This is a genomic window from Halorubrum salinum (genome assembly GCF_024494575.1).
Lineage (GTDB): Archaea > Halobacteriota > Halobacteria > Halobacteriales > Haloferacaceae > Halorubrum > Halorubrum salinum.
In genome coordinates, this window is sequence record NZ_JANHDO010000006.1 from 57672 (window position 1) to 155297 (window position 97626).

Genomic DNA, 97626 nt, shown 5'->3' on the forward strand with positions numbered 1-97626 from the left:
GGATTCGTTCTGGGACCCCGACCTTCCCACAGATTGGACACTCCCGCAGGGGTGTCGGCGGCAGGTCGGTCCAGGCGTCCAGCGCGGCGTCGAGCTGTACTTCCACGATCGACGAGTCGGTCGTGCGGCGGGCTTCGCGGAGGTGAATGCGAAGCCGTTCACGCGCCGTGAGTGTCGTGTCGTCGGTCATAGTGAGACGGGATAACTGGTGGCCCCGCCACCCATCGCCGGGGGCGAGCAACACCACCGGACGCGGTTAGCGAATATCGGGCTGAAGCGGGGCTAGCTGTTCCCAGAAGCGATGATGTACAGCACAGAGTGTGATCAGATTATCTAGCGCGTTCGCCGCCTCAGTGTCATATTGACCGTCCGCATCAACGAATTCACGCCGAGGTCTGATGTGGTGGATATGGAGGTCCTTTCCATAACGCGCGTGGTGTTCGGATTGATTGATCTCACACCCGGGCGTCTGGCAGCAGTAGTTGTCACGCTCAAGGACTCGCTGACGCTGTCGGCGCCACCGCGTCTGGCTCCACTTCTGTCGCTTCCACGCCACTCGCTCGTCTTGTGAGTCACCGTACCCCGCACGGCGTTTCGCCTGGCGCCACGATTCGAAACGGTCGTAGTAGGTTGCAACGTGATACTGCCCCTCCGAATTCATCTCCTCCACCGTCGGGGCATGGCCGAGTTCTGAAGCAAGCCGATTGATCTCAGCAAGGAGCTCCGGCTTGGGAATATTCTGCTTGCCAGCGGGTTCAAGGCCCGCTTCAAGTACCGCGTTGCCCCACGACCCAAACCGATCCGCACAGGTTCGTTGTGAGTACGCACCCCGTTCATCCATCTCTGGTGCAGTCGGCACACGCCCGAGCTCATTAGCTAAGTTGCGGATCGCCTCTATCAAAGCCTCGTCTGGTATGCGGCTTTCCTGGGCTGGTTTCTGCCCGATCGAGCGGATAGCGTTACTCCACGAACCGAACTCGGTACAGTACGCTGTTGCTGAATACGACCCGTCTGTCTCCATCTCGTCTCGCGTGGGTGACCGGCCCAGTTGCTTAGTGAGTCGTCGAAGCTCAGTCTTCAGTTCGTCACGCCCGATCGAGGTTTGGCCACCGAGGTGGCCACGATAGGCTGTAAGCGAGGCGAAGCTCTTACCACACGTCTCGCATTCGTACTCCCCGTACCGGTGTACGGAGGCAACATGACCACCGAGAGCGCTAGCTCTATCGAACGTAGCACTACAGTAGTCGCATTCGTACATTTCTGTGTCACTCGCCGGCCTACTTGCGCCGGCATCCATAGCGGCGCCAGAAAAACTGTCCGAGAGGTTGTGGCTGCGCGCGCAGCGACCGGAGGGAGCGAGCACGGAGCGGAGGGTGGGGCGGTGGGGCTTGGGCCGGTCCGGCACACAACAAAAAAGCAGGCTGGTCCGACTAGCTATGCTTCCCACCAGCGGCCGCGCTCCGGGAAGTGGATGGTCGTCCAGCCGGTGACGGCTACGGAGACGCGCCCCTCGTACCAGTTCCGGGCGGCCCCGTGAATGCGCACGCGTTCACCCTCGACGATCCACGGCGCGTCCGAGGCCTTCCAGATGGTGACCCTGGTTTGGCCACTGTCGTCGGCAACGAGTCCAACTTGCGCGATGCTTGGATGGGATGGATCCCAGAGGGTCTTGACACGACCCTTAATGCTCACCTCTTTGCGATCGACGTCCTCGAGCTTCCCGATGGGAACCACCTGTCCCGGCGCCGTCTGTAGCTCCTCGAACACCTGGACGACCGCACTCGTCAGGTCCCGGCCGTCGACGACCGCTTCGGCCAGGCGTCGACTGACCGCCGCACGAGACCAGCCATCCACCCGCGTCGCGAGTCTGTCTGCCTCGGTGTTCACCGTCGCCAGTTCATCCTGGGAAAGTTCCGTGCGAGGATCATCCCGTTCGGGGTCGGCCATCGGGTCTACGCTCGCGGCCCGCTTCTGGAACTCCAGCCGGCGCTTCGTGCTCCCTTGCGCGGCGACCTCTCGCGTGCGCTGCTCGCGACCGTCCTGGGTTCCCAGCTCGGCCTGGGCACTGATGCGCTCCAGTTCGGCGTCCCGCGCCCGAATGCGCTCTTCCTGTTCGAGGGTGACACCATGGATCCGGTCCTCGCTCGTGTCCGCGATCCCATCCGGGTGGTTCGCATCCACCTTCGCCTGCGTCTCCTGCTCGACTGCCGCCTCGAACGCCGGCGTCTCGTCGACGACCGGGAAGCCGTCTTCATCGACCGCTTGCTCGTCCGCTTTCTCGAATGCCTGTTCATCCACCGTAACGACCTTGCTACTAGAGCTGTTACTTGACATTGGAACTTCACCAAGTTCCGAAGGCGCTCACGCGCCGCCACCGCGATGTCCCAGCATCGCGGTTTTCCGACGATGTCGACGTCCGATAGCACCGACTGCGCGCTCTCGCTCGCGCCTTCGCGAGCGCCCTCCCGGGCGCGAGCGAGAGCGCGCCCGAGTGCGGCGACCCCAACCAGCACCGCGCGCCGACCCGCCCGGAGCGAGCGGCCAGCGGAGAAAGCGCGGGGGGTGAGCAGCCACGCCGCGCAACCCCCCGCGCTTTCCCGCTGGCGTCGAGGGCACATTCACTTTAGCCCGGAACGGGCGCGGGTGGTGCGGAGAGCGCCCGCACGCCCGGAATGGTCGGTCGCGAGCGACGCGGAGGGCGGCAGCGGCGAGCGGGGCGGGCCGTTCGATGACGTTCTCAGACAGTCCACAGATTCGACGACTACCGATAGGCAGAATTGAAACACCCAGCCACTCACCGTGGCCAAAGGGAGTGCCAACCGCCGTTCATGACGATGGATGAGCGGAATCATCGACCCCACAAGCTTCCGGAGGGACCTCTTTCAGGGGACCTCCGTGACTGACGACGGCTAGCGAATCGGGGACCTCTAATCAAGAGAATGACATTAAGAGCGCCACAGAAACTAGGGGTAGAGCAGCGGCAGGGCGACGACGAGCCCGAAGTACGAGACGACTGCAAGGAACGTCATAGCGAGATAGATGTTGATCAGGAACGAGGACATACTAAATTGATCCAAGAGCCGACGTGAGGGGGTCCGAATCGTGTGATACGTAGTGAGCCGCCCTCGGAGTGTAGGAACCAACCGTTCAAGATCCCGCTGGCGCTTCCAAAGCGGATCTCTGGCATCCTTGTATTTGATTATCGCCATCGAGAACACGTACATCGCCAGGGACAGCACCATCATCAACACAGGCAGTTCGTTTGACTCTGCTTGTGCGAAAATCGCACCGAAGCCAGCCAGAACTGCTAGAGCAAAATAGGTGCTACGGTTGATGAGCCGATCACGATAGCGCGCCTCTTTCGAGATCGTTTCGTATTCTGTGAGCATGACCTGAAGCTCGGCCTCGGTCAGATCCTCGCCGGTATTGAACGAGAGGGAGTGCCCTGCGAGAGGGAACGTTACAGGCCATTCTTCGCGGAGTTCCTCAACCTCGTACACTTGGGCGAGTTGGTCTTGCTCGCCGGAAAGCCCCGCTTCCACGAAATAGTAACTGATACCGAAGACAATACAGATCGCGGAGAATATCGAGAACAGACCGGGTCGAATCTCAGTCTGCACCCTAGCCAGCACGAGCACTGCTGGCAGACTGTATAGCACGATGCCAACAGCTGGTTTCAGTAGTTCGGCAAGACCGTTCTTGTACAGGTCGTTGTCGTACGCCGTTTGAATCGCAGTCAACGTCGATGAGGATCCCTCCTCTTCGTCGTCATTATCGTGTGGAGATGCGACTGAATTATCTTCGTCACACATGTAACAGGCACTTCCTCGCGACTACTTTATCTGTCTGGCGACGAATCTTCTCGGTCGCGAGCGACGCGCGGCGCGACCGCAGGAAGCGCCGTGGTGCGAACGGCGACTGGGTGGTCGAACGGTGTGAGACCACTAATGGGTCGCGCGGCGAAGGCAGTGAGCCGCAAGACCGCAGGGAGCCGTGAGCAAGCGGAGGGCGGCAGCGGCGAGCGGGGCGGGCCGTCACGCACACACCGAAAAGAGGCTGACTGGCGACCAAGCAGTCCATCCGGAATGCTATCTCCACTAAACCAGTGCCCTACACAGGAGATGCTGGTAAGTTTTCGGAGCTGCACTTTGGGAACCATCGTAATGGAGGGCTGGTCGCAAGAAGCTGGGCAAATTAGTGCTTACCAGTGGAGCCGATCACACGGACGATATTCGATGCCAAGTTGATTCTGAGACTCTGAATTGAGTTGAAATCCAGTCTTGTGGGGTGCACGGAACTATTATGCTTATTTGACTAGAGTCATATCTGACGAATAGCATAGTGAAGCATAACGAATTCGTTGACAGGCCCCGGTTGGTGGGAGCTAGTATTCTCGCAGTACTCTCCCTCGTTGGCCCCGTTGTTGGGATTCGTACGCTGCTCAGTAGTGCCTCTTCGTCGGTGGTATTCGTCGGAGTCGGAACGCTCTTTCCGCCGTTCGTCACGGCCGTCCTTCTGGTCTATACCTCTCGATATTACAACCATCGGTACGGAGACACATTACTCATCACGAGTTCGACTGGGAGCGTCCTGTTGGCAATGTTGTTTGCACTTACAGCGGCGAGCATCATTTGGGGACAGCAAACGCTTGGTGTGACGATGATCGATCCACTGATCCTCATCACTGAGATGATGTTAGGTGGTGCGCTGTTCGGGCTTATCTACGGGCATTACTACGGACTGTCTCTTACCCAACGACGTCAGTTACAGCAAAAAACACAGCAGTTACAACAGCAAAACGAGCGTCTTGACGAATTTACCTCGATGGTCTCTCATGACCTACGGAATCCGCTGAATGTTGCGCAGGGACGGCTCGAATTATTCCAGCGAGACGGAGATCGTGCCCATCTTGCACAGATGAAAGACGCACACAATCGAATGGAGGCCCTGATCAGGAATATTCACGAGTTGACACAGACGCAGCAAATCACTGTCGATCGGCAACCCATCGAAATTGAGTCAGTCGTCAATCAAAGCTGGGACCATGTCGAAACGGATGAGGGGACGCTTGTTACGAATCTCGACGGAGTAATCGCTGCCGATACCGGGCAGCTCCAACGGCTGTTTGAAAATTTGTTTCGGAATGCAGTTGAGCATGGTGGGGAAACTGTAACGATAACCGTAGGTGAGCTTGAAAATGGATTCTACGTGGAGGACGACGGCCCGGGTATCCCCGAGGAAGATCGTGATGATGTCTTCAAGAGTGGGTTCTCAACAGCGGCTGACAACACCGGCTTTGGGCTTGCCATCGTCGCCAATATCGCTCACGCCCACGATTGGACAGTTTCCGTTGCTGAAAGTGTTAATGGAGGAGCACGGATTCTGGTGACCGATGTTGAGTGGATAACCCGATCATAGCCACAGAAGCAATAAGTGCCGGCCATCGTGACAGGATCCGCGTATATCAGCTCCTTTCTGTTCGCTGATCCAGGCACTCTCCTGGCGGACTCAGAAAGGGCGAGGGCGTCTCGGCCGTCCCCCGACCCCGCAAGCACCGCAGCCACGAGGCGCGCAGCGGCGTCCTCGCGAGCGCAGCGAACGAGGGCCACCGAGACGGAATCTCGCGCGGTCGCGGGACGTCGAGCGGCCGAGGGCTTCCAAAGTCGGTAACTCACGTATCATACGTTTCGTCCTACTAGGCTAGGCCAGAGAGATCAATACCGTGGTACGTAGTAGTACAATCATTTTCACTCAGTGATTTGAATGGTTTCGTATGAGCGAGGATAGGCTAGAGAACGGACAGCATTCGACTATCCTCGATACTGTCCCTGATATGGTGTATGTGTTGGATTCTGAACTTCACTTTACGTTCGTCAACGGGGCAATGGCAGACGTCACTGGATACGACCGCGAGGAATTGCTCGGAGCACACGCCTCACGCCTCTTCGATGAAGCCGCCATCGAGGGAGGAACGTGGAACCGCGACCAGCTTGAGGCGGGAGAGATCGAATTTGGCTACACAGAAACGGAACTACAAACCGCCGATAATGAGCACATCCCCTGTGAAATTCGGTGCCAGCTCCTCCCAGAGCATGATGACACTGACCTAGGAGCAGGGACCGCAGGTGTGATCCGGGATATTTCCGAGCACAAAGAACGGGAACGAGATCTACAGGTCCGATCAACAGCGATGGAGGCCTCCATCGACGGGATGGCAATACTCGACACTAATGAGGAATACGCGTTTGTGAACCAGGCGCACGCTGATATCTACGGCTACGAGACACCGGATGCGTTCCTCGGTGAGACGTGGCGGATGTGCTACACTGACGACGAGACCACCCGATTCGAAGAAACTGTGATGCCGGCCTTGTTCGACGAGCATAGCTGGCGAGGCGAAGCGGTCGGCATTCGCAAGGATGGGAGTACGTTCCCCCAAGAACTCTCCTTGAGTTTTACCGACGATGGGCGGATCATCTGTGTCGTACGCGATATCACTGAGCGCAAGCACGATGAACGCGAACTCCAGCGAAAAAATGAGCAGTTGGATGAGTTTGCTCGCGTCGTCAGTCACGATCTCCGGAACCCATTAAATGTCGTCCAAGGACGCTTGGAGCTGGCTCAAGACGAGTGCGAGAGTGACCATCTCGATGATGCAGCGACCGCACTCGACCGCTGTCAAACGTTGCTTGAGGATCTACTGACGCTCGCCCGCGAGGGGGGCCGTGTTGGCGAGGTTAGCCCCGTCAATCTCGCGGCCGTGACCGAGGAGTGCTGGAACTCTGTCGAGAACGCAGATGCGACGCTCGTCGTTGAGACAGAACAGACGATCCACGCGGATCGGAGCCGGCTCAAACAACTCCTCGAGAATCTCATTCGAAATGCCTTGGAGCACGGTTACGGGGACGTGACGGTGAGAGTAGCTGAGCGGGATGATGGCTTCTATGTTGCTGATGACGGACCCGGGATTCCGGCCGAGAAACGCACTCAGGTGTTCAAGCCAGGGTACTCGACTACGACCGATGGAACGGGCTTTGGCCTCAATATTGTCCAGGAAATTGCCGACGCCCACGGATGGGAGGTCGCCATCACACCGAGTGCGGACGGTGGCGCCCGGTTCGAATTTGCTGGCGTTACGACCGGCTCTGACGGTGAGTAGGGTATCCTGACACAGGCTCACCGATGGGTGAAATCTCGCTGTTGTTCGGTGGCCCATAAGCTAGTGAGTTGTCGGGATGACTGTCTCGACCTTCACTAAACGCTGAACAAGACGGCACGAAATACTTCAGTATGTAACAATATAATAGTTGTGAGCGACTCTCATGGTTACGAAAGGCGATTCTGCCCCCACGTTCACTCTCCCTGGGGTCGTTGATGACACGGTCGAGACGTTCAGCCTCGCGGACGCAACTGACCAGGATCGGGCTGTGCTCCTCCTGTTCTATCCATTCGATTTCAGCCCGGTCTGTACCAACGAACTGTGCGCGATCCGCGACGCTGAATGGTTTGAATTCACGCCCCAGCTCGACGTGTGGGCAGCATCAGGGGATAGTACGTATTCACACCAAGCATTTGGTGCGGAGTACGGATTGAATTTCCCCTTACTCAGCGACAGCGATGGGAGTGTTGCTGCCGCATACGATGTCTGTTATGATGAGTGGGAGAATCACGAGTCTGTCCCACAACGGGCCGTGTTCCTAATTGACTCTACACAAACGGTTCGATACGCATGGTCGACGGATGATGCCCTCGAAAAGCCCGATTTCTTCCCGGTCAAGGAGGCGCTTGACCGGCTGGCTACCGAACAGGATGCCGTCGACGATACGGATATCGAGCTTGCCATCGAATACGAGGAATCTCTTGGCCAGACTTCGTAGATAGCCGGGTGGATTTTTTCGAAACAGATCATGTACACCTCAAGATCAGATACCCAGCAGGTCCCAATCCACTTTGCTACAGGGGGCACATAGCTATAGCCGGTCTCCCAGCCGAGTCACTTTCTCCCGTATTGTATCAGTACAGTATGCGTGTTGGCGACGAAGTGACTATCCGGTCTCAATTAGAATCCAGGTGAGCTCTCATGCCGCCATGCTGTCGCATCGTGCTGTCGACGACCACCGCCTGCTGTACTCGTGAGTGGCTGTCAGTTCGTGGGAGATACAATTCACTATTAGATGATCAAAACTATAATTAAATGAATGTTTGATTGGTGTAATAATCGTGGCAACTGTATAAGGAATTGCTATGGTAATGCTTTGTCCACAGCCAAATTGCCAGATTCAATATCCCCGCCACCGGATATATTAATAATCGGGAGGGTAACATACAATACAATAATGGTAAACGTCGGGGATACGGTGTCTGATTTCTCAGCAGAAGCTGCCCAAGGAGATGAAATCCGTGAACTTACACTCTCTGAGTACGCTGACGGACGGCCGACAGCGTTTGTCTTCTACGTTCACGACTTCAGTCCGGTCTGTAAGAGCCAAATGTGTGAAGTGAATGGTACTGAGTTTCTTACATTTAATGATAGCGTTCGGGTTCTGGGGATCTCCACAGATGGCCCGTACAGTCACCTGAAATTCATCGAAGAGAACGGGCTGTCGTATCCGCTCATTCACGATGCTGACAAAGACATCTATGAGATGTTCGGGATGCTCGCAGAAACTGAAAATGGACGTCGACGGCCAAAACGCGGAGTTGTGCTTATTGATGCTAATCGGACCATCCGTTACTGGTGGCAAGCTGACGACAATTGGGATGAGTGGCGAACAGATCCAATCGCGGATCTGTCGGATGTTCTCAACGAACTTGGGGTAGTGTAACTGCCGAGCAGCTTCCGTGAATATGCTTGACACACTTCTTGATAATGAGGGTGGGCCTGTCACGCTTAGCTACGCGGATAATACACATGATGACGCGACGATCAATCAACTTCAGATCCAAGATGGGGCGGTCGCAGCGGAGCTTACTATTGCGGGGCGATTGTTCTGTACCCTTCGGACAGGATCTGATGGAGAGTCGACACTCGATTGTTATCACGATTCGGAACAATTGAGTCAGATGCAGTCTGATAGAAGCGAACCTGTAGGACCCCGGCAGCCGGATCGGCGTGTCGTCGAAATTACTGGTGCGAACGGCGACTGATCTATGGGAAGCGACGACAAGGAGTCCAGAAGCAGGGTAATGGAGATCTCCCCGACGCGTGTGGTACTGAATGCGATCCGTAGCGTCACGGCGCTACTCTCAACCGCTGCGGTTATCGGGCTCTTGGGGCTGTATCCTGGTGGTGAGCCGGTTGTCGCACCCGCGAACTACAAGTTTGTCTACCTGCTTGCGGCGTTTGCTTTTGTTGCTGGCTACCGGCCGCTAATACTTGCGTACAGAATTCAGCGCCATCGGGTTGAATAGCTAGTTGAACACGAAATGAGTCATGATTGCTGACACCCTCACTAACGGTGGGAGTTACAGCGAACTGTTACAGAGGGAGCGAATTAGGTGAATGATAATACTCAACTGCCTTCACCGCATTATGACGCGTACCGCACAGTCATGGCGTTACGTGATTTAATTCCCGGACTAACTTCTTTCGACAAAACACGTGCCAGAAATTTTGAGCGCTGTCTCTCAGAATCATCTGGCGTCAAAATCATCGATACCAAACAGACTGGTAGTGCGTTCCAGGCAACAGTCCTGCTTGCGAAGGAATCTTCGCTCAACGACAACCTCCGCAGAATGATAAACACCAGCCACGTACAGGTGGTGGACCTTTCCACTGAGGGTGGTTAGACGTATATTGAATTCTACGTCCAGTAATCAGCAGGTGTCAATCTAGCTGTTCAATATCGTACTCATCATAATCTGGATCAAGCGAGTCCGTACTAGCGTCAGTCTCGAGTTCGCCAGATGCAATCGCTTCATCAAGCGCTTCTTTTAGAGGCCACAACTCAGGGGCTACATATGCATCCTCATTAGTCCACACATACCGCAGCCGTTGTTGGGGATCAACGAGGAACACGCCGCGTTTGGGGATACTCCGGTGTCCTTCCCACTCTTCATATCGGACGTTGTACAATTCAGCGACGGATCGGTCCGTATCTGAGAGAAGCGGGAAGTTGAGGCCATACTGTGCAGCGAACGCCTTGTGTGCATACGATGTATCCCCTGAAACCCCCCACGGAAGTACATTCGGCGTAAACTCAAAAAATTCCGAATCGCGAATTGCACACATTTCTGGTGTACAAACCGGACTAAAATCGGCTGGATAAAAAAACAATATCACATAGTTGCCAGCGTTCGTCGCTTCAGTCAGGTGAAATTCCTCTTTTTCGCCCTCTCGGATCCCAGGCAAACTGAAATCAGGGGCAGTGTCTCCAAGTTGTAACATACCTAATAGACACAGGAGATCAATATAAAGGCTGTGTCGGAGACCATCTGTTAGATGTCGATCGGTGACCCTATACCGGTTTCATCACCCCCTAAAGACGGATGTATTCACCTTGCAGTCTGTATAAGACAGACAGGAATGGTCCGCTGACCATCGGCAAACGAGCCTTGGGCACGCTTTCGAAACCGCTGTCCGAGGCGGGCTGGACTGGCACAGCCCGAAACGCAGAGCATCGTCTGCCGCGATGATGAACCTGCGCACCTGTTCAGTGCCGTGGGTCCTCCCCCAGGAGGGGACCCCCACGGCTGTAGCCGTGAGCGGATGTCACTGCTTGCGGACAAGTACGATGATGAGACTCACGATTGCAAGTAGTGTGACTCCGACTCCGAACCCAGGGCTCTCCGTCGACGTCGTTTCCGAATCGGGGGTGGGCGGTGCCGCTGGCGCGATCGTTACCGTCGCTTGCTGTCCCCCAAGTCGGTATATGTGTTCGCCCGCCTCTTCGACAGTCGCGTTGTAGCTAATTGTGCGCTCCTCGTTTGGGGCGAGCTGGACTCGTTGTGTCGCGAGTGGTTTTCCGTTTTGATAGAGTGTGAAATTTCCTGCTGCTGGGTAGGTGTGGTCGTTCTGTATCGTCGCGATAATCTCGACTGCATAGGTGGCTGGCCCTGTCGTCGTGGTCTCCTGGGCTGTAATCGACGTGACAGTCGGCTGTGCGGGCATTCGAACACTCACGGCAACGTGACTCCCTCCAACGGCTACACGGTATTCACCTGCCGTAGCGAAGGTATGAGAGAACGTCAGCGTCGTTGTCGCACCCGGTGCGAGACGACCTTGCTGGCGATCCGTCTGCTTCCCATTCACCTGCACTCGCGCATCATATTCGCCCGCTGTCCCACCTGTATTTGACGCTGTGACCTCGAAGCTAAGGGTTTCGCCAGTTGCGAGTCTAATCGGCCGATCCATACCGGCGGCCTCTGTCCGGTACGGACCACTCACACGGTAGCTTGCTGTATTCTCTGGATCGGAAAGCGTGTACCCGATGCGTGCCGGTGTGGCACCGAACACCTGCTCGTGTGTCTGTTGATCCCACGTCGAAGGAATCTCTCGAGTCGACGTGTACCGGTCGGTCAGCGTTACTGTGTCGTCGCCGCCGATTTGGCGTACCATCTCGCGGAACTCTGATCCGGTCACAGGCGCATTCTGGGTGTTCATCCGGCTGAGTACATCCTGCAGTGACTGTGTCTGTGCGGTCGTCTGCCGCGTCTGTCGATCCAGTTCCCCCGCGACTAATGCACCCTTCGTGTAGGGGGCGATCGTGTCCCACGTTGTCGGGTCAGCGAGGACTGCTGATCTGTCCGGCGTTCGTGTCCCAAGGGCTAATCGATCCCGAAATGCCTGGAACCCGATTCGATCCTGTTGGAGCGTCAACAACGCCGCGTAATACGTTGCACTCGCTTCGGTGAACCAGCGCACGTCAGTACTGGCAGTGTAGCCCTGGCGGGTGTGGACGTACTCGTGGAGCCAGGTGTTATCCGCCGTATCGAGGCGTTCGCTATCACGGACCCAGACGTCCGAATCACCGGTCTGGAGGCCACGGACGCCCCAGCGAGTCGATTCGGTCGGGGCAGCAATCATAAAAACAGTCTCGTCACGATCGCCGACCTGCAAGGTGTGTGAGGCCGCTGCCATCGAATCCAGGATACGCGTCGGTGATTCGGCAAGCTCGGCCCGTGCAGGGATGATCAATCTGAAGGTCTGCCCGTTGGCTGTCCGGGTGACTTCGCGGTGCTCACCCAGATACGCCATCGAATCACCGACGGCGCCGGGGCCGGCGGTTGTCGTCTCGCGGGACAGTCCGACGGTTCCGCCCCCAGTCCAGCTCCATCCCGTCGCTGTTGCCGGCACACGCATCAGTGCCCAATCACCACGATCGACAAACGTGTAGTCACCATTCCCCGCGATGGGGCCCGTGAAGTCTAGCGTCTCGTTGACTGACAACCGGTACGTGAGGGTCGGGGTGGCTGTCTGTCGATCCCAGCGATACTCTCTGCCATCACGCTGTATGAAGCCGTCCGTCGCCGTAACGGTTGCCCGCGGAGGCACTCGAGTTTGGACGTCTACGACATCGGTAGGCACCGAATACTGGAGTGTGACGACGATTTCACCCGGCATTTCTGGCGTCCGTTCTAACTCTTGGGTGAGTTCTATCGTTCGGGCTGTGGCTGAGGAGGTAGCTTGGGACGCTTCTAGCGGAACCGTCGAAATCGAATTGTTAGATGCGAGTGGTCGCTCCTGACTGGTTGAACCGACAGCTGCTGCTGCCGGTGGACACGCGCTCAGAACAAGGACTCCGACAAGGAGGTATATCGACGTCCGACGTTTCAAATTACAGTCCTTGTGCACAGACAGTCCTTTCGATAGCAATTCCTTAAATCCTAGTCGTGCTCATAGAGAGACCGGATTACAAGGTCAGACATTCCATCGCAGACGTCTCTGGTCCATCATATAATGGTCGACGGTCTCACGCGAGAGGTTCCCCTCGTCCAGAGAGGCGGCCGCTCGCGCTACTGAGGTGGGATGTTGGCCGGCTTGTCGATGACTTCGACGCCATCTTGGGTGATGGAGAGATGAATCCCCTCCACAGTAACCCGGACGTCGATCGCGCTGGCAGATGACTCGACTAGTTGGTCGAGTGCCTCAACGTCGATAGAATCGTAGAGCTGATACGAATCGCGCCCCAGCCCGTTGGCTTCGAGTGTCTCGACGAGTTCGACAAGGAGATCTGAGGATGCACCTGAGTTACCTGAGCTGGAGTGGTCCATGCTGCGTTTAATTAGTAGGTCGGCCCACAAGCAATTAAAACTGTGCAAGTGCGGCAAGCCGACTGTAGCGGTCGCTGGAGGTCAAAAGATCGGGCAGTGCTCACATCTGAGAACGGTACCGGACGTTCCTCTTACCGCTAGAAACACACTCTCGGTCTGTTAACCAACCGTGTTCGCTGTCGTTGTTGGTTACTATCCTGTTTGTATTGGAGCGGTGGTGTGGCGCTAATCCGTGAGAGCTGTGTCTCGGTTGTGGCTGCGCGCGCAGCGACCGCGGAGCGAGCACGGAGCGGTGGGTGGGGTGGTGGGACGTGGCTGGATGGTGCGGACACACCGATCAGTGGGTCCCGCTGCGACGATCGGCCATCCACCACAGCGATCGCATGACAAAAAAGGGTGATGTTGGCCTACCTGTCCCACCACCGGTCGCGCTCGGGGAATCCGACCCGGGCGCGCCGCGTCAGCGCCACCGACACGCGGCCCGCGTACCAGCTTGTGTTCGCGTTGGCCAGCCGGACGCGCTCACCTTCATCGATGCGTGGCTGGTCCGATTTTCGCCAGATGGTCACTTTGATCTGGCCGGTGTCATCCGCGAGCAGCCCGACTTGGCTGATGGCCAAACTTGTGGGCTCCCAGTCGTCGACCCACTCGCCAGCGATGCTCACGGGGCCGCATTCGACGTCGCCGACTGCCTCGATTGGAATGCTGGTTCCGGGCGCCGTTTGCACCCCGATGGCGCTGGGGTGCCGTTGCTGAAATATTGTGACAGTAACTAACACTCTTATAGGTGGTTCAAATAGAGACGTATCAGTGACGTACGACAATCTCGACACAGAGCTAGTGAATGCACTACTTGGAAACGGGCGGCAGAGTTTGCGGAGTCTCGCCGAGCAGCTTGATGTCTCTGTGACGACCATTTCGAATCACCTAGACGATCTGGAGGAAGCCGGGGCCATTACGGGGTATACACCGATTGTCAACTACGGGCGACTCGGCTATGACGTGACCGCTATTCTCCAGCTTAAAGTTGAGGGGCCGGGGCTCCCAGATATTACGGAGACACTGCACAACGAATCGCAGACCGTGAGCGTCTACGAAACGACCGGGGACTACGACATCATCGCGATTGGGAAATTCCGGGATACAGAAGATATGAACGACCAGATCAAGCGGATCGTGGCCGATGCAGACGTCCAGGAATCGAATACAAGCGTTGTGTTGAATGCGGTGAAAGAATACGAGCAATTCAGCGTTGCTAACGACTAGGGTAGTGAGGTAGCAGTTCTCGCAGCCGCGTGGTTGCCAACCAATTGACATTCTCCCCGCCTGAACAGTAGTTGCCGAATCAAATCTTGCTCCGTACTAACCACGCCGTTGAGTTTGCGCATTTCACGATCGTAGTGGATTTCGCGGTGACAGATGTAGTGAGAGAGCGAGGGAACGCCGCGCTAGCGGCGTTCCCGAGCGATGCCTCTCCGCGATAAGGCGTACTCACCGGTTATCCCGGTCAGATCCGAGGTGGACTCAGCCGTAGTCTGTCGAGAGAACGAATCTGCGGAAAATCCGCGTTGAGATCAGCGGTGTCTCTGGGACTGTTTCAGCTGAAGCTAACACGTTGGCTAGCACCCACAGATTGTACAACGAGACCGCGAACAGAAAGTAGAACAGTCGCACCGAGAACGTCGGCGACGACGTTCTCGGGAGGAAATCGCCGAGCTGTCGATATGACGTTTCGATCCCCCAGCGGCGGCGAAATGCCGCCGCGTACGCGTTCGCTGTCGACGAATCTACGTCCAAACTCGTCACAAACCAGACGTGCTCGTCTTCGCTTGTGCGGTGCGGAACCGCGAAGACTGAGACATCTACTGATGCCGTTGGTTTGCGATTTCGCTGCATCGTGTACTCGTCAGCAACCGTCTCAGCGCCGGCGCTGAGACGGTCTTTCATTCCACTACTCGGCCGTGCACGTACGATATAATCGACATCCTGCCGTTCTAACTCTGCGACAACGTGGACTTGGTAGAATCCACGGTCGAGGTAGACGTGTCGAATAGAGACGTACTGTTTAGCTGTCTCGAGCAAGGAGCGAACGGCGTCGCGCTTGGCGCGAAAGCCGTTCGCGTCCATCGGGACCACCGCAAGCGTAAATCGCGTGCGAGGAGCGACGATACACAGTGTTGCGAAACAAAACGCTTTGTTCGTTCCGAGATCTGGATACGTGGTTAGGACGTGTTCAGTATCGGCAGAGCCGTAGAAGCGCCACTCGTGGAGATCGATGGCAACATCGACGAACGCAGGAAGTCGGCGTTGAGACCGAAGGACTTCGAACAGTCGATCTCGGACGCCATCGAACTGGTCCGTGATGGCGTCTGCTGAGAGATTACGCAAGTGATACAGCAACGATTTAGCGAGCGAATTACGCGCAGTAGCGGTGATATCGACGTGTTCGTCACGATCAAGCTGGAGCGTTTTCCCACCCGTATTTGCGAACTCCTGATCAAAAGCAATCCGAGAGAGGATTTCTTGGAAATCCTCTCTCGTGTACTTGCCACACGGTTTCACGCCGAATTCGAGCGCTGGAAACAGCAGCGTCGACGCGGCACGGCAGACCTGTTTCGCCTCAGCTGTCTGGACCATCTGTTGACCAACACAGCCTAGCGTGAAGAGTCTCAGTCAGGTTCGGCAACTACTGTGAAGGGCGAGAATTCTCGACCGCGTTGGGATATTAACGTTCACGGTTAGAAATCTACTCTGGGACGACAAGAGATAGATTATATTGGCTGGGAAAATATTATATTTCTTCGCCACGTCGTGGTGGACATGGCGGACTCTCGCGATGGAGAAGACGAACCAGCATATGTCTCGCGGTGGAAGGACGCAACAACGGGATTCGACCGAGTGCGGTCGGTTTCGTCGTCTATTGAGGAGCCTCGGACAGCGGGCTGGATCGCTGATGAAGCACATGTCTCTGAGCCGACGACGCGGAACCATCTCGAACGTCTCGTCGACCTCGGTGTGCTCGTCACCGACGAGTCAGCACGAGGCAAGACGTACTATCCGGACCCGATCTACACGCGCCTGACTGCGATACAGGAGCTCGTCGCAGAGAACTCCGAAGCTGACCTCACGCAACAGGCAACAGCCATCCAAGCAGATCTCGAGTCCTGGAAAGCGGCGTATGATGTCGAGTCACCGCGGTCGCTTCGTGCATCCGTCACGGGAGACGTCTCGGTCGACGACGCCCAACAGCGGCTGCGTATCGCGGCCGATTGGGAGTCCGCACAGTACCAACTCTCGCTGCTTCGGGATGCGATCGATCACTACGAGACGTATACTGCCCGTCCACCGGCATCCGCATGACCAGCGCGGGCGACGATGATGACGGAAGTGAGCAGCCGACCGTCGATAATGCGTTCGGCCGCCAGCCACAGCGGCCGGATGGCGGGTGGGAGTCGCCGCAGGAAGCCGTTGAGAAGCGTCACCGGATTCTGCGCTCGCTGCGCGAGCAACTCGAACACCATCCAGCCATCAATTCCGCGTGGGGGAGCCCGGACGGTCAGTATGCTGAAATTGAGGCGGACGTCGACCCAGCACAGTTGGGGCGCGATGGTGAATCGGCATCGCTACGGGTGACGTGGCAGCCGAATCCTCACCTTCCACCGGAGACGAGTCTCGACGACCGCCGTCGGACATCACTCATGTCGAACTTCAAAATCCACTATAGCGAGGCGTCGGGATTCGACTGCGGCGTCCATCTCGAACCGAATCCCCACGTCAACGGCCACCTCCACTATCAGGAGCGGGCGTCACCAACCGACGAGTACGACTACGACGAAGTATCGCTTGTAGCGACAGCGCCGGTCGGTGTTCTCTGGGAGGCCCTCGAACTCATCGCGGATCGGCTTCAGCAGGCCTGAGTTGGGTACCGCGGTTCGAGAATCAAGGAGTTCCCAGCACGAGTACTGGGCGCCCTTTCTCCGAGAGCGGGTCGGTCACCCACACGATGTCACCGCGTTCCAGATCTTCGAACGCAGTCACTGCACGTCCTCCAACTCCTCTGTCTGGAGGTTTTCGAGCCGCTCCTCACCGTACTGATCATCCGCCCGCTCGTGGTGTCGATGCAGTTGGTAGGCAGACTGGAGCCGTTCCTCATCGTTCGTGATTGCCCAGTACGGGCGCTTGTGCCGCACGAGTCCGCGTTCCTTCAGGCGCGAGAGGAGCGCGCTGACAGCGTCGGTCTCCAAGCCAAGTCGCTCGGCGATCGTCGCCGCCTTCCACGCACGGTCATCGTGCTCGTCGAGGAACAGCACGATCCGCTCGGTATCATTCCGCTCCTCGAACTCATCGGGGTCGGCGTCCTCGAACTCATCGATATCGATGGTGCCGCTTGACATAGACTACTGTTGGAACTGTTGGGACATAGCTGTTTGGTGTGTTTGTTATTTGGGGTAGTGAGTTTCCGTACCGAGAGATGGAATCACTCCGCTGGCGCCGCGACGAGATGCTCCTCGAGGTCGCGCGTCCAGTACGTCGCGAGCCCGTCCGGACTACAACGGGCGCACAGCTGCAACGAGCCTTCCAGATGCCCCAGTTCCACGCGGAACCGGGTCAGTGCTGCGAGCGTGTCGACGACCAGCCCACAGCCGGCACAGGCGACGTGATCGCGCTCGTCGGGATCCGGCTCCGTCTGGATCGCGCAGTCGACACAGATCGGGTGGGTGACCCGCTTGTCTTGGCCCCAGGTGTGGGCCGCGCCAGTCTCGGTACCGGGCGGCGCGTCGCAGAACGCACAGCCAGTGAGCGTCTGCTGCATCACTTTCCCTCCGCGTCGGCGTCGCGGCTGGCCGTCCAGCCACGGTGGAAGACAGCTAACTGTGTCGATGAGTCGAACACGGTACCGCTCGGCTCGTGAACCAGAACTTGGTCCTCGGGAACCGCAGTGACGATGTCCGCCTCGACGAGGTTGCTGACCAGGTTCTGGGCCGTCGTGTCGTCGATGTCCGCCGTGTCGCCGCCGGCGGCGTCGCGGTCTTGGGCGAGCAGTTCTTTCTCGAACTGTTCGTAGTCGCGACTCGTGTCGTCGTGAGGATCGGGACCAGGCATGGTGAGTCACGCAGCGCCCGCTATTGCGCGCTGCACGCCTTCCGGCGCCGACAAACAACTCATAGCGTACAGATTCGGTACCTCCTCGGATTGCCCGGCCGCCAGGATACACTAACTCGAGGAGTCGGGCGGAGGGTGGGGGCAAGGGAGTGGATCCACCCCCAGCGTTAACCAACACCGTGTCGGTATCGACCGAGAATGTTGGTTAAGTCTAGCTGCTACGGCGTTCGGAGCTCTCGAACTGGCTTCACGACGAAGATGTCTGGGCCGCTGGCTGCTCCTTCACCTGACCGCTCCGCCGCCGTCGACGCCGACCGCGAGAGCTGGGTGATGAGCTCGTCGCGAACGGCTCGTCGAGGGATGGTGGTCTCGTGCCAGCCCATCCGGTCGTCGAAGTGCCGTTTCTGGAACTGCTCGCCGACGTCGTCGGCGGCGACGTACTGCGTCCGCGTCGACCGGCCGATCTGGTGGGCGACGAAGACGGCGCCCACGGCCTCGTGTGTGAGCTCGACGAGAGCACACTCCACGAGGGCGACGACCGACGCGTGATCCCGGTCGGTCGGAACCGTCACTTCGAGGTCTGCCCACGGCGCCTGACCGTCGGGGGTACTTGTCGCTTGATGCGCTGCTCCTCTCTTGCTGCGTTGTTCCGAAGCCATCGTCTATCGGGGGCACGTGATGCGCCCCGCCACCCCCTCGCGGGGGCAACAGACCCCACCGAAACGCACCCGTTAACCCTATGCGCTAATTCTGATACTTCCGTAGTTCCGCTACCCCTGTGACGGCCCCTCGGCCTGAGAGAGCCGGTGGCCTTCGCACATTGCATATCGCCTCTTTCTTTGGACGGAAACCGCGATATGAAAGGCGAAATAACGAGCTCAAATCGTAGAAGAACCCCGTCGGGACGATTTGAGCGCGTAGAAAGTACCTCGACGAGTTCCAGGATAATACTGTGATTTGAAAAATTGCTCGACGGCGGGGTAACAAAGGAGATTACGGACGTATCTGAATACTTTGGAACCGTTGCTTCACCGGGTCTGAATCTCTCGAGGTTCTTCGGCTTGGCACTTCGAATCTCGAAATCCCCCCTATTCCACCGGTTTCGGTCGTGTTAGGTGCTGAAAATAGCTCGACGGGAATCAGAAGTATCTGGTTCTGGTCTAAAGCCTAACTCTCGGTTATCTGAAAGACGTCTGGCTCTGTGAAATCGCTAAAATAAATTCAGATGGGGTGGTTCTTGTAGTCAATTTAAACAAGGATGTTAGCGTGAATCGTCTTCACTGAGGTAGCTGTCAAGAAACTCTTTATCTATCTCGTACCCGGCTGCTGCGAATCGGTTTGCGACCTTGTACGCATGGGATCCTGGTTCATCCCCTGCGTGGATGGCGTTTGTATACAGCGTCTCTCGCATCTCGTCTTTGCTTGAACGGGCAACATTGTGCCATTCTCCATCAGGGACCGCTTCAATAACAGCGTGGTAAACGGATATCGCTGCAGCAGGGTAGGTAGCTGACTGTTCGCCTAACCATTCCTCAAAAATCCGCACATGCGGGGCTTGATGAACGAGGAAAGGAGCAGTCCGCTCCACAAGGTCCTGTTCGTCCTCCAGACTGGTTGCATCAGTGTGTTGAAGACATTGAAGGAAATATCTGAATTCTTGATGGTACTCGGCGGCATCTTCGATATCGGTTATTTCACTTTCGACTTGACCAAGTCGCCACTGCCAGAGCCCACGGATCGCGTCCCAGTGATCGTCGAGCGGGCTGTCCTCGTTATCAAGAACTTGTGAGAATGCATCGGCCACGTTTGCTGTTGTCTCCGAATGCATCATATCATAGAATTGCCGTATTAAACTCTCATCGTCGTCAAGTGATTCGTCTTCAACGACATACGCCATACCAATATGGGACGCTGTCGTCGCTGCAGTAATCCATCCCTCATCAGACTCATCTTCGGCCAGCAAATCTAATGCATGCCTGTAGAACGGCCGTAGCTCCGAGAATGCTGGTTGAAGGAGTGGGTTACCTCTAGTGTACCCGTTCCACACTGCCGAAAACAGCTGCTTCGCCTCGTTTTCATCGCCTCTTGGAAAGAGGTCGTCCAAATGTGACTGAATCAGATCTTTATCTGCTGCCCAGAACGTCTGGAAATGCCTGCCCAAAGCCGTCCGCACCGGGACAGCGCTATCTTCAATTATCCTTGTCTGGATTGCTCCTCGGAGAGGCTCATCTAACCCATCGTCACCTAAACAATCGTTTTGATCCTTCCACCATATATAACTGACAACTGCACCGACCCCGTTTCTCCGTACTTCCTCTTCAGGGTCACCGACGCCACCTTTCCAACTATGCGGCTGTTCTTCAATTGTCTCAAGACCGACCTCCGTGAGCAAATGAACCAACAGCCCCTCAACGCGGACTAAGTACTTCCTGGGGAAATCAGTCTGGTCTGACTGGATACCCTCTCGGAGAAGCCGGACAATCGAGGTACGGCACCGAGACGGCCACTGACTGGGTTCATCTGTCACCGTCTCGCAAAACGACAGGACTGGCTGCCAGGAGAACCGCCCATCGTTCTGTAGCGCCTCAGCAAGCCCGTCCAGAACGACATCCGCGTACTGTGGCTTCGCATCTTCCAGAATACTGATTCTCTCTGCGTACGAAGCTGGCTGCTCCTTAACCAACTGAGAGAGCTGTTTGGCGAACCCCCAGTGACTGATCTCTACCCGCTCATCATCATCGAAAGACCACGATTGGTCTTCAGACGGTTTCCAGTCCACACACATCTGTAGGACTGTTTCAGCGGACCAAGTACGAAGCGTCTCGAGATCTTCCGGTCCTCGTTCATCCACAAAACCACCACGGACCGATGGTGTATACGGCTCGGACGCAGTCCTTTCTGGAACCCCGTATTTTTCGACTAAGAAGTCAATATACTCCTGCTGATCAGCTGAGACTTCCCCATCAAGGAGATACATGCGTTTCAATCGCCACCGCTCCACACGCTCCTGTACAATTTCGTCTTCAGACTGCTCACGATCTGGCGCTTCGTGGGCCGCCCGGTCCTCAATCCACTGTCTATCCTGTGGCCCTTCACGGAGTACCTTGTAAACCTGATTCTGCTGGCCGTCGTCGAGAGAGGAAAACGCGGTTTCTACCAGTCTATAGAAATCATACTGGATATTATCATCGTCGTAGTTTGTCTCCTCTCCTAACTCATCGGCAACGAGGTCTTGATATGAATCAGGGTGCTGACTGAGGAGAAACAAGCCGATACGCCGGAACGCAGGAATAGGGTCCTCTAGATATGATGTGATCAAATCTTCCCGACTATCTTCGTTTGGATCAGCACTAACCCACTGGTTGGCAGCGAGGCTCAGATACGTGAAGAGGATATGCTTCCGTTCACCGGAATTGTTCTCACCGTAATCAAGGTCTGGTATCGGGGTTCGGCTAGCTACTGATTCATAAACCGGCTCTCCTTCAGGATCTGTTCCGGCATCCAAGATCCTTCTTAATGCCTCATCTAATGCATTGAGGAACTCGTGGCCACACGCCTCAACAAAGATCTCACGTGTCTCCTGAAACAGCTCGTGGAGTTCATACTGTTCGAACTGCTCGTCCTGCTGCCAGTCGAGGTCGGCATCGCGTTGTGGTGCCCGAAGTACACCGCCTAACACGGTCACTGCGGCCTCTATCTCGCCATGTTCAACCAAATGCTGGATTAGTTGTATCGCATAGAAGTCCAATTGGTGGAACGACTCTGACTCTGAGACCCACGACTCGATAATAGCAGCTGTCTCAGCCGCTGCATCCGCCGGCAGATCGCCTGCGATGCTGATTAGCCACCGTCGCGTGTTCGGATCTTCGCTGTCGAGATTAGTAATAACCTTGACCACAAAGTCCGGGTGAACGTCGATGATGCTGGACAGGTACTGCATGTGAGGGATATCTGGATCAGCGAAGACTTCTTGATCGTAGAGTTGTTCGGCCCACGATTGATCGACTTTCTCGTCGAAAAAGTACCGTGCAAGCGGCTCTCGATCCTCCAAGTTAGACAGCACCGTCGACACGACGGTTTCCGGTACATCATCTGTCGGCCACGCTTTGAGCTCGTCAAGAAGAACAGTCGCCGTATAGAACGGCAATCCATCCTCTCCTAATGCTCTTTCCAGAAAACCAGCTACGCTCTGCTGTTGCTCCTGCAACTCGATCAGAGCGGACAGGTGATGGGTGCAGAGCGTGGTGGACTGTGTCCCCTGTTCGAAATCAGTTTCATCAGACGCAATCTGGCCTCGAAGCTGATCTGTATAGAACTCAAACGCTGCTACGTGGATTTCACCCGGATTCGACTCCTGGCGGAGCAAGAACTCCCTGAACTTGTCGTGGATCGCGTACCGAGTCGTCCCGTCGGGGCCGGTCCTCTTGTCTTGGACGATCACCCGCTTGTTGAAATCACGTAACAACCGGCGGACACCAACCTGGTCAAACCCGTCTTCGTCCGCCAATACAGCGCTACAAACATACTCATCTAGCTCGGTCAGCGGGGATGTCGCCTGGAGGAACCGCTCTTCATCTCCACCCAGCGCTTCCAGATACTCCACTTCAATATAGTCACGGATGTCTTCCTCAGGGACCTCGATAGCGGCGGCGGGATCCTCGATATCTGCCAAGAGGCCCAAGTAGTATGGATGGCCACTCACCCGGTCATGGAGTTTCCGTGCCGTCGCTGGTTCCATTTCAGGTACTTCGTTCATCAGGAGTTCGACGGACTGTGCCTCACTGAACGTAGAAAGTCGGATTACCGGAACTTGGCCTTTGAACTGTAGACGGCCTACTGATAGTAAGGTGACTTCCGGTCCAAGCACTTCGGCAATCTCGCTGAGAGCATCTTTTATTTTCTTCTCGTCATCGTCAACGTTGTGGATGTCATCAAGACAGATGAGTCGCTTATGACCGTCTGGAATGTAGTCAGCCATCTGATCCAGTGCTTCAATATATTGGAATCTATCTTCCGCCCACTCAGGGGGGTTTCGTGTCCATGAGACCCCGCCCCCGCCTCCGAATCCGCCAGCGCTAGCGCTTCCCGAGATACCGGTTATCTCTCGGTCGCCTTCCTTCACCGATTCTGGGATATCACCAAGGATCGTCCGGTAGATTTTCTGTGCCACCGTCTGGATACTGTGGTGAGAGCCTAACTCAACCCGTTCGGCCGAGTATTCGTCACCGAACTCGTCCTCCACCCAGTCAAGGAGAAAGGTCTTCCCAACACCTGGCTCGCCCGCAATATGAAACAGATTTTTCTCTCCGTCTAGGCGCTGAACTATCTGTTCTTGGACGCCCTCCCGTGGGACATAACTGACTGCCAAGGGTGACGAATCTGTCTCCACCTCCTGATCACCTCCGAAAAGGTCCTTGAGTTTCCTTCCGGCCCTCGTGATGAATGATCTCATCCTTCCAAGTCACCAGATGCCACCCGTTTAGCACAACTGATACTAATAGGAAGGGGAGAATAGCCGTTTCTTATCTCCGACCCTGGAATCGACTTTTATAGCGGTTATACCATACCTCTAGCTGTATCTGGCGTTGAGTGAGAATATGCATCACAAACGCTGGAGTTTCCAGCAGTAATTGTGTACGGGTCTATCAGCCGTTTCACGAGAAAGGGTACTATTCGATAGTATTCAAACTAAGAATGAAATCAGCAGTTCAGAATTGCTCAGTAGGCGCTGATTCCTCCTCCTCAACCTGTTCGTACATCTCGTCCGGGAACGGGAGACTACCCCAGATCGAATAGGGACACTGGTCCTGGCCGATGCAGTAGCGCTGCAGATCGTCGTTGTCGCAGTTCATCGGCAACGGCGTGTCGCCGTCGATCGTGTTCGAGAATTCGTAGCGGACCTGGTACTCGGTCTCCTGTTCGTCGTACCACGGCCACCGAGAGAAGACGTCCTTGAGATCCGCGACGATTTCGTCGAGGCTGCTGTCCTGATACTGCGGGAGCCACATCACCATCCGCGCGAAGTTGTAGAGGTCCTTCCTAACCGGCTTCTTCTCGTGCAGTCGCTCCTCCATATTCGCCATACAGGGGAGTTCGAAGAGGTCCTCGATCTCTCGCACCTCGATCTGTTCGGCGCCGGTCCCGGCTCGTCCGATTCGGTACGTATTGACGCGCCCGTCGCGGTCGATCGTGACTGCCGAGTGGGATTCGTGGTCGGCCAGCGTCTTCGCGAGACTGCTTGGACTCGAGATCCAATCCGTCACGGAGGATTCCCAGTCATCCTCGGCGTCGTACGCCGTAACTGCTCGATAGAGCTCTTTCGCCGTGTGGAACTCACCTTTTTGCGCTACGTCGTCGGGCGCATCACTCAGGGCCCGCCGGAGGACGCGGATCGTCCGCTCCCCACGGTCCCAGTTCCGCCAGATACGCTCGTGATGGCCGGTCTCGAGGAAGCGGTCGATCCGCTCCGTAATTGCCGACTCGTTCGTGGTTAGCCACGTCTGCTGTTCGTCGGAGAGCCCGTCTTCTTGCACCCGCAGGAGCTTCTTGAACGCCCGCTCAGCATAGTCCCGATACTTGTTGTCGAAATCACCGACCGGGACGTACAGCTTGTTGTCTTTCACTCGCGTCAGTATCTCCCCGCCATCGTCACTCTCCGTCGACGAATCGCCCTCCAGAACGAGACATTTGCGTGATGCCGCCGCCATCGGGATTTCGAGGTAGAGGCCCTCCCCGAACTCCGGCATTTCTTTGATGCCCGTACAGACCCGACCTGGATGCGGGCCATCCTCACCGGGCTCCTTGCTGTACAGCACGTCGGCGATGTCCTGCTGGAGTGACCCATCGCCGCGGGCGCGGATGAGGGATGCGAGATTGTTGACGTACAGCTCCCGGATGTCGTAGAGCACCTGGATGTTCCGGGGCGACGCGTGCTCGAACTTCGGGTGCTCTTTCACACAGATCGCACTCAGCGTCGCGAGCACAGCGAGCGTCCCCGGGTCGTCGACGAACGGCTCTTCGGCGGCGTCGACACGAACCTGCTCTTTGAACGCCGCCGTCCCGAACCTCTCGACGTCGTTCACGAGGTCCTCGGGCTGGTCCTCGCCGGCGACGACGTATCGATTGTACCCACGCGTAAACAGCTGGTTGATGCGGGTCTCACCGTACTCCAGCGGGAGTGCCGCAACTCGATACGCCATTTCCTCGTCGTCGGTGGGCGTACTCGGACTCATTCGTCGATCACCTCGGGTGTCGCCGACCGAACGTCGAATGCCGGGCTCTCGATGGGTTGAACGATGCTACAGACGTCGGCGTGGAGTGAGTAGGGCAGGCGGGCGACCCGCCGGCGGTCGGCCGTCACGACGGGGTCGATGGGGATGTCGTACGTCTCGAGGAGGAGGTCGTTCAACACTTCGCGACTCTGCTCGTCGTATCGGTGTGCCGGGTCGGTATCCAGCAGGTAGACGTGGACCCCCTGCCCGCTGTACACGACCATCGTCTCCTCGGCGTCGAAATCGTCCTCGAAGATATCCCTCAGCTCGAACCCGTACTCGATGGCGCGGTCGATGTCTTCGAAGGCGTACGGATACCCCTCGGGAGCGGCGTCGAGGATACCCGCAGCATCGAGAAGCGCATCGTCGTCCTGATCCTCGACGTCCGCCGACACCAGCTCCTCCGCTCTGTCTCGGGCGATCTCTTTCGCGTCGATGTCGACGAGGAGGACCCAGGGTCGTTCCCAGTGATCCAGCGCGTAGTAGACGGCGTCGGGCCGTGGGTCCGGTTTCTCCAGCACCTCCGGATCAGCAAGCGCGAACTCGCTCCGCCCCAGCGGGTCGTTGCGAGCTGGGTGTCGAATGAACTCGACGACGTCCTCGAAGTCGTCGAACTCGGGCGTCGTTCGGTCCCCCGACGCATCTGTTTGCCACGTATCCCGCCGGATGAAGTCCTTGGCCGGCACCTCGTCTTTGCGCACCGGGTGGGGCTCTCGGAAGGCGACGGCGTACTGTTTCGGGCCGGTCGCCGTGATAAATTCCGGCAGGTCATCCAGATAGCGGGGGAACTCCTCGGCGTAGTAGGCATAAATCTCCTCGCGGATCGCCTGTCGCCAGGTCATTGGTTGAGTTCTTGATCGAGATTTTTGAAGCCCCGAACGGTGGTCAGGCCCGCAGCATCGAGGTCGTCGACGGCGTCTCTGATGGTCGCGAACGACCGTGCCGCCCGCCCGCTGACCCGCTCGTCGATCCGATCCGCGTCGGCAAGGCTCTCCAATACGTCGAGCGCCGTCTCGCGATTGTTGAAGGCCCAGATCGCGTCGGCGTCCACCGCGCTGAGTTTGTCATAATCCTCGACCGGGGCGTGCCGGTTGTTACTCGCGAGCTCTGCTTCGCCGGCCCAGACGAGATCGCCGTCCTCGTCGATGCCGGCCACGTCCAGTACGGTGCCGTCGTCGGTTTCGTAGTACGGTTCCATGCGAACCACGTCGTCCCGCTGCTGGAGCCAGAGCTCGAGGAGCCGGACGCCAACCTTGTGTGGCGTTTTCTCGCCGAGATCGCCCGCTCCTGGCCCCGCCTTCAATTCTCTCCCGAGGAGGTCTCGACCGTCCGGGAGGACGGTGTAGTACTTGCGCCCGGCCGCGGAGTCCGCTTCCAAGAGGTCCTGCTCCGCGAGCTGCTCCACATGGAGATCGTCGTATTCGTCCCGGAGCTGGTTCATCCTGTCCAGCAGCGTGTACTCGTCGTCCTCTCTGTTCATCACGTCGAGGACCCGATTCAGGAACCGGACGTCGTCACGGCTGAGTCCGCGTTGTCGGAGTTCGTCATCGGGGACGGGTACGCTGCTTTCCTGGACGGGCGTTGCCCCGTTCTCCGGCTGTGTTGCTTGGTCAGCAGCTGACTCCTCGTCCGTCTCGGTGGCCTGCCCGAACAGGGGGCTTATCTCTGACTCGTCTGCATCTGGGTCGCTGTCCGTCTCGACCTGGGTGGTCGACGTCGACGCGTCCTCGGTCGTCGAGTCGCTGATGAACGCGGATTGCGTCGGGTCGGTCGCTGCATCGCCGTCGGCAGCCGAGCCCGTCGACTCAGCTCCCGTACTCCCCCAGCCAGTCTCCTCTGGGGAAGTGGTCGACTCAGTCGGCTCTGTCAGCCCGTACTGGGCCTGTGTCCGCTCGACCATCCGTGGCCGGGACACGGACTCGAAATGGTCTTCCTGGGGCTCTGTGAGCGGCTGGTCGCTTTCTGGATGCCCCGGCGCAATCGGGAGCGGCTTTAACGAAAACGGCGGCGGCCCAGTCTTGCCGAACGACGGGCTCGGGAGCTGTGCGATCCACTCGCCACTTGGGAGCGTGTTGATCCGGTTGCGGAGTTCGGTCGGGCTGAGGTCCTCGTGGGCGAGCGACTCCGCAAGGTCGCGTTCGATCGAGATGTTCCCGATGAGCTTCGTCTTGATGTTGTTCAGCACCTCGTCATAGGCCCGCTCGTTCCGATTTCGCACCTGTTCGGGGAACTGCATCACGAGCCCCATACTCAGGCCGAACGACCGGCCCTGCGGCAGGAGCTGTTCGGAGACAAGTTTCGTCGACGCGACCGGCGCCGCCTCCTCGATGATGAGGTTCGTGAGCTTCTCGTAGTCCGTCTGACCGTCGCGACGGCGCACCTGCACGGCGTCCCAGAGGTTGCTCAGAAGTAGGAGCGTGATCGCTCGCTGTGCCTCTGGCCGGAGGTCGCCGAGGTCGAAGATGATGGTTGCATCTTCATCGAGGAACTCGCGGAAGTCGAAGCGGTTGTCGACGTACTCGCCGGCGTCATTCTGCTCGGGGACGTGGCTGAAGATCCGCCGGAGATGTGCGTCCTCTTTGAGCTTGTCGAGGCGGTTCCCGACGGCGTCCATCGAGACCTGGAACTGGTGGTTGTCCTTCGCGAAGTGGCGCGTCAGCGATTCCTCGATGTTCTGGTTGTCCGCCGAGACCGGGGGAATCGTCTGGTCGCGCTGCATCCGGAGCGCGGCGGCGAAGAGGTCGTCCAGCCCGAACACGTCACTCCCATACTCCTCGTCGAACAGCGCCTTGATCAGGTAGCTGAGGATCTCGTTCGCGACGAACGCCTGCCCGTACTGCTCGCGGCCCATAATCATCCGGAGGATGTCGTGGAAGTGGTCGACCTTGTCCTGAATCGCGTCCTCGCGGTTGCGACCAGCCTCGAGCGCAGGCCGGATGTCGAAGAAGGAGAACGCGGGGATTGTCTCCGGGACGCGGAAGTGGTAGACGTCGTCGAGGCCACTGAACCGCTCGTAGTGGCAGCGGAGGTAGTTCTCACACATCCCGTCGCCCTTCGGGTCGACGAGGACGACGGGGCCACCAGTCGTCTCACGGAGCGAGAGCGCGTCGTTGATGATGGCCTTCGACTTCCCGCCACCAGTCGACGCGAACCGCCCGTAATGCGTCGGCAACAGGTCCGGCGGGATCCGAATGGGGTCCGGCCGTGGCTCACCGTTCTCGTCGAGCGCGTAGCCGATGGCCATCCCGTCTTGGAACTGCTGGATCAGATCCGGATTCGGCCACGGGAGCGGGTTCCGACTCTGCTGTTCGGCTCTGGTTCCCCGCGTCCCTTCGACGGTCAGCTGTTCGGAGGAGGGGACGAGGACGAAGTTCGCGAGCTCCGTCCCACAGAGGACCAGCTCGGGGCGTGTCTTCCCTCGGCCCGTCGTCAACTCGCGATTGAGGAGGCGCTGGAGAGCGGCCCGTGCCTTCTTCTCCTTCGTCTTCTCACGGAAGCCGCTGTCCCGGAGGCGTTGTCCCTCGACCTCGTAGAACGGTCCATCGAGAGGGTCGAACACGGGGAGGAGCGAGTCCATCCGGCCATCGAGGTCGTCGCGGGTGTCGTCGGTGGGGACGCCGACGGCCCGGATGTTGACCGTGAACGACCGTTTGGCGTTCTTCGCGTCGATGTACTCGATCCGCTTCTGGACGGCCTCGCTGAGCTGTCGGTCGTCCTGGTCGCTCCGCTGCTCCTCGACCTCGAGTAACGACCCGACGACCTCCTGGAAGAACGTGTCGCGGCCGTCGACGAGGTCCTCTTTCCGCACCTCCGCATCGGACTGCCAGCTGGCACGCCGTTGGAAAACAACCTGGAAGGCGGTCGGCGCTGTCGCCTCCATCAGGTGGTCGATCAGCGCCGCCAGCGCCGCGCCCGGTTCGTCGACGGACGAGAGGTCGCCGTTCGTTTCCTCCGCTGTGAACGGCGTCAGCGAGGTCATCCAGTCCTGCTTCCGCGATCCGGAGCCACACCACCGAACCCCGAGCGGCGAGACAGCGTCTTGTGCCGGGCGAGCCAGAATCGTTCCCGCCGGTGTCATCGTCGGCTTCTCGATGGCCCGTCGCTCTTCCTCGTCGTCTGGAAGTGCATCGGGCGGCGCCAGTTCGAGGGCTGAGCCCCCGACAGTAACGTGATGATCGGGGACGCTCGTGGTTGCCGTACCGCCGTCGACAACGGGGTCTGCTTCGGTTGCCTCGGAATCCACTGATTCCTCGTCGATATCGTACTGTTCTGCCGGGTCAAACTCGTACTGCAGCCGCCCGGCCTCGTAGTGGTCGACGAATTCCTGCGGTGTGAACTCGACTGGCTGAATGAGACGAGCGGCGACGTCGACGTCGACGCGCTCGATGTCGAACGTGGCCGGATAGATGGAGCGGAGGCGTTTCTCAACCGTATCGAGGTGGGCGTCGGCCCCGTAGAAGAACTCCACCGGGTCGTCGGGTCCATCACTGATTGCGAGGAACTCGAATCGGGGTGGTGTCTCACTGTGGAGTGGGTTCAGCTTCGCCCCGAGGCCCGACGAGCCGGGCGTGGTCAGTTTGTGGAGGCTGTCGAGGACTCGGGGGATGCTCTCCGGGTCAAGCCGCTCGGATGTCGGCGTGACGCGCAGGTACTCAGCCATCGTTGGTGTCCTCCGTAGTCCCGCCGTCTGGCTCAGCTTCGACGGCGTCTGAGTCCTCGTTCAGTTCGCTCGTTTCGTTCGTTCCGTTCGTTGCTCGATGCTCGAGATCTTCCTGGAACTCCTCCATCTCGGTATCGACGGCTTCGTCGCCGGCGCCGGGCAGTGAGGATCGGACCTGTGAGGTCGGGTCGAAGTCGATGACCTGCTTCTCCTTGGGCATCGCTTTGACCTGGATGCCGCGCCACTCGCCGTCGACGCCCACGAGTGCCTCGGAGAAGCCGGCGTCCTCGTTGCCCGGCACGGCATCTTGGACGAACCGCATCTGTGCGTAGTTCAGGCCGAACTCGTCGGCCCACTCCTCGTCCATCCCGTCGAGGCGGTGGAACTGCTTGACCGCACACTGGTCCAGAATGGCCTCGCTCTCGGCGTGCTCGAAGAACTCGTCGACGGTCTGCGTGACCAGTCGAATCGAGAGGTCGTGATGCCGGTGGTGGCGGAAGACTGTCTCGAGGAACGCCAAGCTCGCGGCGTCCTGCATAATGTAGCGTGCCTCGTCGATGTAGAACACGACCTCCTTCTCCGAGACTTTCGCCCGCTCGTAGACCAACGAGATGAGTAGCTGCATCGTCAGCGCCGTGCTGCTGTCGACACTGCCCTCCTGCTGGGCCAGATCGAGGTAGATGACCTTCTCGTCACGGATATCGAAGTCGGACTCCTGGCCGAGGTTGCCGTGCCGACCGTCGTCCTCGAAGGGGCGGAGCTGGTCGAGGAGCCACGTCGCGTCCTCCTTGATCTTCCCCGCCTCCTCGTCGGATCGGACGACGAACTCCTCGGGGTCGTCAACCATGTCTTCGAAGACGTCCATCATATCCCGAATCGTCGGGCTCGGATTGTCGTGCGTGGAGATGTCGTCAGTGATGCCGTTACGCTTGTACGCTCGCTTGAGCGCGAGTTCGAGCGTCGTTCGGCGGTCACCCAGCGAGATGCCCCGCAGCGCGAAGAAGTTCGTGAGGAAGCTCATCGCGTCGTCGAGCTTCTCGTTGAACGGGCTGGCGTCCTCGCCCATCGCGCGCTGGACGTGCTCGGGCGTCTCTCGAATCTCCAGGGGATTGAGGCCGAGCGTCCCGCCGACCGTGATGCGTTTGGCGTCGAGGGCTTCGGCGACGCCGGCCCAGTTGTTCAACGGCTCGAGGATGATGCCGATACGGTCCTTGCTCTGCTCGATGGAGCGGATGAAATTCTGCTTCGAACTGAACGACTTCCCCGAACCGGTGTCCCCGACGGTGAACATCGCGTACCCGTTGTCCCGCGCGAACGGGTCGATGACCACGGGACTCTGGTTGTCTTTGTGAATCCCGAATTCGACGCCACCTTCCTCGAGAATCGTCGCGTTGTGCGGCGAGGAGAGTAACGCGCCGACGGCGCCGCCGAGCGCAATCGACGTCCGCCCGAACTCGTTGTCGCCGATGGGTGCAGCGGACTGGAGGGCGAGATCCTGCCGACAGATCGCCGTCTTCGGCGTGAGGTTCGCCGGATCGTCGCGGAGCGCGCTCTTGACCTTCTGGACGGCGTCGCGGAGGTCCTCCTTCTCGTCGGCTCTGACCGTAATGAACATCCCTTGGTCGAAGACGTTCGCGCCGTTCTCGACGGCCTTGTACGTCGCTGCGGCCTCGTTGGCGCGCTCCTGCAGGTAGGCACTCCGCACGCTCTGCTCGAGGTCAGCATCCACCTGGAGGTCGTCAGCGATGTCCTGCAGTTCGTTCCGGGCCCGCTCCTGGTTCTTCGGCGTGATGTGGGCCGTTAGATCGAACTGGACGTCGGTCATCTCGAAGAGCTCGGAGAGGTAGCCGTCGTTGGGGTAGTCGGGGTAGTCAGCGATGTACAGCGTCGTCGTCCACTGCTCGCCGACCCGTGCCGCGCGCGTTTCCCACTCGATTGCCGCTGGCGCCGTCACCGTCTTGTGTGACTCAGCGATGTCGTCGAGGAGCTGGCGTTCGGCCGCGCCCTGTTCGATGGTCTCCTCGTCGAGCAGGTCCGAGAACTCGACCTCTTCCTCGTCGTCGTCGGTGTACCAGTCCCAGAAGAGTTTCCCGCCTATCCCGACCAGTACCGCGAGCAGAATGTAGAGAGCCGCACCTTCAGCTGAGGTCGGATTCGTGAGCCACTCCGTGAGCTGGTCGACGGCTCCGCCGCCTGTTTGGAGGACGAGGTTACGCATCGTGGGCATCCTCCCGGCGTGAGTGGCCGATGATGGGTTGTTCGCGAACGACGCTCTCTGCGTCGTCGTAGTCGTGTTCGCGGCCGTTCCAGAAGTCCATATTCAACACGAAGAGCTCGACCGTGCTGAGCCGCCGAGCGGACCACCCTGAGGCTTGCTGGATGAACTCCGAGCGCACGTCGTTGACCCGGCTATCCAGCTTCTCGAACATCTGTGCGCGGCGCTCGACGTCGGTGAGGTCCTCGCGGCGAGTCACGAACGGGTTGAACAGGAACCCGATGACGGGGAACTGCGTCAGCTTCTCGGCCGGCGTCCCCTCGTCGCGGAAGCGGTCGTAGACCTCTAGTGGGGTGACCTCGACGCCGATGTAGTACCGCACCTGCTGGATGCCCCGTTCTCGCATCTCCTTCGGCCGCGTCTCCCGATACTCCTCGAGGAGTTCCCGGAAGATCGGATTTTCTTTGACGTCCTCGTCGTTCAGGCGGTCTTCGATGTTCTCGGTGATCTGTTCGACCGGGAACGAGCGGGTCGTCGCGTGGAGTTTGAGCTTCGCGTCCAGTTCCTTGTTGGCGAACTCCTCGCCGGCGTCTTGGAGTTGCGCCCAGTCGTCAGACATCGCGAAGTCCATGTTGCCGGGGTCGATCTCGATGAACGCCTCCATCGTCCCGTCGGCACGCTGGATCGCGCCAGCGCCCGGCCACGCCCGCTCGATGTTCGTGAGGTCCTGCGTCCGCTCGTCGGGCTTGAACGGCGTGTAGTTCGCGAGCCCGCCCCCGTTGCGCTCTGTTTCGTTGGTATTACTGTCGGCTTCCTCCGGGGCGCTGAACGTGATCTGGGGGCGCTTGACGTAGCGATAGACGTCTTTCGTCCACGTCCACGCGTTGAGGTGGTCGGGCGAGACGTAGACGATCGCGACGCCGAACCCGAACCCCCCTGCGACGAACGGGAGGGCGAGTGATTCGATGCCGGTGAGGCCGGCAATGAACAGGCCGACGATCGGGAAGGCGATGAGGACGCCAACGTCGCCTTCCTCGATGTTGAGGTAGGGGATGCGACTCTCCTCACCGAACTGGTCCATGATTCGCCGTGCGGCTGCGTCTTGATCGGTGGACATAGATTGTTAGTAGCTTCCAGGGTCGTTCTCCGTCCGCCGGTAGGACGGCGTCCCGCTATCTTCGTCGCTGTTCGAACCTCGGGCCGCTGCCTTCTGGGCAACGGCGTGTCCCGCAGCGGCTTTCGGGCCCCACCGGGCGGCGGTCGTCGCGACGCCGGCGCCGCCGATGTATGCTCCAGCAGCCACGCCGCCGATGAGAGCCGCTCCCTTGGTCGCACCGCCGAGAACTTTCGCGGTCAGCGGGGTCGCGTACTTGAACGTCTTCCACGTGACATAGAGCGCAACGAGTGGAAGTGAAGACGCGACGAGATACTTGAGGAACGCTGTTCCCGGCGTCAACGCCCCTCCAGAGTAGAGTAAGTCGTATCCCTTGAGGACTATCGCTGCAGGCAGGGGTAGGATGGCCAACGGGACGAACCGTTTGCTGAATCCCATCGCGACATCAGAGAGGACAGGGATATTGCCATACGCAATAGCGAACGCGATGGGCATCCCGTACAGGTAGACGTAGAGGAGAATCTGCCGGATGTAGAACAGCGCCTCCAACGCCCACATCGAAATTCCTCCAATTAGGGCAAACAGGAGACCAAGACCGGGATTGGTAATCGACCCCGTTATGAACTGCAGCATAGCAGAGCCCAGCGAGGACAGCTCCGGCATCAGAGCAATCGTGAACCCATCGACAAGGTAGAGTGCGAGCGCTCCGATCCAGTACCAGGTAATAATCAGGAAAGCACCGACCCAGGCAGTCTTCTTGGTCTTTCGAGCCTCGTACGCACTCCCGATATTGAAGATCCGGATGGTGTGTCGACCCTGAACGCTCATCACGAGCAGCAGCAGAGCGATCAACATGATCTCGCCGCCGATTAGCCCCTCTTGGATTGCTGGCCAAGGGGCATTACTTGGTTCTCCGAAAATGAACGTCCCGTCGGTCTGAGGAGTTGGAGTGCCAAACATCTCTTCGGTCAGGGTCTGATACCCCGACCGAAGACCGTCCATGAACAGACCGATGAACCAATCGACGACGTCTTTGATCCCCTCGAGAACGACGTCTATCAGGTCCACCATCGTTAGGCCTCCGTGATTGAAACCTCGCAGTCACTCATTTCCATGGATCCGGAGTACTGTACATCGAAGGCTTTCGACACGTCGTCTCCACCAACTTGGGTCCGGACTGTGACAGTGAATTCGCCGCTGTTCCCGTCCGGAGAGCATCCCATTCCCTCTTCAGATTCAGAGCCAAACGGGAACGAACTACTGAATAGGTCGACCGTTTCCTCTGGTGAGATTACCACCTGCTCGGTTTCGTACATCCCACTGCCTCGGGATTCTTCGACAGGATTTGGGACATCACCGGAGAAAACCAACTCAACAACCGCTTCTGGCCCGCTTCCAGCGTTTTCGACGGTAACGTACGCTTCCCCGTTCTTTAGCCGATCTGTCTCGGTATCTCCGTAGACTTCATCCCACGGCTTCTCAGGATTATTCCGGTAAAGGCCGACATCTCGAATCCCAATTTCTGGCTGAATCAGTGATGAACTTTCAGCTAGCGTTTCATCACCGCTGAGAGCCACGACTGTATACTCTCCAGGCTCGTAGGAAGTTCCGATCTCGAAGGAGACCTGCTGTGACCCAGCAGCGGTTTCTCGTTGACCGAAGACCTCCCCATTTGGCTGAACGAGGTTGATCTGATCTACTCCCTCTTCCGACGAGTATTCGACGACGAGTTCTGTCCCTTCCACGGTGACTTGCTGGATAATTCCCCCTTCATCGGACGGGGTTGAATTGCCGCCACCTGGGGAATCACCGTTGTTGAGACACCCGGCCACGCTCGCCAGAGCGGCACCGGCGACTGTTCGGAGGGCGGTCCGTCTACTGATGTGGGGATTGTTTCGAGTCATGGGTTTTGTCCAAAGATGTCTTCTGGGCCGAGCATCCGCAGGAGTCGCTTGCCGGCGTAGAACATCACGAAGAACGGCAGCAGCTGCCAGCCGACCTCGAACACCAGCGCAAACCAGCCGTCGATTGTCCCAAGTGGATGCCAGCGCGCCGTCGCGGAATCGCTTACGTACGCGGGATTATGGCCAAGCCACGAACCCGGATGGTACCGAGCCGTGTAGATCCCCGGCTCGTCGATCGTCACGATTGCAACGCCGGATTCGTTGGTCTCGACGCGCTGATCTGCGGCGGTGATGTACCCGTTCCGGGTGGTTCTGCCAATCGGATACTGACGGCTATTGTCGAGCGTGATTGGAGCGCCGGTCTGATTGTCCCGTAGCTCGATTCGGAGGGTCGCCTGTGACTGGTTCTGTTCGAGGACTTTGACCGTGAGGTTGCTGCGCCGGAGCTGGCGCTCGGAGCCCCCATCCGGTTCGACAATCGAGGCGTTCACGCCACGGACTATCCCCGCAACGTGGAGCGCTTCGCGGTCGATGGTCTCCGCCCGAACGGCGACGCCGTACGTCGTCGTGTACGACTGATTGACGATGTTGATGTTGATGTTCTCGCCGATGGTGCCGACGGGCGACGGGCGGTCAGTCCCCCACGTCTCGATGAGTTCGGGGCCGTCCCGGACCGGCTCAGCACGCGGGCCGATGCGTGACGGATACGCGTGGACGTACACCGGAATCGCGTCTGACTCGACGGTGGCGCTATCCGTCCGGTTCGACCGAACGAGCGTGTCCCAGTTGGTGTTCCGAGCCGTGTAGAACCGCCAGATGCCACGGACTCGTGCCTCACCGTCCTCCGTGAGCGTATATCCCTGCCACGGCCGCGACTGGAAGATGGCCACACCGGCGTCGCCGTCGGGGTACTCCGCGTAGTAGGGATACGCCGAGAGGTCGTAGATCTCGACGGCGATCGAATCGGAGACGTTCCGTGATTCCGTCCGATAGGTGACGTCGACGTCCGTCCGGTCACCAAGGTCGGTCCTGACAGTCTTCTTCAGCCGAACGCTAATCTCCGCTTCCAACGTGAGATTCGCACTCCAGTCGTCCTCGATCTGGTAGTCGAGAGCAGGCGTATGTGACCCGTCACGCTCGGCGATGATCTCGCCGTCCTTCTTCAACCGGACTTCTTCGATCTCGTGCTCCGTGAGCGACCACGAGATAGTCGTGTTGCCGGAGGAGCTCCCGTTGGGTACGCGAACGCGGTAATCAACGAACCCGCGCATCGTCCCATTCGGTGCGATGTAGAGTGGGGTTTCACCGGACTCGAGGTGGCCACGAGTAGAGGGCTGGACCGCGAAGATCGTTGCGTGAGCATCTTCGATGAAGACGCCGTCCTCGAGGTCCGCGTGCGGCGGATGCATGGACGTATCTGGGCCGCCGGCATCGAGGTCCTCGAAGTCGTTCCTTGTCCACGTCGCCGCGGTCGCGGGCGGGCGTTTGAACGTGACGTCGGTCCCGTTCGCGACTTGGTGGACGGCGGAGCGGTCCTCGCCGTACCGCTGGCGGTACTCCTCTTGGCTGATGTAGTTGTCCGCATCACGTGACCACAGCGTTGCCGACTCGTTTTCCGTGAGCCCGTTCCCCTCCGTACCTGGTCGTGGCGGGTCAGCGGCGACGATACCCGTGATTAGGCTCGTCGCCAGCAAGCCGGCGATGAATACAGGGAGCTTTCGTCGTATCATCAGGGGTGTGTTGTGGGAACCGGGTAGTCACCAGGGGACGAGGTCCACGCACTCTGCCAGCGGGAGACCCATTATCGACCCGGCGACGGTGTACAGTGGGCCGAGGACGACGAGGACGACCGCAGACTTCATCGCGGAGCGCTTGTGGCGCTTAAGTCCCTTCTTCTGCTCAGGGTTGAGGGTGAACATCTCGATGAGGGAGTCAGCCTGCCAGACGATGGCGAGGCCAACGATCCCCAGCGCAGTAGTCAGCTGGAAGAATCCCTCAATCATACTCGGAAGGTTATCTGCGCTACAGACCGCGTTGTCCTGGGCGGCTACTGGTTCCACAGCGACGAGGCTGAGGAAAACGATCGTGAGCCCCGCCTGCCGAGCGATACTTTTGTTCAACAGTGACTGATTTTCAGCGCTTTGCTCAGAGTCGGAGGGAGTCTTGTTCTCTGACATCGCGAATTATTCGTTTGGGGTATCTCCAGCTGGCGGCTTGCGATCCGCATCTTCCACGAGCGACTGGAGATCAGCGAAGCGGTTTGTGGTTTCAGCGATCTCTTCGAGTGTGTAGCCCTGCTCGCGGGCCCGCTCAAGGAGGTCTCGGAATTCGTCGGGATCCACGCCACGAACGTCCATCTCTTCGCGGAGGGCACGACGATAGAGGGCTGAAGCGTTGATGTGGTCGTTCCACATCAAGTATAGGTCGTCAATCTCTTCGATGGTCACCGATCTGGTAATCATATTTGTGTGGATTTGGCCACCGACACTGTGTGTTGGCGCACGGTGGTCGATACTTCTGAGGGATTAAGTGGAAATCGTTAGTTAACTAGGATTAATCCGATATAATCCCAATTTAAACTTCAATAAACGCTAGAATAGCATCTGGTCTTAGATGGTCTCGACGGAATTACCCAACTTAGGCTTCTGATCAATTGAGGTGACTGCCCCGATCCTCTTGGTGACTACTCAATCTCCAGTATCGTTCCCTCACCCTCGTTGAGCTGTTCGCGGATTTCGTTCAACAGAGCTTTTCCTTCTTTGTGTAATTCCTCACCCTTCTCGAGCGAGACGTCATCCGTATCGAGCTGGTCGATGATCTCTTCGACCTGGTCGACTCGACGGTTGATTTCTGGGTCTTTCGCCATCGCTTAGAACACCCCCAACCAGAGTGCGGTAATGAGCAGTAACAGTAGGAGGAGGACGGCGATGGCGACCTTGTAGTACACCGGCGGAAGCCCCTCGGGAACAGTCGCCTCCTCGACTGCCTCGGCCAGTTCCTGCTCGTGTTCGTGCGCCTGCTCGAAGGTCTCGTAGGCGGCCTCCAGCTGTTGCTTCAGCGGCTCAACCTCGCTTGCGAGAAAGTCATTCCGAGACGTGGCGATGGACTCGCCGGCGGTGGTCGGCGTGATCGCGGCCATATCGGCCACCCAATCCGCAATCAGTCGGTCGTCAGTATGGCCGATGGCAGTCACAATCGGTGTGTTCGCGGTGAAGATCGCTTCCGCGACGCGCTCGGTGTTGAACGCTTGGAGGTTCGAATCGCTCCCGCCACCGCGGCCGACGATGATCGCGTCGACGTCCTCGGAGCGGTCCAGATGGTGAATCCCGTTCGCGATGGATGTCGGTGCCTCAGACCCTTGGACGGTCGCATCCTTCACCAGGATGTCGACGGTGGGGTCCTGCTCGTGGATCGCGCTCTGGACGTCGTAGCGAGCGTCGCCCCGGAGTGAGGTCACGACACCGACCCGCTCTGGGAACGCCGGCGGGCGCTGTTTCTGCTCGTCGTCGAACCAGCCACGCTCGTCAAGCTCGCTGCGCAGTCGCTCAACCGCGGCCGCTTGGTCGCCGTCGCCGACGACGATCACCTCCCACGGCTTGAGGTCGATTTTCCCGCCCTCAGTCCAGTAGTCGATATCGCCTTCGAGGATGACCTCGGTGCCGTCTTCGAGGTCGGCCTCCATCTCCCGGTAACGGTTCGCCCAGATCATACAGGGGAGCTCAGCCTCACCGTCGGTGAGCGTGAAGTAGAGCGCCGTACTGTTCTGATAGAGATCCGTAACTTCGCCAATACAGCGGACACCGCCGAGGGCAGGCGCGTCCTCGACGACCGACGCAATCCTGTCGTTCAGCTGGGACACGCTAAGGACCTCTCTCGCATCGGGTTCGACCGCCTGCCGTTCGGTATCCGGTGCCTCAGCCATACACGTCTGGTAACCTTTGAACAAGCGCCTCCAAAAAGCTACGTCCGAGTTGGGTTAGGACATACGCGTGGTATAGACTCCAAACCCGGATGCTGCTTTGTCTATTACTCAGTACTAATTCTTGGATCCGTTGAAATACTTAAGAACTGACAGGGACGGTGTGCGAGATACAGCGCGTGAGTTCAGCGGATCAGCTTCCGTGGCTCTGAAACAGAACGAATACGCGGGCGATCAGTCACCCTGCTCCGGGAGCGGGCCCATGAACTTGGAACCATATTTTCCGCCGGTGCCGAACAGGGACTGGAGCATCTCTTCGGTCGGTCCGACAGGCGCGGGCAGTAACCGGTCGCTTGGGTGCCGCGACCCCATGTTCACAGCGTACCTCGATCACCTCGCGGACGACGAGCGCATGGCGGAGGTGGCTCGACGCTCGCGGCGGACCTGAACATGAACGTCCCGGACGACCCGCAGAAGGCCGACGTGATTCGGCTGCTCCTACGACTCGGACTCCGCGCCGGCGACAGCGAGGAGTACGAGCGACTTGTTGACGCGGGGGGAGAGCAGGCGAAGCGGTCGATGTAGACCCGGGTGGTGGTGAAGCCTTTTGTGCGACCACGTGCGAATCGAAGTATGAGCGGTTCTGGCCTGCTGGACACAGTTTTAGCCAGTCAGCAGCGGGTTCAAGAAGCAGAGGTCGAGCGGGACGATGCCTTTCTCACATGGGTCCGCCGGTTAAATACCGAGTCGGAGGTCCTACTCAAGCGAATTAAGGCGTTGGACTTCTCCGAGGGTGAAGACCGCGATGCGTTCTACGAACTGATTGGGAAGATGCGCGAACGATTCAAAGAACTTCGAGAGCGCGACGAAATCGGTGAGGTGCCGATAGACGTTGTGATGAAATTCGACGATCTACTCGAAGAGCTTGAGGGGACGTCTCAGCCAGCAGTTGTGGCTGTCACTACTCTCGGTTCGAAGACTCCGGCCCAGCGGGAGCGGGACAAGCGTCGGAGGAAAGAACGCGAGGAGAAACACGAGAGGATAGCAAACGAGAGGGCCAAAGCAATCACCGATGCCCTCAGTGACGTATACGACGCGCTCCCGGACGACAAGTAGCCGCTTCGAACGTTACTATTGTATAGTAACGAACGCTTGCCGCTGATCGCTGGTTGTCCCCCCGGACCGATTTACGCCGTACGGACGCGCCTACAACTACACACCGGCACGACCGGCACAACCCCCTATGAGCGACCACGATACACTACAGAGAGGCGAACAGTCAGCCGACACCGGACACCTCACTTCCGCTGAGACTGACGCCCTCGACGCCGGCGAGCGACTCAGAACCTATTTTATTCTCTTTGTGCCATCCTGTCAATACTTTACTTCTCAACCCTTGTCTGCTGTGTCATTTGTTCTATTGGCGTTACAGTTGAGTTTAGTGATACGCAAGTGGTCAGACTACCATGATACCTACTATGTCTCCTGAGATTTATTTGATAAGAGTGTAACATACGCATATGGTCTCATGGCCGGAAGAGTCGGCCTCGTTCCGCAATCTGGTGACGGGTCGTGCGGGAGCGGCGTTCGTACTATGTGCCGTGGCATCCGCAGTCGCATTGAGCGCCACACTCCGCGGGGTCGTCAAACCGGAGGGGACTACCTCCCTGGTAATGGTCGGTGGTTTGATTCTCGCCATCCCGTTCGCGTATGTTCTACCGCGTGATTTGCTGGTGTGGGTTGTCACGAGACCCGCAATCGTAGGGTTAACAGTCATTTTTATCGCCGGATCCACTGCTGGCTTAGCAGGTTATTCAGGAACGGCCTACTTGGAAGAGTCTACATTGGGGCTCTTCGGGATTGGTGGTGGTGCTCTGTTGTTCACCGCGATCCCGGCGGCCGTGGCAGTCGCGGCGGTCATGGCTGTCCACGGGGCTGGAGGTCGATCATCAGGACCGGACGGCTTCCCAGAGGAATAATGCTTATCTCGATGTTTCTGGAAAGAGAGAGGTTTAACACCCGATATTATACTTTCACCAGTACCCCGGTACCAATTTGTACTTGCCAATCATCATTTGACCACGACAATGGGGTTGTTTGACAAGTTTGTAGAAAGTATCGTGGCGGTGATCGCGGGGCTGTTGGGGTTCGGATTCCTCGTCGCTGGAGGCCAACAGGCTGCGTATGATGGCGGAATCGGCGGGACAATTATGGTCGTCATCGGGATCGTGCTACTCGTCTTTGCGGCAAAAGCGGGGTAGAGAATAGAACAGGCGTCGACGGCTACCGCTCGTTCACGCGGTTGTCCGTCTGCGAGAACGCCTCAGTCGCCATGTCAGCCCGCTCGGCTGCCTCAATGTGCTGGTACGCCTCGCGAACCTGTTCCTCGCTGTTGTCGAGGTACCGCGCCGCAGCGGCGTAGCCGAACTGCCGGACGAGGACCTCCCCGACACCCCGGCGTCCGCCGTGGAGTTCGAGGTAGTCGCCGTCGAGCGAGAGGTCCAGCTCGTCGCGACGCTCGGCGAGCTCGTCGTGCGTCCAGAGTCGCTCCATGATCGACCGGGCGCCGTCGGTGGTGAGCGGCTTCGGCGCGTCGAGGTCGTGTTCGGCGGCGACGATCAGGTCGGGCGCCCCGACCCGGACGCTCTCGATCGCGTCGTCGTCGAGACCGGCATCACCCAGTCCGTCGGAGACGTGTGAGGCGAGCGACGGCCGGTGGAGCGTCGTGAACACCGGCCACGAGTCCGGGACGTCCAGCACCTCGGCGTACCGGCGCAGCGGGCCGATAACAGGCTCGGGGAGTGACGCCTCCTTCCACTCGCGACTCTTCCGAAACACGGTGACGCTGCTGTCCGCGAACGACACGTCACGCCAGCGGATGCCGTTGCGGCCCTCACGGTCCTCCTTCGGCGCCGAAAGGAACTCCGACCCGCGCAGGCCGGTGTAGGCGACGACGTACACGAGCGCCTGTTCGCGACAGCGCTGGTACGCCTCGAACCGCGCTTTCTGTTTGGCCTGCCACGTCTCGCTCTCCGGGTCGCCCCGGTCGGCGTGCGAAACCTCGATCGCGCCGAGAGCGTCGAACGCCTCTGAGACTCGCCGGTCGACGAACTGCGTGATCAGGTCGCGGTGGATCGGCTCCCACGCCTGTTGGTCGCCTGGACGTCGGCCGTCGTTCTCGGGGAGCGGGTCTTCGGCGTCCGACTCCCGGGCGTAGTGGCGCGGGATGTATCCCTGTGCGTGCGCCCACCCGCACCACGAGGCCACGTGCGCGTAGTAGGTGAGGACGGTCCCGGCGGCGTACCCGGCGGTCGAGAGATACCGCGCGTAGTCCGAGAACACCGTCGTGTCGAGGTCAGCGAACCGGACGGTGTCGCCGTCGACGACGCCCGCCCACGACTCCGGCGGTGACGCGTTCGCCGAGTCGGCGGTCTCGCCGAGACACCAGCGCCGGAATCGCTGGAGCTCGCGTTCGGCGTCCGTCCGGTACGCGCCTTGCTCGCCGGCGTCGCCTTTGCCCTTGTCGGTGAGGTACTTCGTGAACGTATCGTCAATCGCGGTCTCGACGGAGCGGCGGCCCGTCATTGGGCCTCCGTAGTGTGGGGGTTGTGCCGTCGGAACGCCCCTCCAGCAGCGCCGATCGGGCTGGAGCGCGCGTCGATAGAAGCGTCGGCCATGATTCTGATTCTGCCTCGTTTGGGGCCACGGGTGGGGGTCACTAAGAGTTTACTCTGTCTTACTCAACTAAGACAAAGTATGTTATTTTGGGCGCTATTTGGTTTTGTGAGAGTTTGTCCGGTGGTATCGGGTGCGAGAGTCATTCTTAGCGGCATAGGCTCTTAGTAAATTGTATATCGCTATATAAACTTTCTGCGCCGGTTCAAATTGCCACCCGACCCCCCTTTTGTTCCCGTGGGAACGGCCCGCCTTCTGGCAAATTCCAGTGGTAATTATCACTTCCACACCGGTCTACCTACGCTTAAGCCACCGGCGGCCGTTGTTTCATCTGGATGTCCATTGAACACACTACATCCCAAACCGAAGCGGAGGCGGGCGATTAATGGCGGTTCGGAAGTCCAAGATCCCAGACACATGGGCCAAGCGAAGGACAGCAGCAAATCAGAACTCAAAGACTGCCCGAGCGAGGATCAAGGGTGACCTGAATCGCGATCGGTCAGCTCTTGTTCAGCACACCGACATCAACGCGTTCACGATCTACACGCAGGGATCCTACAAGAACTACACCAACACGAGAGGGTCGAGCGACCTCGATCTGATTGTACAACTCCGATCCCCTTGGAGGCGGGACCTCAGCGATCTCACCGCCGAGCAGCGGGACCGGTACCACGATGAAAACTCCCCGGCTGATTACGGCTACGACGATGGCTTTCGTGATAGCGTCGTACAAGCCCTGCGGCAGTTCTATCGCGAGAACCGACTGAAGGACCCCATCGATAATTCTGGAAAGGCAATCGAGATATCGGGTCGTCACAACCCGCTTCCCATCGACGTTGACGTGGTCGCCGCCCAGGAGTACCGCATCTACCATTCCTACCCCGAGAATGGAGACCCCGAATACACAGAGGGGATGATATTCAAGCCTCTCATGAGTGACGAGTGGTGGGTCAACTTCCCGAAGGTACACTACGAGAACGGGAACGCGAAACACGACAACTTCCGCGAGACTGTGCGGATATTCAAAAACGCGAGAGGCCACTACAACGATAACCACTGGCTCACTCTCGACACGCCCTCCTACTACATCGAGTGCCTGATTTACAATGTCCCCGACCACGTGCTAAAAACGTCTGATCTCACCGATCGGTTCGACAGCGTACTCTCCTGGTTTGAACGGGACAGCACGGACATCACTGGCTTCGATCAGGTGTCAGAGATGGAGGCCCTGTTCGGAGATGAGAACACGCAGTGGAACACTGACGACGCTGAGGAGTACATCGAGAAGATGCGGTCGATGTTCGACGACCTCTAATGCGCGGGACCCACGGGTTCTCGACCGACCGGCTGCGCCGGCGCCGTGTCACCCTTTTTGCGATCGGTGCGGCGGGTGTTCTGATAGCTAATAATCTCGGCCCATCAGTCGCCCTATTCACGGGGTACGAGATATTCACCAACGTGACGATTTCGTTCGTACTGGCGTCAACAGCAGTATATTTCCTTGTTGCGAGAGGACTGTGGAACGTCTGGCCGATTTCGGTGGCAATAGGATCACCACCAGATCTCAGCGGCGAGTGGACCGGCCACCTCTACACAGACACGGACGAGTACGACGACGAAGACGTGGCTGCCGTCAACGAGCTCGGACACGGCCTCGTGAAGATGGAGGCAACTCTGCGAATCAAGCAGTCGTGGGACCAGATTCTCGTCGAGCTGGTCGGCCCGAACTCGAATTCAAATAGCACGGGTGCGACCATCCTAACCGGCAACGGACCAACCACACTAACCTATAATTACAACAATCAGGGTACCGACTTCCATGACGAGTTGGACCAACACGTTGGGACGACCACTGTTGAGTACGACCCTGAATCTGAAACACTCGAAGGGACGTACTACACGGGGCCAAATCGAGAGAATCACGGCCGTCTTGAGGTCGAACGCACTTCCTGACGGCTAAACTGATTCACCGACCCGAATCATTTACACTTTCACCGATTGTCTATGGCTCACCTGGTTTAAACAACTCTCCGCGCGGTAGCCATTTCCCGAGTGCTGGATTCGTGTGCCATCCCGCGGTGGGTCGTGTCGCTGTCGGAGTCCTCTTCGGCAACGCTGGCACTCTGAGGGGGTTTGGTTACTTGGAGAATGATTCCGTTACCGGTGGTCCTGAGCTGGTTCGGCATCTACTCAATCACCTCCGGTAGAGCCATAATCAAACAGTTCTGGTTCCGCATCCTTCGGCTGGTATAGAGGGTGGTTAGGGTGTCCTTCCTTCGTCCTATTCAATGCGTAGAGGTCGGTATCAAGCATTTCGACGACCTCGGGACCCCGATTGTACAACGCCCCATCCGTGCCCCACGCAACGACAGTCATGTCCACTTCCTCGCAGATCGAACGGAGGTGTTCATCGTTTTTGGGACCAATTGGGTTGTCGTATTCGCGAAGCTGCGACCGATCAGTCGCTCGGTACGCGAACAGGTTTCCTACAAGTATTGATCCGTATCCCCAGTCTTTCGCGTAGCCGAGGCAGCGCCGGATCGTGTTGTCGTCTTCGGATTCATCGGCCGTACTCGGGTTGAGCATAATGAAGCCGAGCGTTGGATTATCTCGGTCCCACGTTCGACTGAGGCGGTATCGATACACTCGGTCAGGACTCAGCACAGCGTCACTGTCCATAGTCCACCTCCTGAATCGTCGCGATCGTTCCGAGTGTCGGGTACTCCCACCGGATCAGTTCGTCGTCCTCAACGTGTGGACCACAGCGTGAAGTATCGGCTGTGAAGATATTGTGGAATAGCATTCTATTTTAAAATAGTATTCTATTCAGACAATTCTGAAGAAGCAGATTCGCGGGCCTGTTCGAACCGTTCGGCCACTTCATCCACGAGATCCTCCTCCACGACAGTTCGTAGGAGGGCATCGGTCATCTCACGAACGACGATTTTCTGGTAGCCCTGCTGGTTGAGCTCCCGCTCCAATTCGTATTTCAGCCAAGAATCGAAGTCCTCAATCGTAGCCTCACGGGCGTAGAAGGGCCGCTGTTTGGCAGCCTCATAGCTGAACGCAGTGTCGGTTATCGGGTCCCGCGGCTCGACCGAGTCCCGAGCAGAGGTCTCCTCGGTCGTCTCCGATTCAGATGCGTCATCCGTATCCTGTGGGTCGTCATCCGGTTCATCCTCGAGCGTCTCCCCAAGGTCGGCGAACGGATCGTCCTCACTCATGACGGACCACCTCGCCGGCCTCGACGATGTGCGCCAACTCGTCGAAACACGTCAACTGGTCACAGGCTGGATCGTAGTCCAGCAGGGGTTTGCGTTCGCCGTAGGCCTTCGTGATGCTGGTTCGGTCCCGGATGCCCGGTGAGGGTTTGAGATCGCCGGCGTCGACAGCCTCCCAGTCCGTGATCCGCGCGAAATTTGGGATGCGATCCTGAAGGCTATCGTGCGAGTTGAGACGTTCGAGGAGCTGGCGATCCTGAGTTTGTTGATCGATACGGCCGCTCAACATGTTCGGAACCAGCGACAGGACGTCAACGTCCATATGCTGCCGAAGCGGAGAGATCTGTCGCTCGATGGTTCGCTCCAAGCCGGCCATCGCCTCGTTTCCAGGCGCGAGCGGAAGCACGAGATTCGCCGTCGCGACAAGCGCGTTGTCCGTGAGTCGGGACCGGTACGCCGGCGAATCCGTGACAATATAGTCGTACGTGTCTCCGAGGAGTGGGTCGACGACTTCCCGCTTGAGCAGCGCAGAGGGTTGGAACACGTCGCCCACGACGATCTCTCGCTCGACCTGCTCGAGATCCTCGCTGGAGGGGAGGATGTCGAACTCGTAGCCGGTATCATAGACGACAGAGGTCGGGTCAGCATCGTCGAAGAAGACATCACCAATGGTTTCCTCTGTGTTGTGGTATTCGTCGTCATAGCCTAATCCGACGGATGCGTGACCGTTCGGGTCAAGATCAATGAGGAGAACATCGTGATCTTGAGCAGCCAGCTGTCGGGCGAGGTTGACTGCGATCGTTGATTTGCCAACACCCCCCTTCAGCATACAAACCGACACAGCGCGAGAATTCCCGCCGGTCTGTGCCGAGCTATATGGGCCATTTGGGCTATTTGTGCTATCTATACTATTCTTGCTATCTGAGCCATTCATACTATTCAACAGTATCATCCCCTCACGACTTAACTCTGTGGTGAATAGTTTGAATAGCGTTCTATTCCTCTCGATAGAGCTATTTTAGAATAGTATTCGATTCCTGAATAGAATAGATAGAAGAGGGGATCTTAGGCCCAGGAAATGAGTTCTAACATTGACCGTGGCTGGAGATGCTAACGGATGTCCTAGTCCGTGCCGAACAGTACCGCGTGGACTTGTTGGCTACCCACGTACTCTGCCGACTCGTCGAACTACTGTCAGGCGTCTCGATCAGTTATCGATGCCCGGGCGTGTGGTATGACTTACACGGCTCCACCTTGGCTGTGTTCTCGTGTAGGTCTATTTATTTATACTAGTACGGGTTTACACGGCTTTACGAGAATCACTACCTTTTGACTCTATTGGCAGTAGAGTTGTTACCTCATAACAACTTGTCTGAATAACACGATCACAATCAGAATGATTGGAATACTCTCACATAGCAGAGCAAGAAGAGGTTTCCATGAAGAATTCAGTCGTTGGAGGAAGTAGCAGAAGGAGGAAATATGTGTCGCATGAATAATAAATAAAACCATACAGTTAACACAGCTGTTATAATCACACGGCCTTTTTATCTAAATAATATTAGTTTCCAATTATCATGGTTGGTGAATTTGAAAAATATATTGAAAATGAAGTCGTCATCCTGACCCGGATTGACGTAAATGAGCCGAAAGTAGCAAGTTTGAGAGTGCGGCGGTCAAATGGTACTACTCATCAATTTCGGTTATCAGATAACGAACCACTGAACATATGTTGGGCAGTCGGTGAAGAATATGAATTAAAAGATGTCGAGCTGCGGTCTAGATCGGATGGGGGGCATTTTTTAGCTGAGACTGACAATACATCGGTTAGAAGAGTCTCAAACGATGCCTTTGACTTCTTGGTAGTAGGTGATACCCATTTTGGATATAGAAATCGAACAACCAATGTTGATTCTCGGTATATAAATGGATATGAATTTAATGTTTTAGATCTATTAGTTGAACTATCTGATAAGTGGAATATTGATGGCATATTACACACTGGAGACTTGTTCGACCACAGAGTGGATAAATACGGATACAATAATGTTAAAGAGAAATTTGATCAACTTGGTGATATGGATGTTGAGGTATTGTTTGTAACTGGAAATCATGATAATAAAGTAGAGAGTAGAATTTCATCAATTTCTTCTCTTCCCAATATAAACAGACTTGATCAGACTGCTAACTGGGGGTCTATGGGTGGGTTCAATATTCTAGGACTGAATTCCAGTTCCTTCAATAATATATCCGATTTTGATTGGACAAAGTTCGAACAAAAGTATAAAGGACCGAACGTGCTCATCGCACACCCAAAGAGCATAGATATGGAGCTATCGACATTTGATCAGCTAATAAAAGATACTAATGAGGAATGGTTTATTTTTCTTGGACATCATCACGAAGAAGGAGAAATTGATGAGAAAAATCTAAAAATAATTTTTACTGGATTTCCAAGTAAACTAGATGATACAGGTTCTGTATGGAGAATGAGAGGAGGAAATGGGCACTGTAGAATCGTCCGTCACCGGCTCGGTAAGTGGAACAAATTATACTAATTCGTATTATAAAATCGGGCTGATAACCAGATCGGGCTTACTTGGGACAGTCACTTGTAGTGATTTGTGCTATCTACTTGTTATCCTATGCGTCCGATATCTATCAGTTTTCTACGGATATAGATCACTACTCAGTCGTCCATTTCAAATAGTCCTCTTCTCAATTGCCGTTTCTCTCCCTCTGTATGCTGGTCGTAGTGTTCTTCGATAACATCGGTAGATACGTCGATCCGGTCGGACACCAGTTCCTTCGAGTGACCCTTGTTGAGCCACGCGGTAATAGCGCCGCGACGGAACGAGTGAGGCTTCACGGAGTCGGGACAGTCGGAAGCGTTCAATTTCTTCGTAGCCTCGCACGTCTCCATCTCACGCTCTTCAACAAGACAGATAGCTTGTTCACTTGACTGGAATACCCTTATTCCGCTTCGGAAGAGTAGATCGCAACAGAGATAGTTTTATGAGTTCAGATGATTCCGGATATACAAGTCAGAAGCGAGAGAAAACTAACAGCAGGCTCCGTAGCAGAAGGGGCATCGATGAGTAGGAGGAGTCTGTCTGGGACGATTCATGAAATTCCGTTTCAAGGCGGGTCGCTTGTGCCGTATCTCGTTGACCTGTATGAGCGATTGCAGGAGGACTATGATACGAAGGATATTCTCGTCCTCAAACGGCTTCCGACTGGTATCGCAGATCTCACCCAGTCACTCGGTGATGAGTTGGATCTGATCGGTGTCCCAAACGTCCAGTCGGTCGCATTTCATGCTCGAAACTTGCTCGCCCGCGAGACATCGCTGGACATTATTTCATATGAAGAGCGTATCGAGTTTCTCGCGCTGGTCATTGACCAGCACGACTGGGATCATGAGTATTTCGAGGGACCATCCGAGTTGGATTCTTTCGGTCGAGATGTGGGGCAAATCCTAATGGATGCCACCTGGCAAGGTGGTTTCGACATTGACGGAACGGGGGAATACGATGATTTCCTGACCGAGTTAGCGTCTATCAACGAACGCTTCCATGATCGGCTCGACGAGCGCGGGCAAACCGAGCGGGCGAGAGTGCTCCAGAACGCGTTGGAGACGATTGAGGATCCAGATGTCTTGGCAGAGGCGCAACGCGAGTATGACGCCATCATTGTAGCTGAATTCGAGGAATTCAATTCGATTGAACGCACCTACTTGAGCTACCTAGCTGAATCTGCAGAGCTCGTGTGTCTCGCAGAATCGGATTCGAGTATCGAGCGCGTGTGGAGCGAACCCGGTGAAAGCACAGCTGAGAGTAGCGGTCTCGAGAGTCCTACAGAACCCCTTACAACAGAGAGGGATCTAAACCAGGCACATTCAAAAATCGCTGAGCACCTTGCCACTGGAAAAGAGATAGCTACCGACGATGAGTCTCTCGCCGACGATACGTATTTGATTCAGGAGCTAACGTTCGAGGAACAGCTCCAGACGGTCGCAAATGAAATCGAGTATCTCCGGCATAAGCATGATCTCCGGTACGACGAAATCGGCGTCTTGCTAAAGGATGCAAATGGACCGATACCGGAAGCGCGCCATGCTCTACAACATTCTGGGATCCCTGTTGCATCCGCGACAGTGCTTGGCCTTGATCAGGACCCCTCCGTTCGAGAGCTACACGGGCTTGCGACATATATTCATGAGCAGTCGGACACGGCACAGACGCTACTGACGACTCGACTCGACATCGAACCCGATACACTGGATGCTATTGTCGAAGACGTCCGCTCAAACCAGAGCTTAGTCGGGCAACTCGAAGCGTGGATCCGGCTTACCCAACTCAAAGACCGAATCGCGAAGACCGAAGAAGAGGCGAAGGCAAAAAATCAGTTTTCGCATGTGGAGATGTTACTCGAGGTGGCCGAGTTCGTCGATGACGCTGATTATTTGGATGCGACTTGGCCCCGGTTCAACTCGATTCTTGAACGGACGGTGACGGATTACCAGACCTCGAGTCACTCGGATGATCTTGATGTCGAAGAGGGAGGCGTGTTGGTGGACACAGTCAACGTATTGAAAAACGATCAGCGGAAGGCCGTCTTCCTCCTCAACGTCGTTGAAGGAGAATACCCAGAAGGGCTCGCACTGACCCCACTGTTCCCGACCGCCTGGCTGCGAAAGATGACTGGCTTCCCGAATGTGACGGATGTCTCTCCGGAGACGGTTACAGACACGTTCCGACCAGCAGAGATGGAAGCAGTGTCGCCACTCAACGAATACTACCGGCAATTGGACAGACGGAAACTTGCAATCGGGGCCCGATCTGCACAGGACCACCTCTATTTCTGCACCTATGAAGCGGACAGCGATACCCTTGACCGTACATACCAGCCGTCTCGGTATCTTCGGCAGATCACTGACACCCTACAGATCCCGCAGATTGGCGAGGGTGAATACGAACGTGACGTCTACACGACTGGAAACGTGTCGCGAATTATCCTCGAACAGCCATGGGAGCAACTCGAAGCTGTCCGCGCTGCTGCATCAATTGGTGATCAAGATGTTGCGCTTGAAGATGCAGAGCAGCTCTTTGGCGCAATACAGAGCCTTATCGAATCAGCTGAGATCGACCCGCGGTTTTCTGATGCGGTTTATCGCCAGATAGAGATGGCTCGTGGGGAGGTTGGTGACCAATGAGTGCTGAAATGCTGGATTTCGATCAGATTGAGACATACCTTGCGTGTCCACAGAAGTGGGAGTATACACATGCGCTCGAAATCCGACCCGAAGAGAATACACAAAGTTTCAATCGGCGTGGAAAGCTTCTGCGAATAGCGTTACTGACCACATTCAATTCGGTTGAGGGAAGCAGTGAGGCGGCAGCACAGATGGCGATAAACTTTGTCGACCGACAGTGGGATCGGTTTACCGACGACGGGCTCTACCTGTCTGACCGGCAGGAAGAATTCGATAAGTCAGTCACAAAGCGAGCTCTGCAGACATACCTTGAGAACTATTGGGACGATCACCTGTCATCGGCCGTCGAACATGGCACAGCAACTGGGATCCAGGTGGCCGGGAGAACAGTAAAAACGGGGGTTGACTTGCTTAGTAGGCAGAATAACGGTCACTTCGTTGTCTATGACTATGTTCCAACGCTTCGTGGCATTACGTTCTCTCACCCACAAGAGAACAAAGCAGACCAATACCTTACGCAAGAGGAGTATAGCGGTGGATATATCTCATCGATACTTCGGGCTGAGTTGGCGATTAGGGGGGTAAGTGAGGACCAAGACGTCGATACTAATGATGTGAGCTATGTCGTTGTTGGGCTTCATGAGTCAGTGACGACGACTGACGGCAGTGGTATCGATGGCGTCGCTGTGGAGCCAGAACTGCGAGATCTTACAGAGTGGCATTCTGAATACAGTGAGTCGAATCACGAATTACTGGAAGCAACTGTGAGTAACATTACCCAAGCGGATACGACGATCCCGGAGTCATGGAGGTCTGGCCTACTCCAATCAACCTGTCGGTACTGTGAATACAAAGACATGTGTAAACCACGCTTCAATTGGGGGGTCGAGTTCTAATGTCGGAGCCAGAGTCGGATACAGACGATATCGATCCAAAGGGGAATCAGCCAGCGGTTATCGAGTCGGACGAATCCCAAATCCGCGTAAATGCCGGGGCTGGGACCGGTAAAACCTCCACCATGGTCTGGAAGATCGAACGCCAGATCAAAGAGCAAGGGGCGAACCCAGAACGGATCCTCGCACTGACGTTTGCGAACAAGGCGGCAACGAACGTCGAAACACGAGTGGCTGAAGAGCTGGACTCAACGCTTGGCTACAATATCTCTTCATACACCTATCACTCGTTTTGTCATCAGCTTCTCAACGAGTACGCATACTACACAGACCACCCACCGGATTTCGAGCTGATTACTGAGAGCACAAGTGCGACGCTCATACAGGAGATAGTACAAAAGATCGACTTCGACCTTATCGAACCGATGACGCCAGGAAGTGACGGCACTCGAGATAACATCCTCGAAGATACACTCGATTTTATCGGCGAGATCAAACGCTCGGGCCATTCTCCTGATGATGTCGAATCGGTGCTTCCAGCCCAGTCTGACGTGATGCGAGCACACCGGGCTGTCCAAGAGATCCAACACACTAGTGAGACACTCTGGGATCTGGATACACTCTTTGCCGATGGTGGTAGTGCAGGCCCCCGGATGAAACAATGGTTGATCGATCTTCGTAAAGAGCTACGGGCGATTATAGATGAATTCGATGGAGAATCCGAATTTTTGACTGAGATTGCAGACTATCTCTGGGAGTTCGAGGAGACAGTCGAGTATGTTCAGGAGCATCTCCGCCGAGACGGTCTGTCTGGGTCAAACGCAACGCTCGCTGCGTCACTTTTTACTGGTCATCCGAATTCGAATCGGTTCCAGGTAATCGATCAGAACCCGTTCATTCGACTCCAGGAATACGTCGATCTGTACCGGAAGGCCCACGACTTCACTGAAGCCTACCGCATCTATGAACAGTCCCTCGAAGAGCGGAACGCACTCGATTATGATGGGCTGATCCAGAGCGCTGCAGAGCTCCTCAACGACGATACCGTCGGCGATGAGATCCGAGCCGAATGGGACTACGTCTACTGTGACGAGTTTCAGGACACCCACCATGCAGAGCTCGACGTTGTTGACGCCCTTGGGCAAGATTCGGATGTGCTCGTGATCGGAGACACTGATCAGGCGATCTATGAGTGGCGAGGGACGAGCCCGGGGAATCTGGAAGATCTAACCGATATCTTCCCAGACATCACGTCGATAGATCTGAACCTTAATTTCCGCTCGTATCAGGGTATTCTGGACTTCACAGCGAATCTCGGTCACACTGATGAACTGACGGCCCATCGTGGGCGAGGTGAGAATGAAGTTGTGAAGGTCGATGGCTACCCTGATCGGGAGGCTCAAGCTGAACAAGTCGCCTCGACCGTCTCCCATCTATTACAAGGCCGGTTCGATGAGATCGACCAGTACGAGAAAGATGAAATCGCAGTCATTGTCCGGAAGAACAGCCATGCTCGGACTGTCGCCGAACAGCTCGACGCTGAGAGTATCCCATTCTCGGTCTCCACAAATTCAGATGGTGAGCAGTCCCCTGGTGTGGAGACTGTCCTCTCCTACTTCCGACTCTTAGTTGATCACCACGACGACACGAATCTCTATCGAGTGCTCCTACATCTCTATGGCCTGCCAGAGTCCGATCTCCGGCTGCTGAGTCAGGAGGACGATGGGCTCTATGACTCACTGGTTGATGCTGATCCGAGCGATTTTGCTGCATCAGAGCGGGTAGAGCGGGCAATTTCAGACATTACCTATCTGCAGAAAGCTCGGAAAACCAGTTCGCTGAGTGGGTTTTATGAGAAGTTCCTTGACCGAACCAAGATCCAGTGGTATCTCACAGAAGATGAGCGGCAAGATCTAGCCCAACTTGAGAACAAAATCGAAGGTTACGACGACAAGGGGATTCAGTCGATGCTGACGAGTGACTTCGTTGACCACCTCGACCTACAGGAGACGATCTCTCGTGAGACGATTGAGGGTCGTATCGAATCAGCCGAAAAAGTCGATGACAAAGTAAATCTGATGACGGTCCACGGGGCCAAGGGGCTCGATTTCGAGGTTGTGTTGATTCCTTACCTCTCGGATGATGAGTGGCCGAGCGTTCCAGGGAATCACGCTGAGATAAACTTCTGTTACGATGTCCTTCAAAAGAAGATGGACGGCAATAATGAAGACTGGCTGACTACAGATCTCGCGGACCTCCATGAAGAATGGCGGACGCTCCACGTTGCGATCACCCGAGCGAAAGAACACCTGTTCTTCTACGGAAACAGTGGTGAACCCGATGACAATCAAGTGGCGGCTGGTGAGATCGATCAGTACCTCGGAAACGGGATTGAATGGAGCGTTAGCGGCGCAAAAATGAACCTCTGGAGTGCGCTGACGAGCAGTTTCGAGCAACTCAAAGATGAGCACCCACAGTCCGCGATCGACCTAACAGACGTCGTCAACGACCGCACTATTGAGACGAAAGAGAATATCACGTACTGGGGGAACGTGGTCGATCCCGGGGAAGCAGAATCCCAACTGCTGGATTTTGCCGGGCAGCTCCGTGCTGGCGAACTTGATCCAGTGGATCCGACGGACTTCGACCTTCGAGCGAACCCAGGCAGTGTCGACATAGAGCAGAAAATCGCGCGTGAGCACAGCCACTCCTCGCTCGAGACGTTCAAATCCTGTCCTCGCCGCCATTATCTTGACCATGTTGTGTATGCGTTCGATGATTCAGGGCTAGTAGATACTTCAGGTGACGCGGAGTCATCGGATCCGCAGATCGATTATGCAGCGGTTGGGACACTGTTCCACGACGTCGCTGAAGAGGCATATTGGCACAACTATACCGCGAAAGATGAGTGGATCAGCGCCGTTGACAGACTCGGAACCCGCCGGGGGCTCTCGGATCGCGAACGGGTCCGTGCCAAAGACGGGGTCAACCGATTCTTCACTACTCCTGTGCCCGGGTGGACACAACATGCAGCAGAGTGGCCGTTTGTTCTTGAAGGGTATCTCGAGGATATCGGCGGTGTTGTGAAGGGGTATATTGACGGGATCTATCGGAATCCGGCTGGTGAGTTGGTGGTCCTAGATTACAAGAACACCAAAGAAAGAAAAGACGTTACAGAAAGCTACCAGTTGTTGCTCTACTTAGAGGCACTCAACGAGCGGCTTTCCGATGAGGAAGCCACACAGGCCGGCTATGTGTACGTCGGGGAGGCTGGTCCGGAAGTTGACCTATACGATTATGAGGAGCTGCTTGAGTTCCGTGATGACCTCCACGCTGACCTTCGTGCGGCAGATGTCAGCTCCTATGGAGACCCGGACAGTGGCCTCATTTGTGCGGAGTGTCTGCATCACTCGCTTGGGTGTGCCGACCCAGGATGGGACCGACGGCCCGAAGCGAATCAGTAGAAGCCCACAACACACAATCTCATAAATCGCTATTTGACTACCGAAATTGTATCGCTACCATCTGTTAGAGGAATCCGTTGATTTCTTCGTTATCAAACGGCCCGCCGAACAAGACGGAGCGGCTTAGATTGTTGTTTGAATTGGCACAGGTGATGTTCGAGAGGAAGAGGCAGTCCTCGCATGCACAGTTATGATCAGTTCGGCAGATGGTGTCATAGGTACAGAACTCCGCCTCTTCGATCTGTGCCATGACATCCAGAAATCGCTCTTCAAACAGAGTAAAAATAGATCCAAGACTGTAGTCCGTATCTGCTCGTTTATAGATCACTGTCGAGAGTGTCCTTGGGAGCAGATGCTCGACCAAACTCTCACGTCCGTATCCCGAGAGTGCCCCAATCGCGTCAATAACTGCATGCGAGTAGGTATGCAACAGCGTGTACACCGCACGTGATACGGGATCAGTTTCTGGATCGATGGTGCCGAACCGACCAGGATCCGTTACTTGCGAGAGGAACCATCTATCGAGATCATCAATCGCCAACTCGCCGGTGAAGTTCTCGCTGACCCACTCACGCACTGCTGTCTTATCGAGTGACAACACGACGGCTTCGGCATCATTTGTTCGAGCGAAGATCTGCCCCTCAGCCCACTCACCACTACGGAACAGATTCAGGGCCGGCGGAACCGCATCATCGTCCGGCGTTTCATCGCCGCCGAATCCGCCGGTGGGCTCCGGCGATAACCGCGTATATCCATACGTCACGGTGGTGATTGGGAAATTCTTCACCAATCTGACTTGCGAGAGATTGCGCCGATCACGTTCGGTGATGTACTCATCAATCTGATCACTTTCGAGGTGCGTGTCGATAGCCCCTGACTGGAGCTCCTCAAACGTGTAGGAGTAGATATAGTCTGCTTCGTCGTACGAATCATTCGTGATCGAGAGGTACTCAAAGAGCTCCTCGCTCAGTTTAACCTGTTCCTGTTCGTCGAAGACGTCCCGTAAGAAGGCAGCTGTCTCGTCGCGATGTTCGGTGATATCGACTTCAAGACGCTCCTTTGCCATTTTACGAGCTTCTTCGTTTGATTCTGCTTCTCCTTGTTGGAGCAGATCCATCGCAAGATCCATCACTGTGTCGGGGTCGGGTTCACCCAGTTCAGAATCATCGAGCAGGTAATCGCTCACGATCTCAACCTGAAACCGGTCGTTAGTATGGAGTGTGTCGAGATCCTGCCGAACGTTCACCAGCGTTTGGGTCTGAGGGTAGAAGGTCGTCGACGCTGAATGGGGGAGTGTCCGGAGATCGTTCCGATCACAGGTAGCGTTGAGGCATTTTCCGCCGTGGAAATCCTTCGTGTAGTCACACCCGGGATTCGTGCAGCGCCAGTACGAATCCGAGAGCTTGACGCCGCTCTCTCGGAATTCCATGCCTGTACCACAGTGATCCGGGACAAGGATGTCCTGAATCTGGCCACAGGAACAGACGGCGGCGAACCGCATTTGATGATGATCGTGGAGGGCGTCGCCACAGCGCTCGCAGTTGATCGTATTTCCAGTGCCAGTAAAATCTTTAACATCATTATAGTGGAACTGATTTGCAGTTCCGCAGTTTCCACAGGCGAATACTCTCGGGAACACCTCGAAGTTCGCACTCCCTGGTTGAATGATGTCAATCGCCGTTTCGTTGAAATCCATCTGTTCCCAGTTGTCCCATTTGCTGGCGTGGCGCTTGACCCGGCGGAAGATATACTGGCTGGGAAGATTGGGCGTGATTGGCTGCCCGCGGTCGTCATAGTCCTGATTGACGTATCCGATGAGCCCACTGAGATTCGTTTCAGAGTGATTGAACGTCGCCCCTGGGAGAAAGTCATACAGGAACTTCGACTTCTTGCGCTCCATCGTCATTATTGCTCACCCTCCGTGAGACGCTGGATGAACTCTTGATTGTTGTACTGCGGTGTGATTTCGCCTTGTTCACCGATATCTCGGAGGTTCTGCATTGGCTCGTTCCCTTGTGGGAATTCTGGGTAGTGCATTTCGCCGAGTTTGTTTTTCCAATATCGCCAGACGTCCCGAACACGAGCTTCAACTTGGTCCTCGAAATACCGATTCACGTCCTCACCGCGGTCTAACCCATACGCTGCTTTGAGATCCGCGATGAATGTTTCCTCGGTGATCTCGGGATACTGGTCTTCTGTCATAAGCTTGTAGAGGTGTGATGCTTTCTGGACGTTGGCGCGCTCCGTGTCGCCATCCTCGCTGATCTCATACTTGCGGTACATTTCTGGCCGGTATCTCTGTAAGAGAATGCTGCTGAAAATTCCAGTAAATGTCCGGTCAATTCCGAACTTCGCCCATCGATCGATCGGCACTGGCTCGACAGTTCGATCCAGATACTGGTGCATCTTTTCGAAGTACCGGAACCGGTGTTTGTCTCGCTCCTTGATCGGGTCGAAGACGTCCAAAACGAATCCAGGTGTGTCAGCTTGCCGGCCGACACGGCTACTGGATTGGATGTACTGGAACGTCTTTCGTGGATACCCGAAGAATAGCATGAGGTTGAATCGGTCGACGTCAATACCGTGGCCGATAAAACTCGTCGAGGGCACGGTATCGATACGCTCCTCGAAAGGAATGTCACCGGGGTCCTCGAGCTGTTCGAGGAATTCTGGATCTTCCGTGTCAGCAGTCAACTGTCGCTCGATAAGGGGATCTTCATATCCGTCTCGCTTGAGCTTTGGATTGACGTATTTCGCGATATTCTCCCGGTAGCGGTCTTTTCGGGTTTTGTTATTGAAGTAGACGAGCGATGTTTCATAGAGATCCAGAAGGTCTGCTTTCTCAGTCGGAGTGAGGGTGGTGACGCCGATTGCCTCTGCTAACTCAGCTGGCGGCATAGCGCGAAGATCGCGAATCACCTCATGCATGTCTGCAACGATATCGAGGACGGCGTAGAGATGCGACCGGTTCGACGGCATGAGCCCGAGATACTCCCGCTCGACCGTCTCTGTCAGGTGCCCATAGAAGGTTTCTCCCTGCACTGGCCCATCGTTCGGAAACCGAACTGCATCCCGTTGGAATAGATTGCGAATTTGGCGTTCATACTCGGAGATGGTCGCTGTCGATGTCACGATTTTCGGTGTCTTTCCATGGATCTGCTCACAGAGAGACAGATACGTCGTTTCATAGTGGGATGCGAAGGTCCCCAGCTCCTCGTTTAGCAAGTGTACCTCGTCGATCAGATGTAGTGTCGGGACTGGATCGTAGAACTCTGTAGATGTATCTTCAATCCGATCTTCACAGTCGAATAGATCCTTCTCCGAACAGGTTCCTGAATAGCCGTAACCGTGTACGGGACAATATGTGGTGGTGTTGCCGAGGAGATTTGCAAATCGGGGCTGCATTCCCATAACGGAGATCTTGTCTAGGGACCCAAGCAGTATCGAGGGAATGTATCGGTAGATGTCTCGGTCGACGACGTAGAGTGGGATTTGCCCGATACAGTCGTCCCCGGAACAGTGGTGGAAGACACTGTTTTTCTCTACATCATATTCGACAGTGATCTCGCTATCACAGAGCGGGCACTCATCGAGTACCTTGCATTCTCGTTCGAGTTTCTCCTGACTCTGCTGGAACGCTTCTCTGAGGGTATCCCTGGCTGTCCCGATGGCGTTCGGTGTATCCTGTCCACCGACATAGAATCCGAGCGAGAATTCAGCACCGGTCCCATCAAACCAGGCCGGATCTCGGCGAATTTGTTCAGCGTAGAGCAGACTTTCGATGAAGCGATCTTTCTGTTGACGGCTCAGCAGCCGGAGCGGGAATCGAATCCAGGCGGTGACACCCTCGTTTTTCCCACGAAGCCGGTCATAGAACAGATTGAATAAGATGAGCCCGAGGTAGGCTTCGGTCTTTCCCCCACCTGTTGGGAACCACAAGACATCTGCCATCTCGTCATATTCTGTCTCTGCCCAGTCGTGCTCACGTTGAACGACTCCTGAGAGATTGCAGGTGACGAACACGAGCTGGAAGAGCCGCCAACCAGGGAACTCATGCTGATTTGAATTCACCTGATTCATCGCCTGGAAGGCCTTGAGAGACCGTTCATCCCGACTGAGAATCTCGATCCCATGCTTAAACCGATCAATTTCAGCATGGAATGTCTCGGCCGCAGCATCAAGCTCCTCAGCTTCTTCAGGTGTCAGATCCAGATCATCAATAATCTCAGACCGTCTCGTTGTCGTCCAGTCCTCGTAGTACGCCTCCATCCCCTCCGCAATTGCTTCGAGCGTCGGGATCGCTGCACTCCCCGTTAGATCGTCGAAGTCCGTCTCGTAGCTGTCGTTGAATTCAAATTCGTAGACTGGCTCGGTCGGCACAGCCGTTGTCGACACTGTTGTCGGTGGTGATCCGACACCCGTTTCGATCGAACAGTTCCGTCCTTTGCCCCATACCTGCTGATCGTATCTGTAGTCTTCCGGAACGAGATCGAACGTATAGGGTTCGAGTTCACCTTCGACCTCGATCTGTGGATTAAAGACGAACGGATCGTCGGTCGTTTCGTTGCCTGCAATTGGCCGATTAATGATTTCGACAGTAAGCTGGCCATCGGATTCTCTCGAGACGAGACCAATGTTCCATTGGTAGTGATCGGTATCGACGGTCGGAACATCCTCGGTAAGCTCTGAGAACTCCTCGGGCCCGATATCGAGAAGTTCAGGTGGGGAGAGACCGAGTTGCTCACCAACTTCCGGGGTTGGAGTTACGAGGTAGGATTGTGTCTGATCAGCGAACGCCTCGCGAACAGCATCACGCAGGCGTACTTCAACATCCTCAATCTCGCTGGGGAGGGAAAGCAACTCACCCGTATACTCGAATGATACAGAGAACTTCCGGTAGAATTCCTCGGCGATTGAATAGAGCGAGTCAGCCGAGACAGCATCACGGTCTACTGACTCGATTTCGACATCTTCGCGCTCAGCGACTTCGAGTTTTGCTGCTCTGAGTCCCTGCTCACGGAGCGACTTGAACTCCTCGTAGGTAGGGAAGCTTGGATAGTAAAGGTCGAACGTGATCCTGAGTGTCCCCGTCGTTCCGGGTGTTGGTTTGCAATCTAATCCGTGAGAGACCGGCTTGGTCTTTGCCTCGAAATCCTCCTCAGAGTCTCGTCCATATTCCGGGGCAATATTCGAGACGTAGAACTTGTCCTCAGGGCGTTCGCCGACACAGTACGCAGTATTTCGTCCGCTCGCACGGTCGAGCGTCTGCGTCAGCAGGAATTGTCCGAGTTGTTGTGCTTTACTCGACATCGATTACGTCCTCTACGATTTTTTCCATGGTGTCTGCTTCGATATCTGCATCACTGTCGGCAACCTCATCTGGTAACGAACTATCCGTTGCAATTCCAGCTTCGACAGACCGCTTGGCTTCCTTCCCGATTTGTCGATGGAGGGTGCGGATTTCTCTAAGCGCTGAAATCGTCGGGTCAGCAAGCGAGGTTGCGCTCGGATCCAAGATTTCCAGTACAAGTCGAACATTTTCAGGGTCTCGGGGACCAAGTGTCCGGCCGGATCGCCAGCTTGCAATCGTGTCTGGAGTACTGATATCCGACCCTTTTGACTGCATCTCGCGGAGGAGCCCTTCTACGGTGTACTCGTCGTCGAGTCCCTCCTTGAGAACAGTCCGCCATCGGTCAATGGTTGATTCACACCCACGGACGCGCTCTCGATCATGGGCAGATTCAATAAAGACGTCATAGAGGTCGCCACTGGAGTCGTCCATCAGCAACACCTCGTCACCTGGCTCTAGCTCGGCGACTGGAACCCGAACGATCCCCCCTTCAGAAGTAACCGTGACGCGGCTAAGCGAAGATTGGGTCCTCGATGTTCCATCGGTAAACACTATCTTCAGTGTATTGTCTGTGTGGACTTGCCCAGTTTCGCCTGATGCCTCCCCAGTTGTCCCCGACTGAGTGCTGGCACTCTCCCCACTGAACTCCGCCTCAAGTACCTCATCCAGAAGTTCGTTTGCGTTCTTGTAATCGGGGGCTTCGTAGTTTTTTTCGCCGATACTGGCAACCGCTGATGCGTCCCTTGGGGAAGCCTCCTCAACGACTTCCTGTAGTTCCTCGTCGGCGTCTTGTGGACTCCTCTGAGCTGCCTGTGGGCTACCGGGCGTGGGGCTTCCTGCCCCTGCCCGCGCAGTGTTCTGCTCTGGCGGTTCTTTGGGCTCGTTATAATCTGTTACCTCAATCGTTGTATCGGTCTCTGCGAGTTCGCGTTCAAGCCGACGTTCGACATGATCAGCCCACATCTCGAACTGGAGAAACTCCATCGACCGTGAAGCTGGGAACGAATAGGTGTGAGATGACTGCCCCAATGGGCGTGTTATCACCGTCGGTTTGTCAGGGTCTGGGACGAGATCTGCGATCGGCATAATCTCAGTAGTATCGGGCATCGTTCCCCCCTCTGCCGCAAGGGCGTTGATGATCGCTTTCGTCTCATATTCGTTCCGGACAACGAATCGCGCTAAAGTGCCGGCCTCCTCTGCGTCGCTAATTCGTTCGAACAATGCCTCTTGCAGCGGGTGCTTCGTATTGAGTAGCTGTTGAAGATAGCTAGCTGCTTGACAGTAGTTGATAAGCAAATCAGCGGTCATCCCATCCAGGTTTTGAGCCTTCCCCCGGAGGTTTGCAATGAGATCACCCACCGATTGGTGGTGGTAGTTGTCTTTGACCGCGTCTTCCCAATGTTGGGGGCGTACCGGTAGCTCAGTCAGGAGGTTGAACAGCCAGCCAACCTCAACTGCGAGTCCGGGCACGTGACGGAGATCTTGTTTCATGTTCGCTAAGTCAGTCACGACAGATCGCATTTTCGGGTAGTGGACTCGCTGGAGAGCGACACGACGCTCACCCGAGGAGAGGATTTGTGCGTATTTCGAGGCGACGGATGCGTCCGTATTCTCGTTTACACGTGCGGTCGAGAGCAAAGTGTTGTCTAACTCGATGTGCCACGTGTTCGAGAGTATCGACTCAAACGCTGGTTGGGTCTCATTCACATAATAGACCACGGGAATAGAGAGTCCCTTCACATACGACTTGAGTTCCTCAAGCCGTCGACGAGGGTCACGCCACTCTTTTTTCCGAAGGTCGACGACTAGGACACCAAGATCGCTCGGGCAGTTATCCAATTCAATCCCGTGTTTCGCGGTAAACAGGCTTGCCGAGCCAGAAACGCTGCTCACTTTATCGATCGACGTGCGGTCGAGGAGTGGTGGAGTCTTGCCGATTCCATTGCGGCGGACTTCGTCAAATAACGTCACATACCCTCGCGACAAGGATGGTAGCAGACAGAGAGACTTCCCTTGCCCGACGATCCCGTTCCTTGGAAAGCTTGGATTTTGTACTCGAAGATATCCTAGGCAGACACCGAGTAGTACCTCATTACCCGGTAGTGGATTGACAATCGTGACGTTCTTGCCGCGGCTGATCGAAGTAAGGGCTTCCTCAATAACGGCTAGCTCGACATCACCCATGTTGAGGGGACCATCTTTTGTTCGCAGACCGTCCTGGAACCAGCGAGCGAGTTCCGGCCGGTCCTCGCATCGCGTGGCAGTCTCTGCCAATGTCTGCATCAACGTGCTACGTACAGTCGTACCATTGATAAGCATTTATCATTTCACGATATCTGATATCTAATCAGGGCGCCGGCTCACCCTCTACAGTCGAGTTATTATTATGAACTTTACGCTATCTATTTACGCCGTGGATAAAATAGTTGGACAATGACCAATATCTGGATTACGTCAATGAGCACCCACCCTGAGTCGGTACTCAACCCGTTAATCGGAGCCTGTGAAGACGGGTTCGTTCCAAATTCCGTTGAGTTGTTGTCCAACCCGAGTGTTTCAGAGTATGAATCCATGATTTCGTCGCTAATGGAAGATGTGATGACTGCCTATGGCAACCACAACGGCGACGTGGCTGTTCGCCAACTGAGCAGTGAATTAGAATTTGCCGAAATTGTGGCGCACTTCCTCGATCCAATCGAGGAGGCCGGCAGGAACGACACCGTCGCCGTCGATATTACCCCTGGTCGGAAGTTTATGTCTGCGATCGCGTTCCAGACCGGAATGAGCCATGGCGCTGATCACGTCTACTATAATCACCTCGATTCAGACGAGTACTTCGGAAAGATATACTCCGTGATTCCTCGGACTGCAACGACTCTCATCGACTTTGCGGAGCTCCTGGACTCATGAATATCTCAAGACAGCATCTGATGACGGTAATCAACGGGCTGTATGATCTTGGTGAGCATTCATTTGCTGTTCAACACCCAGGTGACGACGTTGGCACGCTGTTTCGTGTTCAACTCGACCGGGAAAACCCAGTAGCGACGGTGAGCTTTACTGACACCATCGAAGCGCTTAACGAGCGAAAATCCGAAATACAAATTCAGTATGGGGACCGCCCCGCGGACGATCTTCCAGACACACAAACGGTAATCCGCGCGCTCACGAGCGCGGGAGTCCTCGAGTTTGCGAATCAGCAGACAGTTGAGCAGTACATCGACCGACATTGCTACCCAGCTGTCGAAGCCGGTGAAGACCCCATTATGGTCGGGATTGACACCAATCTGTTCCCCTGGGAGTTTCCCCACCAGATGGGACTAGACCACGTCACTGGATCAAAAAATAGTGCAGGCCGGCAGCCTACTAACGGCTACGTGCTGTCGAATGGGGTTGTTGACGAACTTCATTGGCAGTACACCCACTTCGACACTGACGAATTGGTAGACGCCTTTGGGTCGGAGTTCGAAACACTCGCTGATCAACCTGCCGGCGCAAAGCGAGAGGGACGGCTGGGAATTCAAGTTTATCAACAGCTAATTGGTTCACGAAACGTCGACCTGATTGATAGTGAACCGGGTGACTCGAACATCATTGAGGGGTATGCTGAATATACAGCGTCGAGTCGAAAGGAACCCTTGCTCCTCAGTAACGACCACGGCTTCGTTGACGAAGCCCACGACCACTCCCTTCTTGCGCAGCGTCTGGCATTCAAGCAGGAGGTTCCCCCCAGAACCACGGTAAGTTGGTTTGAGTTAGTCGAAACTCTATACTACCTTACAATCCTCTTCGGTGTACTCAAACTGCCGAAAGTAACGCTCTATGGTGTGTGGGAGGGCAAGCAGGATAATAATTGGCAGGCTGAGGAGGTGAACATTGACTGCCGGGGCTCGAACTCGAATATACAGACCATTCTGGCACGCCATCGACGGATTGCCGATCAATATGATGCCGCGGTCCAGTCAGGCGATAATTTTGGCAATGTCGATAGCTGAGATCCATATGGATCAACGAGCTGTGGAATCGTCCCATATCTCACAAGGCGCAGAATTTTGTCGTTAGACGTGATTCACCCGGGTAGCAGCGTCTCTATAAGCGAAATCCTCAGAGGATTATATGTTCGTCCTGTAATTCGGTCATGTTTAATTAACGGTGAAGTGTCTCCGATTCGTCGTTGCCATCACCAACTTTGAGGGGGGTAACAACCCTGCCCGCGAGAGGCTCAAGCCATGAGATTGATTCTATGACACGTTCTACTACAGGAATAGGTAAAACGAGATGGCTCTTCCTATGAGCCTATGTCAGACTCATTAGTATCTAATTCATACAACCCTGTGTCTCCCAGATTTTGAACTAGCCTGTGTTCTTCAAGCCGTTTAAGACGTTGAGTGATATAGGATCTTGACCACTCGATTTCAGTTTCGAGGTACGCTGATGTTACACGACCCTCTTGGAGATGAGAGAGAATCGCTTCGTCACACTCGTTGAAGCGTACCACTATTAGTTGAGGCGATTCCACTGGGTATTAATATTCTTCATTTACGATATTGATTTACACTATAAAGTAAACATGAACAGAATCAACTATGCGTGTTCAGAAGTAGGGTACAAGTAATGAAGCGAGATCACCGACAGACCACCCTATCTACATCTGACGGTGTGGATGATCTACAAGATATCAACTGGACGTTCGAGGGTACTGACACCCAGTATCTCACCCACGGGCTTCACAACTATCCTGCTCGGATGGTTCCCGAAATCCCTGATACACTTCTTGGATACTACAAAAATCAGGGTGTGATCGAAGAGGGAGATCTCGTATATGATCCATTTAGTGGGAGTGGAACAACTGCTGTGGAGGGACGACTTCACGGATTGAACGCTGAAGGAAACGATATCAATCCGTTTGCAGTGATGCTCTCTAAAGCGAAGGCGATTCCTCTAGAACGTGGGAGTCTGAGTGAAGCCAGAGATGCTTTGATTAACGGTCTATCTCAGGACTTGCGGGATGTTAGAGAGGAGTACGATCAGCTGGGTGAAGTTGATTGGCTAGAGATGCCTGAGGTTCGAGATGGATGGTTTCCTGAACCACAAATTCACGAGCTGACTGCGATCCGAGACCGTATCGATTCAGTTGAAGATGCGTTTGGAGAGGCGTATGCACGCTTCTTTCGCATCGTTCTCTCGCATACGACCCGTAAAGTATCCTACCAGAGGAACGGAGAGTATAAGCGGTACAGGCTGTCTGAAGAAGATCGGGTCGAACACAACCCGGATGTAGAACCCATCTTCACGAAAAAGCTGAAGCAGAACATGAAGAAGATGCAGGACTACTCTAATCGAGTAGATCACGATCTCGATACGACTATCCACTATTCTGATTCACGAACTGCCGTGGAGGATGTTGGAGAGAATCAGGCCGATATTGTTATCACGTCGCCGCCGTACGGAGATCATCAAACTACAGTCGCCTACGGTCAATTCTCTCAAGATCCTGCGCTTCTCACGGGGAAGGTCACTTATGATGAGATGAAGGATGTAGACAAAACGGGGCTTGGGGGACGATATGATGTTCTTGAACCTGTCTCGAACTTAGAAGAATACTCTCCTACTCTCAAAACAACCCTTGATACTCTCAGAGAGAAAGATGGGCGATCAGATGACGCCTTAGACTTCTTCCGAGATTACTATGCGGTGATGGAGCAAGTAGCGAAGATCACGAAGACAGACCAGCCTGTGGCGTGGGTCGTTGCTAATCGGACGATGAGTCGAGTGAACATTCCGACGCACCTCATTACCAGAGAACTCTGCGAATCTCTCGAATACGAATTTGATGTTAATCTCCCAAGAGAGATTCCGACCAAGACCCTTCCATGGGAAAACGCGCCAGAGAATGTGGAAGGGACTAAGGGCAATCTGATGGCAAACGAAAATATCGTCATCCTTCGAGCGCCCTAGAAATCAGAGAGTCCTTTTTGCGGATCCTCGGTAACAGCTGGGTCTCGACTGACCCCATCGATAAGCTGGGAACGGGTTTCAAATGCTCTATCGAGTTTGCTTGTGTCCTTGATTCTGAATGCTGTTCCGTGATTGCGTGCGCCACCCGAGTCCCGTAGGTGCATCCGCAGGTCGATATTGATGATTGACTCTCGAATTAGGTTCAGGAACTCCTCGCCGTTGAAGCCTTCCAGATAGTACCCTTCGTTATACCAGAAATACTCGTCGCCATCGATGGTTTGTGTGTCTGCTTCCACAAGAACCATCTCCGGGAATTTCTCCTCGTATGCATCTCGAAGGTAGTCGAGAGGATATGTAGCGACAATTCCGTCGTCTTCGTGTTCGATGTGGACGCCGTCTTCATCAGTGATGGTACGGAATCCTTGATTATTGAATTGATCCACGTGAAGTGTGATCTTCAGGGCCGGTCGTCCATCATCGTCTTCATAGCCGTACTTCTCCACCAGTGATGACGCCCACAGTTCTCGGCTGCCTCGGGGCGGCTCTTTAGTGAACAACGTCATCATACTCCCCGAGTTCCGACGAGCTGATTTCAGCTCAACACCAGCTGCATCGGGACCGGGGATATTGTTCTCTTCAATCCTGAGAAGATCTTCAAGTGTCTTCCCGATTCCCGTATTTCCTGCTCTATGGGTTTTGATGTACCCCATCGACTCAATTTCTTGAAGCCGTTCTACAAACTCCTCAAAATCGTCGTAGTCTGGCATTAAAAACGTCTAAACAAGGTTCACCGATATATGTATGCTACATGATATAAATTTATAATATGAATTTATAGTGTCTGTTATAAGCATACATACACAAGAGAGATTGTACCGTCGCTCTTGTGTAGCACATTGTTGATTTCAGAGAGTCACTTTGATGGCGTGTTTGAGCGCTTTTCGTCCGGGTTTGCGTCGAATTCTCGTCTGAGTTGGAACGCTCTGCTCTGTTGAATCCGCAGAAACCGGCGGGATAGCGTTGCCTTTTGCGGATTCAGCAGGGCAGAATACACCATTTCCTGAGGGTTTCAATAGAGAAAGTTGTAGCCAGCTAATTGCTTCCCACTAATGATTTCCACTCAAGCATGACCGGAATCGTGATCCTCCCCGCTGGTCGCGACGACGCGTTTGAGGACTACAAACAGTTCAGCCGAGATGGGCACCCAATTGAGGATATTGAGTCCAATCTCAATATCTAGGACCTCGAACAATTTCGGACGACATCTGACAACAATCTCATCTACATCTGGGGGAGCTCAGTAGCCGAGGCGTGGCGGAACCTCAAGCGCATCTCAAGCGTTCTCGAACCGATCACGAACAGTAAACCCGCCAACACAGCCATCGTCACCGGGCCTACCGGCGCAAATAACTTAACCAACAAAATACCGCTATTGTTGGTTAATCATCGTGAGTGAGACCGTTCGCAAAACCGGTCATTATCCGTGCGATGGACCAAGCTAAGGTATGAGCGCCTCGGCGTCTCCAAGCGCCTCTGTCTCGCTATCTGAGCCCACTGATATTCCAGCAGTCCTAGACCGGACTGGTATCGATTACGTCGGTGTACATGACCAGCGACTACTGGCTATTTATCGCACCGGCATCTTCAATGTGGTAACTGAGTCGGAGCCGGTATCGAATGCGCACACACTCCAAATCGAATGCTGGGAAGCACCACTTCCGTCTCGTGGTGATGAACAATCACCTCAGGAGCTTCTCAAGGACTTTGCCGCCGTATTTGACGCAGGCAACCAGAGCTGAAGTTGTCTATCTGTATGTACGACCTAGCGATCTCGATGAACACGTCAGACAGGGCTCTTCATGAGTTCCATCCGGCTCGAGCTACCGTGATCTGGCTAGAGCGAGCTCGACACCGTGGACTGGGTTTCTAGACGTTTCCGGAAACAGTGTGTTTCCACAATCAAAATCGAGGGACCGCGGAGCAATCGAGGTGAATATACCACTGCGATCAGAGCTTTTCTGGAATCTACCCGGTCACACTTATATTACTCTCGCTGAGAATAACTACCCACCGACCGATGATCCGTGATGCTCGCGTCCTCCGCGCCGGGTTCGTCCCTCGAGAAGTCGAGCATCGCGACGCCGAAGTCAACCACCTCTCGAGCGTTCTCGAACCGATCACGAACGGCGAGCCAGCTGACACAGCCATCGTCACCGGGCCCAGCGGTGTCGGTAAAACCTGTATCTCGAAGTTCGTTACCGAACGGCTCCGCGAGGAAGTGCTCGACGTCGAGGCCACCTACGTCAACTGTTGGCGGAACTACAGTCGCTTTCGAACGCTGTATCAGATCCTCGATGACATCGGTGCGACGATAGACATCCATCGCCAGTCAACACCCCACGACGAGCTCATTGACCGGCTCCAACAGTACGACGGCCCGCGAACTGTCGTCATTCTCGACGAGGTCGATCAACTCGAAGATCCGAGTCTCATCTACGACCTCCACAGTATGGAGCAGTTCGCGGTGATCTGTATCGCAAACAAAGAAGAAGAGCTGTTCAGCCGGGTCGACGACCGGCTGGTGAGTCGGCTGCGCTCCAGCGAGCACGTCCGGATGGATAAGTACCACAACGAGCAACTCTACGACATCCTGAGTGCCCGAACGAAATGGGGACTTGAAAAGGACGTTATCACCGACAAGCAGCTCTATCAGATCGCTGATGCCGCTGCTGGCGATGCTCGGCTGGCTATCGGGATGCTTCGCAGCGCAGCCAGCACAGCTGACCGCGAAAATTCCGAGGAGATCACCAACGACATGCTCCTAGACGCTGCTGAAGATGCTCGGGCCCAAATTAAGCAGAAGAGCCTGGACTCACTCACGCCGCATCAGCGAGTCGTCTACGATATTGTTCGCGACCACGGCCCGATCGGGCCGAGCGAGATCCACGAGCGCTATACCGAGGACGTCGATGACCCACGGACGAAGCGGACTATCCGCACGTACCTCTCGAAGATGGCCCAGTACAACCTCCTCGAGGCGAAAGGAACGAGTCGGGACCGAGAGTACTCGCTCGTCGATTCGGCAGCTGCGTCGCCGGTCTCGTAAGTCGACGGGCGAGCCGCGGACCTCCGCATCGACCGCGTCGCGGTCGTGGGGCGAGACCGGGACCGACTCGTCGACTCGTTCGGCGGTGCCAGCCTCCCAGTTGCGTGCGGCGGCCGTCAGGGGAATTCACAGCGAGATGTCCGTCCCGTCACCCGCCGCCACGGCCTCTCGGTAGACGGTCTCGCCGGCCGCGGCGTCCAGCGTCGCGGACCCGACGCTCACGACCACCACGACCCCGTCGGGTGACTCGCGGACGTACCCGTCTGCGAGGGGAACACCGAGTTCGACCAAGTCGTCCGCGTCGAGGTCGCTCGCAAGGAGGTCGCCGGTCTCGGCGGCCTCCGCTGGTACGTCGGCGAACGTCCGTTCCGCGCGCTCGAGGACACGAGGGTCGATTTCCTGCATCTCCGCCGTGAACGCGCCGACGGCGACGACGAGACTCCCTACTTCGAGCGCGTCGGACGGAAAGACGGGCTCGGTTGCGGTCGTCGCGGTCACGACGACGTCGGCCCCCTTGACGGCCGCCCGGGGAGTGTCGACCGCGCGCGCCGGGATCCCCTCCGCGCTCAGGTCCGCGGCGCACGCGGTCCGCGAGTCGCTCGGCGAGTGGATCCGAACGTCCGAGAGCGCCGCGACGGTCGCGATGGCCCGGGTCTGCCAGCGTGCCTGCGTGCCTGCCCCAAGAACGCCGAGCGTGAGGTCCTCGCCGTCCGGGTCTGGGGCCAGTTTCCGAACCGAGACCGCCCCGATACAGCCCGTCCGGGCGTTGGTGATCGTCGTCCCCGCCATGAACGCCTTCGGGAGGCCTGTCCGGGCGTCCGTGAGCGCGATCTGGGCGTTGACCGTCGGAAGCCCCCGCTCCGGGTTCCCCTCGTGGACGCCAACGAGCTTCGTCGCGTAGTGGTCCGCGCCGTGGACGTACGCCGGCATCACGATCCCGGTTCCGGCGGAATCGTCGCCGTCGAGACCCGCACCGACCGGAAAGTGTGGTCGCGGGGGCCGCTCGACCTCGCCGGCGGCCTGTTTCACCAACGCGTTGTCCACCACGTCGACGAGTGCCGCCAGATCGAGGTTCCGTTCGACCTCCGTCGCGGAGAGTACGAGCACCATGTCCGAGGCGTCGCTCCGCGGTGACTTAGACTGCTCGTCGACCCGGCCGGCCGGTGTTATACGCTTATTTTTCGGGGGGTCGATCGATGGCTATGGACGCACTCGTCGTCGGCGGGGGAATCATCGGCCTCGCGGCCGCGCACTCGCTCGCTGACCGCGGCGTGGACGTGACACTCGTCGAGAAGGGATCGCTGGGGAACGCGAGCACCGCTCGCTCGGCCGGCGGGATCCGGTCGCAGTTCTCCACGCGCGTGAACGTCGAACTGTCGCTCGCCAGCAAGGCGGTCTGGAACTCGTTTAAGCAGCGCTTTGGCGTGGACATCGGGCTCCGGAAGAACGGCTACCTGTTTCTCGCGCGGACCGACGAGACCGCAGAGCGGTTCCGCGAGAACGTCGACATGCAGCGCGAGCTCGGCGCGGAGAGCGAACTGCTCACGCCCGCGGAGGCGACCGAGCACTGTCCGGGACTCGATCCCGACCCCTTCGTCGCGGCGACGTACAACCCCGACGACGGGATCGCCGACCCGAACCTCGCCGTACAGGGATACGCCGAGGCCGCCCGCGAGCGCGGCGTCGACATCCGGACGAAGACAGCCGTCACGGCCCTCCACCGCGAGGGCGATCGCGTCGTCGGCGCGGACATTCGGGCGGTCGGCGCGGACGAAGCCGAGCGCCACGAGGTCGACTGCGTCGTGAACGCGGCAGGCGCGTGGGCCGCCGCAATCGGCGAGATGACCGGCGTCGGCCTCCCGATCGCGCCCCGGCGGAGACAGATCGCCGTAGTCGACCCATCACCGCCGGTGCCCGAGTCGGTGCCGCTGACGATCGACCTCGAGACGGGGTCGTACTTCCGGCCCGAGCGGGACGGAGTGGCGCTCGTTGGCGGCCACTTCGACGAGGACGACCCCGATCGAGACCCCGACGCCTACGACGAGGGGATGGACGTCGAGTGGGCGGCACGCGCGGTCGAGCACGCCGCCGCGTACACCGAGTACTTCGGGCTCAACACCCGGATCAAACGCGGCTGGGCCGGGCTGTACGCGGTCACGCCCGACCACCACCCGGTCGTCGAGGAGACGGTCCCCGGTTTCGTGACCGTCGCCGGGTTCTCCGGACACGGGTTCCAGCACGCGCCCGCCTCCGGACGGATCGCCGCCGACCTCGTCGTCGATGGGGAAACGGATCTCCTTGACGCCTCGCCGCTTTCGGCCGATCGGTTCGAGCGCGGCGAGACCCTCACTGAGCGAAGCGTCGCCTGACCGATCAGGGGACGATCACGGGGGTAAGTCGATTTCGGAAACGGCCTCGGAAACGGCCGCGCAGTCCGAATATCCGGTGACTGAGTTCGAATGAGCGCTCGGTCGATTCATTTCTGGAAACCCGGAAGCGCCGCGCCGGCACTTATTGAGACGGTGAACGGGTATCGGGTATGGGAGACCACGCAACATCGAACCGATTGGCGGTGGACCAGCCGACACGGGGCGCAGACCGCAATCGATCCCTCGCTGACCAAGCCGATCCGGCTACGGACGAGATGCTGTTGCCGTCACTCAACGACGGCATCACGCTGCTCGATGTCGAGGGAGGCCGCGGCGTCCCGATCCTACAGTCGCTCGTACTCGACCATCTCCTCCTACACGACGGGCCCGCCTTCTGGGTCGACGCAAACGGCCACGCGACGACGACAACACTCGCCCAGATCGCGCCCAGCCAACGGCTACTCAACCGAATCCACGTTGCCCGCGGATTCACTGCCTACCAGCACTACGGCGCCGTCTGTGATCTCCCGACGGCAGTGAACAAGTCGATCCAGATGTCTACCACCGACGCCGGGGCGGCCGGTCGAGGGGAACCAAGTCGTGACGAGGACACGTCGCCCCACACACCCGCCCTCATCGTCGTACCGGCGGTCGACGTCCAGTACCGTGTCGACGATACCCTCGGCGAGACCCACGCGAAAACCCTTCAGAATCGAACTCTCGCCCGGTTGGCGACCTACGCCGATGGGTACGACATCCCGGTGATCGTTACGCGAAACGAACGAAACGAATTCACCGAATCAGTCGCGACGGTCGCCGACCACCACCTAGAGTGCGAGCAGACGCGGATGGGGCCACGGGTCGTCGGCGAAGACTTCGAGACGCTCGTCTATCCCGTCGACGACGGCGCGTACTACCAGACGACGTTCGCGTACTGGCGGCAGCTGCTCGCGGCACGCGCCACGCAGGTCGGCGTGGAACCGACAACGTCGACGCCGTCGACGCCGACTCCGGAGGGTGTCGGGACAGGCGTCACAGCTGACGGTGAGACGGTGGCGGCCACTGCGGACCCCTTGCTCGATGCGTGGACCGCGACCGGGACAGGAGGCCGATAGCGATGGGGCGCACAAACCCGACGTACCGGGATGCGCTCCGGGCCATCGAAGAGCGGTGGGCAGAGTTCCGCCGGGCACTGCGGCGTCGCGACCAGCCACGATTTGACCAGCTGTTCGAGTACGCCCGCGACCACGCCGACGCGAGCGGGCTGTTGAACCACCAAAATCCGCTGCTGCCGGCGCTGTTCAGCATCGATCTCGAACAGGAGGCCCGCCTCGACGACCACGAGGAACGCCTCGAGGAGCTCGAAGCCGCGGTCGCAGCACGCGATGACCAGGAGAGTACCCCACCGGACGCGAACCCGTGACGATGCCGTTCAGTATCGACTTTCTGGACGACGGCCGCGTCCTGGAGTGGGAGGCAACCGCCGACGGCGCCGTCGCGACCGAGCGCGATGACTACACCCCACGCTTCTACGTCGCCGTTCGCGACCCAGCGTCCGACCTCGACCTCACGACGCTCCAATCGGTGTACGACCAGCACCCGGACGTCGTCGCGACCGAGATGGTTACGCGACGCCCCGGCTTTCGACGAGACGAGGAACCAGTCCTCGCCGTCGACGTCGCCCACATCGACCGCGTCACCCCACTCGCCCGGCAAGCGCGCCAGCTGTCGGCCTATCCAGTCGGGGATCTCGCCTGTTTCAACGTCGACTTCTCGCGGGAGTTCCGGTACTGTCTGGAGACCGGTGCCGATCCGACGCCGGCGAGCGAGCTGTCAACGCTCCGGCTCAGCGTCCCGGTGACCGAAACGAGCAACGACGTCTATGGGGAGTTGTCTGTCGCCGGCGACAACGTCACCGGTTCGCCGACGGATCTCCTGACCGCCGTCCAGGGGGCGCTCAAAGCACACGATCCGGACGTCCTAGTCTGCTCGACGAGCGAGATTGTCCCGACGCTGTACGAGATGGCGACGGACGCCGGCGTCGACGACTTCTCGCTGAGTCGGTGGCCGGACGTCGACTACCAGCAGCTCGCGAGCCGATCGACGTACTCGAGCTACGGCCGCGTCGGCCACTCGCCGGCGCGGTACAACGTGCCCGGCCGGACGATTATCGACGAGTCGAACACGTTCTTCTACGGGGAGACGAACCTCGACGGCGTCCTCGACCTCGTGTCGCGCTCGAAAAAGCCCGTCCAGGAGCTTGCGTGGGCATCGATCGGGAACGTCCTCACGGCGATCCAGATTTGCGAGGCCCACGACCGCGGTGTCCTCGTCCCGTGGAACTCCTGGCGCCACGAGTTTTACAAGCCGATGGGGACGCTCCACGACGCCGACCGCGGCGGCTTCATCTTCGCACCCGAGGTCGGCCTCCACGAGAACGTCCACGAACTCGACTTCTCCTCGTTGTACCCGAACATCATCTGTACCCGGAACGTCTCGCCGGACGTCATCCGGTGTGACTGCCACCGCGACCGCGACGACGTCCCCGGCCTCGGATACTCGATCTGCGACGACCGGGGCTACCTCGTCGACGTGCTACAGCCGATCATCGACGCTCGCGACGAGATCAAGGCGGCCATCCGTCGCGAGAAGGAACGGGACGACCCCGACGAGGACCGGCTGGCGGAACTCGAGGGGCGGTCGGGAGCGTTGAAGTGGATCCTCGTCGCCTGCTTCGGCTATCAGGGGTTCAGCAACGCGAAGTTCGGCCGCATCGAGTGCCACGAGGCGATTAACGCGTTCGCTCGGGAGATTCTGTTGACGGCGAAACAGCGGCTGGAAGCCGGCGGCTGGCGGGTCGTCCACGGCATCGTTGACTCTATCTGGGTGACCCCGGATCCCGACGTCGACGACGATGACCGCGGGGACCTCCAGACGCTCGCGACGGAAATTACGGAACGCGTCGAGATTCGGCTTGAACACGAGGCCCACTACGACTGGGTGGCGTTCGTACCGCAGCGCGAGAGCGACGCCGGCGCGCTGACGAAGTACTTCGGAAAGGTCGCCGGCGGCGACGACTTCAAGGTCAGAGGCATCGAAGCCCGGCAGCGCTCAACCCCGCCGTTCATCGAGGACGTCCAGCGGAACTGTCTCGAACGGCTCGACGCGACTCGATCTCCGGACGCCGTACTCGACTGTCTTCAGGATGCTATCAAGCGCCTCCACGATGGAATGGTGCCGGTCGAGCAGCTCGTCGAACGGAATCGTGTCTCCAAGCCCCTGGAGGGATACACGCAAAACACCCAGAACGTGGCGGCGCTGAAGCGGGCTCGCGATCAGGATCTCGCTGTTCATCCAGGCCAAGACATCGAGTACGTAGTTGTCGACGACGAGAAGAGCTCGCGAGAGCGAGTCGCGTTAGCCCACGAAGAGATAGAGTCGTACGATGCGTCGTACTACGAGACGAAACTCGTCAGAGCTGTCGAGAGTGTGCTGGCACCGCTTGGCTGGGATCGGACGGAGATTCGACGCGAGATCGCGGAAACTCGGGAAACGGACCTGGCCGCCTTCACCGAGATTGAGAGGGGTTAACCAACACTGTCGAGGTATCGCGAGGGTTGTTGGTTAAATGCTGAGTGGAGACACGGAAGGGATCTGGAGAGAATACCTCGCCCACACACCCCTCGTCCAGAGTGAAAACCAATCAGGAGAGTGCGGTGAGGTCCACGGGAAACGGGGGTTCTCGTGGGAGAATATCAGCAAGAATCACGGAAAAACTGGCTGAGACGGGAGAACACGGAAGAAATGAGACAGCAAACACGAGCAGCGGTTCGAAACCACCCGGACGAATGCCGCCTTCGTCCTCTTCCCTGTGCTGAATGCACTTGGGGAGTGGTAGGAGGTAGGTAGTAATAAAACCTCTAGGTAATACTATGAAGATTGGTATGTTTAGAGGATCTTCGACTGTGTGACGACTGCTGTTCGAGGGATACTCGTCTCACGTCTTGTGATTTCGGTACTTCCCAGCCGACTCGTCGTGTGGTTTCCGCCGGGTCAACCGAGAGACTCTCGTAGCGTTTCACTCTGGACGAGGGGTGTGGGGGTTCGATTCCATCGTCCGCGTATTATGAGACGTTGAAGGAACAATCGTCATTCTGACTATTCGCTAACCAGCGAACCGGCATCAAAGCCGAAATCGTGATTGGTATCTCCCGATCTCCCTCGTCAATCGGAATCAAGATACCCGATCCCGACAGTTCCGATTGTACCCTGCTTTGCTTCGGCTGGAGATCTGACCTGCGTCTTCACTCTTGACTGGGGGTGCCGACGAACGCTCGTCACTACCACTTGAGGTTCACACTTCACTCCAGCTCGTCACACCGGCGTTTCACTCTGGACGAGGGGTGTCTGCCGTGCGTCAGACGCCTATTGCTATTGTGTCCTCTTATAGAAATGATTGATTACCCCGTTCGGGAGATACACTCTGGACGGGGGGTGTCGTCTCAACCAAGTACGCTGCTCACCGGGTGGAGGGCTATTCACTCTTGACCAGGGGTGTGTCAAACCCGCTCCAGTCCGGCGTTTTCACTCTGGATTGGGGGGTGCCGGTCTGCGTCGGTAACTATCACTCCGAATCCGATTTCACTCGGGACCGACTCGACCCTTTGTGAGGATGATACGCCAGCGACAAAACATCAGAAGACGACCATAGCCCGATTTACACTCTGGTCGAGGTAGCCAAATCATTAAGTAGGTCCCATCCGCGATGTCTGATATTGATGGCTGAGGAACCGTCCCAACTCTCTGACTTCGACGGCCGCTACGAGGATCCCGCCGACGATCCCCTCTTTGATTTTGATGAAGACGACCCCGACCGAGCCAACATTTTCGCTCGCAAGGAGCTGCTGAAGGTTGGCCACGTCCCTGAAAGCGGACGTATCGTCGGCCGAGATGGCGAGATCAAAGCCGTTGCTGCTGAACTCAGGCCAATCGTTCGTGGCGATCCGCCCAACAACGTGATTATTTACGGCAAAACGGGAACTGGGAAGTCACTCGTTGCCCGTCACGTTACCGAACGAGCCCGGCGAGCCGCGGAGTCGAACGGTGTGTCCGTCGGCACGGTCTACGTCGACTGCGCGCAGCATAACACACAGACACGCGTCGCGAGGACGGTGACTCGTTCACTCAACGAAACGGACGTGACTGACTTCGATATTCCGCGCGCAGGGATTGGCAGCGGTGAATACTACGACTATCTCTGGGAGATTCTGGATACTGCCTACGAGTCCGTCATCATCATCCTCGACGAGGTGGACCGACTCGATGACGACGATATTCTCATGCAGTTGTCGCGGGCCCGCGAATCGGGGAAAGCTGATTGCCACTTGGGCGTCATCGCAGTCAGTAACAAGATCGAGTATCGCGACCAGCTGAACGAACGCGTCAAGTCCAGTCTTCGCGAGGAGGAGTTTGTCTTCCAACCCTACGACGCGAATCAACTGCGCGAGATTATGAAGCACCGACGGGACGCGTTCCACGATGGCGTTCTCTCGGATGATGTGATCCCGCTGACGGCGGCACTAGCCGCCCAAGAACACGGTGACGCCAGAAAGGCAATCGAAATCCTTCGTCACGCCGGCGAACTAGCCGAGCGAGAAAACGTCGAGACGGTCGTCGAGGAACACGTTCGCGATGCCCAGGAGTGGGCCGAAATCGATCGGTTCGAGGAGCTGCTACGCGGGTCGACGACCCAGGTCAAATTCATCCTCTATTCGCTCGCGCTGCTCACCGAAGAGAATCCGAACGAGGATGGATTCTCTACCAACCGGATTTACGAACGGTATCAGGCGACGACAGAGAAGGCTGACGCGAAGACTCTCAGCGAGCACCGCGTCTACGAACTGTTGAAAGAGCAGGCGTTCCTCGGTGTCGTTGAATCAACTCGGACTGGTGGTGGTCGGGGTGAAGGCAGTTATCTCGAGCACCGGCTGGTTCAGGATACCGGCATCGTGCTGAAATCTGTCCTCCGGGACAGCCGGCTGGAAGATCTAGCCTAGCTCCCGTTTCGGTCGCTGACCACACCCCTGATCACGAGTGTATCTCTCGACACGTCGGAAACGTAGAGTGGGTATCTTTGCCCCCAACTTTACCTGACCGGGCGGACTGGACCCATTCACACTCTGGGGGGTGTCATCTGCTACGCACCTAATTGCGCTGACCCAAACAACCAGCTACGGTTCAATCCCCTCTATTCGTCGGGACTGACGGGACCTTTATACTGAGAACGGACCTTCTCTCCTTCTCGCCACTGCCAGTAGTAGTAGCGATTGTCGTTGATCTCCTTGATCGTGATCGTTGCTTTAGCCGGGACGTCATCCGGCAGATCGTCTGGTCGCTCCTCGACCTCTTCTTGATCTGCCGACTCCTCGAGGCGGGCCTCTCGTTCCTTGTGCTCGGCGAGCGCTTCAGCGTACCTAGCAACGTCTCGGAGTTGCTCCGGATCCGACTCGTTGAGCGTCTTGACGATCTCTGTCGTTAGGTTCGCCGGTGGGGTCGGGGGTTCGTAGGACATCAGCTACTCTCGTGTTAACCAACACGTCCTACGGATCCATAGTTTTGTTGGTTAAGACGATGGAGACGGCTCTCGTGCCTGCTGACTGTAACACTACTCGAAACTTCTTTATATACAAGTTTCGTACTATGTTACACCGTGCTCCGGCGCATCGAACTCGAGGTCCTAGCCACGGTCGACCGTGGCGACACGATCTCCGAACTCGCGACGAAGCTCGACCACAGCGAGAGTTACCTCTCTCGTGCCGTCGCTGACCTCGTCGAGAAGGGACTCGTCTACACGGAACGCGACGGCCGCCGAAAACGAGTCATCCCGTCAGACGCTCGTGCCGTCGAGCTCTACCAGGACCTCGTCCGCCAGCACTCCCACATCGACTTCCCCGAGCTGCTGACCGGGAAGACACTCGAGGTGCTGTACTACCTCGACCAGCCGCGAACGGTCTCCGAGATTGCGGACCGGAGCGACAATTACCGCAACACGGTCAACCGCGTCCTCAAGCGGTTTCGCGACCGTGGTCTCGTCGGGACGGCCGACGGCCGCTACGAATTCAATGCCGACTTCGACCGCCTCCACGAGTTCGCCCGTGAACTCGCACACCATCTACATCGCCACCGCCTCGAAGCCGTCGCCCCGAAGGGCACGATTCTCTGGGAGGACTACAACGAATTCCTCACCCAGACCGAAACGGAAATCGACGCGGAGGCGTTCCACGAAACCGGTCTCGCTCGATTCGCGGCCTTCGACCTCCAGTTCCTGCTCACCGGCCACCGCTACTACGTCTACTCCGAGGAGCTCGACGCAGTCTCGCCGGCGGAGCTGTGTTGTCACACGCTGTTAATCGACGACGGCAGCCGCCACCGCTCGTACTGTCTCCTCCTGCTCAGCCACGTCGACGTCGACGAGGCGGACCTCCGAGAGCAGGCGGCGAAGTATGGCCTCGAAGACGAAATCGACGCCTTGCTCCGTTACCTCGAGACGCACGGCGAGGTCGACGACGACCGGCTCCCGGAGTGGGACGAGTTCCAGGAGCTGGCGGCTGACTACGAGGTGCCACTACCACAATGAGACCAACATTCGGACGTGAGTACATCGAGAACGAATTCCAGCGAATCGGGGACGGGCTATCTGAACCGCTCACGGTCTACCTGATCGGTGGTGGCGCGATGTCGCTGCGCGACCTCAAAGGGGCGACGAAAGATATCGACCTGGTCGTCCCGGATGGCGACGCGTACGGTCAGCTGTGGGCCGTCCTGATGGACCTCGGGTATGCGGAGGTCCAGTCGCTGGATCCAGATTACCGGGCGCTCGGCGCGACGAGCTGCGTCGAGAACGACGACGGGTGTCGTCTCGACATCTTCAACCAGCAGGTCGCGAACAAGCTCGTGCTCACCGACGGGATGCAAGAGCGCAGCGAGCCGTTCCTCGACACGGATCGACTGACGGTCCGGCTGGTCAGCAACGAGGATATCTTCCTGTTCAAGGCAATCGCAGGCCGCGATGATGACATCGAGGACATGAATATGCTCGTGCAGGCCGGCCTCGATTACGACGTCGTCCGGGCTGAACTCGAAGCCCAGATCGAACGCCTGGGGGACGATCAGTTTGCCACGTTCGCGAACGAAGCCCTGGTTGAACTCGAGGAGCGATACGGGGTGACCACGCCGATCGAGGGCCGCGTCCAAGAGCTCACGAACAGGTACTACCGGGGGCTCGAAGTCCTCCAGGAACTCGATGAACCGATGACGGTCGACGAACTGGCCGTCGAATTAGATCTGGATGTCGCTGACGTTGGCGAACGGATCGAGTATCTCCAGAAGTTCGACCGAGTACGTCAAAATGGCAATACAGTAAGACCAGTAGAGTAGATGAAAATAGCATCCTGAATCTGTTGAAAGCTGCGGAAGTGTCTATATGGACCAGTTTTACTTCCTTAAGACAGATCGTCTACAACCAACCGACCAACAGGGAAACGTGTATCAGGGATCCACAATATCTCCTGAGTATGCCGTGTTCTGATTGCGGGTCTTTGCTCTGCCTATCTAAAACTGATTCAAATTCGTTATTTTGTCCGGAGTGTACGGGTTACCGTGTTGAATCTCAACCCGTTCTCGATGCGAAAATCAACTGGTATCTAAAAGATTTTTTAACTGAACAACGGATCGATCGTCTGCTTACTGAATACTCGAAACAGAGCTTAACATACAAACTTCTACATCGGGTGAACTATATTAGCAACCAATTTTTCTCGCAAGCAGAAACGTCACTTCCAGCCGACGAATTCGGATATGTTGCGTACCTAATAAAGCGCATCTATGAAATAGATGATAGTAAATTTGGAGATAAAACACTTCCACAAGATTCTCCGGAACTTGACGAGACGCTCACCACCGTTCAAAAGTACTACACTGAATTCGTATCCCGGCTAGAACGAGTCCAAAACGAGTTCACCGTGTGTATCCGGAATTCTGAGGAATTCACCGGTCGGATGCAGGATTTGCTAACAGATTACGACCGGTATCAGTCTGAGTATGGATTATGTAATGATCGGTGTACGAACAGCGTCGGTGGAGTCGAAGACAGATATGAGGACTTCAGCTACGTGTACGATAAAATCCGACAGACAGACGGTGTTGAGCCGGGTGATGCGGAGACACCGAGAGAATTCGCGGACGCCTGGTATCCAGTAATTCAGCAGCTTCGATTCATTGCTGGCTCAGACGACCGTGTCGGCATGACGTACAAAACTAGATTCCCTGAAGGTGTCACTGTATTCGATATCCGGGAATTTCTGAATAAGCTAGATGATCAGGTCCCGCTTGAACACATGGCGCATGCGCAATATAATAGCGCAGTAATCCCGCTCAGACCGAGAGTGGTAAATAAATGTGGACGGGAGGTGTTCGGAAAGCAGTGGAGTGAGGTGAAGGACTACGTTGTTGTATCTGAGGACAATCTCGAAGCGCATCCGTTCCTCTTCGAAATGTCGTTCGATCTTCCTCACCAAACGATCCCGACGACAAACGTGTACTACCCAAGGCACTATGCACAGTTACTGAAATTCCAAGTTTTCCCGTTACTGCAAAACAATACCGATGAACCGAATGGACACACCTTGCTATCGAATGTCGCAGGCGATAACGGGACGATTCGTGAACGAAATCTGTATGAGTTTCTAACCGAGCAGGGAATCGACTGCTATCACAGTGCTGAAATCACGTCCAAGAATCCGAACGAGATTGACTTACTATGCGTCATGGAGAACCGGATTATCTTTATTGAGGTAAAGTATCGTTTCCCACCTCTCCAAATTAACGAGGCAGACGGGATTACAGAGTTAAATCAGTATTTCAATCGTGTGATATTTAACGAAGTCCCGCCCGATTCCAACCGTGAAGGGAAAGGTCCGTTCCCTGAGAAAGTCCAATCGTGGCGCGAGCTGGAGGCTGGAGATACGTTTACTTCACAAGTTTCACGAGACGATACTGATCGGGACAAACAAACAATCTCAGATGGTTGGACTGATATGGACGTAGAAATGTTCGTTGTCTCGAATGTAGTTCCGTCCTTCATTACGAAACACGATGTACGATTCCTCACTGATTTCGAGTTTTATCAGTATATCAAATATAACGACGACAGTGTACTGTATTCTGTCCAAGAGAATTGAACCGTCCAGCTACAGCTTAGATGGAAGGCGGCCGTCTGGTCGGGGTACACGGCCCCGTTTGATCTCGTGATCGACGCGACGCAGGTGCTTGCAGCCGCCCTCGGGTGAGCGCTGCTGCCAGTCGGGACAGGTACACGATTCGTCGATGACGTCGACTTCGTACCGGTTCCCGGACGCAGACTGCACCTCGTAGCGGCCACCTTTCGAGAGGAGCGAGACGTCCATCGCTTCGGCGACAGCACGCTTCGTGCGGGGCTCGAGATCGTCCTGTGACTCTGCGTTCTCGTCGACGACCAGTCGGTCGCGAACGTCGCCCGTTCGACCCCCGTCCGGAGCGACGGCTTCCGCAGGGCCACTGAGCCGCTCGTGGAGCAGTTCCTCCACCGGATGGCCTTCCGGCCACAGGAAGTGGACCTCGCGGCGCTCGCGATGGTCGTAGGAGCCGCACGCGGCTGCGCACCCAGTCCAGACGCGCCAGGCACCGAGCGCGGCCATCACGTCGACGATGTCGCGGGGAACCGTCTGGTGGTCGTCCGGGAAGAACACCCGGAAGCGGGTACACGCCTCCTGCGGCGGGATGGTCTCCCACCAGTCTTCGCTGGAGCCCCAGCTGTCGTACATCGCGTCGTCGCTCCCGTAGCCGACGGTCACGCCGTCGATCGGCGTCCAGTCTGCTGGGAGGTGGTCCGACTCGCCTTCGAGCACCCGGAGGACAGCGTATCGGAGGTACTCGTGGGCTTGGTTGTCTGTCGTTCGAGCGACCTGGTCATGCTGCTCGGCAACGTGCTCGGCTTCCTCGAGAACCGTCGTGAGATAGGGTTCAGTCATCATTCGACGGAGATCTGAATGCGCCTCCGGCCCTCGGCGGGCGCAGAAAAACTTCCAGAAACTGGAAGCCAATGTTGACATAGAGAATTGATCTGGCTCACTTAGCCGTCTGGCTTGGTGCCTTTTGAAAACGAAATTTAATGTGCCACTAGTTACTACATAACACACAAGATGATTCGGGGATTTATCGCGTTTGTGGCATCGCTGTTTACTGAGGCTGTGAAGTTCGCAAAATGGCCATTTAACCCGACCAACGGCAGGGGACAGTACGTCACACCTTCAAACCGCCATTTCCTGACAGGGAAGGCGAATTTCTTGGTGACGGTTGCGTACCGACTGGGTCAAGCAGGGGTGAATTTTGGAAAGGCGCTGGTATTTGATGTGTTGGCTCCACTAGTTGATGCGATAATTAGGATGGCGAGCGACCTCTACCATTCAAATCCAAATTATACTCGAATGGCACTTCGCGGGGGTTTCTCTGCAGTTCAAACGACTTTCGCGATAGGAGCTGCTGGTTTGATGCTACTCGTAGGACTGTTCCGCAAGTGAAGCGCGAGGGTTACTCTTCGAGGACGTCGATGAGTTCCTCTGCCGTCCGACTGATCCGTCCGAGCCGCTTGCGAATGACCTCGGGATCGTCCGACTCCCACGCAGCGAGGTAGAACGCCGATCCGCTCGTGTCGAGCCCGCAGTACCGCCCGATGACGTACGCGACGGCTTCGGCCTCGACTTCGCGTTTCGACCGTTCGGTGTCGTCGTCGACGTCGAAGTGGAGCAGGGCGTGGGCGTACTCGTGAATCAGCGTCCGCGCGAGGTCGGCCTCATTCTCCCGATCACGCACCTCGACGAGCGGCTGGACGTCGACGAGGCTCAGCTGTTCGCAGATGCCCTTCGCCTCGCCGTGGGTCCACTCCTCGGCTGGAACGATCTGCACCGTCACGCCGAGGTCGTCAGCGGCGACAGTCAACTGTTCGACGAGGTCGCCGGCGTCCCCGGTCGCTTCAGTGTCTAGGTCGGGAAGCGGCTCGCCTTCGGTCTGGGAGACGTCGAACACCGGCGCAGGCTTGAATCCGACCAGGCCCTCGGACCACTCCTCGGGCGGCGTCTCATCGTAGTCACAGTCGCTGTCCTCGTGGTAGCTCGGCGAATTCTCGCACTCCGGGCACTGCGTGGTGATGATCGGTGCCCAGATCCAGATGGCCGACTCACCCTCCTTGACGTGGCGGTCGAACTCCTCCTGCCACGTCCGGTAGCCCGCCACCCGGCTCGCCTCGGGACACTGCCGCTTGATGAGGAGCGTGTTCCGATACGAGTAGTCGTGGAAGCGACTCTGGACGTCCAGCCACTCTTGGAACTCCGCGCTGGCTTGCGCGTCGTCGACGCCGGCGACGAGCTCGTCGATCCACTGTTCGATGGTACTGTTCATCTCGTCTGATCGCGTGTCGGTCTGGTCGAAGGAGACCGACGAGTCTCTGGTCGTAGACATCGTGATCACCGAATCGAGTTCACGGCGACTGCGTCTGTTTAGACCGCGCCGCACCCCTCAGGGGCGTTCAAAAAACCGCTCTGTCGGTCAGCGGAGCTCGTGGCGTTCGTCTACAAAGCCGACCGTGACGAGGTACTCGAGGAACTCGTCGAACCGCTCGACGTCACTGGGCGTGTCGGTCGCAAGGTGACGCGCCCACTCGATGGCCCACTGGAAGGCGGGATCCGTGCCGCCCTTGCCGTGTAGATACCACCACCGGGCCGCTTTGAGAACCACTATGGGATTCGTCGGCGGCTGCTCACCGGCGAGTCCACGGGTGATGGACTCGATTTCGTCGGGGACATCGGCGGAATCGACCTCCCCTGATTGCGTGTTGTCGATATCGACCGGGATCTCGTCGACCGAGACGTTGTCGGGACTCTGTTGTTGACTCACTGGAAGTCACCTCTGAGAGCTTTCGAAGGAGCCCTCGCCCTCTCTGGGGGCACGAAAAACAGGTCGCGAAGTCACGTCGGCGGGAGGTGAACGCTCTGTTCGCCGGCGATCTCCTCCAGGTTGTTTCGATGACGGTGGCTGAAGTAGCACTCGTAGCTGCAGTATCCACAGATAGCGCCGGTATCGTATTCGGCCACGTACGGGCCGCGGCGAGTTCGCCAGACGTTCGTCCCGCACTCGGTACAGGCAGCGTCCTCGAGATCGGCAGGACTCGGACCCTCGTACTCGACGTTGAGCCCCTCGTTTTGCGGTGTCGTTTCGGGCCAGATTCCGTGGGCCCTCCAAAACTCACGGACGCGGACGAGGCTGTGGCGCACCGTCTTTCGGACGGTGACGTAGTCGGCGTCGCGACCGCTGTCGTCCCAGCCGTCGGCCGTCCAGAACTCACCAAACTGTGCGCCGCGATGCAGCCCGTTCCAGTCGACGCCGACGATGTCGGCTGGTGGCTCGTCCGCGAGTGTCGGTCTGGTCAGCTGTCGAATGGCGTCGAGCTGCTTGGGCGGACTCCCGCCGAGAATGTGGACGCGCCGCCCTCTCCAATCGGCTGGGTCGGAGAACTCGTGGGCTAGGCGGTCGGCGTATCCCCGTGAATACCCGAGGACGAGGGTCTCGGGTATCGCGTCGATCACCGCCCGCGACTTCGGAACGACGATGAGCTCGGCCTCGGGGTAGCTCGCTTGGATCTCGCGAGCGGCAGCGACGTGGGCGTCGACGGCATCAGGTTCGTAGATGTCGCCGATGACACCGACCTGTGGCTCGTGCTCGAAGAAGCGATCGACGAATCGTTCCAGGTCGGGATTTCGGAAGTCGTTGTCCAACATTCCGACCGGGAGGGTGAGGTTCTGATACTGGTTCGTCTGATATCCACAATCTTCCCGACGGCCGGGGAGAAATCCGAGGGCGAGAGCATCGCCGGCGAACGGAGCTCGGTGGAGGAACGCCACGAAGTCTGTTTGTCTGGCGGCAGCGATTTCACTCGCCGTGGTGGCGCTGGAGTTCAGATCGGAGGACATGATTGGGTCGCGAGGCCGCTGCTGGCTGCCCCGCACCCATTCAGGGGCCTGAAAAACCGAGTCACATTATATTAACCAACAATAGGGAAAACTCGCGCGGCAGTTGTTGGTTAAGGACAGAGCTTACGCTTCGTCCTCACGCAGCTCTTCAGCCTTCCACTTGAGCCGTCGCAGGATCTGCGTCCGATTCTGGTGGGCGTTTTCGTAGGCAACACACTCTTGCAGGGTCTCCATATCGGGAATCGTCGCGATCCCGGCCTTGATCAGTCGATGGTTCGGTGCTTCGAGGCGCTTCTCAGGTGGGAATTCGTTACTCTCTTCGTCGTCAGTGGGTCCCATCTCAAAGAGCCTCCACCCTTTTGGGGCCGACACAAACAATTCTCCGGACGATGACGCCCCACCTCTAATATGTTGAAACCGATACAACAATTATCATAATGGTCATCCCCCGCGAGTGGGTACAGTCCCGTATGGAGCGAAAGACGATCTCAGTCACCGGGATGTCGTGCAACGGGTGCGAACAGAACGTGGAGACCGCCCTGCGAAACCTCGATGGTGTGAACCGGGTCGAGGCCGACCACGACGCTGACACGGTCGACGTGGTTCTCGAGGATGAGGTCTCCGATGATGAGGTGAACGCGGCAATCGAACAGGCCGGGTACGACGTCGTGGCCTAATCGGCCGCCGCTCGGCCGTCGCTGACGTCACCGTCCGTCCGTTCGTCGAGGGAGAATTCGGTGTTGACACCATCGCCCGAGAGGAGCTGACCAGCGAAGCTGTTGGCCAGCACCGCCGAGACAGAGAGCACCATCGCGAGCATCGCGAACACGGGATGAACAAGTCCCGTCGTCGCGGCGGCGACACCGATCCCGTTGAACGCGAAGGCCGTCGCGAGGTTCTGGCGGGTCTTCCGGTAGCTCTCGTTCCCGATCTCGTAGGCGTCCATCACGCCACCGAGCCGGTTGCCCATCAGGACGATATCCGCCGATTCGATGGCAATGTCGGTACCGGCGCCGATGGCGATGCCGATGTCCGCCTGCGTGAGTGCCGGCGCGTCGTTGATGCCGTCGCCGACCATCGCCACGCGGTGGCCGGCTTCCTGCAGGCGACCGATCTCTTCGCGTTTCTCGTCGGGCAGGACATCAGCCATAACGCGGTCGATACCGACCTCCTCGGCGACCGCGTTCGCGGTGCGCTCGTTGTCGCCAGTGATCATCACGGGCGTGATGCCGACGTTTTTCATCCGCCGGATGGTCGCAGCGGCGTCGTCTTTGACTTCGTCGCCGATGCCGATCAGGCCGATCAGGTCACCACCACGGACGACGCCGGCGACGGTGAGGCCGCGATGCTGGAGCTGCTCGATGTCGTCGTCGGCTGCCGAGAGGTCGACCCCTTCACTGCTGAGCCAGCCCGGTTTGCCAACTAGCACATCGTCGCCGGCCACGGTCGCCTGGACGCCCTTCCCGGTCACTGAGTCGAAGGCGTCAGGATCCGCGTATTCGACCCCCTGCTCGTCGGCAGCCTCGAGGATGGCGTCGGCGAGGGGGTGCTCGGAGAACGCCTCCGCGCTGGCCGCCGTCGCGAGAACCTCCGACTCGTCGGTGTCGACCCCGACGACTGCACGGACGGCGGGTTCGCCGACGGTGATGGTGCCGGTTTTGTCGAGCACGACGTGGTCGACGTCGGGGAAGATCTGGAAGGCGTCGCCCGACCGCATCAGGATGCCGCGATTCGCGGCCTTCCCGCCGCCCCGGATCAGAGCTAGTGGTGTCGCCATCCCGAGCGCACAGGGATAGCCGAGGACGAGGACGGCCAGCGCCGCGAAGGCCCCGCGCTGGACGTTCGGACCCCCGCCCCACGCAATCGGTGCGATCACCCAGAAGAGGAACGAGAGCGCAGCGATAATCAAGACGCCCGGGACGAAGTACTTGAGTACGCGGTCGGCGAGCTGGATGATGCCGGGCTTCATCGCCCGCGCTTCCTCGATCTCGCGGGCAACTTGGTTGAGGAACGCGTCATCGCCTATGGCGGTCACCTCGACGAGGAGCGTCCCGGTCTCGTTGACGCTGCCACCAATAACTTCGTCACCGACGGCCTTCTCTTCGGGGATGGACTCGCCGGTAGCGACCGACTCGTCGACCGTCGATTCGCCTTCGACGACCGTGCCGTCGACGGGGATGTTTTCTCCGGGCTTGACGCGGACGCGATTGCCAACGTCGAGGTCGTCGACCGGGACTTCCTCGACATCACCGTCATCACTGACGCGGCGTGCTGTGTCGGGTTGGAGATCGAGGAGGCTCTGGACGGCTTGGGAGGCCCGAGTGCGGACGATGAGGCTGGTGTACTCCGAGAGGATGTGGTAGGTGGTGATGAACACGGAGACAGCGAAAAAGTGGACGGTCGGGAAGCTCGGGAACACGAACAGGCCAAGCAGTCCACCCACGAGCCCGGCGAACGCGCCCGCTTCCAGGAGGACGTGCTGGTTGAAGATACCCCGGCGCACGCTCTGGATGGCCTTCTCTTTGATGTAGCGGCCGGGACCGAACATCGTCCCGAGTGCCAGCCCCAGAGTCACCAGATCCATCGCGAGCGATGCCGACTCGAAGCGTCCCATTACGAGAATCATCCACCCCATCAGGGCAGCGACAACGATGGATGCGCCACCGGCGATGAGGAGGCGGCGCTTGCCGTCGGCGAGTTCGGCCTGCTGTTGCTCGTACCGCTTCGCTTTGTCCGGGTCGCGGATGGTGTACCCGAGATCCCGGAGCGTGTCCTTCACCTCGACCTCGCTCAGCAGGTCGTCGTGGTATTCGACGAGAACTTCCTCGTGGGCAAGACTCACGTCGACGTCCTCGACGCCGTCTGTCCGGCTGTAGGCCTTCTTGATGCTCTCGGCACAGAACGAGCAGGACATCCCCCCGACGTTGAATTGGTCGTGTGTCGTTCCCATCGTGCCTGTTGGTTATCGTGCGACGCGGATAACCATTATGACAATAGTTATAGCGGTTTCGAGATGCTAATACTGCTGTCGGGAGAGTGGCGTTACTCTTACTGTTGTCGTCCGCTTAGGTCGTCACACGAATGGCGCTCCTCGAATCTGACGTGCCAATCCGCGAAGTCGTGACGACGGACCCGGAGAAAGCGAAGGCACTGGAGAACGATGTCCGGGCGAAGATCCTCGATATGCTCGCGACCGAGGAAATGACGATCGAGGAGATTCACAATGAGCTGCACCGCCGGGACGAGGAGAAGGCCGAGACGACGGTGCGCCACCACGTGAACGTCCTGAAGGACGCGGGGATGGTCGAGATCGCCCGTCTCGAGGAAGCAGGTGGGGGGACGCGGAAGTACTACAAGTCGAACACGCGGGTCTTCTCGTACGACCTCCCGGAGGGCGCCGACGAAACCCTCGCAGGCGCGCAGTCCACCGCGTCCGAAGAATTGACCGCCCTCATCGAGACGTTGTACGCGGACCACGGTACCGAGATTGAGGCGGTTGCCCGCGAAATGAAGCCCTGCGAGTACTGCGATACCCAGCACTATGAGGAGTTCATCGTTCGCGAGCTCCTGAACCGTGCCCTCATCGAATTAGGTGAGAGCGGCACGCTCGAAGACGTGTTCTCGACCGACGATTAACCTCACTCGATACAATTCAGATGGGGGTGTTAGCCCCAAGACTATCCTTTCTTCGTGTGATACTGTGACGCATGATAAACGAAGGAGCGTCTGCACCGTCATTTACTCTTCCAGGTCTCCGTGACGGAGAACAAACCGAGTACAGCTTGGATGAGACAACTGCCAATAATCGGGCTGCGTTACTGGTATTTTACCCGTTTGATTTCAGTCCTGTTTGTACAAACGAACTGTGTGCGGTTCGTGATGCAGAGTGGTTTCAGCTGACGCCGGCTCTCGATGTCTGGGCAATTTCTGGCGACAGCGTCTACGCCCACCGAGCCTTCGCCGAGGAATACGGTCTCAATTTCCCGTTACTTAGTGATAGTTCCGGGCGGGTTGCCGAGTCGTATGATGTCTGTTATGACGAATGGGAGAATCACGAGTGCGTCCCGCAGCGTGCCGTGTTCCTCATCGATTCCGAGCAAACGATTCGATACGCCTGGGCGACAGAAGATGCACTCGAGAAGCCGGATTTCTTCCCTGTTAAAGACGCTCTTGAGACGCTGGAAGCGGAACGCGATGAACTCGGTCCTGAGGATGTCGAATTAGTAGTCGAATATAACGAGGAACCGGAATCTCTAACGTAGACTGCTATTTTAGGATTGTATCAGTGAACGCCGCTCCGACAATCAGCTCATGGCATCCTGGAACCGCTCACGAAGCGCGTCCTCGCGCTCCTCGAACTGGTTGACCTTCTCTTGCAGATCGTCGCTGATGCGCTCGATGCTCGCGAGCGCGCGCTCGCCGGCGAGCGACGCCTGCGACCCGTCATCGCCGTCTGTCTCCAGCTCCTCCTCGTAAGCGCGTTCGACACGCTCGATGGTACCCTCCGGGTTGAACAGGATGTCGTTGGCCGTGCGAACGTAGCCGTCCAGCGACGCACCCTCCTTGCCTTGGAAGAAGTGGGTGAGCGCGTATGTCGCGCCGGAATGTAGCGTCCACATATTGATTTCGACGGGGGAGGCCGCGTTGGCCTCTGCATCACTCGCGGCACGCTCGGCCAGGTAGTCCGGGAAGCCCAGCAGACTGTAAAACTCCGTGACAGTGAACGGCAGGTCCGAGAAGTCGAGGTCGATGTCCTGGGCGTCCCGGATGAACTCGAAGAGGTCGTCGGCGACAAGTTCGACCTGTGCGAGGAGTTCCTCCCACCAGCTCCGGAAGTTCCGCACGTCGCCGACGTGTTTGATGACCTCCTTGTCGGTGAGCGAGCGCATCGTGTTCGAGCAGTAGCCATCCTGGGCGAACCCCTCCACGTAGACGGCGTGCTCGCCGAAGAAGTCGTAGCCCGACGTGACGCCCATCGTGATCGGGTCCGACCGGCCGGGCAGGCGCACTTCGAGGCCATCGAACATGATGTCCATATGGACCTCGCCGCCGCACCGGTAGCGCCGAATCTCGCCGAACATCACCTCACCCAGCGGCGTCCCGTCGATGGTCTCTTCTCGGAGACCTCCTCTAGCGGCCGGTAGACGTCGACCGGATTGATGATTGAGTAACTGTCTGTGGGAACGTGAAATAACGGGTCCGTCTCCGCGTCCTCATCTCGGGCCTGCTCCCGAGCGCGACTCGGCTCGACGAGTGCGTTGAACCGCTCCGTCTCAACCCACTCGTCGGTGTAGGGATTCTGGTACGCCACGGTCGTCTCGACGGCCTGCGGAAGATCACGAACCGCCTCGGCGAAGGTCACGGGGTCTGCATCCCCGTGACGCTCTCGGTACCACTCGGGTAGTTCGGTGTCGGTACGCCCATCGACGCCAGCGAAGATGGTTCTGGACTCTGGATCTTTCATCTCAGTCACCTCACTCCAGGAATCCTCGTCGACGTGCGACTGTATTGTCTCGCGCCCTGCGCCCCTCTCCCGGGCGCAAAAACAACGTCTCACGAACTACCACTCGACCTGGAGAGTGTCCTCACATCCTCAGCTGTCTCCGTCGGTACGCTCCTGTCGGTCGTTGTATCGCTCCAGTTCACGCCCGATTTTCTCGAGCGCCTCGACACCACATTCGAGGAGCTGGTGGGTGGCTCGCGCCAGTCGAAGCGTCTCCATCAGTGCTCCCCCTCCGGGGGTTCGATGAGGTCGTTGCTCTCTTCGGCGAGTTCCCGGATTCCCCGTTCCACGTCTGCCTCCTCGGCAACCGTCCGATGTGCGAGCGGGGCAGGATATGCCCGGTCACCCTGGCTGCAGAGCACGACCAGTCACTCGTCGCTTCCATCCCCGAGCACGATGTTGTGGTCGCGATCAGCGCGCTGGAAGACCCGCCGGTCCGGGCGGGAGACGGTTCGCCAGTTCTCGGGGAGCGTCGGTGACGGCTGTCCGCCGTCGCGGAGCGCGACGACGTCGTCGGTAAGGGTCGCCATCGCGGCGTCGAACTCCCCGCCAGTGAGGTGCCAGTACGTCGCTGCACCACCATTACGAGCCGGTGAATCCTGGCGGAGTCCGTCGTCCCACGATAGTTCGAGGTACAGATGAGGTAGCCACGGTCGGTGAACACGGCTGGATGCCGTCGCCGATTCGGAGCTGCTTCTCGTGCATCCCGATGAGGGATGTCGAACTTCTTCTTCCACTTCGAGACCGTCTGTTGTGTACATCCCAGCTCGTCCGCGATCTTGACCGTGCTCAACTCCTGTTCCTAGTAGAGTTCGTAGAGGAGCGATTCGTCTCGCCAGGGGTACTCTGAATCGGTCATGGCTCGGTGACGGGGAGTGAATCCCCCCGCACCCCTCTCGGGGGCAATAAACACTACCGACCGGAATCGTACTTGAATCTCAGACCGGGTTCGTCACCAACCGGAGCAGCTCGATAGGTAGAATGGATTACGGTGGGAGGTGGCGATCGTAGATATTTCGGCGATTCCCGACCGCCTCAACGATCAGGACATCCTCATCCCGGTCCCACGTGATGATCGCACGGTAGTCGCCAGCACGAAGCTTGTAGTATGGATACCCGGTGAGCTTTTCGAGACGATGGGAGGTCCAGTCTTTCGCCTCGTCGAGTTTCTTCACCAACCGCTCTTGCGCTTCCGATTCGAGTCCCTCCAGCAAATCGAGTGCTTTCGGTGTCCACTCGACCTCAGTCATCGATGTCCAGCCGGTCCTTCATATCGCCCTGCGATACCGTCTCCCCCTGCTCTCGCTGCTCGCGGCTCTCGGCCAGATGCTCTAGCGCTTCCGCGGAGAGCTGCGTTGGCGGGTTGACAGCGTCCCGAAGCGCGTCGCGGATGAACTCGGATTTGTTCGCATAGCCACGCTCCTCCCAGACGTCGTCGACCTGTGCCAGCAGCGACTGTGGCACCCGGACGTTGATCTTCTCCATTTCACCGTCGCCGCCGGCGTCGCTGTCAGTGCTCATAAGCTGTGATACGTTTGTATCACGTAAGTACCTTCGGTCGGATGTCTAGACCGTGATTGATCAAGTCGAGACTGCGTTCGGGTGAGAGCCGCCGATGCTCCGAGAGGTTCAGGACGACGGCTTGGCCGTCGACGCGGAAGCCGACATATTCAACCGGTGTTCTTCGAGACTGTGCGGACGATGCTGCTGGAACTGCGTCCGAACTGCTCACAGGTATCTTCCCATTCATTTCTTGCTCGCGGGAGGCTCGATGGCCCCCGCACCCCTCTCGGGGGTAAATAAACAGAACGGGCTTCGTTCGGCAACGTATTTGACAGTCCAACTGTACTGTCGGAATATATCGGGATGGCAGTACTGGACGATCTCTCGGGGTTCGAGTTCGAGGACGTGATGGAGGACGTGTTCCGGAATCTCGGCTACGAAAACGTCCGGCAGGCCGAGAAAACGGCCGACGAGGGGCGGGACGTGATGATGGAAGAGGTTATCGACGGCACCCGTCGCGGGATCGTCGTCGAGTGCAAACACACCAGCACGGTCGGGCGCCCGGTCGTCCAGAAACTCCACTCGGCGATCGCGACGTTCGACTTCGACGGCCCAAAGCGCGGGATGGTCGTCACGACTGGCCGGTTTACGAACCCTGCACAGGAGTACGCTGACCGACTTCGAGGGAACGACGACCCACATCCGATCGAGTTGATCGACGGCGAGGACCTTCGGGAGATCGCCGACGAGATCGGCCTCGATCTCTACAACGGGCGTATCGAGATCCTCTGTGATGAGACGTTGCGGCCATACGATGCGGCGACCGACGCCGATGCCCCCGTCCAGGAAGCGTTTCGCGATATCGAAAACATCGCGGCCGCGGACGTGCCATCGCCGTACTCGCGGGTCCAGTTTCGCCCAGTCGTGGCAGTCACCGCCGACACGAACGCCGTCTTCGAGACGTCAGTGGGCGTCATCCACCGGATCAACGACCGGACGCGGTTCGTGGTCCACGCCGAGCGTGGGGATCCTCAGATTGCTGACGAGACCGTCGCAACACTCGTTACTGAGAACCTCCATGCAACGGTCGACCTTGACGCTGAACAGTTCGCACAGTCGTTTGACGACGTTGAGGAGCGTCGCTTTGGCCAGACCCAAACGGAGTACAAGGAGTGGGCTGTTGACCGCCTCCAGGAGTACCACACGACGACGGTGACCTACACCGGCGACAATAACGTCACGTACAACAAGACGTGTGAGCCCAATCTCTCGGACATCTCAGTGCAATCGATTGAGCCGGTGTATCTACCTGAGGTTCGGCAGACGACAGAGATACTGGAGTACTCGTATCCGTACGAATACTATGCTGCTGGCCCCTCGCGGGTCACTCTGGAGGACGGGATTCATCGCTGCGTCCACTGCGAGACGAGCGGCGTCGACGAGACGTACACCTACTGTCCGAACTGCGGGGCGATCGCCTGCGACAGCCACAGCAAGACCGAACGGCTCGAAGGGGAGCCGGTCTGTACCGGCTGTGCGGTGACCGAACGGTTCGCGCTGAAGAGGAAGTACTTCTACGACGAGGGGAACCTCAACGCATTCCGCAAGGAGTACGCCGAGATGCCCCTCCACGAGAAGGCGATGGAGAACAAGCTGCTGGCTGGCGGGAGCGTGGTTGCGACGTTGCTGCTCGTCGTCGGACTACTCGTCATCGGCGGCATCATCTAAGGTGGCCGTTTGCTCCAGCTGGAATCCCTACCCCCAGTTTCGAGAGGCTTCCAGACGGAACGAGATATCTACAAAATGATGCGGAGATAGCTTGTCATGATCTCGTAGTATAGTTGAGGACGCAGCAACCTGTGCATCCCTCCGTTTATCGGCCCGACATCCTGATACCCCACTTGAGTCGCTAACTGTTAGGAACACCGTCTTTCACTGGTGTTTCCCAGAGGAGAAGCAGACCTGAGCCGACGATGAGGACACCGCCTGCAGCTGCGAGCGCAAACAGGGGTGATACGTAATCGGAAATGACGCCACTCCCGAGCTGGAACGGGACGACGGCCAGTCCGCTCACCATCGCCATCGCACTCAGAACGGTCGCCCGACCGAGCGTCTCGATCCGGTTGTTGACGTACTGCCCGGCAAACGATCGCGTCACGTCCGACAGCCCACGAGCGACGAGGAACGTCGGTAGGGCAAGTACCGGAACGAAGTACATCCCGACCAGAGCCGCTCCAACGAGGAACGGTAGGACGACGAACCACGTCTTGACGCCTACACGTTCCTTTATCGCGCCAGTATAGTAGCTGAGTACCGCACCGACCAGACTGTAGGCCGCATAGAACCACCCGAGTAGCGATTCGACCTGTACCGGCGCGATGCCGATGTCAACGACAACAGTCCGGAAGATCGGCTGGAGGAAGACGAACACCAGATACGTCACTGCCGCGTAAAGAACGTAGTAGTAGAGAATAAACGCGCGAAGATTCCGTTGGGAGAGCGCCTCCTTCACGATACCCACGGTTCGGCGGAAACTCAGGTCGTCGCTTTCGGACTGCTTGTACGTCTCCGGATCGTCGAGTGTCAACAACACAACCGCGCCGACTCCGGTAACTACAGCGGCGACGAACCAGGGGTACGAGAGGTCGATGCTCCCCAGATAGCCACCGACGATGGCCGCGCCTGCCCCAACCGCGAGCGAGGCTGACTCTCCGCGGCCGCGAACGTGTGCAAACTCACCCTCAGAGAGTTCGTCTGTGAGCGTATCGTACAGCCAGGCATCCTCGCTGCCAGACCGAAAGTTGTAGCCCGCCGACCAGCATGCGTACAGGACCGCAAGAGTGAGGAACGAACTTGAAAGTCCGATTCCCAGCAGCGTTACCGCGATGAGCACCGTCCCGATAAGCAGGCTGTTGCGCCGCCCCACTCGATCACCGACGTAGCCTGTCGGAATTTCTCCGAATAGCGTGGTCAGGTTGTAAATGACCTCTAAGATTGCGATCTGGGTGAAGTCGAGTCCCTGTGCGAGAAAGAAGAGGTACATTATCGGCCGATAGAACTCGACTGCCTTGGTGGCCTTGTACAGGTAGTACTTCAGCACCGGGGCGCGTGGCACCCCATCCCAGTCGAAGGCCGCAGCAACACGCATTGAGGCAGTATCCCGACCACATGCGTAATTATATTCCGTTATTCCGAAATTACGGAATCGTAATACGGGTGGGCCATGTGTTACTCAAGTAGTTCTACGAATACCACTACTCTACTCAATAGAACCCCGTCTTCAGATCTTGGGCAGAACCACGGTGTTTTGCGTCAGTCTTAATGACTCCACTACTAAATAGTGTAAGCGTCGGTTCATCCGCATGCCGTAGTTGAGGCCATCACGCATCTCTTTGAGGTCTTCAAATACAATACACGGGTTCCCGAACTGCTAGCTCCATTCGGCGATGGATTCTGAACCGACCGTCCTGAATTCTTCACACAACAAACTGCAGCCACTTGTACTGCGATGGAGGCAGATACAGCAGATCGAACCTCCACGCCACCATTCTTAGAACTCCTGCTGGATGCAGTCGTCGATCGCCTGAATCTCGTCCTCGTCGAACGTCCAGAACCCTTTCCACTCGTTATTGCCCGTGGTGAGCGCCAACATCGCGGCCCCTGAACCGTGCGGTTGCCGATGGATGACAAACCAGTTCTCCTTGATGGCCTCTGCGGTGACCCCATGCACAGAGAGCCCCGCGTCCGCCGGCGGAGTCCAGTCGGGAATCCCATACACATGTGTACCCAAGCCTTCGGTCTCGCCGAGTTTTTGATATACCCGCCAAGTGCCACTCTCGTCGTGCAAGCGCGACAACCGCTGGAAGGACGTCCTGAGCGTTCCGGCGCCGTTTTTCCGGGCCAGCGACTCG

82 protein-coding genes and 5 pseudogenes (1 of these 87 cut by a window edge) are annotated in these 97626 nt (G+C 57.2%); 35 read left to right on the forward strand and 52 right to left on the reverse strand.

Annotation, left to right across the window (positions count from 1 at the left end):
• The 4 genes from NO930_RS13610 to NO930_RS13625 form a co-directional block, all read right to left on the reverse strand.
• Window positions 1–190 carry the 5' portion of a hypothetical protein gene (locus NO930_RS13610; protein ID WP_256403837.1) on the reverse strand. It extends 53 nt beyond the left edge of the window, so 190 of the gene's 243 nt are visible here — the first part of the coding sequence; it begins with the start codon at window positions 188–190; its stop codon lies beyond the left edge, outside the window.
• Window positions 191–256: 66 nt separating this feature from the next.
• A complete protein-coding gene (locus NO930_RS13615; protein ID WP_321169345.1) occupies window positions 257–1297 on the reverse strand; it encodes a homing endonuclease associated repeat-containing protein in 1041 nt (346 codons plus the stop codon).
• A 137-nt stretch (window positions 1298–1434) separates the two neighbouring features.
• Window positions 1435–2334 carry an OB-fold nucleic acid binding domain-containing protein gene (locus NO930_RS13620; RefSeq protein WP_256403839.1) on the reverse strand — a complete coding sequence of 300 codons (900 nt, stop codon included), beginning with the start codon at window positions 2332–2334 and terminating at the stop codon, window positions 1435–1437.
• A 629-nt stretch (window positions 2335–2963) separates the two neighbouring features.
• Window positions 2964–3812: a hypothetical protein gene (locus NO930_RS13625; RefSeq protein WP_256403840.1), complete on the reverse strand. Its 849-nt coding sequence runs from the start codon at window positions 3810–3812 to the stop codon at window positions 2964–2966.
• An 847-nt stretch (window positions 3813–4659) separates the two neighbouring features.
• Here NO930_RS13625 and NO930_RS13630 point away from each other — a divergent pair.
• The 5 genes from NO930_RS13630 (at window position 4660) to NO930_RS13650 (ending at window position 9411) form a co-directional block, all read left to right on the forward strand.
• Window positions 4660–5418 carry a sensor histidine kinase gene (locus NO930_RS13630; RefSeq protein WP_256403841.1) on the forward strand — a complete coding sequence of 253 codons (759 nt, stop codon included), beginning with the start codon at window positions 4660–4662 and terminating at the stop codon, window positions 5416–5418.
• A gap of 355 nt (window positions 5419–5773) precedes the next feature.
• Window positions 5774–7159 carry a PAS domain-containing sensor histidine kinase gene (locus tag NO930_RS13635; protein ID WP_256403842.1) on the forward strand — a complete coding sequence of 462 codons (1386 nt, stop codon included), beginning with the start codon at window positions 5774–5776 and terminating at the stop codon, window positions 7157–7159.
• Between the two features lie 163 nt (window positions 7160–7322).
• Entirely contained in the window at window positions 7323–7877 is a 555-nt protein-coding gene (locus tag NO930_RS13640) for a redoxin domain-containing protein (RefSeq protein ID WP_256403843.1), read from the forward strand.
• Between the two features lie 459 nt (window positions 7878–8336).
• Window positions 8337–8825, forward strand: a complete 489-nt coding sequence (locus NO930_RS13645) for a peroxiredoxin family protein (RefSeq protein WP_256403844.1) — start codon at window positions 8337–8339, stop codon at window positions 8823–8825.
• 325 nt (window positions 8826–9150) lie between these two features.
• Window positions 9151–9411 carry a hypothetical protein gene (locus NO930_RS13650; RefSeq protein ID WP_256403845.1) on the forward strand — a complete coding sequence of 87 codons (261 nt, stop codon included), beginning with the start codon at window positions 9151–9153 and terminating at the stop codon, window positions 9409–9411.
• A 415-nt stretch (window positions 9412–9826) separates the two neighbouring features.
• Here NO930_RS13650 and NO930_RS13655 read toward each other — a convergent pair whose 3' ends face one another.
• The 4 genes from NO930_RS13655 to NO930_RS13670 form a co-directional block, all read right to left on the reverse strand.
• A complete protein-coding gene (locus NO930_RS13655; RefSeq protein ID WP_256403846.1) occupies window positions 9827–10387 on the reverse strand; it encodes a redoxin domain-containing protein in 561 nt (186 codons plus the stop codon).
• 324 nt (window positions 10388–10711) lie between these two features.
• Entirely contained in the window at window positions 10712–12562 is a 1851-nt protein-coding gene (locus NO930_RS13660) for a CARDB domain-containing protein (RefSeq protein WP_256403847.1), read from the reverse strand.
• Window positions 12563–12954: 392 nt separating this feature from the next.
• Window positions 12955–13212, reverse strand: a complete 258-nt coding sequence (locus NO930_RS13665; RefSeq protein ID WP_256403848.1) for a HalOD1 output domain-containing protein — start codon at window positions 13210–13212, stop codon at window positions 12955–12957.
• A 407-nt stretch (window positions 13213–13619) separates the two neighbouring features.
• Window positions 13620–13940 carry a hypothetical protein gene (locus tag NO930_RS13670; protein ID WP_256403849.1) on the reverse strand — a complete coding sequence of 107 codons (321 nt, stop codon included), beginning with the start codon at window positions 13938–13940 and terminating at the stop codon, window positions 13620–13622.
• 82 nt (window positions 13941–14022) lie between these two features.
• Between NO930_RS13670 and lrp the strand changes: the two genes are divergently transcribed.
• Window positions 14023–14478, forward strand: coding sequence for an HTH-type transcriptional regulator Lrp (lrp, locus tag NO930_RS13675; RefSeq protein WP_256403850.1), 456 nt, complete (start codon window positions 14023–14025; stop codon window positions 14476–14478).
• A 258-nt stretch (window positions 14479–14736) separates the two neighbouring features.
• Here lrp and NO930_RS13680 read toward each other — a convergent pair whose 3' ends face one another.
• The gene (locus NO930_RS13680) at window positions 14737–15849 is read right to left on the reverse strand and encodes a transposase (RefSeq protein ID WP_256403851.1); all 1113 of its coding nucleotides are present in this window, start codon (window positions 15847–15849) and stop codon (window positions 14737–14739) included.
• A gap of 183 nt (window positions 15850–16032) precedes the next feature.
• On the opposite strand from NO930_RS13680, the gene NO930_RS13685 reads away from it, so the two are divergent.
• Window positions 16033–16572 (forward strand): winged helix-turn-helix domain-containing protein, encoded by a 540-nt coding sequence (locus NO930_RS13685; protein WP_256403852.1) that lies wholly within the window; start codon window positions 16033–16035, stop codon window positions 16570–16572.
• Window positions 16569–17129: a hypothetical protein gene (locus NO930_RS13690; protein ID WP_256403853.1), complete on the forward strand. Its 561-nt coding sequence runs from the start codon at window positions 16569–16571 to the stop codon at window positions 17127–17129. The genes NO930_RS13685 and NO930_RS13690 overlap by 4 nt, the downstream gene beginning before the upstream one ends.
• Before the next feature lie 25 nt (window positions 17130–17154).
• Here the strand turns inward: NO930_RS13690 and NO930_RS14100 are convergent.
• The 18 genes and pseudogenes from NO930_RS14100 to xseA form a co-directional block, all read right to left on the reverse strand.
• Window positions 17155–17250: pseudogene (locus tag NO930_RS14100) on the reverse strand (PemK-like protein); the annotation flags it as partial.
• Window positions 17247–17606 carry a MarR family transcriptional regulator gene (locus NO930_RS13695; protein WP_256403854.1) on the reverse strand — a complete coding sequence of 120 codons (360 nt, stop codon included), beginning with the start codon at window positions 17604–17606 and terminating at the stop codon, window positions 17247–17249. The gene NO930_RS13695 and the pseudogene NO930_RS14100, both read right to left, overlap by 4 nt.
• Window positions 17607–17689: 83 nt before the next feature.
• Window positions 17690–18025 (reverse strand): DUF7558 family protein, encoded by a 336-nt coding sequence (locus NO930_RS13700; protein ID WP_256403855.1) that lies wholly within the window; start codon window positions 18023–18025, stop codon window positions 17690–17692.
• Complete coding sequence (locus NO930_RS13705; protein ID WP_256403856.1) at window positions 18025–18315, reverse strand: DUF8069 family protein; 291 nt, start codon at window positions 18313–18315, stop codon at window positions 18025–18027. Before NO930_RS13705 ends, NO930_RS13700 begins: the two co-directional genes overlap by 1 nt.
• A gap of 218 nt (window positions 18316–18533) precedes the next feature.
• Window positions 18534–18974, reverse strand: a complete 441-nt coding sequence (locus tag NO930_RS13710; RefSeq protein ID WP_256403857.1) for a DUF8030 family protein — start codon at window positions 18972–18974, stop codon at window positions 18534–18536.
• A gap of 602 nt (window positions 18975–19576) precedes the next feature.
• Window positions 19577–23767, reverse strand: a complete 4191-nt coding sequence (locus NO930_RS13715) for an ATP-binding protein (RefSeq protein WP_256403858.1) — start codon at window positions 23765–23767, stop codon at window positions 19577–19579.
• A gap of 256 nt (window positions 23768–24023) precedes the next feature.
• The gene (locus NO930_RS13720; protein WP_256403859.1) at window positions 24024–25547 is read right to left on the reverse strand and encodes a primase-associated protein; all 1524 of its coding nucleotides are present in this window, start codon (window positions 25545–25547) and stop codon (window positions 24024–24026) included.
• A complete protein-coding gene (locus NO930_RS13725; protein WP_256403860.1) occupies window positions 25544–26428 on the reverse strand; it encodes a bifunctional DNA primase/polymerase in 885 nt (294 codons plus the stop codon). Before NO930_RS13725 ends, NO930_RS13720 begins: the two co-directional genes overlap by 4 nt.
• Window positions 26425–30246, reverse strand: a complete 3822-nt coding sequence (locus tag NO930_RS13730; RefSeq protein WP_256403861.1) for an ATP-binding protein — start codon at window positions 30244–30246, stop codon at window positions 26425–26427. The genes NO930_RS13725 and NO930_RS13730 overlap by 4 nt, the downstream gene beginning before the upstream one ends.
• Complete coding sequence (locus tag NO930_RS13735; RefSeq protein WP_256403862.1) at window positions 30239–32473, reverse strand: VirB4 family type IV secretion system protein; 2235 nt, start codon at window positions 32471–32473, stop codon at window positions 30239–30241. Before NO930_RS13735 ends, NO930_RS13730 begins: the two co-directional genes overlap by 8 nt.
• Window positions 32457–33578 (reverse strand): TraC-like domain-containing protein, encoded by a 1122-nt coding sequence (locus NO930_RS13740; RefSeq protein WP_256403863.1) that lies wholly within the window; start codon window positions 33576–33578, stop codon window positions 32457–32459. Before NO930_RS13740 ends, NO930_RS13735 begins: the two co-directional genes overlap by 17 nt.
• A 6-nt stretch (window positions 33579–33584) precedes the next feature.
• Complete coding sequence (locus NO930_RS13745; RefSeq protein ID WP_014053097.1) at window positions 33585–34646, reverse strand: TrbL/VirB6 family protein; 1062 nt, start codon at window positions 34644–34646, stop codon at window positions 33585–33587.
• 2 nt (window positions 34647–34648) lie between these two features.
• Window positions 34649–35479: a hypothetical protein gene (locus tag NO930_RS13750; protein ID WP_256403864.1), complete on the reverse strand. Its 831-nt coding sequence runs from the start codon at window positions 35477–35479 to the stop codon at window positions 34649–34651.
• Complete coding sequence (locus NO930_RS13755) at window positions 35476–37209, reverse strand: DUF8186 domain-containing protein (protein ID WP_256403865.1); 1734 nt, start codon at window positions 37207–37209, stop codon at window positions 35476–35478. Before NO930_RS13755 ends, NO930_RS13750 begins: the two co-directional genes overlap by 4 nt.
• Before the next feature lie 27 nt (window positions 37210–37236).
• Window positions 37237–37656 (reverse strand): DUF7985 family protein, encoded by a 420-nt coding sequence (locus tag NO930_RS13760; RefSeq protein ID WP_251331444.1) that lies wholly within the window; start codon window positions 37654–37656, stop codon window positions 37237–37239.
• A gap of 6 nt (window positions 37657–37662) precedes the next feature.
• On the reverse strand, window positions 37663–37941 hold the full coding sequence (locus NO930_RS13765) for a hypothetical protein (RefSeq protein ID WP_256403867.1): 279 nt from the start codon (window positions 37939–37941) through the stop codon (window positions 37663–37665).
• A 221-nt stretch (window positions 37942–38162) separates the two neighbouring features.
• Window positions 38163–38345, reverse strand: coding sequence for an exodeoxyribonuclease VII small subunit (gene xseB / locus NO930_RS13770; RefSeq protein WP_256403868.1), 183 nt, complete (start codon window positions 38343–38345; stop codon window positions 38163–38165).
• A gap of 3 nt (window positions 38346–38348) precedes the next feature.
• Window positions 38349–39401 (reverse strand): exodeoxyribonuclease VII large subunit, encoded by a 1053-nt coding sequence (gene xseA / locus NO930_RS13775; protein ID WP_256403869.1) that lies wholly within the window; start codon window positions 39399–39401, stop codon window positions 38349–38351.
• Window positions 39402–39755: 354 nt separating this feature from the next.
• Here xseA and NO930_RS14195 point away from each other — a divergent pair, with 354 nt between their 5' ends.
• The 3 genes from NO930_RS14195 to NO930_RS13790 all read left to right on the forward strand — a co-directional run bounded on the left by NO930_RS14195 (window position 39756) and on the right by NO930_RS13790 (window position 41659).
• Complete coding sequence (locus tag NO930_RS14195; protein WP_486608244.1) at window positions 39756–39983, forward strand: DUF8115 family protein; 228 nt, start codon at window positions 39756–39758, stop codon at window positions 39981–39983.
• 48 nt (window positions 39984–40031) lie between these two features.
• Window positions 40032–40514, forward strand: coding sequence for a hypothetical protein (locus NO930_RS13785; protein ID WP_256403871.1), 483 nt, complete (start codon window positions 40032–40034; stop codon window positions 40512–40514).
• Window positions 40515–41485: 971 nt separating this feature from the next.
• Window positions 41486–41659: a hypothetical protein gene (locus NO930_RS13790; RefSeq protein WP_256403872.1), complete on the forward strand. Its 174-nt coding sequence runs from the start codon at window positions 41486–41488 to the stop codon at window positions 41657–41659.
• A gap of 22 nt (window positions 41660–41681) precedes the next feature.
• On the opposite strand, the gene NO930_RS13795 is transcribed toward NO930_RS13790, so the two are convergent.
• Complete coding sequence (locus tag NO930_RS13795; protein WP_256403873.1) at window positions 41682–42983, reverse strand: site-specific recombinase; 1302 nt, start codon at window positions 42981–42983, stop codon at window positions 41682–41684.
• 475 nt (window positions 42984–43458) lie between these two features.
• On the opposite strand from NO930_RS13795, the gene NO930_RS13800 reads away from it, so the two are divergent.
• Together NO930_RS13800 and NO930_RS13805 are read left to right on the forward strand one after the other, a co-directional pair.
• On the forward strand, window positions 43459–44388 hold the full coding sequence (locus NO930_RS13800) for a nucleotidyltransferase-like protein (protein WP_256403874.1): 930 nt from the start codon (window positions 43459–43461) through the stop codon (window positions 44386–44388).
• Entirely contained in the window at window positions 44388–45026 is a 639-nt protein-coding gene (locus tag NO930_RS13805) for a Cap15 family cyclic dinucleotide receptor domain-containing protein (protein WP_256403875.1), read from the forward strand. Before NO930_RS13800 ends, NO930_RS13805 begins: the two co-directional genes overlap by 1 nt.
• A 237-nt stretch (window positions 45027–45263) precedes the next feature.
• Here NO930_RS13805 and NO930_RS13810 read toward each other — a convergent pair whose 3' ends face one another.
• The 3 genes from NO930_RS13810 to NO930_RS13820 all read right to left on the reverse strand — a co-directional run bounded on the left by NO930_RS13810 (window position 45264) and on the right by NO930_RS13820 (window position 47228).
• Window positions 45264–45752 carry a DUF1643 domain-containing protein gene (locus NO930_RS13810; protein ID WP_026046138.1) on the reverse strand — a complete coding sequence of 163 codons (489 nt, stop codon included), beginning with the start codon at window positions 45750–45752 and terminating at the stop codon, window positions 45264–45266.
• A 143-nt stretch (window positions 45753–45895) separates the two neighbouring features.
• A complete protein-coding gene (locus NO930_RS13815) occupies window positions 45896–46297 on the reverse strand; it encodes a DUF7970 domain-containing protein (protein ID WP_017342144.1) in 402 nt (133 codons plus the stop codon).
• Complete coding sequence (locus NO930_RS13820; RefSeq protein WP_082224220.1) at window positions 46290–47228, reverse strand: AAA family ATPase; 939 nt, start codon at window positions 47226–47228, stop codon at window positions 46290–46292. Before NO930_RS13820 ends, NO930_RS13815 begins: the two co-directional genes overlap by 8 nt.
• 643 nt (window positions 47229–47871) lie before the next feature.
• On the opposite strand from NO930_RS13820, the gene NO930_RS13825 reads away from it, so the two are divergent.
• The 4 genes from NO930_RS13825 (at window position 47872) to NO930_RS13840 (ending at window position 55866) form a co-directional block, all read left to right on the forward strand.
• On the forward strand, window positions 47872–48852 hold the full coding sequence (locus NO930_RS13825) for a metallophosphoesterase family protein (protein ID WP_256403876.1): 981 nt from the start codon (window positions 47872–47874) through the stop codon (window positions 48850–48852).
• Window positions 48853–49319: 467 nt separating this feature from the next.
• Window positions 49320–51509: a PD-(D/E)XK nuclease family protein gene (locus NO930_RS13830; protein WP_256403877.1), complete on the forward strand. Its 2190-nt coding sequence runs from the start codon at window positions 49320–49322 to the stop codon at window positions 51507–51509.
• The gene (locus NO930_RS13835) at window positions 51506–52405 is read left to right on the forward strand and encodes a PD-(D/E)XK nuclease family protein (RefSeq protein WP_095638059.1); all 900 of its coding nucleotides are present in this window, start codon (window positions 51506–51508) and stop codon (window positions 52403–52405) included. The genes NO930_RS13830 and NO930_RS13835 overlap by 4 nt, the downstream gene beginning before the upstream one ends.
• On the forward strand, window positions 52405–55866 hold the full coding sequence (locus tag NO930_RS13840) for an ATP-dependent helicase (RefSeq protein WP_256403878.1): 3462 nt from the start codon (window positions 52405–52407) through the stop codon (window positions 55864–55866). The genes NO930_RS13835 and NO930_RS13840 overlap by 1 nt, the downstream gene beginning before the upstream one ends.
• A gap of 64 nt (window positions 55867–55930) precedes the next feature.
• Here NO930_RS13840 and NO930_RS13845 read toward each other — a convergent pair whose 3' ends face one another.
• The 3 genes from NO930_RS13845 to NO930_RS13855 are packed head-to-tail and all read right to left on the reverse strand — an operon-like array spanning window position 55931 to window position 63499.
• Entirely contained in the window at window positions 55931–57772 is a 1842-nt protein-coding gene (locus tag NO930_RS13845) for a hypothetical protein (protein ID WP_095638061.1), read from the reverse strand.
• Window positions 57772–61176, reverse strand: coding sequence for a DEAD/DEAH box helicase family protein (locus NO930_RS13850; protein WP_256403879.1), 3405 nt, complete (start codon window positions 61174–61176; stop codon window positions 57772–57774). The genes NO930_RS13845 and NO930_RS13850 overlap by 1 nt, the downstream gene beginning before the upstream one ends.
• The gene (locus NO930_RS13855) at window positions 61166–63499 is read right to left on the reverse strand and encodes a DrmE family protein (protein ID WP_233139230.1); all 2334 of its coding nucleotides are present in this window, start codon (window positions 63497–63499) and stop codon (window positions 61166–61168) included. Before NO930_RS13855 ends, NO930_RS13850 begins: the two co-directional genes overlap by 11 nt.
• Window positions 63500–63649: 150 nt before the next feature.
• Between NO930_RS13855 and NO930_RS13860 the strand changes: the two genes are divergently transcribed.
• From NO930_RS13860 to NO930_RS13870, 3 genes are all read left to right on the forward strand, one after another.
• Window positions 63650–64126, forward strand: a complete 477-nt coding sequence (locus tag NO930_RS13860; protein WP_095638062.1) for a hypothetical protein — start codon at window positions 63650–63652, stop codon at window positions 64124–64126.
• 20 nt (window positions 64127–64146) lie between these two features.
• The gene (locus NO930_RS13865; RefSeq protein ID WP_256403880.1) at window positions 64147–65211 is read left to right on the forward strand and encodes a hypothetical protein; all 1065 of its coding nucleotides are present in this window, start codon (window positions 64147–64149) and stop codon (window positions 65209–65211) included.
• A 619-nt stretch (window positions 65212–65830) separates the two neighbouring features.
• On the forward strand, window positions 65831–67174 hold the full coding sequence (locus NO930_RS13870) for a DNA methyltransferase (protein WP_095638064.1): 1344 nt from the start codon (window positions 65831–65833) through the stop codon (window positions 67172–67174).
• Here the strand turns inward: NO930_RS13870 and NO930_RS13875 are convergent.
• A complete protein-coding gene (locus tag NO930_RS13875) occupies window positions 67171–67941 on the reverse strand; it encodes an MvaI/BcnI family restriction endonuclease (RefSeq protein ID WP_256403881.1) in 771 nt (256 codons plus the stop codon). The two genes, NO930_RS13870 and NO930_RS13875, sit on opposite strands and share 4 nt — an antisense overlap.
• 359 nt (window positions 67942–68300) lie before the next feature.
• Between NO930_RS13875 and NO930_RS14155 the strand changes: the two are divergent.
• Window positions 68301–68579 (forward strand): annotated as a pseudogene (locus NO930_RS14155) (hypothetical protein); the annotation flags it as partial.
• A gap of 672 nt (window positions 68580–69251) precedes the next feature.
• Entirely contained in the window at window positions 69252–70280 is a 1029-nt protein-coding gene (locus NO930_RS13880) for a Cdc6/Cdc18 family protein (RefSeq protein ID WP_256403882.1), read from the forward strand.
• Window positions 70281–70406: 126 nt separating this feature from the next.
• Here NO930_RS13880 and NO930_RS13885 read toward each other — a convergent pair whose 3' ends face one another.
• Window positions 70407–71390 (reverse strand): ornithine cyclodeaminase family protein, encoded by a 984-nt coding sequence (locus tag NO930_RS13885; protein WP_256403883.1) that lies wholly within the window; start codon window positions 71388–71390, stop codon window positions 70407–70409.
• Between the two features lie 92 nt (window positions 71391–71482).
• On the opposite strand from NO930_RS13885, the gene NO930_RS13890 reads away from it, so the two are divergent.
• From NO930_RS13890 to NO930_RS13910, 5 genes are all read left to right on the forward strand, one after another.
• Window positions 71483–72649 carry an NAD(P)/FAD-dependent oxidoreductase gene (locus NO930_RS13890; protein WP_256403884.1) on the forward strand — a complete coding sequence of 389 codons (1167 nt, stop codon included), beginning with the start codon at window positions 71483–71485 and terminating at the stop codon, window positions 72647–72649.
• Between the two features lie 170 nt (window positions 72650–72819).
• Complete coding sequence (locus tag NO930_RS13895; RefSeq protein WP_345780039.1) at window positions 72820–73764, forward strand: hypothetical protein; 945 nt, start codon at window positions 72820–72822, stop codon at window positions 73762–73764.
• A gap of 2 nt (window positions 73765–73766) precedes the next feature.
• Window positions 73767–74072: a DUF8156 family protein gene (locus tag NO930_RS13900; protein WP_256403885.1), complete on the forward strand. Its 306-nt coding sequence runs from the start codon at window positions 73767–73769 to the stop codon at window positions 74070–74072.
• 2 nt (window positions 74073–74074) lie between these two features.
• On the forward strand, window positions 74075–76240 hold the full coding sequence (locus NO930_RS13905) for a type B DNA-directed DNA polymerase (protein WP_256403886.1): 2166 nt from the start codon (window positions 74075–74077) through the stop codon (window positions 76238–76240).
• 1187 nt (window positions 76241–77427) lie between these two features.
• Window positions 77428–78705, forward strand: coding sequence for a Cdc6/Cdc18 family protein (locus NO930_RS13910; protein ID WP_256403887.1), 1278 nt, complete (start codon window positions 77428–77430; stop codon window positions 78703–78705).
• A 191-nt stretch (window positions 78706–78896) separates the two neighbouring features.
• Here the strand turns inward: NO930_RS13910 and NO930_RS13915 are convergent, their stop codons facing one another.
• Entirely contained in the window at window positions 78897–79220 is a 324-nt protein-coding gene (locus NO930_RS13915) for a DUF6788 family protein (protein WP_256403888.1), read from the reverse strand.
• Between the two features lie 138 nt (window positions 79221–79358).
• On the opposite strand from NO930_RS13915, the gene NO930_RS13920 reads away from it, so the two are divergent.
• From NO930_RS13920 to NO930_RS13930, 3 genes are all read left to right on the forward strand, one after another.
• The gene (locus NO930_RS13920; RefSeq protein WP_256403889.1) at window positions 79359–80285 is read left to right on the forward strand and encodes a helix-turn-helix transcriptional regulator; all 927 of its coding nucleotides are present in this window, start codon (window positions 79359–79361) and stop codon (window positions 80283–80285) included.
• Window positions 80282–81085 (forward strand): DUF6036 family nucleotidyltransferase, encoded by an 804-nt coding sequence (locus NO930_RS13925; RefSeq protein ID WP_321169346.1) that lies wholly within the window; start codon window positions 80282–80284, stop codon window positions 81083–81085. The genes NO930_RS13920 and NO930_RS13925 overlap by 4 nt, the downstream gene beginning before the upstream one ends.
• Window positions 81086–81222: 137 nt before the next feature.
• A complete protein-coding gene (locus NO930_RS13930) occupies window positions 81223–82887 on the forward strand; it encodes a hypothetical protein (protein ID WP_256403891.1) in 1665 nt (554 codons plus the stop codon).
• Between the two features lie 9 nt (window positions 82888–82896).
• Here NO930_RS13930 and NO930_RS13935 read toward each other — a convergent pair whose 3' ends face one another.
• A complete protein-coding gene (locus NO930_RS13935) occupies window positions 82897–83715 on the reverse strand; it encodes a hypothetical protein (protein WP_256403892.1) in 819 nt (272 codons plus the stop codon).
• Between the two features lie 195 nt (window positions 83716–83910).
• Here NO930_RS13935 and NO930_RS13940 point away from each other — a divergent pair, with 195 nt between their 5' ends.
• On the forward strand, window positions 83911–84264 hold the full coding sequence (locus NO930_RS13940) for a hypothetical protein (protein WP_220581131.1): 354 nt from the start codon (window positions 83911–83913) through the stop codon (window positions 84262–84264).
• Between the two features lie 10 nt (window positions 84265–84274).
• On the opposite strand, the gene NO930_RS13945 is transcribed toward NO930_RS13940, so the two are convergent.
• The 4 genes from NO930_RS13945 to NO930_RS13960 form a co-directional block, all read right to left on the reverse strand.
• Window positions 84275–85201: an ArdC-like ssDNA-binding domain-containing protein gene (locus NO930_RS13945; protein WP_256403893.1), complete on the reverse strand. Its 927-nt coding sequence runs from the start codon at window positions 85199–85201 to the stop codon at window positions 84275–84277.
• Window positions 85202–85288: 87 nt separating this feature from the next.
• Complete coding sequence (locus NO930_RS13950; RefSeq protein ID WP_256403894.1) at window positions 85289–85636, reverse strand: DUF8013 domain-containing protein; 348 nt, start codon at window positions 85634–85636, stop codon at window positions 85289–85291.
• Between the two features lie 71 nt (window positions 85637–85707).
• Entirely contained in the window at window positions 85708–86709 is a 1002-nt protein-coding gene (locus tag NO930_RS13955) for a DUF6610 family protein (protein WP_256403895.1), read from the reverse strand.
• A gap of 123 nt (window positions 86710–86832) precedes the next feature.
• The gene (locus NO930_RS13960) at window positions 86833–87048 is read right to left on the reverse strand and encodes a DUF8129 domain-containing protein (protein ID WP_256403896.1); all 216 of its coding nucleotides are present in this window, start codon (window positions 87046–87048) and stop codon (window positions 86833–86835) included.
• A 131-nt stretch (window positions 87049–87179) separates the two neighbouring features.
• On the opposite strand from NO930_RS13960, the gene NO930_RS13965 reads away from it, so the two are divergent.
• Window positions 87180–87386: a heavy-metal-associated domain-containing protein gene (locus NO930_RS13965; protein ID WP_137711746.1), complete on the forward strand. Its 207-nt coding sequence runs from the start codon at window positions 87180–87182 to the stop codon at window positions 87384–87386.
• Here NO930_RS13965 and NO930_RS13970 read toward each other — a convergent pair.
• The gene (locus NO930_RS13970; protein WP_256403897.1) at window positions 87383–89659 is read right to left on the reverse strand and encodes a heavy metal translocating P-type ATPase; all 2277 of its coding nucleotides are present in this window, start codon (window positions 89657–89659) and stop codon (window positions 87383–87385) included. The genes NO930_RS13965 and NO930_RS13970 overlap by 4 nt on opposite strands.
• A gap of 131 nt (window positions 89660–89790) precedes the next feature.
• On the opposite strand from NO930_RS13970, the gene NO930_RS13975 reads away from it, so the two are divergent.
• Complete coding sequence (locus NO930_RS13975) at window positions 89791–90345, forward strand: ArsR/SmtB family transcription factor (RefSeq protein ID WP_256403898.1); 555 nt, start codon at window positions 89791–89793, stop codon at window positions 90343–90345.
• A gap of 71 nt (window positions 90346–90416) precedes the next feature.
• Window positions 90417–90971, forward strand: coding sequence for a peroxiredoxin (locus NO930_RS13980; RefSeq protein WP_256403899.1), 555 nt, complete (start codon window positions 90417–90419; stop codon window positions 90969–90971).
• Between the two features lie 42 nt (window positions 90972–91013).
• Here NO930_RS13980 and NO930_RS14120 read toward each other — a convergent pair.
• The 6 genes and pseudogenes from NO930_RS14120 to NO930_RS14015 all read right to left on the reverse strand — a co-directional run bounded on the left by NO930_RS14120 (window position 91014) and on the right by NO930_RS14015 (window position 93733).
• Window positions 91014–92173 (reverse strand): annotated as a pseudogene (locus NO930_RS14120) (hypothetical protein).
• A 129-nt stretch (window positions 92174–92302) separates the two neighbouring features.
• A complete protein-coding gene (locus NO930_RS13995; RefSeq protein ID WP_256403902.1) occupies window positions 92303–92431 on the reverse strand; it encodes a hypothetical protein in 129 nt (42 codons plus the stop codon).
• Window positions 92431–92574: a hypothetical protein gene (locus tag NO930_RS14160; protein WP_256403903.1), complete on the reverse strand. Its 144-nt coding sequence runs from the start codon at window positions 92572–92574 to the stop codon at window positions 92431–92433. The genes NO930_RS13995 and NO930_RS14160 overlap by 1 nt, the downstream gene beginning before the upstream one ends.
• Before the next feature lie 6 nt (window positions 92575–92580).
• A complete protein-coding gene (locus NO930_RS14165) occupies window positions 92581–92742 on the reverse strand; it encodes a hypothetical protein (protein WP_256403904.1) in 162 nt (53 codons plus the stop codon).
• Between the two features lie 456 nt (window positions 92743–93198).
• Entirely contained in the window at window positions 93199–93462 is a 264-nt protein-coding gene (locus tag NO930_RS14010; protein WP_256403905.1) for a type II toxin-antitoxin system RelE family toxin, read from the reverse strand.
• The gene (locus tag NO930_RS14015) at window positions 93455–93733 is read right to left on the reverse strand and encodes a ribbon-helix-helix domain-containing protein (protein WP_256403906.1); all 279 of its coding nucleotides are present in this window, start codon (window positions 93731–93733) and stop codon (window positions 93455–93457) included. Before NO930_RS14015 ends, NO930_RS14010 begins: the two co-directional genes overlap by 8 nt.
• A gap of 345 nt (window positions 93734–94078) precedes the next feature.
• Between NO930_RS14015 and NO930_RS14020 the strand changes: the two genes are divergently transcribed.
• Window positions 94079–95443 (forward strand): restriction endonuclease, encoded by a 1365-nt coding sequence (locus tag NO930_RS14020; RefSeq protein ID WP_256403907.1) that lies wholly within the window; start codon window positions 94079–94081, stop codon window positions 95441–95443.
• Between the two features lie 181 nt (window positions 95444–95624).
• Here NO930_RS14020 and NO930_RS14025 read toward each other — a convergent pair whose 3' ends face one another.
• The 3 genes and pseudogenes from NO930_RS14025 to NO930_RS14035 all read right to left on the reverse strand — a co-directional run.
• Entirely contained in the window at window positions 95625–96863 is a 1239-nt protein-coding gene (locus NO930_RS14025) for an MFS transporter (protein ID WP_425601453.1), read from the reverse strand.
• A gap of 168 nt (window positions 96864–97031) precedes the next feature.
• Window positions 97032–97172: pseudogene (locus tag NO930_RS14030) on the reverse strand (RNA-guided endonuclease TnpB family protein); the annotation flags it as partial.
• Between the two features lie 93 nt (window positions 97173–97265).
• Window positions 97266–97626, reverse strand: a pseudogene (locus NO930_RS14035) (DICT sensory domain-containing protein); the annotation flags it as partial.

What these genes read in the sequence shown, in the direction of transcription:
- NO930_RS13890 (WP_256403884.1), top strand. Translation starts at nt 71,483, where the DNA reads ATGGACGCACTCGTCGTCGGCGGGGGAATCATCGGCCTCGCGGCCGCG.
- NO930_RS13845 (WP_095638061.1), bottom strand. Translation starts at nt 57,772, where the DNA reads ATGACGATGGAGCGCAAGAAGTCGAAGTTCCTGTATGACTTTCTCCCA.
- NO930_RS13860 (WP_095638062.1), top strand. Translation starts at nt 63,650, where the DNA reads ATGACCAATATCTGGATTACGTCAATGAGCACCCACCCTGAGTCGGTA.
- NO930_RS13805 (WP_256403875.1), top strand. Translation starts at nt 44,388, where the DNA reads ATGCGCGGGACCCACGGGTTCTCGACCGACCGGCTGCGCCGGCGCCGT.
- NO930_RS13930 (WP_256403891.1), top strand. Translation starts at nt 81,223, where the DNA reads ATGCCGTGTTCTGATTGCGGGTCTTTGCTCTGCCTATCTAAAACTGAT.
- NO930_RS13810 (WP_026046138.1), bottom strand. Translation starts at nt 45,752, where the DNA reads ATGGACAGTGACGCTGTGCTGAGTCCTGACCGAGTGTATCGATACCGC.
- NO930_RS13655 (WP_256403846.1), bottom strand. Translation starts at nt 10,387, where the DNA reads ATGTTACAACTTGGAGACACTGCCCCTGATTTCAGTTTGCCTGGGATC.
- NO930_RS13975 (WP_256403898.1), top strand. Translation starts at nt 89,791, where the DNA reads ATGGCGCTCCTCGAATCTGACGTGCCAATCCGCGAAGTCGTGACGACG.
- NO930_RS13965 (WP_137711746.1), top strand. Translation starts at nt 87,180, where the DNA reads ATGGAGCGAAAGACGATCTCAGTCACCGGGATGTCGTGCAACGGGTGC.
- NO930_RS13910 (WP_256403887.1), top strand. Translation starts at nt 77,428, where the DNA reads ATGGCTGAGGAACCGTCCCAACTCTCTGACTTCGACGGCCGCTACGAG.
- NO930_RS13905 (WP_256403886.1), top strand. Translation starts at nt 74,075, where the DNA reads ATGCCGTTCAGTATCGACTTTCTGGACGACGGCCGCGTCCTGGAGTGG.
- NO930_RS13970 (WP_256403897.1), bottom strand. Translation starts at nt 89,659, where the DNA reads ATGGGAACGACACACGACCAATTCAACGTCGGGGGGATGTCCTGCTCG.
- NO930_RS13695 (WP_256403854.1), bottom strand. Translation starts at nt 17,606, where the DNA reads ATGTCAAGCGGCACCATCGATATCGATGAGTTCGAGGACGCCGACCCC.
- NO930_RS14025 (WP_425601453.1), bottom strand. Translation starts at nt 96,863, where the DNA reads ATGCGTGTTGCTGCGGCCTTCGACTGGGATGGGGTGCCACGCGCCCCG.
- NO930_RS13880 (WP_256403882.1), top strand. Translation starts at nt 69,252, where the DNA reads ATGATCCGTGATGCTCGCGTCCTCCGCGCCGGGTTCGTCCCTCGAGAA.
- NO930_RS13815 (WP_017342144.1), bottom strand. Translation starts at nt 46,297, where the DNA reads ATGAGTGAGGACGATCCGTTCGCCGACCTTGGGGAGACGCTCGAGGAT.
- NO930_RS13635 (WP_256403842.1), top strand. Translation starts at nt 5,774, where the DNA reads ATGAGCGAGGATAGGCTAGAGAACGGACAGCATTCGACTATCCTCGAT.
- NO930_RS13960 (WP_256403896.1), bottom strand. Translation starts at nt 87,048, where the DNA reads ATGGGACCCACTGACGACGAAGAGAGTAACGAATTCCCACCTGAGAAG.
- NO930_RS13735 (WP_256403862.1), bottom strand. Translation starts at nt 32,473, where the DNA reads ATGCCCACGATGCGTAACCTCGTCCTCCAAACAGGCGGCGGAGCCGTC.
- NO930_RS13660 (WP_256403847.1), bottom strand. Translation starts at nt 12,562, where the DNA reads ATGCCGGGTGAAATCGTCGTCACACTCCAGTATTCGGTGCCTACCGAT.
- NO930_RS14020 (WP_256403907.1), top strand. Translation starts at nt 94,079, where the DNA reads ATGGCAGTACTGGACGATCTCTCGGGGTTCGAGTTCGAGGACGTGATG.
- NO930_RS13620 (WP_256403839.1), bottom strand. Translation starts at nt 2,334, where the DNA reads ATGTCAAGTAACAGCTCTAGTAGCAAGGTCGTTACGGTGGATGAACAG.
- xseB (WP_256403868.1), bottom strand. Translation starts at nt 38,345, where the DNA reads ATGGCGAAAGACCCAGAAATCAACCGTCGAGTCGACCAGGTCGAAGAG.
- NO930_RS13895 (WP_345780039.1), top strand. Translation starts at nt 72,820, where the DNA reads ATGGGAGACCACGCAACATCGAACCGATTGGCGGTGGACCAGCCGACA.
- NO930_RS13925 (WP_321169346.1), top strand. Translation starts at nt 80,282, where the DNA reads ATGAGACCAACATTCGGACGTGAGTACATCGAGAACGAATTCCAGCGA.
- NO930_RS13850 (WP_256403879.1), bottom strand. Translation starts at nt 61,176, where the DNA reads ATGTCGAGTAAAGCACAACAACTCGGACAATTCCTGCTGACGCAGACG.
- NO930_RS14015 (WP_256403906.1), bottom strand. Translation starts at nt 93,733, where the DNA reads ATGAGCACTGACAGCGACGCCGGCGGCGACGGTGAAATGGAGAAGATC.
- NO930_RS13640 (WP_256403843.1), top strand. Translation starts at nt 7,323, where the DNA reads ATGGTTACGAAAGGCGATTCTGCCCCCACGTTCACTCTCCCTGGGGTC.
- NO930_RS13875 (WP_256403881.1), bottom strand. Translation starts at nt 67,941, where the DNA reads ATGCCAGACTACGACGATTTTGAGGAGTTTGTAGAACGGCTTCAAGAA.
- NO930_RS13625 (WP_256403840.1), bottom strand. Translation starts at nt 3,812, where the DNA reads ATGTGTGACGAAGATAATTCAGTCGCATCTCCACACGATAATGACGAC.
- NO930_RS13995 (WP_256403902.1), bottom strand. Translation starts at nt 92,431, where the DNA reads ATGGAGACGCTTCGACTGGCGCGAGCCACCCACCAGCTCCTCGAATGT.
- NO930_RS13785 (WP_256403871.1), top strand. Translation starts at nt 40,032, where the DNA reads ATGAGCGGTTCTGGCCTGCTGGACACAGTTTTAGCCAGTCAGCAGCGG.
- NO930_RS13745 (WP_014053097.1), bottom strand. Translation starts at nt 34,646, where the DNA reads ATGGTGGACCTGATAGACGTCGTTCTCGAGGGGATCAAAGACGTCGTC.
- NO930_RS13870 (WP_095638064.1), top strand. Translation starts at nt 65,831, where the DNA reads ATGAAGCGAGATCACCGACAGACCACCCTATCTACATCTGACGGTGTG.
- NO930_RS13705 (WP_256403856.1), bottom strand. Translation starts at nt 18,315, where the DNA reads ATGCCTGGTCCCGATCCTCACGACGACACGAGTCGCGACTACGAACAG.
- NO930_RS13750 (WP_256403864.1), bottom strand. Translation starts at nt 35,479, where the DNA reads ATGACTCGAAACAATCCCCACATCAGTAGACGGACCGCCCTCCGAACA.
- NO930_RS13830 (WP_256403877.1), top strand. Translation starts at nt 49,320, where the DNA reads ATGATTCCGGATATACAAGTCAGAAGCGAGAGAAAACTAACAGCAGGC.
- NO930_RS13840 (WP_256403878.1), top strand. Translation starts at nt 52,405, where the DNA reads ATGTCGGAGCCAGAGTCGGATACAGACGATATCGATCCAAAGGGGAAT.
- NO930_RS13725 (WP_256403860.1), bottom strand. Translation starts at nt 26,428, where the DNA reads ATGACCTGGCGACAGGCGATCCGCGAGGAGATTTATGCCTACTACGCC.
- NO930_RS13715 (WP_256403858.1), bottom strand. Translation starts at nt 23,767, where the DNA reads ATGAGATCATTCATCACGAGGGCCGGAAGGAAACTCAAGGACCTTTTC.
- NO930_RS14165 (WP_256403904.1), bottom strand. Translation starts at nt 92,742, where the DNA reads ATGGCGACCCTTACCGACGACGTCGTCGCGCTCCGCGACGGCGGACAG.
- NO930_RS13740 (WP_256403863.1), bottom strand. Translation starts at nt 33,578, where the DNA reads ATGTCCACCGATCAAGACGCAGCCGCACGGCGAATCATGGACCAGTTC.
- NO930_RS13915 (WP_256403888.1), bottom strand. Translation starts at nt 79,220, where the DNA reads ATGTCCTACGAACCCCCGACCCCACCGGCGAACCTAACGACAGAGATC.
- NO930_RS13630 (WP_256403841.1), top strand. Translation starts at nt 4,660, where the DNA reads ATGATCGATCCACTGATCCTCATCACTGAGATGATGTTAGGTGGTGCG.
- NO930_RS13945 (WP_256403893.1), bottom strand. Translation starts at nt 85,201, where the DNA reads ATGTCTACGACCAGAGACTCGTCGGTCTCCTTCGACCAGACCGACACG.
- NO930_RS13885 (WP_256403883.1), bottom strand. Translation starts at nt 71,390, where the DNA reads ATGGTGCTCGTACTCTCCGCGACGGAGGTCGAACGGAACCTCGATCTG.
- NO930_RS13900 (WP_256403885.1), top strand. Translation starts at nt 73,767, where the DNA reads ATGGGGCGCACAAACCCGACGTACCGGGATGCGCTCCGGGCCATCGAA.
- NO930_RS13825 (WP_256403876.1), top strand. Translation starts at nt 47,872, where the DNA reads ATGGTTGGTGAATTTGAAAAATATATTGAAAATGAAGTCGTCATCCTG.
- NO930_RS13665 (WP_256403848.1), bottom strand. Translation starts at nt 13,212, where the DNA reads ATGGACCACTCCAGCTCAGGTAACTCAGGTGCATCCTCAGATCTCCTT.
- NO930_RS13935 (WP_256403892.1), bottom strand. Translation starts at nt 83,715, where the DNA reads ATGACTGAACCCTATCTCACGACGGTTCTCGAGGAAGCCGAGCACGTT.
- NO930_RS13710 (WP_256403857.1), bottom strand. Translation starts at nt 18,974, where the DNA reads ATGGCTTCGGAACAACGCAGCAAGAGAGGAGCAGCGCATCAAGCGACA.
- NO930_RS13700 (WP_256403855.1), bottom strand. Translation starts at nt 18,025, where the DNA reads ATGCAGCAGACGCTCACTGGCTGTGCGTTCTGCGACGCGCCGCCCGGT.
- NO930_RS13760 (WP_251331444.1), bottom strand. Translation starts at nt 37,656, where the DNA reads ATGTCAGAGAACAAGACTCCCTCCGACTCTGAGCAAAGCGCTGAAAAT.
- NO930_RS13765 (WP_256403867.1), bottom strand. Translation starts at nt 37,941, where the DNA reads ATGATTACCAGATCGGTGACCATCGAAGAGATTGACGACCTATACTTG.
- NO930_RS14010 (WP_256403905.1), bottom strand. Translation starts at nt 93,462, where the DNA reads ATGACTGAGGTCGAGTGGACACCGAAAGCACTCGATTTGCTGGAGGGA.
- NO930_RS13855 (WP_233139230.1), bottom strand. Translation starts at nt 63,499, where the DNA reads ATGCAGACATTGGCAGAGACTGCCACGCGATGCGAGGACCGGCCGGAA.
- NO930_RS13835 (WP_095638059.1), top strand. Translation starts at nt 51,506, where the DNA reads ATGAGTGCTGAAATGCTGGATTTCGATCAGATTGAGACATACCTTGCG.
- NO930_RS13790 (WP_256403872.1), top strand. Translation starts at nt 41,486, where the DNA reads ATGGGGTTGTTTGACAAGTTTGTAGAAAGTATCGTGGCGGTGATCGCG.
- NO930_RS13980 (WP_256403899.1), top strand. Translation starts at nt 90,417, where the DNA reads ATGATAAACGAAGGAGCGTCTGCACCGTCATTTACTCTTCCAGGTCTC.
- xseA (WP_256403869.1), bottom strand. Translation starts at nt 39,401, where the DNA reads ATGGCTGAGGCACCGGATACCGAACGGCAGGCGGTCGAACCCGATGCG.
- NO930_RS13755 (WP_256403865.1), bottom strand. Translation starts at nt 37,209, where the DNA reads ATGATACGACGAAAGCTCCCTGTATTCATCGCCGGCTTGCTGGCGACG.
- NO930_RS13650 (WP_256403845.1), top strand. Translation starts at nt 9,151, where the DNA reads ATGGGAAGCGACGACAAGGAGTCCAGAAGCAGGGTAATGGAGATCTCC.
- NO930_RS13955 (WP_256403895.1), bottom strand. Translation starts at nt 86,709, where the DNA reads ATGTCCTCCGATCTGAACTCCAGCGCCACCACGGCGAGTGAAATCGCT.
- NO930_RS13690 (WP_256403853.1), top strand. Translation starts at nt 16,569, where the DNA reads ATGACCAGCGCGGGCGACGATGATGACGGAAGTGAGCAGCCGACCGTC.
- NO930_RS13680 (WP_256403851.1), bottom strand. Translation starts at nt 15,849, where the DNA reads ATGGTCCAGACAGCTGAGGCGAAACAGGTCTGCCGTGCCGCGTCGACG.
- NO930_RS13615 (WP_321169345.1), bottom strand. Translation starts at nt 1,297, where the DNA reads ATGGATGCCGGCGCAAGTAGGCCGGCGAGTGACACAGAAATGTACGAA.
- NO930_RS13795 (WP_256403873.1), bottom strand. Translation starts at nt 42,983, where the DNA reads ATGACGGGCCGCCGCTCCGTCGAGACCGCGATTGACGATACGTTCACG.
- NO930_RS13865 (WP_256403880.1), top strand. Translation starts at nt 64,147, where the DNA reads ATGACGGTAATCAACGGGCTGTATGATCTTGGTGAGCATTCATTTGCT.
- NO930_RS13645 (WP_256403844.1), top strand. Translation starts at nt 8,337, where the DNA reads ATGGTAAACGTCGGGGATACGGTGTCTGATTTCTCAGCAGAAGCTGCC.
- NO930_RS13720 (WP_256403859.1), bottom strand. Translation starts at nt 25,547, where the DNA reads ATGAGTCCGAGTACGCCCACCGACGACGAGGAAATGGCGTATCGAGTT.
- NO930_RS13820 (WP_082224220.1), bottom strand. Translation starts at nt 47,228, where the DNA reads ATGAATGGCTCAGATAGCAAGAATAGTATAGATAGCACAAATAGCCCA.
- NO930_RS13730 (WP_256403861.1), bottom strand. Translation starts at nt 30,246, where the DNA reads ATGGCTGAGTACCTGCGCGTCACGCCGACATCCGAGCGGCTTGACCCG.
- NO930_RS13800 (WP_256403874.1), top strand. Translation starts at nt 43,459, where the DNA reads ATGGCGGTTCGGAAGTCCAAGATCCCAGACACATGGGCCAAGCGAAGG.
- NO930_RS13685 (WP_256403852.1), top strand. Translation starts at nt 16,033, where the DNA reads ATGGCGGACTCTCGCGATGGAGAAGACGAACCAGCATATGTCTCGCGG.